Below are 115,343 nucleotides of genomic sequence, written 5' to 3' on the forward strand. Positions count from 1 at the left end.
TCGCCGCTCTTGCGGCGCTCATCGCCAGCGGCCTGCTGCTGCGCCAACGTTTTAGCCATGGGCTTACAAGGCTGCCGAGCTGGTGCCAAGCCCTGGCGCGCGATGTAAGGCGTGGTTTGTTGCGGCACGGCGTGTGGCCCCAGCAGTTGCTTTCGTCTCTGGTGATTGTGTTGAGCTATGGTCTGGTAATGGTCTGTGCGGCTCGGGCGATTGGCGTTGAGCTACCGTCGCTGCAAGTGCTGGCGCTGACACCGGTACTGCTACTGGCCATGCTGATCCCGTTTTCGGTAGCCGGATGGGGATTGCGTGAAGGTGCCGCTGCCGGTGTTTGGGCCTTGGTCGGCCTGCCGCCCGCCCAAGGGGTGGCGGTGTCATTGGCTTACGGGGTGCTGGTGTTGCTGGCGAGCCTACCGGGCATCTGGGTGGCGCTGAGTCGTCGTGAAAAAGCGCAGCCTTCAGGCGGTGGTATCCCTCAGTCGCAGGTCGAACAGCGTGTCGTCACCGCAGCGGAAAGTTCGCGCGGGCGGGCGCAGCGCACTCTCAAGGGTCTCGATGGGCGTCATTTGCAGCCCTGGCCTACCAGAGCCGATCAGCAGCGGGGCGACCAGCAGATGCAGTCGATCAACGGTTCCCGCTTCGATAAACTGAGACACCGTAATGCCGCCGCCTTCTATCAACACCCGCGGCAGGCCCTTCTCGGCCAGCAGGGTGACAACATCATGGGGAGCGAACTGACCGCTGGCGTTCAGGGGCAGTACGCAGCGTTCAACGTGGGCCAGGCTCGTCGTTGTCTGCAGCTCAGGCCTTACGTCAGACCCCACGATATGCAGCGTCGGGGCGCTATCGGTGTTCAGCAGCGCCAAGTCGTTGGGAATGCGACCGCGTGGATCAAGCACCACCCGCGTCGGGTTGGTGCCGCTAACGTGGCGCACGGTCAACTGCGGGTTATCGGCGCTGGCGGTGCCCGCACCGACCACCACCGCGTCGACCAATGCACGCAGGCGATGCAGGTGAACCAAGCTTTCATGGCCGTTGATGTAGTGGGAGTGGCCGCTTTCCGTCGCGATGCGGCCATCCATACTTTGCCCCAACTGCGCCACCACCCACGCCGCTCGACTGGCCAGCGGGGTCAGGCAGTCGAGCAGCTCTCGCGCCTCAGCGGTGACCGCTTTGGCCGTTTGCCACTCACCGGTTGGCGACACGTTAATCGCCACATCGCAAGGACGCCGATGACGCAGTGCCAACAGCCAATTCCAGGCGTCGGCCAGTGCAATCGTGTTGACATGAGATTCGGGCATGACGCCTCCGCACTTAAAGATTCGCTTCATCATGCGGGCGCTTCTTGGTTGAGAGCAAGCCGTTCGGGGCAGCCATTCATTCAGTTCAGAGCAAATAGCTCAGCGCAAGCGTGCGCCACCCCCCTCGTAAGGAAGCCAGGAGGCCTACATGTACCAGATTGAACGCGCTATTTTCGATATCCGTCGTGGATTACCCGTAGTGGTCAATGCCGGTGAGCAACGTTTGCTCGTGCAGGCGCTGGAAGGCAGTGAATCGGTCGAAGCGCTGGCTCTGCTAGCGGGTGATCGGCCTTCGCTGGTGCTTACCCGTCACCGGCTGGCGGCGATGGGCATGAGCCTATCCACCGAGGCGGCCAGCCTGCCGTTGGCTGCCCACATTAGCACCAATGAGCTGCATGGCTTGGCCACGGCGGAAACGCTTTCACAACCCGCGGGTGGATTGCTTAGCGGTTTAAAGCCCGCCGGAATAGCCGAACTAGGCGCGGTGACGCTGATGCGCCGCGCCCTGCTGATTCCCGCAGCGCTTTGCGCTTTTGTTAGCGAAGAGGCCACAGCGGCTATTGAGCAGCAGCTGGCTGAAGGACGCCTGCTGCAGGTCAGCGCTGAAGACGCTACGCAGTGCCTTGCCGGGGCGCCGGGTATGCTCAAACGGGTGAGCGAGGCAAATATTCCCCTCGAGGATGCTGCCGACAGCCGCTTTGTCCTCTTCCGTGAGCCGGACGGCCTGCGTGAGCACGTTGCGGTGGTGATCGGTAAGCCGGAACGCTGGGAAGGCGCGGTGCCGTTACGCCTGCACTCGGCGTGTTTAACCGGCGACCTGTTCGGTAGTCTGCGCTGCGACTGCGGCGAGCAGTTGCGCAACGCCGTGGCGGATATTCAGGCCATGGGCGGCGGCGTGTTGCTCTATCTGGCACAGGAAGGCCGAGGCATTGGTCTGGCCAATAAGCTGCGCGCCTACACTTTACAGGATGGTGGCCTGGATACCGTGGATGCCGATCAAGTGCTTGGTTTTGGTGACGATGAGCGCCAGTATGCGGTGGCGGTCGACATGCTTAACGCGCTTAACATTGATCAGGTGCAGCTGCTGACCAATAATCCCTTGAAGATGGAGGCGTTGCGTCAGGGCGGTATCGAGGTGGTCTCACGCCAGGCGCTGTACGGCAGCGTTACCCACCACAACCAGCGCTACCTCAATGCCAAGGCCACCCGAGGCGGGCACTTGTTGGAAGATGTGCTCAGTGGCCAGCGTTAAACGCACAACGGTCGCGAGCTAAAGCTGCCTCCCACTGGTGCAGCGAGCTTGGGTTAGCGGCGGTAGGTGGGCGGTTTCCGTCACTACGGCCGCCAGATGGCGGGCATAGTGTTGAACCAGCTGCTCGCCTAGTTCAGCGCTGGCTTTGCTGGCATCGCCCGCTACGCCTTGGGTGCTTAAGTCTTCTGCCAGCCAGGCAAAAGCTGCAGCACCTTCTGCGCTCACTAATGCGTCGCTTTGGGGCGCTGCAGGCGGGGTGGCCTGATAGCCGTCCAACTGCACCAGCGCTGGCGCTAAATAGCGCATCAACGCGGTTTCGAGTAGCCCACCGTGTAAGCCGTAGCGCAGTTCTTCCGCATCAATGGCACCCTCTAACGGCGGTAGTCGGGTATAGGTCGCTTTTACCACGCGCATGTTATGCCGCCGTCGCAGGGTTAACCCTGCCAAATCCATCACCGCCTTATTGCCACCATGGCTGTTAAGCAGCACCAGACGACGAATGCCAGCGCGAGCTAAGCTGTCGCCGTAAGCTTCTAGGGTGGCGATGGCCAGCGGTGCAGGCAGGCTAAGCGTGCCGGGGAAGTTGGCGTGCTCATCGCTGGCGCCTACCGCAATTGGCGGTAGGCAGATTACGTTAAGTGAGGGATCTAGTTGCTCCAGCATAGCGGCCTGGAGACCCTCGCCAATGGTGAGATCGGTGGCTAAAGGGAGGTGAGTGCCGTGCTGTTCAATGGCCCCGAGTACCAACACCGCGACTGGGTCGAGCTGAGCGAACTCGGCTAACTTTGGAGCGGTAAGGGTTTGCCAGTGGTGAATCATTGTTTGACGTGCCTGTAGGATATTTAAAAATTAAAGTGAACTCAGCAGTAGCGAATGGTCTGAGCGGCAGGCGTAAAGATCCCCAGATGGCAGTCCTTCGGCCCCTGCGCTTAGCCACTCGCTAACCGCCTGCGGCGTTTGCCACTCGGCCCAGCGGAAATGGCGCTGCTCACCGACCACCACATTATAACGGTACTCGCCAAGGCGGCTTAGGTGGCTTACGCAGGCGTGACTCACCTCTAGCGTACCGCCTAAAAACTCCACCGAAAGTGCGGCCACTGGGCAGCTTAGACCCGCAAGTACCTCCGCCTCAAAGCCCTCAACGTCGATTTTGATAAAGCTGGGTTCGCCATACTCGTCAATTAGCGTATCCAACGTGGTGACCGGAACCTGCAAACGTTGTTCCCAACGTACCTGACTAAAGCCTGCGTTGCGTTCGCCGATTTGCTCCCGCCACTCAGTGGCAAGCGTGGCCAGGGTTGGGTTGCTGGGGCTGATCGCTATCTCAGCAAAGCCATCCGTAGGGCCCGCCGCCATGGGCAGCAGGGTAATGGTGGGCGGCTTTACCAGGCGTTTAAACCATTTGGCGAGGTCGGGCTGGGGTTCCAGTGCCACCACCTTGGCACCGAGCGCATGAAAAGCCGCGCTACGGTCGCCTAGGTGTGCACCGATATCAAAGGCGACGGTGCCGGGTTGTATGAAAGGCTGGTATAGGCGCTGGAGCCCGCGCTGGCGCCCAGGCCGCCAATAAATAAACAGTGAGCGGGCTAGCCCGCCCGCGCTGCGCAGTCGTTGTAGCGCCATGCGCTGCATCAGTTGGTCTCCCTGGAGGTTGAAGTAGACGTCATTGAAGGCGCAACCAATGATTGGCGATCAAACTGCTGGAAAGATTGGCAACGCATCTGACTAAAACGCTCGGCAGGGGGCAGTTGAAGTACAAAAGGTGCCTGGGTGATTGGATCAAGAGGATGAGGGTCGCTTTCGCTCATTAGCTTGGCGTAGTCATCCAGCAGTGGCGGCTTCAAACAGTTACTGGGTGTTTTGAGCAGCCCCAGCCGATGGCTTACTACGCCGCCCCAGGTACCGCTGCTGGAGTATTTGACCAGCGGTGCTGCACCGACAAGGCCAAGCCAAGCTGGTGTTAACCAACCAAACGCCGTCGGCGAGAAGGACACCATGGCGCCCGCCCAGACTAGCCCAGTGATAGTCATCCAGCCTGTATGTTGCCAGGTTTCACGCCAGGACAAAGAGCGTTCGCCGCGGTGTTGTGTTTGCCAGTCCACAGAACGCCCCAGCAATATATTGATAATGAACAAGCTGTGCCACGCCATCATCAATGGGGCTAGCAAGGCAGCAAACAGCATTTCTAGAAAGGTGCTTGCCAGTAGGCGAAGACGGCCACCAAAGGCGTGGGGTGTTTGCCAGAAGGCCAACACCAAGCCGAGCAGTTTGGGCGCCAACAGCATTCCAAGGGTAATGGAGAGTAGCCCTAGTGACAGCGGCTCAGGCAGGTCTTTTTCGCCCGCATCGCTAAGAACTTGATAAGAGGCCAAAATACTGGTGCAGACCAGAAGTCCTAGCCACACCACCGATGATAAATAGGCAAAGGCGCCGTAGAAGAAGTGGAGGCGGCTCATGGGGTGGAGACCTGCCCCGCCCAATAAGCGTAGGTGTTGAAGGTTCCCCTGGAGCCATCGTCGGTCGCGCTTGGCAAAGTCGAGCAGGTTGCTTGGCATGGCTTCAAAGCTGTTATGAGAGGCGCTGGCATAAGGGTCATGGCGCGAGACCGCGGTGGTAATGGAGGTATCCAGTATTACCTGCCAGCCGCCGCGTTTGAGCAGGGCGGCCTCAACAAAGTCATGGCTGAGTATCTCGCCGCCTAGCGGAGGTTTGCCGGAGAGTGTCGGTAAGCCCGCGTAATCCATAAAGGCGCGGGTGCGAATAATGGCGTTGTGTCCCCAGTAGTTGGCCGCATCGCCCTGCCAGAAGCTCTGACCTGCCGCCAACATGGGGCTATACAGCGCTGAAGCAAACTGGGTAAAGCGGCCAAACAGGGTTTTTTGCCCTACCGGAATTGGTACCGTCTGGAGCAAGCCAATGCTGGGCTGTCGCTGCATGCGCTGCACCATGCGCAGTAGCGTGGCGCCGCTCATTAGGCTATCGGCGTCCAGCACGATCATAAAGTCGTAGTTGCGCCCCCAGCGGCGGCAAAACTCAGCGATATTGCCCGCTTTGCGACCCTCATTATTGGGCCGCCGCCGGTAGTGGATCGCGAGTTTGTTGGCGAAACGGCGCTGTAGCGCCCCCACGTGAGCTTCTTCCAGTTTCGCCACGCTGGCGTCCTGCGTGTCGCTAAGGACAAACACTTCAAAGTGTTCACACATGGGGCGTGCGGCTTCGCCTTCCTCGCTATCGTCAATGGCATAGCCCAGCAGCGAATGGCAGGTGGCTTCAAGCCCGGCAAAGGTGGGGATGGGCGGCTCGGCAAAAATTGGCATCACAATGGCGGTGCGGCTCACCAGCAGGCGTGCGCTGGGTGCTTCCATATCCAATTTACGTAGGCTTAGCGGATCGCGGCGCAACGCGCACACCACGAAACCGCAGACCGCGCCCCAGAACGCCAGGGCAATCCAGGTAAAGGTCAGCGCGAACAACATCAGCATGGTGATCTGCCAGCCCATGGAGAGACTTCCGGCGACCCGGCTCATGGCGATACAGCCCGCGACGCTGGAAATCAGCACCATGATAGCGAGAAAGGCACGGCGGATTTTCAGCCAGGGAATCGATGGCGTTATATCGATTGTATTAGGCATCGGGGTACCACACATAATTCCAGGTTTCGCTAACTGGTTCGCCGTTTAAGGTGAGCCTTAGGCGAACATCGCTGGGTTGATCGCTAGCGGGTAGTCGGAAGCTGGCTCGCCAGCCATTGTTGGGCAGCGATGTGACCTGGGGGAGCAGAACCTCACCGTGCAGGGCGCTGATATCTAACTCGACGGGCTGATCAGCGGTGAGCTCTTCTAAGGCACCTCCTTGAAAATCGACAATAAACTGGCGCTGACCTTGTGAGGCAGTGTCCGTTTGCCCCGGCACCGCCGCACTGCCATGACGAGTGCGAATGGCGCGGCCAAGGTCGTGCGCGTCAGGCTGAGTGTTCAGTGTGTGAGTGAGATAGTGCAGGCGGCGGGATTCGCCGGCATCCAGGGTGTCGTCTGCCACCCAGTAGGCGACGATATTGTCGTGAGTTTCATCGGGGGTCGGGATTTCGACAAGTTCCACGTGGCCCGGGCCCCATTCGTCCAGCGGCACAACCCATTGGCTGGGGCGACGGTGATACTGGGCTTCGGTATCCAAATAACGGTTAAAATCCCGCTCTCGCTGCATTAATCCAAAGCCTTGAGGGGAGTCGTCTACAAAGGCGGATGTATGCAGGTGAGATGGGTTACTCAGCGGGCGCCAGATCCACTCGCCGCTACCGGTATGTATTAGTAGGCCATCGGAGTCGTGCACCTGTGGACGGAAATCGTCCGGCCGCTCTCGGCTTGCCTCACCATAAGTGAACATACTGGTGAGCGGGGCGACGCCAAGCTTGGTAATATCTTGTCGGGCAAACAGCTCCGCTTCGACCTCGACCTGAGTATTCTCACCGGGTTGGATAACAAAACGATAAGCGCCGCTGACCGAGGGGCTATCCATTAACGCCAGCAGTTCAATTTGTTCGGCGTCAGCCTCGGGTTTATAGAGCCAAAACTCGCGGAACGCCGGGAACTCTTCGCCATCTGGTGAGGCGGTATCGATCGCCAGCCCGCGGGTGGAGAGCCCGTAAGCCTGGTCACGCCCGACAATGCGGAAGTAGCTGGCACCGAGAAATACGCCAAATTCGTCAGCGTAGTCACTGCTGTTAAGAGGATAGTGGAGGCGAAACCCAGCATGGCCGCTGCCGGTTAGGTCTTGCTCTTTCAGCGCGGCGGCATTGCCGTCGTAGGAGTAGTCCGCTGCTGAAAAGGGTAGGGGGGTTACCGTGTCGTTGTCGATGACGTTCAAGGCAATCGGGGTTTGAAACAGAAAGCCGCTATGAAATAACTGTAGGCTAAAAGGGCTCTCGTCCTTCCAATAGGCATGGGCGGGATCAAAGCGAATTTGCCGGTAGGTATCGTAATCAAGCTCACGCAACACCTCGGGCAATGTCTCTTCGGGCGCTTGATAGGCCTCTTCTGCAAGCTGTTGGGCGCGTTCAATGACAGCGCTGAAGTGTTTATCGTCTTCGGCAAATGCCGGTAAGGCCAGTGTGCAGCCTATGAATACCATCCATTTACCAGCCCGCCACCTATTAAAATGGTTACAACGCATGGGCGAAATCCTTTCCGGTGAAGGCCTGCAAAATGCATGGCCTTATGCCAAGCTAAGCGTGAAATTTTTACACAATAACTATACGATAAAATATTACAGTACATGATTATTGTGTATTTCAGCAGTCTTATTCCTTGCTCTCTTGTCTTACGCTTGGGTGCACCTCCCTTCGAGGCTGGGCGCTGACAGACTGTAACTTTGAAACTGTAAGCTAAAGCAGGCATCTATGGGGATGCGATGAGTCGATTATTACTAATGCTGCTAACGCTGAATCTATTACTCATCGCGCCGCTCTGGTGGCGTTATGGTGAGATCAGCTCATATTTGCTTGCCTGGGAAGCGCTCATCATGGCGCCACTTATGCTGCTGCTTCCTGTCGGCCAGGCGCGCCGCATAGTGTCAGTCGTGTTCGTCAGTTGGGTCGTGTTGGCAACCGCTGCAAATCTAGGCACTGCCGCCACCCAAATGGCCTTTGCACGGCCACTCAATCTCTATCTTGATGTGCCTTTGCTGCGCTCAATTTATCATTTGCTAGTAGGTAATGTAGGCCAACTATTGGCAGTTTGCGCAATGCTACTGGGGGGAGCCTTGCTGATCGCCATCACCCTGGTTTTGGCACGCCTGCTGATGCCTCCCGTTGCCTACTCAGTTAAGCGCCTGCCTGGCGCGGTCGCGTTAACGTTGCTGGTCACTGCCACTACCGGTGCGGTGCTTGAGCTCAATGGTGTGCGGGTAATGGATAGCGCCCGCTTGCCGATGGTGAACACCACGCGTTTTCAGTGGCAGCAAATTACCGATACCCACGCCGCCCGCCTCGCTTTTACTGCACAGCTGGAGGCCGCACCAATGGAAGCCCGGCCATTACCGGGACTGGTGGGGCGCAATGTACTGCTCACCTTTATTGAGTCCTACGGTATCTCTGCGCTGAAAAAACCACGTTATTCCGACGTTCTTCTGCCTACGCTAGCCGAAATGCAGCAGCGGCTGGGTGAGCATGACCTCCACGTGGTCTCTGGCATGTTGGCCTCACCCATTCGCGGTGGGCAGTCATGGTTAGCCCACGCGACAGCCCTCAGTGGCCGCTGGATCGACAATCAGCTGTGGTATCAGCTGATGCTAGATAGCGGCCACTCCACTTTGATCGATGATTTTGGTGCTACTGGTCAGCGCACCCTTAGTGTCATGCCCGCCATTACCCTGGCGTGGCCGGAAGGGGAGGCCTACGGTTTTGGTGAAATTGCCGCAGCGAAAGATATCGCCTACGCCGGGCCTGCTCTCAACTGGGTAACCATGCCGGATCAATTCACTCTCGATTACACCCAGCGCTACTTGCTAGGTGAGACACCGGTGTTTGCCCAATTGGCACTGATCTCCAGTCATGCCCCATGGACGCCGATTCTGCCGGTATTGGATGATTGGTCATCCATTGGCGATGGGCGTATTTTTGCCCCTTGGGAGGATGCAGGTGACCCACCAGAAGTGTTGTGGCAGGACATTGAGCGCATTCGTGATCACTATGCCTGGTCGGTGGACTACGCTGTGAAAGTCACCGGCCGCTGGGCCGAACGCGTCGTGGATGACAATACCCTGATGATAGTGCTGGGTGACCATCAAGCCGCGCCGTTGATTACCGGCGACGATGCTAGCGCGGTAGTGCCGGTGCATATTATTAGTGGCGACCCTGAGCTATTGACGCCCTTTATAAAGCGTGGCTTTGTTTCCGGGACGTTGCCTAGGCTCGAAAATGTGAGCCACGCACCAAGAATGAGCCAGTTACGCCACTGGCTGCAGGCCGATTTTGGAGTATTCGCGGTGGATGCAGCCGCTGATGTGCAACAGGAATGATCGCTGGGGTAGGAGGTTCCTCTGATGTACGGCCAGTCACCGTTTCAAAGACAATGACAAGGACGCAGCAATGATTCAGCCAGTGATTTTAAGCGGGGGCAGCGGCACGCGGCTGTGGCCGCTTTCCCGCGAGCAGATGCCTAAACAGTTTTTGCGCTTAACCTCCTCCCAGAGTCTGCTTCAGCAAACCCTAAGTCGTCTAACCGGGTTAACCGACACCGTGCCAATGCTGATGGGCCATCACAGCCACCGCTTTTTAATGGCTGAACAGCTACGCGAAATGGATCACGCAGCCACCCTGGTACTTGAGCCTGAAGGCCGCAATACTGCTCCGGCGATTGCTTGTGCTGCGCTGTTGGCGCGCCGTACTGGCGATGACCCGCTACTGCTAGTGCTCCCGGCGGATCATGTAATTGGCGATATTCAGGCGTTTCAGCGTAGCGTTTCACTCGCCGTGCCGTTAGCCGAAATGGGTTACCTGGTAACCTTTGGCGTTGTGCCCACACAGCCTGAAACGGGTTACGGCTACATTGCTTGCGGCGAGCCGTTGGAAGGTGGCCATCATCTCGCGGCCTTTATTGAAAAGCCTGATGCCAAACGTGCGGCTGAGTTAGTCGATAGCGGCGATTACTTATGGAACAGCGGCATGTTTCTCCTTCGTGCTTCAAACTACTTAGAGCAGCTAAAACGGCTCCAGCCGAATATGCTGAAAGCCTGTGAAGAGGCGGTCAGCAGTGCGCATCGTGACCTGGATTTTCTACGCTTGGGTGAAGCGGCTTTTCGCCGCTGCCCTGCCGACTCCATCGACTACGCGGTGATGGAGCGCTGTGAGCACGCCGCGGTAGTGTCATTAGATGCCGCGTGGAGTGATATCGGCAGTTTTGACTCACTGTGGTCTGCCCTGGATACGGATGCAGCGGGAAATAGTGCCAAAGGCGATACCTGGCTAACCGATACGCAGGATTCGCTGATAATCGCCGAACACCGTTTGGTAGCCACCTTGGGTGTTAAAGACATCATCGTGGTGGAGACATCGGACAGCGTGCTGGTGGCTCATCGGGATAACGCGCAGCAGGTTAAGCAACTAGTTGCTGAGCTTATTAAAATGGAGCGCAGCGAGCCGCACTCAGCGCCACTTGTACACCGCCCCTGGGGCAGCTTCCAAGCCATGGATCACGGCGAGCGCTATCAGGTTAAGCACATTACCGTTAAGCCCGGCGGGCGGTTATCGCTACAGCGCCATCACCATCGCGCTGAACACTGGGTAGTGGTGAGTGGCACGGCCCAAGTCACTATCGGTGACCACAGCTTTTTAGTGACTGAAAACCAGTCCACTTACATTCCTATTGGGGCACTACACCGACTGGAAAACACCGGTAAAATACCTCTTGAATTGATCGAAGTGCAGTCTGGCAGTTATTTGGGCGAAGACGATATCGAGCGTTTAGATGATGTTTACGACCGTGATAACGATGAGTGAAGAACGGAATCAGTCGCAGTTTACCAAAGCCAGCTATTCGGGCGTGCCGGTGTTAACCCTTTGCGAACATCGACCCAGCCGAGCACGCAGCGCACGCCTAGCCATACCGCTAGCAGCGGCCAGAGCAGGGTGCCAACTATCACAATACTGAGTAAAAAAGCGATGCACGCATACAGCGTGCCGATCCAAAAGGTGCGTATCAGGTAACGATAGTGCTGCTGCAACCAGGGTGCCGCTTCTTTTCGATAAACATAGGCGATGATTACGCCAATCAGCAGGGTGATATTGGCTGTGACGATACCTGCTAGGTAGAGCGCGTAAATAATCTGTGGCGCGAGTATGTCATCGTGGGGTACAGGGGGTTGTGTCATCAGTGCTCTCTTTTTCAGCCTAATAAAGACGATAGTCGCGGAAATTGGCTAGATTTTGCTGCTCCTGCACTACTTTACGGTAGCGTTTGTACTCCCACTGATACTGTGCCGGTTCCAAGGCAATCGCGCTCTCGACGCTGGCATTGACACCAGTGGCAGACTGCACATCATCGTCGCTACAGACCCGTTCGTCGGCATCAAGAAAATGGATCTCAAACCCTTTACCAGGAATACGTAGCGCGACGCCGGTAACTACCCGCGCCTGAGTCCGGGCGACCAGTTTCGGCAGCAGGGTGGCGGTGTAGGCCTCGCGACCAAAGAAGGGCGCAAAAACGCCGCTGCCCCAGTCGGGCTCCTGATCAGGAAGTATGCCAATCGCTTCACAGCGTTTAAGCGCTTTAAGCAGCGCCGCCACACCGCGGGGGTTGGTGGGAACCAAACTTGCCCCCATACGCTCGCGGCCATGACGAATCACTGGATCGAGAGCGGTGATTTTGGGGGGCTCGTACATGGCGGTGAAAGGGAAATGGCTTGATAGCCAAAAATTAAGCACCTCCCAGTTGCCGAAGTGCGGGGCAAGTACAATCACGCCGCGGCCTTCTGCGCGGGCATTATCGAGCTTGTCGCGACCATGCACCGCTAAAATGCTGGCTTCTACTCTATTAGGTTCCGCCATCCAGGCGTGGCCCAGTTCCAGCATCGTAGCCGTTGAGTGGCGTAAACTTAATTGACCAAGGGATTTACGTTCCGCAATGGAGAGGTTTGGGAAAACAACCGCTAAGTTACGATCGGTTACCCAGCGCTCACGCTTATTAAAGCGGTAAACCAGGGGGCCGAGCGCCGAAGCAAAATGCCAGAGACGCGCAAGCGGCCAGCGTGATAGCTGACGCCACAGCCAACTGATTGCCCTGGCTTTGGAAAAACGCCTAGCGTTATTAGCCCCCTGTGGTGTCATCGTTAAATCAACCAAGTGTCTACATTGGAAGGTGCGCGCTTCTCTTGCAGCCCTTTGAAACCTTTAACACAGCGAATAATGAACCACACGGCTAGCGCCAGCAAAAGTGGGAAACCGATCACTGCAAAGAGCAATATCGAGAAAATAATGCCGTACGCCAATCCTATCCAGAAGGTGCGGATCTGGTAGCGGTAGTGCTCGTCCAGCCACGTAGGGCCTTTGCCCTTATAGACATAGGCAATGACCACACCAATAATCGAGGTGAAACCAAGTATAAAACTTGCTAGATAGAGGGCATAAATAACCATTGCCATGGTTGTGTCGGGCTGGGAGCTCTGCTCTCCGTTGATGACTTGGCCGTCGAGTGGGGATTCATCGTTATCAAGCATAACGTTTCCTTTCGATCAATCTGTATATGTGCTGAAGTGGGTGATGATGCTTGGCATATCAGTGAGTGCAATTTAAGCGCGATATATAATACCTGGATTCACTAGACTTAGCATTAACGCGAAGAGGGGCGGCAAATCTCTAGCAGGTTGCCGTCCGGGTCACGCAGGTAGATGGATTCAATCGGGCCATTGGCGCCTTGGCGAGCCACGGGGCCTAGCTCTACGTCAATCGCTAGTGCGTCTAAATGCTGCTTGAACTCATCCAGCGGCAGCTGGCAGCGCAGGCATAAATCCAGACTGCCAGGGGTGGGTGTGGCTGAAATGGGGGCAATGTCGGTATCGGTTTGATGTAGGCGAAGCGCCGTATCACCGAGCATTAGATCGACCCGCTGGGCATCGCGATAGCGCACGTCTAAGCCTAAAACCCGCGAGTAAAAATCAACTGCGCGACCCATGTCGGTCACTGTTACAACAAGATGATCTAGACCTGATAGCATGTCACTTTCCTTAATACGTAACGATAAGCCAGAGAATACGATGATGCGCCGCTGTCCGCTCTGCGCGGAATCCACTACTGCGCTCTACCACCGGGATCGGCGTCGTGACTACTACCAGTGTGCCACGTGCAAGCTGGTATTTGTCCCCCCCGAGCAGCATTTAAGCCCTGCTGCAGAAAAGGCCGAATATGATAAACATCAAAACTCGCCGCATGATACGGGATACCGGCGCTTTTTAGGGCGTTTATTTACCCCGCTGTTAGCTAAGCTCGAACTCAGCGCCCGCGGTCTTGATTTTGGTTCAGGGCCAGGGCCAACGCTGTCGGTGATGTTCGCAGAGCAGGGGCACCCGATGGCTATTTACGACCTTTTTTACGCCCCCGATGCCTCAGTTTTGACACAAATATATGATTTTATCACCGCCACAGAAGTTGTTGAGCACTTGGCGCAGCCTGGTAAGGTGCTTACGCAGTTGGCGGCTCAGCTCGCGCCAGGTGGTTATCTGGGCTTAATGACCAAACGCGTCACTTCGCCTCAGGCTTTTGCCCGCTGGCACTATATTAGCGACCCCACGCATATCAGCTTTTTTAGTGAGGAGACCTTCCGTTGGTGGGCGCAAAAGAATAGTTTAGTAGTGGAATTTCCTGGGCCAGACACGGTTATTCTACACAAAACGCTAACGTGAATAATTGTAACGTTAGAAAAGCATTGACTTTGCCCCCTTTGGGGCAATAATTGCGCGCCGCTATCCCGGCCTGACTCGATGTGCCAGGTGAGATGACGGTTCCTGTGGAAGCGCTTAGTAGCGTTTTCACGCCTGTTTTCAGTCTTTTGTTTCACCACTTTTAGGCAAGACGAGGTTTTCATGTCGCGGCAACTGCTAGCCATGGCGCTGGCGCCCCTGTTAGGGCTCTTCATTCTCGGGATTGGCAACGGTTTTCTTGCCACCTTAATTACCGTGCGCTTGGATGCTGCCGGTGAGTCGGCCACGGTCATCGGTATTGTCTCGTCGGCTTACTTTATCGGTTTAGCGTTGGGCGCAATGGTGAATGACCGCCTGTTGCTGCGCATTGGCCATATTCGCGCTTACGGCAGTTTTGCCTCATTAGTGGCCGTCACGGTGCTGCTGCAAGGCTTGTTCTTCGACCCCTGGGCCTGGTTTGTACTGCGCCTTATCGGCGGCTGGGCCACGGTAGGGGTTTATCTGGTTATCGAAAGCTGGCTGCTCACGTCAGGCGACCAGAAGGTTCGCGGCCGCCTGCTGGCGCTTTACATGATTTCGCTTTACGCCGCCGGCGTCTTGGGCCAACTGCTGCTGGGTGTGACCAACGCCATGGGCGTCACTGCGCCTTTTATGGTGATTGGGCTACTGGCCTCGCTCTCTGTTCTGCCTATGGCGATGATTCCCCGGGTATCACCGATTATGGAGCACGCCGAACCGCTTCCCCCCCATCGTCTGATCACCCTGACGCCCACCGGCGTGATGGGTAGTTTAGGCTCTGGGATGGTGGTAGCCGCAGCGTATACGCTGCTGCCGCTCTATTTACAGCGCATTGGTATGAGTGTCAGCCAGGTGGGGCAGATGATGGCGGTGGTGATTATGGGCGCGATGCTGCTGCAGTATCCGATTGGCCGTTGGTCTGATCGCCACGACCGTCAAATGGTGCTGATCGGTATTAGCGGTTTCTGTGTACTGATCTCTGCGGCGATGCTCTGGCTGCCGCTCTCGACGCCGCTATTGGCGCTGCTGTTGTTCTTTCTTGGCGGTGGGGTATTTGCGCTCTACCCAGTGGCGGTGAGTCACGCCGCTGACCGCGCCCCCGCAGGGGCGCTTGTGCGTATGAGTCAGGGCCTGTTGCTGATCAACTCGATTGGCGCCACCATCAGCCCGCTAATGATTTCTCCGGTGATGACCGCCATGGGTGATGCGGGTCTGTTCTGGGCTTTCGGCTCACTCAGTCTATTCTTCTTAATGTTCTTCTCCTGGCGCCGTAGCGTGCGCCCAGCGCCGGTGCCCGTGGCGCCCTTTACACCGACTACGCCCATGACCGCTGCAGGTGCTGAGCTGGTGGTCACCGAAGAGTTGATTCAGGGGGCGTTGGAACACGAGCATTTGGAGGATCTTTCCGATGCCGTATGGGATGTTGACGCCGCCGAACCGGTGGTAGGGCCGCCCGCGGAAGATGAGAGCCATATCACTTATTATGATGATGTGGAGCAAGCAAGTAAGCGAAAATAAATACGGGTGAAGACGCTAAACATAGCGGGTGATACCTTGGGCTAATGGTGTACGTGAGAGAGTATTACTACTATCAAGGGCGTACTTTCAAACAATTGTTTAATTTTTCAGCCCGAGGTTCGCCATGAATGTTTACGCCGCACCGGTACGCGATTTGCGCTTTGTGCTCGAAGAGCTGCTAGCGCACCGTTCGCTCAGCCTGCCGGGCTTTGAAGAAGCCACGCCCGATTTGGTCGAGGCGGTACTCGAAGAGGCCGCAAAGCTGGCCGGTGACGTCTGGGGCCCGCTTAACAAGATTGGCGATCAGCAAGGGGCCAAGCGCCACACCGATGGCAGCGTGACGACGCCGGAAGGCTTCGCGGCGGCATACCAGGCTTATGTCGAGGGTGGCTGGAACGGTATTGGCGTCTCTGAGTCGCTAGGCGGCCAGAACCTGCCCGAGGTGGTGGCCAGTGCGGTGCAGGAGATGCTTCACGGCGCCAATATGGCGCTAGGGCTCTGCCCCATGCTGACCGCTGGCGCTATCGAAGCGCTGGCCCATCACGGCAGCGATGCACTCAAAGCGACCTACTTGCCCAAGCTGGTGGAAGGCACCTGGACGGGCACCATGAACCTGACCGAGTCCCAAGCAGGGTCAGACCTCTCCCAAGTGCGTACCCGCGCGGTACCTGAAAACGACCACTACCGCATTAGCGGCCAGAAGATCTATATCACCTGGGGCGAACACGACGCCGCCGAAAACATTATCCACCTGGTACTGGCCCGTAAGCCTGATGCTCCGACAGGCAACAAAGGCATCTCCCTGTTTCTGGTACCCAAGTTCCTGGTCAATGAAGACGGCTCGCTGGGTGAGCGCAACGATGTCACCTGCGCCTCTATTGAGCATAAGCTGGGCATTCACGGCTCGCCGACGTGCACCCTGAGTTTTGGCGAAAACGGTGGTGCCATTGGCTACTTGGTCGGTGAAGAGGGGCGTGGCCTTAATCATATGTTCACCATGATGAACGAGGCGCGTCACAAAGTCGGTATTCAGGGTATTGGCGTGGCCGAACGTGCCTGCCAGCACGCCTTTGCCTATGCGTTGGAGCGTCGCCAAGGGCGCTCTCCCAAAACCCGTGGCGGCGCCGAGTGCACCATCAGCGATCATTTAGACGTGCGCCGTATGCTGCTCTCCATGCGCTCGCGTACCGATGCGCTGCGTGCGTTGGCGCTCTACTGCGCTGCCGAGTTGGACACTGCCCGCCACGCTGAAAATGATAATGCCCGCCAAACCGCCCAGGCCCGCGCGGATATTTTGATTCCAGTGATCAAAAGCTTCTCTACCGATCAGGCAGTGGATATCGCCTCCATGGGCATTCAGGTACATGGCGGGATGGGCTACGTGGAAGAGACCGGCGCGGCGCAGCTGCTACGTGATGCCCGCATTGCCCCTATTTACGAAGGCACTAACGGTATTCAGGCGCTTGATTTGGCGGGGCGGAAGCTCCAGCGTGACAACGGCGATGCGCTCACCGCGCTGCTTGATGACGTTACCGCCACCGTGGAGCAGCTAAACACCGACCCCGCACTAAAAGCGTTGGGCCATAGCTTGGCCGCAGGCTTGGAAGATTTAAAAGCCGCCCAAGCAATTGTGCTAGAACAAGGCAGTGACCCTGAAAAAGGCGCAGATGCAGTACAGGCTTATGCCACGCCGTTCCTTAACTTGGCGGGCCACGTGCTGTGTGCTTGGCAGATGGGGCAGGCGGCGCTTAGCGCCCAAGCTGCCCTTAACAACGGCAGCGATGATCCCTTCTATACTGCCAAGATGCGCAGCGCCGAATTTGCTATTACCCAATGGCTGCCGGTAGGTCGCGCCCAGCGCGCGGTGATTGAGGCGGGTATGCAGTGTTTAAGCGAATTTGAGGTTCACTAACGTTAATTTCAGCCCGTATCGCCGCCCCTTTGGGCGGCGTTGTTGTTTCTAGGCGATCAAAACAACTATTTTAAACGAACCCTTAAAACGAACGCTTTCAATAATATCAACAAAGTTTAGGAGCTGATGATGACCGCTATCTTTGAGCAAGGCTTGCCCAAAACCGCTGCCAACCACGTGCCGCTATCACCGCTGACCTTTATCGAACGCTCGGCGTCGATCTATCCCGACTACCCGGCTGTGGTACATGGCAGCACGCGGCGCACCTGGAGCGAAACCTGGTCACGCTGTCGCCAGCTTGCCTCTGCGCTCGAAAAGCGAGGCATTCAGCCGGGCCAAACGGTGGCGGCGATGCTGCCCAATATTCCGGCGATGTTTGAAGCGCACTTCGGTGTGCCGCTAGCGGGCTGTGTGCTTAATACACTGAATATTCGCCTGGATGCCGAAGCGATCAGCTATATGCTGGAACACGGCGAGGCCAAAGCCATTCTTGTCGATCCAGAATTTGCCGAGGTCATCCAGCAAGCGGTTGCCAAGCTTGCGCATAAGCCTTTGATCATTGATGTCGCCGATGTGGAGTTTCTCGGTGAGACCCAGAGCATCGGAGAGATTGAGTACGAGGCGCTGCTTAACGAGGGCGACGCTGACTTCGCCTATCAGCTGCCTGCCGATGAGTGGGATGCGATCTCGCTAAACTACACCTCTGGCACCACCGGCAAGCCCAAGGGGGTGGTTTATCACCACCGCGGCGCTTATCTCAATGCGGTGAGCAATATCATGGAGTGGGCAATGCCCCACCATCCGATCTACCTGTGGACGCTGCCGATGTTCCACTGCAACGGCTGGTGCTTTCCCTGGACGATTGCCGCCAACGCCGGGGTGAATGTCTGCCTGCGCCGCGTTGATCCCAAAAAGATCATGCAGTTGATCGCCGATGAAAAGGTCACCCATTTCAGCGGGGCACCGATTATTCTTAATGGCTTGGTGAATCTACCGGCTGAAGACAAATGTGAGTTTGATCACCCGGTGAAAGTGACCACCGCTGGTGCCGCGCCGCCAGCCTCAGTGATTTCCGGAGTCGAAAAGCTAGGCATTGAGGTCACCCACGTATACGGCCTTACCGAAGTATACGGCCCGGTAACGGTGTGCGCCTGGCGAGAGGCGTGGGATGAATTACCCATTGAATCGCGGGCCAAAATCAAAGCCCGCCAGGGGGTGCGCTACCACATGCTCGAAGCGCTCTGCGTGGCTGATCCGCTCACCATGGAACCAGTGCCCAAAGATGGCCAAACCATGGGTGAGATACTGATGCGCGGCAACAACGTGATGAAGGGCTATTTAAAGAACCCGGAAGCCACCGAGCAGGCGCTGGAGGGCGGCTGGTACCACACCGGCGACTTGGCGGTATGGCATCCGGATGGCTATATCGAGATCAAAGACCGCTCCAAGGACATCATTATTTCCGGCGGTGAAAATATCTCCACCATTGAGGTGGAGGACGCTATTTATGGCCATCCCGCCGTTGAAGAGGCTGCGGTGGTAGCCAAGCCCGACGAGAAGTGGGGCGAGACGCCCTGTGCCTTTGTGAAGCTCAAAGTCGGTTATGGTGAAGTCACCGAAGCTGACATTATCGCTCACTGTCGCGAACATTTGGCGGGCTACAAAGTGCCCAAAACGGTCATTTTTAGCGAACTCCCGAAAACCTCAACGGGCAAGATTCAGAAATTCGTACTGCGCGAAGAAGCTAAGCAGCATTGATAACCCCCCCAGTGGTAATAATAGATGGTGGTGATAATAGATAGAGGAGAGCGTGCATGAGTGATCAACAAATTGGCGTTGTAGGAGCCGGTACCATGGGGCAGGGCATTGCCCAAGTAGTGGCTGCCAGTGGCTATCAGGTGCACCTTTACGATGTGGCTGAGGAACAGTTAAGCCGCGCCAAGGCGAATATCGACAAAGGCTTAACCAAACTGGTGGCGAAAGAAAAGATCAGCGAGGCAGATAAAAGCGCTGCCTTAGCGCGCGTGTCGACTACCACCTCGCTGGATAGCTTGAGTGACTGCGCGGTGATTATTGAGGCCGCCCCCGAGCAGCCAGAGCTGAAAGAGAAGCTGTTTCGAGACCTAAGCCGCTTGAGCAGTAGCACGATTCTGGCCTCCAACACCTCGTCGCTGTCGCTCACCCGCTTGGCAGCGGTATGCGAACACCCCGAGCGAGTAGTGGGCATGCACTTCTTTAACCCGGTGCCGGTGCTCAAATTGGTGGAAGTGATTCGTGCCGAGCAAACCTCGGACGCTACCGTGGACGAGATTGAAACCCTCGCTAAAGCGTTGGGTAAAACCGCCGTGCCGGTAGGCGACGCGCCGGGCTTTGCGGTGAATCGCCTGCTAGTGCCAATGATCAACGAAGCGGCTTTTATTGTTCAAGAAGGCACTGCAACACCGGAAGCGGTGGATGAAGCCATGAAGCTCGGCGCGGCTCACCCCATGGGGCCGCTAGCGCTGGCAGATTTAATCGGCCTGGATGTCTGCCTGGCGATTATGGAAGTGCTTCAAGAGGGCTTTGGCGACCCTAAATACCGTCCTTGCCCACTGCTTAAGCGCATGGTCGCAGCGGGCTACCTTGGCCGTAAGAGCGGTCGCGGTTTTTATCACTACGACTAGCTTGCGCTGAACAAAAGAGCGCGGCATAAAGAAGTCATTGCCACTCAACCAAGCGTTCGCTAGGGTTGAGTGGTGTTCACTTTAATATTCCATAACAAATCGAATAAGGAGTCCGCCATGAGCGAAGCAGTGATCGAGAAGGTTGATAACGATGGGATGGTGCGACTGACCATCAATCGTCCTAAAGCGCTGAATGCCCTGAACAGCGATGTGTTAGCCGCGCTGGAAGCGCATCTGGTAGAGCTTGAGTCCCACCCGAACCTACGTGCTGTGCTGATTACAGGCGCGGGCGAGAAGTCCTTCGTAGCGGGTGCTGATATCACTGAAATGCGTGAGAAAACGCCTGAAGAAGCGCGGGCTTTTGCCATGCAAGCGCTGCGAACCATTAAACGCCTAGAGACTCTGCCCGTGCCGGTGGTCGCGCTGGTGAACGGGTTTTGCCTTGGCGGCGGCTGCGAATTGGCACTGGCCTGCGACTGGGCGGTAGCCAGCGACAACGCGGTGTTTGGTCAACCGGAAGTGCTGCTGGGCGTCATTCCTGGCTTTGGGGGTACGCAACGCCTGCCACGCCGCGTTGGCCCCGCGATGGCGATTGATCTGGTCACCACCGGGCGCAAAATCGACGCCCAAGAGGCACTGCGTATTGGCTTGGTGAACCGGGTAATGCCGCAAGCAGAGCTGGAGAGCTACGCTGAAGAGCTCACTAAACAGCTTAAAGGTAACGGCCCGCAGTCAGTGCGCGGTGCCAAGCAGGCGGTTCACGACGGGATGGATCAAGACCTGGACAGCGCGCTGGCGCTGGAAACCAGCCTGTTTGCCTTCTGCTTTGCCGGTGATGAGCAGAAAGAAGGTATGGCGGCCTTTGTCGAGAAGCGTAAAGCTAATTTCTAAGCCTTTATTCATTCCAGTTTTACTTATTTAGGGGGTGGCGCTTGCGTCATCCCCGTTTTATTCTCAAAGGCTTCCTACTACTGATCTCTTCGGAGTTGCCACGATGCAATGGGCCGCGTTTATCCTCGCCGCGCTGGGTTTTGCCTACCTCCCTGGGCCTGCGATGTTGTATACCGCAGCGCAAACCCTGGGGCGTGGCCGACGAGCAGGGTGGTTAGCGGTCATGGGTGTGCACATGGGCTGCTACGTTCATGTGGTAGCCGCCGCGCTAGGCTTGGCACTGCTGTTTGCAGCGATTCCGCCTGCCTATATCGCCATGAAAATCATTGGCGGACTCTACCTGCTCTGGATGGGGTTGCGGCTATGGCAACAGGGCATTCGTGCCCATGGCGATGAGGTACCGCTGGCAACCACTAAACGCGTGCTACGTGACAGCTTTTTGGTGGAGGTGCTCAACCCTAAAACCGCGCTTTTCTTTGTCGCGTTTCTGCCCCAGTTTGTGCAGCCCGAGAGCGCTATGCCGGTAGCGTGGCAACTGCTCTGGTTAGGTATCGCCACCAATGCGCTGTTCTCATCGGCGGATGTTGTGGTGGTGCTGCTGGCCAGCCCATTGCGTGAGTGGTTACAAAAATCCCATGGTTCCTCCCGACTCATTCAGCGCATTGGCGGTGGTGTATTAATGGGGTTAGGCGGTAATACGCTGGCTCAGGCGGCACGTTAAGAGAGGCTGCCTTCATCGATCGGTTAATTCAATTCTCCACAAAAGGAGCGCTGCATGTTTGATCTCTATATTGCCAACAAGAATTACTCTTCTTGGTCGCTGCGCCCTTGGGTGCTGATGAAAGCACTGGAGATTCCGTTTAACGAACACCTAATGCCCTTTGAAGGGGGCACTGGCGCGAGTCATGCCACCTTTACCCGCTTTTCCCCTTCAGGCTTAGTGCCTTGCCTAGTGGAGGTGACGGACGAGGGCGAGCTGGCGGTGTGGGACTCCCTGGCGATTGTCGAGTATCTGGCCGAGCAGCACGCTAATGTCTGGCCGAGTGATAAAGCTGCCCGCGCCTGGGCACGCTCAGCCACAGCAGAGATGCACAGCAGCTTTAGCGCCCTGCGCGGCGACTGTCCAATGAACTGCGGTATGCGGGTGAAATTGAATAGCTTATCGGCCAACCTCAAGGCCGATCTGGCACGCGTGGATGCACTATGGCAGCAAGGGCTTGAGCGCTTTGGTGGGCCTTTTTTAGCGGGTGAAACCTTCTCCGCGGTAGATGCGTTTTACGCCCCTGTGGCCTTTCGCATGCAGACATTCAGCTTGCCGGTTAGCGAGAAGTCCCGGGCGTATGTCGAGCGCTTGCTAGCGCTGCCTGCCATGCAGGCATGGTATCAAGCCGCGCTAGAAGAGCCATGGCGGGAGTCCTTGCACGAGGCCGATACGTTGAAAAATGGCACAGTGACAGCTGACCACCGCAAAGCTTAACCTTTCAGGCTATTCACCAAGGACACCCTGCATCGGGTACACTGACGCAAATTTCGTTTGGAAACTTCCATGGCTCTTAGCGCAACGCCCTACAAAGTTGATATTAACCTGACCGATTTGGATCGCGGGGTGTATGAAACGCTGCGCTTTACCGTGGCTCGCCATCCATCAGAGACCGAAGAGCGAATGACCGCGCGCCTGCTCGCCTATGTGCTGTGGTATAGCGAAACGCTTGCCTTCGGGCGTGGGCTTTCCGATGTAGATGAACCGGCACTGTGGGAGAAAAGCCTAGACGGTCGCCTACTGCACTGGATCGAAGTGGGTTTGCCTGATGCCGAGCGGGTTACCTGGTGCTCACGTAGGGCAGAACGCGTGTCCCTCCTTGCTTACGGCCGGGTAGATCAATGGGAAAGTAAAGTGTTGCCCAGTGTGGCATCGCTGAAAAATGTCCATGTGGCGGGCCTGCCACAAGAGGCTCTAGCGACTATCGCTAAAGACCTGCCAAGGGCGATTAATTGGGCGGTAATGATCAGCGAAGGATCGCTGTTTATTACCGATGAAAATGGCCAGCATGAAATCACCCCGCAGTGGCTGCTGCGCGACAGATAGTGATTGGCCTTGGTCATTAGCCTACAAACTTCGGTTTAGTCTACTACGCTATAAATCTGAGCAATCATCAGCATAAGGGGTGTCCTACGGGCCATCCCTTACCCTAATTTTAGTGACTTAGCTTTTTCTGTCGAAGACAGTAAAAGTATGCTTGCTATCTTTTTGCATAATTACATACAATCAACAATGTTTGTTGCTATTCTTAATCAAGCAGTTTCAAAAAACAGGCCCAAGATCTTTCTCAAGGAATGAGTAATGAAAGCAAAGACCCCTTTACGATGGCAGCTGCTACCGCTCGTGGCTGTAGTAAGCCTGCTGCCAGTACTGGCGCAAGCCGACGATAGCATCCTCTCGATTAAGCACGAAAATGATGGCATGGCCAGCAGCGATGATGGCCACTTTACCAGCGGTTTTGAGCTAAATTGGGCATTTGAACCTGAAGCGCAAAGCTGGACGCAGCGCTTGGCCACCGCGTTACCTGATAGCCTCATTGGCAGCGCTGACATGGCAGCTTTTCGTCTGGTGCATCAGATTTATACGCCAAACAATATTGAGCAGCGTGGACTGATCGAAGATGATCGACCCTACGCAGGGATTGTTTACGGCGGTATGTCACTTTACGAAGATGTGCCCACGGGCAACTGGCGCCAAGCGACTGACCTGCACCTGGATATTGGCTTGGTAGGGCCTTCGTCGCTTGCCGATAGCATTCAACGTGAAGTGCATCGCATTACTGAAAGCGACCGCCCCAGCGGTTGGGATAACCAGCTTGGTGATGAAGCCATCGTCAACGTCTCCATGCGTCGCCAGTGGTGGCATAGCTCCCCATTGATCGGCAAGCAGTTTGCCCATGGCCCCAGCATCAGCGCTGCTTTGGGTAACCTCTATACCTACGCAAGCGCTGGGTATAGCGTGCGTTGGGGAGATGAGGCCCCTGGCATTCCTACACTAACGCCAAACTCCGGCAGCCGACACTATATGACGGGTAAAGAGGGGTGGCAGTGGTACCTGTTTGCCAGCGTCGACGGTTACTACATGGCGCAGAATCTGACACTGGACGGTAATACGTTTAGAAATAGTCACTCGGTTGATCGCCAAGAGTGGGTGGGCGATGTCTCAGCAGGGCTGGCGCTGGCCTGGGAAGATTGGCAGGTCACCTACGCTGTTGTACAGCGCTCACGTGAATTTGATGGCCAGGAAGAGCAGGATAAGTTTGGCTCCATCACGCTATCTAAGCGCTTCTAAAGGGCTACATTCCATACCCCGATGAAGGCGGCCTTGCGCCCCATAACAGTTCCTATGCCGAGTGGTGGGAGAGTCAGCACTAATTCCCCGATATCCTATACAACTGATCCAGTCCTGCTAGCCTTAATGTTGGATATGTGATGTTTACATAACGTTGGCATTTAAGGGAGTAAGGGTACATGGAAATGTATTTTTTTAATGGTTGGGGAAGTTTACTGCGAGTTATTATTGTTGGGATACTGGCTTACGCTGCTCTCGTTTTTTTCTTGCGAATATCGGGTAATCGCACGCTTTCGAAGATGAACGCCTTCGATTTAATTGTCACGGTGGCGCTTGGTTCCACATTGGCCACGGTTCTCTTATCTAAAGATGTAGCATTAGCTGAGGGCGCTGTGGCGATGGCGCTACTGATTTCTCTTCAGTTCATCATTACTTGGTTCAGTGTCAGAACCGCCTGGGTACGTCGGTTAGTGACGGGCGAGCCATTGATGTTGCTTTATCGTGGAGAATTTATTACTACCTCCATGCAAAAAGCACGGGTTACTCAGGATGAAGTTCAGTCGGCTATTCGCGGTAGTGGTATTGCTGATGTGACGGCTGTGGAAGCAGTGGTCTTGGAAACGGATGGTTCCATGAGTGTCATCAAGCCTCATGCAGAGAGCAGTCATTCGAGTTTAGAGGGTGTTCGCGGCCCCCGTTGAAGCCAATATGGGCCTAAGTAATATTAATTTCATCGTTCACGTTTGTGCCTAGCGGTGGTATTCTTCGCCACTGTTAATTTTAAGGACGCAACGTGAATATCAAAGCTGATCTTTCCATTCTCGATATTATTGGCCATCTGATTATTTGGGTGGTACTCAGTATCGTTACCATTGGCATAGCGCTATTTTTCTTCCCCTATTCGTTTTCACGATTTGTGATTAACCGTACCTCGGTAGTGGATGCTGCTGGGGTGGAGCGAAAAATGGTTTGTGATATCAACCTGTTCAGCAACATTGGCCATATTATCCTCTGGATGCTGATTTCGCTGGTCACCTTTGGACTGGGGTATATTTTCTACTTCTACCGGGTATGGAATTACGCCTTGAATAACTCACGGGTTGCATAGTCTTAGCTTGTAATCTGAAAGCTACCAAGAGCCTACGCTGAGAGATCAAGCGTAGGCTCTTTTGTTGGGCTACTTACTCCCCGTCAGCCAGTTTATCTTGGGTGCGAAGTTCAAAATCGCTGGCATCATGACGTTCGTGCAACTGCTCGTGCGGCTCGCCAAAGGAGCGGTTGACCATACGGCCGCGTTTAACGGCGGGGCGCTCATCGATCTCTTCCGTCCAGCGTAGAACGTTCTTGTAAGTGTGAGCTTCCAAGAACTCGGCCGCTTCATAAACGCGATTTTTCACCAGCGCACCATACCAAGGGTGAATCGCCATATCGGCAATGGTGTACTCATCGCCGGCCATAAAGCGATTTTCCGCCAAGTGGCGGTCAAGCACATCAAGCTGGCGCTTGACTTCCATGGTGTAGCGGTCAATCGGGTACTGATACTTTTCCGGTGCGTAGGCGTAAAAATGGCCAAAGCCGCCGCCTAACATTGGCGCGCTGCCCATTTGCCAGAATAGCCAAGAGAGGCACTCGGTACGCTTCGCCGGGTCGCTGGGTAAGAACTCGCCAAATTTTTCAGCCAAATAGAGCAGGATTGCGCCAGACTCAAACACTCGCTGGGGGGGATTGGCTGAGTGATCCATCAGTGCCGGAATTTTGGAGTTGGGGTTCACCTCAACAAAGCCGCTGCTGAATTGATCGCCTTCGCCAATTTGAATCAGGTAAGCGTCGTACTCAGCGCCTGTTACGCCTTTCTCCAGCAGCTCTTCCAGCATCACGGTGACTTTGACACCATTGGGCGTGGCCAGGGAGTAGAGCTGAAGTGGGTGTTTGCCTACCGGCAGCGCCTTGTCATGGGTAGGGCCTGCGATTGGGCGATTGATATTGGCAAATTTACCACCGTTGCCAGGTTCCCATTTCCAAACGCTCGGCGGAGTATAGGTGTTGTCGCTCATTAGTTTCCTCGCTATAAATATTCTATCAGTGTCAAAGCAGCTACAAGGCGTAGCTAGTGATTAGCCTGATAATAAAGTAGTTCATTTTCCCAAATGAGGTGGCGGATGCGTGTTATTGGTGTACTCGGCGGTATGAGCTGGGAATCTACCCAAGGCTACTACCGGGCCTTAAACGAAGGCGTAAAAGCGGCGCTAGGTGGCTTTCATTCGGCTAAGATCGTGATGGTTAGCGTCGATTTTGCCGACATTGAAGCACTGCAGCAGCAAGGCGATTGGCACGCGGCTGGCGATCTGCTGGCCAGCGCTGCCCAAAGCGTCGAGCGGGCGGGCGCCGATTGCCTGCTGATTGCCACTAACACCATGCATAAAGTGGCACCTGCCATTGAACAGGCTATTGCTATTCCGCTGCTGCATATTGCCGATGCCACGGCTGAACAACTCACCGCAGACGGCATTACCCGGGTTGGCCTATTGGGTACGCGCTTTACCATGGAACAGGACTTTTATATTGGTCGATTAGAACAGCGGTTCGGCATTGAGGTCGTGGTGCCGGATCAGTCTGAGCGCGACATCGTTCATCGGATTATCTTTGATGAACTTTGCCAGGGCCGCATTGAAGATGAATCACGTCAGCGCTATTTGGCAATCATTGATGCCTTGCATGCCCAAGGCGCCCAGGGGGTGATTTTAGGCTGTACCGAAATCGCCATGCTGGTAGGCCAGGGCGATACCGCGGTGCCCCTTTACGACACCACCGCTCTGCATGCCCAGAGAGCGGTGGCGTGGGCGCTAGCTAAGTAGGTGGCTAGCGGCTTATACCAACGTCAGGGTGACATTAATATTGCCACGGGTCGCGTTGGAATAGGGGCAGACAACATGGGCTTTATCGACCAGCTGCTGGGCAACGTCTTGCTCAAGGCCAGGCAGACTGATTTTTAGCTCGACTTCGATGCCAAAGCCGGTAGGAATGGCGCCGATACCAACGTGGCCATCAATTTTCGTATCCTGGGGTAGCTTTACTTTTTCCTGGCCAGCGACATGCTTTAGTGCGCCTAAAAAGCAGGCCGAGTAGCCAGCGGCAAAGAGCTGCTCAGGATTGGTGCCATCACCGCCTGCGCCTCCCAGCTCTTTGGGCGTGCTGAGTTTAACATCCAGCGCGCCATCGGACGATTTGGCTTGGCCTTCACGGCCGCCGGTAGCGGTGGCGTGAGCACGGTAAACAACATTTTCAATAGTGGTCGTCATTTGCTATCTCCTGTCGGTATTTTCATTATGAACTTACGCTATTAACTTAGCGCAGCTTTATTTTGCGCGCAATATAAACGCCAAATAAATCGCTACGCCCTGCGCCAAAAAGCAAAGGCTACTGGTTCTTTTGCAGGCTATCACGCAGCCGCACTAAGTCCTCTTTAAGCATGGTCAGTGCCTCAATTGACTGCTCGCTGGCATGCACCACACAGCTGGGAATATCGCACGCCTGTTCGCGCAACGCTTTGCCTTTGTCTGTGAGGTAAAGCTCTACTACGCGTTCGTCTTCATGGCTGCGTTTGCGATTCAACAGTTGATCGGCTTCAAGTCGCTTAAGCAGCGGCGTAAGTGAGCCAGGGTCTGTTAGTAGGCGCTTACTCATAGTGCCTACCGTGATGCCATCGTTTTGCCAAAGCACCAGCATCGCCAGGTATTGCGGGTAAGTTAGCCCCAACTTTTTGAGCAAGGGTTTATAAACTTTGGTCATCATCAACGAGGTTGAATAGAGCGCAAAGCAAAGTTGGTGATCGAGCTCTAATTCGCTACAAGATGGTTGCACAAGTATGGGTTCCGATCCGAAATACGTAGGGTAATGTAGCGCGGGAAGCAGTTAGTGGCTATCCCTAGACGTTGGTCGTAAGTTGGCAGTTTTGTTTTGACACGCACAGGGCAGGTAGCTAGCCTTCGCTTACTGGATGTTACCGGTAACAAGTTGCCGTTCATTGAATCAGCCATTAACAACCTCGCTATTAACGACTCAGCTATTAACAACCCAGTCATTAACAACAACGAGTATTTGGAGATAACGCTATGACACCTATTTGGCGCAACACACTGACCTTCGTCGGCGCGACCACCCTGACATTTGGTATGGCTCATGCCCAGAGCCCTGAGCTTTCTGATCCTCCTGAGATTGAAGGCGAGGTAGTTGGCGACCACGGCTCGCATACTTTGCGCATGGGCATCGGCCTTGCGGAAAGTTCGCCACAGTACCTATCCAGCCAATACTTTGGTGAGATTCTGGAGCAGCGTACCGACGGCCGTATTACCGTTAATGTCTTCCCTAACAGTCAGTTAGGTGATGACGTTCAAATGATGGAAATGCTGCAAACCGGTACGCTGGATATGACCTATCCTTCCAGCTCTGCCACCACTGGTTACGTTGAAGAACTAGCCGCTTTCGATCTGCCGTTCCTGCTCCCTAGCCGTGAAGCAGCCGTGGCTGTGATGCAGAGCGATGTGGCCCAGGACATGCTGGATGCCTTTGAAGGTACCGGTCTGAAAGCGCTCGCCTTCTCTGAGAATGGCTATCGTCAGCTCTCGAACAGCGCACGCCCGGTGGCGAGTCCTGAAGACGTTGCAGGTCTAGATGTGCGCGGTTTAAGCGTACGTACCATGGAAAACCCGGTGCACCTGGCAATTTGGGAAGCGTTAGGCGCCAACCCAACGCCGATGGCCTTTGGTGAGCTGTTCTCTGCCATGGAGCAGGGCGTTGTTGATGGCCAGGAAAACCCATGGAGCACCATCCTCACCTCTAACTTCCATGAGGTGCAGGATTATGGCACTGAGACGCGTCACGTCTATACTCCCTTTATCATGATGCTTTCTGAGCGTACCTGGGATCGTATGGCGCCCGAGTACCAAGAGCTGGTGCTGGAAGCGGCGCGTCAGTCCGCTGAATATGAAATTCAGCTTTCTGCTGAATACGATGATTGGTCACGGGATCAGCTTGCAGAGCGCGGAATGGAAATTACCCGCCTGGACGATGAGCAGTTAGCCGCGTTCCAGGATGCCGTTCAACCGGTTTATGAAGAGTGGGCGCCGCGTATTGGTGAAGACCTGATCGCCGACATTCAAAAGATTGTTGAAGAGAGCAGCAACTAAACCTTACGTTTAGCGCACTACTCGGGCAGGCCATTGGGCCTGCCCGACGTGTCAGTGCCCTGGAGCTCCTATGTCACTCTCCTCTACACCCCCAAATACCCCCACGCCGATTGAAGATCCATCGGTGTATCTGGATGACCCTAATCGCAAGTTGCTGGAAATCGATACCGATACTCGCCAAGGCCCGGCATTGTTCCGCTGGATGACTTTAGGCATGGAGTATTTGATCGGCGCTATTTTAGTGGCGTTGATTGTGTCCGTTTCCTGCAACGTGGTGGGACGTGCGTTGTTTAATAACTCGCTGCCGTGGGCGGATGAGCTCGCGCGTATGCTGTTTATATGGCTGGTATTTATCGGTGCCGCTGCGGCGTTTTCCCGTTACGAGCACATTGCCGTTGACGCTCTTGTACGGCGCCTGCCGCTGCGCTTGGCGCATATGCTATATCTGCTGCAGCACCTGATTATTACCGGCCTCATGGTAGTGATGATTTGGGGCGGCTACCAAGTATTGGCACACTCTAGTGGGCGTTCGGCGATTATGGACGTGCCGCTGAGCTTTATCAGCCTTTCGCTGGTGCTATGCGTCATTTTTATTGCGGCGGTATCGATGTGGCGAATGTGGGTCAGCCTGAACGTTATTCGACACCCTGAGCGGGAGCGCTAATCATGCTATGGATTTTTCTGGCTATTTTATTGGCCTCCATCGTTATCGGGCTGCCCATTGCCTTTGGCCTGGGCGTTGCCGCGTTGGTGATGGCGGTACTCTCTGATATTCCACTGTCGATCATGATCGAGCAGTCCATCCGCGGGGTAAATAGCTTTCCGCTGCTGGCAATTCCGTTCTTTATTTTAGTCGGTGAGGTGATGAGCAATGGCGGTATCGCTCGCCGCTTGATGGAGCTGGCTGGCGCTATGGTGGGCTTTATGCGCGGCGGGCTAGGGCAGGTTGCTATCACCGGCTCGATGTTCTTTGGCGGCATCAGTGGGTCAGCGGTGGCCGATACGGCCGCTACCGGTGCGATGATGATTCCCTCTATGAAAGAACAGGGGTATACGGCTGCCAATGCCACCGCAATTAATACCGTATCGTCAGTAATCGGGATCATTATTCCACCCTCGATTCCTCTGATTCTCTACGGCATCGTCACTGAGACTTCCATTAGCCGCCTGTTTATCGCCGGTATTATCCCCGGCCTGCTGATTGGCTTTGCGCTGATGGTGACCACCTATATTCTTGCCAAAAAGGATGGTGGCGGCGTGCAGCAGTTCCGCTGGGATCGTCTTTGGAAAGCCTTCAAAGATGCCTGGATGGCGCTAGTGCTTCCGGTGATTGTGATTGGCGGTATTATTGGCGGCGTGTTTACGGCCACCGAAGCCGCCGTAGCGGCACTGCTCTATTCGCTGGCTATTTCGCTGGTGGTCTACCGCGAATTCAAGCTTAAAGAGCTTGTCGGTATGCTGATTCGTACGGCCCGCTTGACCGGTATGGTCATGATGTTACTGGCGTTTGCGACGGTAATCGCTTGGTTCCTGACCATTAATATGGTGCCGCAAACCCTGGTTAGCCAAGTTCAGTCGATCACTCAAGACCCGTTTATGCTGCTGTTGATTGTGGCCTTCTTGCTGCTGTTGGTGGGATTTGTGATGGACTTGACTCCGGCAATGGTAATTATGGCGCCTATGCTGGCTCCCATTGTCACCTCGGTGGGCGTTGATGCGGCTTACTTCGGCGTGCTGATGGCCTTTGTATTGGGCATCGGGTTATTAACCCCACCGGTGGGCACCTGCCTCTATGTAGGTTGCGGTGTAGGTAAAGTTTCTATGGAGTCGTTGGTCAAAGCCATGCTGCCTTACTATGCGGCTCTATTGGTGGTGTTGGTGATCCTGGTCGCTTTCCCAGGTATCGTTACCTGGCTGCCCGACCTCACCGCCGTGCGCGGCAATTAATAGGAGAGCCTCTGTGAAGACCCTCTCGCATCGTATTTTGGTGATGGGCGTGTCCGGCTCAGGGAAGTCGCACATTGGCCAACAGTTGGCGCTAACCCTAGGAGCGACCTTTATCGATGGTGATGACTACCACTCGCCCGCTAACGTTGCCAAAATGGCTAGCGGCAAGCCGCTTAACGACGATGACCGGAGCGAGTGGCTGGATACCTTGGCGGCGCTGTTTGCCGAGTATCGGGCAAAGAGTGAATCGCTGGTGATTGCTTGCTCTGGGTTGAAAAAACGCTACCGCGATCGACTGCGACAGGGCGACTCAGCGTTGCAGATCCTGTATTTAGAGGGCAGCCGGGAGCTACTGCTTGAACGGCTTGAAACCCGGGCCGGGCACTTCTTTAAAGGTGATACCATGTTGGCCAGCCAGCTGGCCGACTTGGAACCACCGAGTAGAGAGGAGGCCTTCAATGCCTCGATTGCTTTATCGCCCCAAGTGATCGTTACGCAATTTGCTGCCACATTGTCGACGCCCAGCCACTCGCTAAGTTAAAAGGCAGGAATAAGCATTAGGGTCGCTGCTGGTTAGGCTAGGCCCTATCGCTTACACGTTGCATAAGGCAGTCACTTTTTGAAGAAAAAACGCCCAACCCTGCAGGATATCGCCAATCACGTAGGGGCTACCAAAATGACGGTAAGCCGCTGCCTGCGCGACCCTGAAACGGTCTCGGAAGGCCTCCGAGAGCGTATCTTCTCGGTTGCTGAGCAGATTGGCTATATTCCCAATCGCGCACCGGATTTGCTCTCACGGGCGACCAGCCACTCCATCGGGGTGCTGGTGCCGTCGCTTACCAATCAGGTATTCGCCGATGTCATCCTCGGTATCGAAACGCTGACGGAGCCGGCAGGTTATCACCTAATGCTTTCCCACTATGGCTATAGCCCAGAGCTTGAGGAGCGGAGTCTGGCATCTTTGCTCTCCTATAACGTCGATGGGGTGATTCTGTCTGACCGTGACCATACACCGCGCAGCCTGCGCATGCTGGAAACCGCCGGCATTCCAATTGTTGAGATCATGGACACCCACCGCCCTCCGCTGCAGCAGGTAGTGGGCTACGATAACGTTCAAGCGGCGTATGACATGGTGAGTGAGATGATCCGACGTGGTCGACGTCAGGTGATTTATCTGGCGGTGCGCTTGGATGAGCGCACCCGACAGCGTGAGCAGGGCTACCGTCGCGCCATGGAGGAGCATGGATTAACACCCGTCACCTTACAAAGCACTCAGCGCTCCTCTTACAGCGTGGGGGCGGCGCTGCTGCAACAGATAATCGTCGATTATCCAGCGGCGGATGGCCTGTTCTGCACCAACGATGACGTGGCAGTAGGGGCCTATTTCGAGTGCCAGCGGCGGGGGATTGATGTACCTGGGCGGATGGCCTTGGCTGGCTTCCATGGCCACGACGTGGGGCACGTTATGACGCCACGGCTTGCCAGCGTAGTCACTCCGCGTCAGGCCATAGGCGAAGCGGCAGCGGCGGAATTATTGGCGCGGATTCGTGGAGAATTGCTAACCCAGAAAGTGGTTGATTTGGGTTACCGTATTGAAGTGGGAATGACCTTATAGAGCGCGTTATCGAGTAGCCGTTAGCGGCGTAAATGACTAAAGTAGCCTTTTACTTTTGTCGCGAGGCCGTCGTGCAGATTACTCAACTCAATATTTACCCCGTCAAATCGCTAAAAGGCATCAGCGTGACTCAAAGCGAGCTGCAAGAGCACGGACTAGCCTGGGATCGCCGCTGGATGCTGGTGGATGCGCAGCAGCGTTTTGTGACCCAGCGCCAACTCCCGGCGCTTGCCACCGTTGAGGTCGCGCTGACCGATGAGCACTTGGTGCTGTCGCATCCTAACGTCGAGCCGTTGAGCGTACCGCTGGCCGAGCCAGAGGGAAATTTGCGCCTGGTCAGTGTGTGGAATGACCACTGTAAAGCTCTGCCAGAGAGCGATGAAGTATCGCACTGGTTGGTTGCCGCCTTGGGCGAGCAGGTTCAGGGGCTTAGCATGGTGCGCTTTGCTACCGAGTTTACCCGTGCCGTTGAAGAGGATTTCCTTGATGGCGGGGCGGCGCATACCTACTTCTCTGACGGCTACCCCTTCTTGATTGCGACTACAGGGTCGTTAGACGCCCTGAACCAGGCCTTAGTAGCAGGTGGGCACGCCCCCGTGCCCATGAACCGCTTTCGGCCCAATATCGTCGTAGAGAGTGACGAGGCTTGGGCGGAAGATCACTGGGCAACGTTGACTGAGCAAGACGGCGCCTTTCAGCTAGCGTTACGCAAGCCCTGCAAGCGCTGCAAGATTACCACCATCGATCAGCATACCGCGGCAGTGCCTGCCCCAGCTGAACCGCTGAAAACCTTGATTGAACTCAACACCCAGCCCACCTTAAAAGGCGCCCACTTTGGCCAAAACGCTACGCTGGTAGCCGGCGACGGCAGTGTTATTCGCGTGGGTGATAGACTGACAGTAACAGCCCGCAGCGTCTAGAAAGCTCAGCATACTAATAGTTAAAAATGCGTTTTTTAACTTGTCAAGATAGACGGATTGATTAATTTGTCGTTGACGCTTTTATAGGGAGTCTCTAGTGTCCGAGACTCTAGCACACTAGTATTTTTACACTGTGGGGAAGCGCCGTGGATCTCGCAACATTGATTGGCTTGGTAGGGGCTGCTGTCTTAGTAGGCACTGCTGTGATTATGGGCACTTCGCCAGAGGTGTTCATGAACCCCACTGGGCTGCTGCTAGTGGTAGGGGGAAGCCTGTTTGTTGTATTGGCTAAGTTTAGTATTACGCAATTTAAATTCGCCTTTAGAGCCGCTGCCCGGGCGTTTAAGTTTCAACTGCCAAGTATTCAAGAAAGTATTGATGAGTTAGTAGAGCTATCAAAGGTGGCGCGCCGAGAAGGCATGATTGCTCTAGAAAGTCGCGAAGTCAGTTCGCCGTTTTTGCAGAAGGGCCTGCAAATGCTGGCCGATGGCTACAGTGCCGAGATGATAAGAGACATGATGGAAAAGGAGCGCCTGCTTACTCTTGAGCGTAATCAGGCGGGGGGGCAGGTATTTTCAGCCCTAGGCGAGGTGGCTCCCGCCATGGGCATGATTGGTACACTGGTAGGCTTAGTGCAAATGCTTTCCAATATGGGCGACCCATCGCTCATTGGCCCGGCCATGGCCGTTGCTCTTCTAACCACTTTGTATGGTGCGATGATCGCAACGATGATCGCCAGTCCTATCGCGGATAAGCTTTGGGTGCGCATGAATCAAGAAGCCAAAATGCAGGAGCTGTGGATTGATGCGGTGCTGGCCATTAAAAGCGATAAGAACCCGCGCGTACTGGAACAAATGTTGACGATATATCTCCCACCAGAACATCGCAGCGCAGCTGACGCAGAAGCAAATACTACCGCAGGCGAGCAGACGTAAAAAATGGCGCAAAAACAGACCAACATCCCCGCCTGGATGATTACCTACGCAGACTTAATGTCACTGCTGCTGTGCTTTTTTGTGCTATTGCTGTCGTTTGCGGAAATCGATGCGGAAAAGTTTCGTCGAGTGGCGGACGAATTGTCCAAAGCCTTTGGCGTTCAGCGCGAAGTTGAAGCGACACAAGTACCTATGGGAACCAGCGCGGTAAAGCAGCATTTCTCTCCAGCAGTGCCTGATCGCACCTTGGTAGATGAAGTGCGTCAGCAAACAATGCAACAGCGACCGCAGCTTGAGTCAATGCGCGATAGTCAGGAAGCCCAGCGCCACCTGCAAAGCCACCAATTGGCTCAGAATGTTGAAAAGCTGCTCGAAACATCGTTGCCAGAGGGCGCGACTGAAATTGATATTGATCAGTTTCGTGTGGTGGTGCGAATTTCCGAAAATGGCACCTTTGGGTCGGGTAATGCCACCGTCACTTCGGCCTTTGAGGACTTATTACAGTCGCTAGCAACCCTTCTGGCCGATGTGCCTGGAACGATTTCCATTGATGGGCATACTGATGATGTGCCTATCCGTACATCCCAATTCCGCAGCAATTGGGATCTTTCGGCAATGCGAGCCGCTTCAGTGGCAAACGTTCTCACCGCGACCGGTGCGCTGGCACCTGAGCGGCTAATCGTTCAAGGCTTCGCGGATACTAGGCCATTGGCCTCTAATCTGACCAACGAAGGCCGAGCCGAAAATCGCCGGGTTGAGCTAATGATTGATCTGGATGCGGCTGTTGAAGAGCGGGGCGAGCGCTCAGTGGAGTCATTGCAACCCGTTTCTTCCGATCCTCTTGAGTCTGCCGAGACCGATTCAACACCCTGATTCGGCATAAGCCGCGGAATCAGCTACGCTAGTAACTCGGTAATCGCAGTTACCGAGCCTTATCGGAGCCTAATCGATAAGCTAACTATCACAGGAAAGGAGAACAGTATGGATAGTAAAGCAAGTGCACGCTGGGAAGGTGGTTTAAAAGACGGTAAAGGCAATGTGTCTACTGAAAGTGGTGTGCTAGATGCGGGCTACTCGTTTAAACAGCGCTTTGAGGGAGAGCCTGGTACCAATCCCGAAGAGCTGATCGGCGCGGCACACGCCAGCTGTTTCTCAATGGCGCTCTCCATGATTTTGGGTGAGAAAGGCTATACCGCTGACGCTATCGAAACCAGCGCCAAAGTGACTCTTTCCCAAAGCGATGCAGGTTTTGATATCTCGAACATTCACCTGGACGTTGTTGCTGAGATCAGTGGCGCTGATGACGCAGCATTCCAAGAAGCAGCGGAAACGGCTAAAGCCAATTGCCCTGTTTCCAAAGTACTTAATGCTGATATTAGCATGACGGCCAAACTGAAAGCCTAATTTTGTCTAGGCTGTACTTTGCTTATAAATAGGTTGTGTTTTGACATAGATGGCTCGCGTATAAACAGTGTGCGCGAGCCATTTTGCTAACTAAACGCATTTTAGGTTTTTGATTATTTCTTTGTTATCTTAAATGACATGCATTAAAAAGCCTTGGCAATTGCCAAGGCTTTTATCTTATGACTAGTGCTTACTTGTCTTCGTCTCCGTCACGGTTATACTCTTCAGCTGCTTCAAGCGCATCTTCTGATGCATTAACGGTAATGACATAATCATCGCCATCTTCGTCTTTAGTCAGCTCAAGTGAATCCCATTCAATCGCAACGTTTTTCTCACCCATACCTAAGAAGCCACCAACGCCAACAACAACAGCATTGATTTGGCCGTCTTCACCAATCACGAGGTCAGTAATGGTGCCGATGTCTTCGTCATCTTCGACGCTGCTTTTGACTTGATTGCCGGTTAAGGCGTCAGCGTGGAATGTGTTTTCTGGCGTTTCCGTTAGGTAAGTCGCTTCCATGGTCGTGGTGTTTTCTTCAGCATTTACACTGCCAGCGGCAAACATAAAGGCTGGAACCATGAGAGTACCTAGAATAGCGGGTTTGATCATTTTCATTTTGCTTGCTCCTTGCGATTTTATTGGGCTTAACGACTCCGCGTAGCAACCCGAATAAATCAATAGTGACGGTATTGGCTTCGTTTAAAATAAGCGATGGCAATGCCGATACTATTATTCCTAAGTGTGTTAATTACCCTAGCTACTTAATGCATTGGGAATTAGTGCATTGGATAATTAACGCTATCTTGCGCTTCACTGCGTCAAGACAACTATCAGGTTAGTCGCTGCGTTCAAAAATACAACCATTAAAGTGAAACTTTTAGGTAACACCACCACTGCTGTTCGGCCCTCATGGGCCTACACCCGCGCCGTCATGCCACAGGCTGTTGAGTTGACCCGCCCTCGCTCAGTGTTCATATTCGTCTCCAAATGGCTCGCTTTCTATCCTCTGTTTGATAAAAGGTTTGATAAAAGTGAGGTCACATAAAAAGGAGAACCCTGACCATGATTTCCCACCCTTTGCAGTGTTTAAAACAGTTCTGCGTTAGCAGCGTTGCGCTAGGCGCTTGGCTATTAGCCTCAAGTGCTGTGGCCGATAGCAGCGAGCTTCCCAAAGGGCATTTTCTACTGCCTGAAGAGGGCAACATGGTGGGCCAAGTGTATACCGTCACGGCGACCGAAGAGGATACGCTGCTGGATATTGCTCGGGCACACAACGTGGGCTACGAAGAAATTCGTATGGCCAACCCGGATACCAGCCTCTGGGTACCGGGAGAAGGCACCGAAGTGACGATCCCCGGGCAGTATATTCTTCCCGATGAAGCGCGTAGCGGCATTGTGATTAACGTGGCAGAGCTACGCCTTTACTACTACCCCGAGGTAGCAGAGGGCGAGACGCCGCGGGTCGAAACCTACCCTATTGGTATCGGGCGGGATGCTTATAACACCCCACTTGGAGTTACCGAAACCACTATGCGGCTTGAAAACCCGGCCTGGTATCCACCTGAGTCGATTCGTCGTGAAGCCGCCGAGCGGGGCGACCCAGCCCCTGCGGTAGTTCCCCCCGGTGCCGACAATCCCTTGGGTGAATACGCTATTTTGCTGGATATCCCCGGTTACCTGATCCATGGCACCAACCAACCAGATGGCATTGGTATGCGGGCTAGCCGGGGCTGCATCCGCATGCACCCGGAAGATATCGAGTCGGTGTTCTGGCGTGTGCCGGTAGGCACCCAGGTCAATATTATCGATTCGCCGATCAAAGTAGGCTGGGGTAAAGAGGGGAATCGCTACATTCAAGCCTTCACCGCCACGGATGAGCAAGTATTTGGTATGGAAACGCTGTTAAACGTAGTTGGCTTAATTGAAAAGCATGACGGGGGTAATGCCTCCAGCGTCAACTACGAGCAGGTAAGTGAAATATTAGAGCGAGCGAATGGCCAGATCGTGCCGATTAGCTAAACGATGGTGCAGCGCTAGCGTGCTGGGTCCAAAACCCCTCCCAGCGATGCGTTGCGCCTAAACCAACCCGCAATGCTGGTACGCGGGCAGCGAGTTGGTAGCACTTCATGGGGAATGGTCTCAGATAAGAAGCAGGCGAAGGTGCCCGCTTCGGGTACCACCCGGGCGACCTCTTGTCTGGGGTCGTCGGGGTGGTAGATCACCATCTCACCGCCACCGTCGCTGGGCCAGTCCGGTGTCAAATAGCCGACCGTAGATATCACGCGGTTGGCACGGCCTCGAAAGCTATCCAGGTGACGTTGATAAAAAGCGCCCGGTGGATAGTGGGCAAAGTGGGCCTCGTACTCAAATAAGCCCAAAAACAGCGCCTGGTTAAGCGCCTGCTGTAGCTCGCTCATGGCGTCTAAGTATCGCCGTTGGGCAGCGCTTTCTCGATCAAGCCAATGAATAGCGTCACCGCGGATATCTTTACGCAGTAGGTGCTGTTGTCCGCGACCAATGCCCGCTTCATCCAGTCCGTTATAGGCCGCCCGCTGGAGAAGCTCATTATTCAGCGCGCCGCATAGCTCCAAGTCAATAGCCCCGCGGCCTACATACCAACCCTGTTCAACCAGCGCATCCACAAGAGCGACCTGCGTCTCGGGCTGAAGCGCAGGTGACGACGTAGCAACACTAGGGATCATTGGTTGGATCTCGATGGCGCCGAATCAGGAACGCTTGTAGAGAGTTTAGATAGACGGTTTTTGCGCTCAGGGTGGTGGCGCAGCGGCCCCTGGGGGCGTTGATATAAATCAATCGGCATACCGAAGCCCTCGGCCAGTAACTCGACCAGCATCATGGCAGATAATCCCCAAATCACATGGCCGTCCACATGATAGCTAGGCACGTAGTGGGCAACGCCATCCACGGTAATCACGTCGGTATGGGTGCGGTGATCGTCTAGAAAGTGACTTAGTGGCACTTCAAAAATAGCGTCTAGCTCTCCTGGGTCGGCGATCAGCGGTAAATCCGGCGGAATAATGCCCACCCAGGGGGTAACGCGAATACCGTGCAGCGAAATAACGTCCGACAGCCTACCTAGGGGTTGCACCAGCGCGGGGTCGAGGGCAATCTCCTCTTCTGCCTCGCGCAGTGCCGTGGCGTAAAGGTCGCTATCAAAGGGCTCGCGCTTGCCGCCAGGGAACGCCACTTGGCCGCTGTGGGTGCTCAAGTGGCTGGCCCGGCGGGTAAACAGTAAGGTAGGCGCTGGGCGTTCGACAATCGGCAACAGCACGGCGGCCTCGGGCATCACTATGTGATCCAAGCGTTGAGGAGTCAGCTGTTGCAGCTGTTTGCGCAGTTTCTCTAACATGGGGTATCCCGTTACTTTGTTCTCTTTTACCCAGCAGCGGTCGTTGACGTCAAGCGCGTCGAGGCTTCTATTCACTAGCCGTTGAGAATATGCGATGAACTTTTGCAGCCAGTGTGGTGATAAAGTACGTTTTGCCATCCCGGAAGGCGATGACCGCCAGCGCTACCTGTGCGATGCCTGCGGCACGATTCACTATCAGAACCCACGCATTGTCGCCGGTACGCTGCCCGTCAGCGGTAGTAAAGTGCTGCTCTGTAAACGGGCGATTTCACCGCGCAAAGGCTACTGGACACTGCCCGCCGGCTATATGGAAAATGCCGAATCAACCCAGCAGGCCGCTTCCCGTGAGACCCGTGAAGAGGCCTGTGCCGAGGTCGAACTGGCCAACCTCTACACGCTAATTGACCTGCCGCATATCAATCAGGTGTATATGATTTTTCGCGCCGAATTAGTCGGTGGCTTCAGCGCCGGGCCGGAAAGCCTGGAAGTCGCGCTGTTCGAAGAGCATGAGATCCCTTGGGATGAGCTCGCCTTCATGACTATTGAGCGCACCCTCAAGCATTTTTACGCCGACCGCCCCCGCAATGAATTTCCGCTGCATATCAGCATGGTAACGCCAGAAGATCGCGAGCGTTATTTTGGCAGTGCGTAAGACGTTAAAGGTCTGATTATAGATCGGCGAGCTGCCACACATCATAAGCGACTTCTTCATAGGGGTGGGCAAGCCTCAAGGCCGCGATGGCGCCGTGAATATGCGCTTCATCGCAGAGCAGTTCGACTTTGAACTCTTCGACCTTTTCCAAGCTGCCCACCGAGCCGATGTGCGGGTGGGCGCCTTCCGTTGGGCGAAACTGCCCCGTGCCTCGGGTTTGAAAACAGACGTTTTCGTACGCCCCTACACGCCCGGCTCCGGCTTCGAATACCGCCTGTTTGACACTTTCGGCATCTTCTACGGGGACAAAAAATGCGAGCTTATACATACTGTACCTCCAAACGATCAATCCAGTGTGAAACGTTGAACTCTGGCTATGTTAGCGGATAGGCGACTACTGGTCGCGGGCTTGGCTTTGTATGATGATGCTTTTATGACGTTTACCCACGATTGTTAGATGAGCCATCCCATGGATAAATTTGAGGTAAAGCTGGATCAGGCGGCCAGAGCCGCATGGATGTCTTACGTAGGTGGAATGACCCAGGATGAGATCGCCAGCCAGTTGGGTGTCTCACGACCCGGTGTGCAGCGTTTATTGGCGTTGGCTCGCCAGGAAGGGCTGGTAAAAGTGCATATTGATCACCCGATCTCTAACTGCATGGCGCTGGGCAGCACGCTGCGCGACCACTTTGGCTTGACCTACTGTGAAGTGGTACCTGCCGATAGCCACGCCGCCGACAGCGCCGCTTCCTACTTGGCAGTCGCTGCTGCCGAGCGCATTGCGCAACTGGTCGAACGCAGCGAGCCATTAACCCTGTCGCTAGGCACCGGGCGTTCTGTGCGGGCCGCGGTGGAAGCGCTTAGCCGCGTTGAGCGGCCCCAACATCGCTTTGTGTCGCTGGTGGGCAATGTCGCCCGAGATGGTTCGGCCAACCGCTACGATGCGGTGATGGTGATGGCGGATAAAACCGGCGGCGAACGCTTCTTACTGCCTGCACCGGTGGTCGCCGAGTCGCTGGCTGAAAAAGAGGCGATGCTGGCTCAACGCCTCTTTAAAGCGATTGCTGATGTGGCGCGACAGTCAGAAGCAGCGTTTATCGGTGTCGGGCGCATCGACCGTCAGGCCACGCTGTTTCAAGACCATTTCATTAGTGAAAGCGAGCTGGATGAATTGTTGGGACTGAAAGCGGTAGGGGAGTTGCTTGGTTGGCCGCTGAATCGCGACGGCGAGGTGATAGACTGCTCAATTACGCGGCGGGTCACCAGTCTTCCCCTGGAGCGCTTTGGTAAGCACCATATGGTGGCGATTGCGGGAGGGCACGAAAAAGCCCCGGCGATCCATGCCGCATTGCGCGGCGGCTGGCTGAAGGGCTTGGTGACTGACGAAGTGGCCGCGCGGCAGATCGTTGAAGCACTCTAGGGCTTTCAAACCCAGCTGCGTGCACTGCAATATGCGTTAGAGATAATGAATTAGCGTAAAGTCTAAGCTAATCAGCTTTGCTTTTTTTTGGCTTACGTACGATCATTTGTTCGATAGTTGATCAATAAGATCAAGGCGACAACAATGCCAATACCAGCCCATAGGAGTGCTTTATGCGACTCGCACGTCACTTGCCCGTTACCACGCTAGCGGCCGCCATTGCCATGTCGGGCCATGCCCAGGCGCAAACCGAAATTACCGTGGCCACGGTTAACAACAACGATATGGTGATTATGCAGAGCCTCACCGAGGCTTTCGAAGAGGCTCACCCCGATATCACCCTGGACTGGGTGGTGCTTGAGGAGAACGTGTTACGTCAGCGCATGACCACCGATATTGCTACTGGTGGCGGCCAATTCGACGTGATGACCATCGGCACTTACGAAGTACCTATTTGGGCAGAACGCGGCTGGCTCTCCCCGCTGGATAATCTGCCCGACGATTACAACGAAGACGATCTGCTGACCTCGGTGCGCGATGGTTTGAGCTTGGACGGCACGCTGCATGCGCTGCCTTTCTACGCCGAAAGCTCGATGATGTACTACCGCCAGGATCTGTTTGAGGAAGCGGGTATTGAAATGAGCGATCAGCCCACCTGGGAAGAGGTGCGTGAGTGGGCGGGCGAGCTGCACGGCAGCGAAGAAGGTCTGGCCGGTATCTGTCTGCGCGGTAAACCAGGCTGGGGTGAAAACATGGCCTTTGTTTCCACCCTGGTGAATACCTACGGTGGCCGCTGGTTTGACGAAGAGTGGAACCCAGAGCTCAACTCTGAAGCCTGGGTTAACGCTATCCAGTTCTATGTCGATTTGCTCAACGACTACGGCCCGCCAGGCGCAAGTTCCAACGGCTTTAACGAAAATCTGGCGCTGTTCTCCCGTGGCAACTGCGCAATGTGGGTGGATGCTACGTCGGCAGCGGGCAAGCTGTATGACGGCAATGAGTCCGATGTGGCGGACAGCTTAGGTTTTGCCCCAGCGCCTATCGCAAAAACACCCAAAGGCTCACACTGGTTGTGGTCCTGGGCGCTAGCTATCCCGGCCTCTTCAGAGAACCAGGAAGCGGCGCGCGAGTTTATTACCTGGGCGACCTCACAAGAGTACATTGAACTGGTCGGTGAAACTCAAGGCTGGACCAGCGTGCCGCCAGGCACTCGTGAGTCGACCTACGCCAATGAACAGTACACCGAAGCAGCCCCCTTTGCTGACTTCGTGCTGAAGGCTATTCAAGACGCCGACCCTACCGACTCCACCCTGGAACCCAATCCCTATGTGGGCGTGCAGTTTGTGGGCATTCCAGAGTTTCAGTCGATCGGCACCCAGGTTGGCCAAACCATTGCCGCGGCGCTGACCGGTGACACCACCGTTGAACAGGCGCTAGACAGTGCTCAGCGTGCCACCGAACGCACCATGCAGCGTGCCGGTTATCTAGACTGATGGCCCGCAATGCCTGCCTTAGCTAACTAGGCAGGCATTGCCCCCACACTGTTTCTGCAGGTATTTCCATGAATAAAACACGTGCTTCTGGCCGGACGGTCGGCGGGCTAAGGACGCTTTCGCTTCAAGCGCCTGCTGTAACGCTGTTATTGCTTTGGATGATTGTGCCACTGGGCATGACGCTATGGTTCTCCTTCCAGCGTTATAACCTGCTAATGCCCGGCATGACGGGCTTTGCCGGGTTGGAAAACTATGAATACCTTCTCACCGACCCTGCCCTATGGGCCGCTATGGGCAACACGCTGCTGCTGGTGGGGTGGGTGCTGGCGATTACTGTAGTGGGCGGCACACTGCTGGCGGTGCTGTTCCAGCAGGAGTTTGCGGGGCGCGGGATTGCCCGTGTGCTGGCGATCTCACCGTTTTTTGTAATGCCCACCGTGAGTGCCCTGGTGTGGAAAAACATGATGATGCATCCCTCGAATGGGGTGCTGGCATGGCTGGCTGAGTCCATTGGGCTGCCCGCTGTCGATTGGTTCTCTTCGCTGCCGCTAACCTCGATTGTGATCATCGTTGCATGGCAGTGGCTGCCGTTTGCACTGCTGATCCTGCTCACCGCGATGCAATCCCTGGATGAGGATCAGGTGGAAGCGGCGCGGATGGACGGCGCAGGGCCGGTGGCGATTTTTTTCTTTATCACTCTGCCGCATCTAAAGCGTGCCATCAGCGTGGTGATCATGATTGAGATGATCTTCCTGCTGACCATCTTTGCCGAAATTTTCGTCACTACCTCCGGCGGGCCTGGCTTGGCGACGACCAATCTGGCTTACCTGATTTACATTCGTGCGTTACTGGATTTTGACGTAGGCACTGCCTCCGCCGGTGGGGTGATTGCGATCATCCTCGCCAATATCGTGGCGATCTTCCTGGTTCGAATGGTAGCCAAAAACCTGGAAGATTAGACCGGCACTTGTGTCTTGGGAGTACTTCGATGACAACATTAAGTTCCAAAACCGCAGCGCCACGCTCGGTGTCAGGGTGGCGGTCGGCGCAAAGCAAGCGCATCTTGCTGACGCTTTTGGGGTGGTCGGTGGCGCTGGTGATCTTCTTTCCGATTTTCTGGATGATCCTGACCGGCTTTAAAACGGAAACAGCGGCGATTGCCGACCCCTCGCTGATTTTTTCGCCCACCTTAGAGAGCTATCAGGACGTGCATGCGCGTTCCGGCTATGCACGCTTTGCGCTCAACAGTGTCGCGGTGGCATTTGGCTCAACGTTCTTCGCGCTGCTGATTGCGATTCCTTCAGCCTATGCCATGGCCTTTTTGCCCACTAAGCGTACCAAAGGCACGCTGCTATGGATGCTCTCCACCAAAATGCTGCCCTCGGTAGGCGTGCTGGTGCCGATTTATCTCATATTCCGCGACGTTGGGCTGCTCGACACACGCACCGGTCTCATCATCATCTATACCCTGATGAACCTGCCGATTGTGGTGTGGATGCTCTACACCTTCTTCAAGGATATGCCCAAAGACATTCTTGAAGCAGGGCGTATGGACGGCGCCTCCACTCTCCAGGAAGTGTTCTTTCTGCTGTTGCCACTCACGCTGCCCGGTATCGCCTCAACGGGCCTGCTATCGGTCATTTTGAGTTGGAACGAGGCGTTCTGGAGTCTCAACCTAACGACCTCAAGTGCTGCACCGTTAACCGCCTATATCGCCTCATTCTCAAGCCCTGAGGGGCTGTTCTGGGCCAAATTGTCCGCCGCTTCCACCATGGCGATTGCGCCGATTTTAATACTTGGTTGGATGACCCAAAAACAAATGGTACGTGGCCTGACCTTTGGTGCCGTCAAGTAAAGGATCTTCCTCATGGCAACACTACAACTGAACAATATTACCAAGCGTTTCGGCGACACCGAGGTGATCAAGGGCATCGACCTTGAGGTCAATGACCGAGAATTTGTGGTCTTCGTTGGTCCCTCCGGCTGCGGTAAATCGACTCTGATGCGTATGATCGCCGGGCTGGAAAGTGCGACCGACGGCGATATTTTGATCGACGGACAGCGCATCAATGACGTCGGCCCCGCCGACCGTGGCCTCGCCATGGTGTTTCAGAGCTACGCGCTTTACCCGCATATGACGGTAGAGGGCAACATGGGCTTCAGCATGCGCTTGGCCGGAGTGCCCAAGGAGGAGCGACGCGCCAAGGTGCTGGAAGCGGCCAAAATTCTCCAGTTAGAGCCGCTGTTGGATCGTAAGCCCAAAGCGCTCTCGGGTGGTCAGCGCCAACGGGTGGCGATTGGTCGGGCGATTGTGCGTAATCCCAGCATCTTCCTGTTCGATGAGCCGCTCTCCAACTTGGATGCTGCGCTGCGGGTTCAGATGCGTATCGAGCTGGCGCGTCTGCATGATGAGCTGGACGCCACCATGATTTACGTCACCCACGACCAGATTGAAGCCATGACCATGGCGGATAAAATCGTCGTGCTCCACGACGGCGTGGTCGAGCAGGTGGGCTCGCCAATGGCACTCTACCACCACCCCCGCAATCGCTTTGTGGCGGGCTTTATTGGCTCACCGAAAATGAATTTTCTACCGGTGACGTTGATCGGAGTAACGCCTGAAGGCGTAGCGATTCGTCTGCCCGGTGGCGGCGAGCGCAGCGTGCCGGTGGACGGTGCGCACTTGGATGCAAACGCCACCCTCGAGCTGGGTGTTCGCCCAGAACACCTGATACTCGAGGAGCAGGGGCCGCTGAGTGGGCAGATCAAAGTGCTTGAGCGCCTCGGCGGTCAAACCTCGCTCTACGTTCAAATGGACGATGAACTGATCACTATTATGGCTGATGGCGATGTGGCCTATCGGGTCAACGAGACCGTGCGTTTCGGCTTTGCCCCCGAGCGCGCTCACCTGTTTGACGCAGGCGGGCTAGCCCTACCTAGCTTGCAGCAGCATCCGCTAGCGGGGCTGACTCGCCATGACAACCGCGCCCCCGGCTCGCCTTCTGAGGAGCCTTCATGAGGACGTTAATCTTTGATTGTGATGGTGTGCTGGTCGACAGCGAGGCTCTTGCGGAAGGCACACTGGTGGAGTACCTCTCCCACTGGCTGCCCGATCTGAACATCGACCAGGAATTAGGTCAAGCGCTGGGGATGACCACGGCGGCTATTCTCGCTCATCTCGAAGCGCTAAGCGCCCACATGTTGCCATTGGACGCCACAGAACAGGTAGATACCGCTATCGAGGCCCGATTGGCGCAGGAGCTTAAAGCTATAGACGGCGCCGACAAGGCGATTCGTGGCATTACCTTGGAAAAGGCGGTGGTTTCCAACAGTCGGCGCAGCCGCGTATTGGCATCACTGGCAAGCACTGGGTTGGCCGATGCGTTGGGCGAGGTGCCCATTTTTACCGCTGATCAGGTAGCGCACCCCAAGCCCGACCCCGCACTCTACCGATTGGCGGCATCTCACTTAGGCCAAGTGCCGCGTGACTGCCTGGTGGTAGAAGATAGCGTGGCCGGGGTGACGGCCGCCCGTGCTGCGGGTATGTGCGTGATTGGGTTTGTCGGCGCCAGCCATGTGGATGTTGATCAAGCGGCGCGCCTTACTCAAGTCGGTGCCTGGCGTATTTTAGAACATATGCACGGCCTGGAAGCCTTGGTGGACGAATGGCAAGCCAAGGGTTCCAGCTGTTCGCCTTAACGAGAGCATGACGATGAAACTAACCAACAAAATCGCGGTGATTACTGGCGGCGCGCGGGGCATCGGCTTGGCCATTGCCCAGCGTTATTTAAGCGAAGGCGCCAGCGTGGTTGTGGCGGATATTGATCGGGCCGCTATCGATGATGCTTTAGCGACGCTGCAGCAGCAGGCGCCTGCCGAAAAAGTGATGGGGGTCGAGCTGAATGTCTGCGATCAGGCCTCGATCGATGCCATGGTTAAAACGGTAATAGAGCGCTTTGGTGGCATCGATATTTTGGTCAATAACGCTGCCATCTTTGATATGGCGCCGGTGCTAGAGGTGACCGAGGAGAGCTTCGATAAGCAGTTTGCGGTCAATACCAAAGGCATGTTTTTTACCCTGCAGGCGGTTGCCCGTTCGATGGTGGCCCGTGGCCAGGGTGGCAAAATCATTAATATGGCCTCCCAGGCAGGCCGCCGTGGTGAAGCCCTGGTAAGCGTTTACTGCGCCAGCAAAGCGGCTGTCATCAGTCTTACCCAATCCAGTGGGCTGGATCTGATCAAACACGGTATCAACGTTAACGGCATTGCCCCAGGGGTTGTGGACACGCCGATGTGGGAAGAGGTCGACGCAATGTTTGCCCGTTACGAGAACCGTCCGCTCGGCGAGAAAAAACGCTTGGTGGGCGAGGCGGTGCCGTTTGGGCGTATGGGGCTCCCCGAAGATCACACCGGCGCGGCGCTGTTCTTGGCCAGCCAAGACAGTGATTACGTGGTCGCCCAGACACTCAATGTCGATGGCGGCAACTGGATGAGCTGAGGTGGCCATGACCCCTGATCTTGATACGTTAGCCCATCAGATTATTCGCGCCGCCGAAGGCGCCTCACGCTATCTGGTCGCACTAGCAGGGCCGCCGGGGGCGGGGAAATCCTATCGCAGCGTCCAGCTCTGTGATGCCATTAATCAGCACCTGCCGGGCCAGGCAGGGCTAGTGCCCATGGATGGCTACCACTTCGATAACGCTGTGCTGGGCGAGGAGCAGGTGCCGATAAAAGGCGCGCCCCATACCTTCGATGTGGAGGGGTTGCGCTGCGACCTCGAGCGCATCCGCCAGGCTAGCCACCCGGTAGCGGTACCGGTTTTTGACCGCCCGTTGGATCTAGCCCGTGCCGGTGGACGATTGATCACCCTTGAGCAGCGAATCGTTATTGTCGAGGGCAACTACCTGCTGCTTGACCGCTCCCCCTGGCGCGAACTGCGACCGCTGTTCGATTGGACGCTATTTTTAGACGTCGATGACGTTGTGCTGGTTGAGCGGCTGATCAATCGCTGGCTTGAGATGGGCCAGGGGCGAGCCGGGGCGCTGGAGCGCACCCATCACAAAGATATGCTCAACGCTCAGTTGGTGAAGAGTTGCTGTTTGCCGCCCGATCAGCGCTGGCGCTAGCGCTCTATATCGCCACTTGTTACCTGCCATATTCACCCCAACGCGCCAAGCAGGCCTTGGCTGGAGAGTCCCATGACCCGACTTAACAATCACAACCTGGGCAAGCTAACCGACGATGTTGCCAAATCTAATTACGTTGCCAAACCTCAGTATGACCGCAAGACTCTCACCCCTGGCATCGTACATATTGGGGTAGGCGGCTTTCACCGCGCCCACCAAGCGATGTATCTGGATGCATTGATGAACCAGGGCGAGGCGCTGGATTGGGGCATTGTCGGCGTAGGCGTGATGCCTGGCGACAAACGCATGCAGCTGGCGCTGGCAGCGCAGGATTACCTCTACACCCTGGTGGTGAAACACCCCGATGGCCAGTATGAGCCGCGGGTCATTGGCAGTATGGTGAATTACCTGTTTGCACCGGAAGACACCGAGGCAGTCATTGAGCAGATGGCTGATCCGGCGATTCGCATTGTATCCTTGACGGTAACCGAAGGCGGCTACAATTTTCATCCGGTGAGTGGCGAGTTCGATCTCAATAATTCCCAGGTGCGCGCCGATCTTGCCAACCCCACCCACCCCACCACCAGCTTCGGGCTGGTGGTGGAAGCGCTCGCCCGCCGCCGTGCGCGGGGTATTGCGCCGTTTACCGTGATGTCCTGCGATAATATTCAAGGTAACGGCGATGTAGCCAAGCGTATGTTTGGCGCCTATGCCCAGGCGCGTGACGCCGAGTTAGGCGCTTGGCTTGCCAGCGAGGTGGCGTTTCCCAACGCCATGGTGGATCGCATTACTCCGGTGACGTCGTCCACGGATATTGATGAACTGAGGCAGCGCTTTGGCGTAGAGGACGCCTGGCCGGTAGTCTGTGAACCCTTCACCCAGTGGGTGTTGGAAGATCACTTCCCCCTTGGGCGTCCGGCGTTTGATAAAGTGGGTGTTCAAGTCGTGGCGGATGTCGAGCCCTACGAACTGATGAAACTGCGCCTGCTCAACGCCAGCCACCAAGCGCTGACCTATTTTGGCTATTTGGCCGGATACCGCTACGCCCATGAGGTGTGCCAAGATCCGCTATTCGTTGATTTTTTACTGGGCTATATGCGCGAAGAGGGCACGCCGACCCTGGCGCCGGTGCCGGGGGTTGATTTGGAAACCTACCGCCTAACGCTGATTGAGCGCTTCGCCAACCCGCAAATCAAAGATACCCTGGCGCGGCTCTGTGCCGAGAGCTCTGACCGCATTCCTAAATGGCTAGTGCCGGTGATTCGCCAGCAGTTGGCACAAGATGGTGAAATAGAGCGCAGCGCCGCCGTGGTGGCTAGCTGGGCACGCTACGCTGAAGGGGTGGACGAGCATGGCGAGCCCATCGAGATTGTCGATCGCTTGAAAGCGCCGCTCATGGCGATTGCTGCGGAGAACCGTCAGCGACCAACGGCCTTTATCGAAAATCGCGAGCTGTTTGGCGACTTAATCGACAGCACCCGTTTTGTGGAAGCCTATCTAGCTGCTCTAAGTTCCCTGCACGAACGTGGCGCACGCGCTACGCTAGAGGGTCTGGCGTCGTCCAAAGGAACATTGTGATGTATATCGGGGTAGATTGCGGTACCCAGAGTACCAAGGTAGTGGTGGTAGACGTTGAGCGGGGCAAGATTCTGGCTGAAGCAAGCCGCCCTCATCACCTGGACGAGGGCGAAAATGGTCGCCGAGAGCAGGCGCCCGCGGAGTGGCTAGCCGCCTTGAAAGCGGCGTTTTTTGCCGCGTTGGATAAAGCCGCTGTATCGGCTAGCCAAGTGCGCGGCATTGGTGTCTCTGGCCAGCAGCACGGCATGGTCGCGCTCGATGGCGAAGGCGTGCCGGTCTATCCAGCCAAGCTGTGGTGCGATACCGAGACCAGCGCCCAGAACGCTGATTTGGTTACCCGCCTTGGCGGCGAAGCAGGTTGCTTAGAGAAGCTGGGACTGGTGCTGCAAACCGGCTATACCGCGTCTAAAGTCGCTTGGCTACGGGAGCATCAGCCGGATGCGTATCGACGCATTGAGAGCCTGCTGCTGCCTCACGACTATCTCAATTTTTGGCTAACCGGTGAACGGGTCACCGAGGCGGGCGATGCTTCCGGCACTGGCTACTTCGATACCCGTAAGCGCTGCTGGCAGCTGGATGTTTTTGCAGAGATAGCCCCAGAACTAGACCCGGCGCGGGTATTGCCCCAGCTGCTGGAAGCCCATGAACCGGTAGGCTTTGTGTGCTCGGCGGTGGCCCGCGAACTTGGGCTTGGCGATCAGGTTGTCGTCTCCTCCGGCGGTGGTGACAATATGCTGGGTGCCATTGGCACTGGCAATATTACCCCAGGGCTCATTACGCTGAGTTTAGGCACCTCCGGCACCGTTTGCGCTTACTCGGCTGACCCTGTTGAATGCGATAGCGCCATGGTCGCCAACTTCTGCTCCAGCACCGGTGGCTGGCTGCCGTTGATCTGCACGATGAACGTTACTTCGGCCACTACGCGGGTGCGCGAGCTGTTTGGCTTGGATCTGGCCGCCTTTGGCGAAAAAGTAGCCAGCGCGCCGATAGGGGCCGAGGGCGTTACCGTGCTGCCGTTTTTCAACGGCGAGCGGGTGCCGATGCTGCCCGACGCCTCCGCGGACTTTCTTTGCCTGACCAGCCTGAATACCACTCAGGCTAATTTGTGCCGGGCCGTGGTGGAGGGGGCCACTTTCGGGCTACGCTATGGGCTGGAATTGTTGGGTGATTTAACCGCCGGGGCGAGTCAGATTCGATTGATCGGTGGCGGCGCTAACAGCCCCGTATGGCGGCAGATGGTAGCGGACATCACCGGTACCCAGGTGATTTGCCCTGAGATTACCGATGCGGCCGCGCTTGGCGCCGCGATACAGGCGGCCTGGTGTGACCAGCGTGCAGAGGGCGTAACACTGGAAGCACTGTGTGAGCGGCTTGTCCATTTGGATGCCAAGTCGGTGGCTGACCCACAACCAGAGAGTGTGGCCGCTTACCAACCCATTTATACGCGTTATTGCGCAGCACTTGAACAACGCCATGGCGGCGCTTAAACGCATACCAAGGAGATTTTATGACCAGCCAGCTGCAACAGTTAAAGCAACATTCGCTTGTCGTCGCCGACACAGGAGATCTTGAGGCTATTCGCCGTTATCAGCCCCAGGATGCCACCACTAACCCGTCGCTGCTGCTCAAGGCATTTAGTCTGTCCGGTTATCAAGCGCTGATCGACGAAGAGCTGAGCAGCGTAAAAGCCTCTGGTGGCAGCCGTGAAGAGCAGGTCAAGCATGCCGTTGACCGTCTGGCGGTGGCGATGGGCAGTGAGATTTCCGCCGTGGTACCGGGCCGTGTCTCCACCGAAGTGGCTGCTCGATTGTCGTTTGATACTCAGGCCAGCATCGCCAAGGCCCATGAGTTAATCGAACTGTACGACGCCCGCGGCGTGTCGCGGGATCGCGTGCTGATCAAGCTCGCCTCCACCTGGGAAGGGATTCGTGCCGCCGAGGTGCTTGAGCGTGAGGGCATTCAGTGCAACCTGACGCTACTGTTCAGTGATGCCCAAGCCCAGGCCTGCTTTGATGCCGGGGTGTTTTTGATTTCTCCCTTTGTCGGCCGCGTGACCGATTGGTATAAAAAAGAGACCGGCAACGACTACACGCCGGAAAACGACCCGGGCGTTCAGTTTGTTCAGGGTGTTTGTGAGCGCGCCAACCAGGGTGGCTACGACACCGTTGTAATGGGCGCAAGTTTCCGCACCACTGGCCAGGTGCTTGCCTTAGCAGGCTGCCCAAGGCTAACGATCTCGCCTGCCTTGCTAGAAGAGCTGGATGCCACCGAAGGCAGTGTCACCGCGCAAATTCAATCGGGTAAAGGCAGTGGCAAACCGACTGAGCCGCTGAGCGAAACCGCCTTCCGCTGGGGCCACAATCAAGACGCCATGGCCAACGACAAGCTCGCTGAAGGTATCCGCCGCTTCCACGATGATCAGCTGGAACTGGAATCATTGATCGATAAACGCTTGAGTTAAGCTACCAATCTTAGGACGTACTCATCCCTATGGAGAGTCGCACTATGGATGCCACCCTGAGCCAACTGCTCGAGTCTATCGAGTTAACCCCCACCGGCGGTTTGCAGCCGCTAAGTGGGGGTGATATTGCTGCCGTTTATCGCTTGGAGACACAGCACGGGCAGGTGGTGATTAAGCACGATGACGCGGCGCGAGTACGCGGTGAAGCCGAGGGGCTAGGTGCCTTGCGCAGCGCCTGCGAGAAGCTTGCGGTGCCGGAAGTGCTAGGTTTATCGGCGGGCTGGCTGGTCATTGAGTCATTAGACACAGTGCCCGTGGAGCCGAAGAGCGAGGCCGCGCTTGGTGAAGGGCTGCGCGGCCTGCACAGCGTAATTGGCGATGCCCACGGCTGGCATCAAGATAATGCCTGTGGGCAAACGCCTCAGCCGAATACCCCGCTTAGCGACGGACGAGCTTTTCAGCGCGAGCGTCGCCTACTTCCCCTGTGTGAGGCGTGCCACCAACGTGGTCTATTGAGTAATGAGCTGCGAGGGCGTATCGAGCGCTTAGCCCATGATTTAGAGCGCTGGTTGCCGAATGCACCGCCCAGCTTGCTACACGGCGATTGTTGGTCGGGGAATGTGCTTTTCACTACCAGGGGACCAGCGCTTATCGATCCGGCCGTTTATCGCCACTACCCGGAAGTTGATGTGGCGATGCTGACACTATTTGGTTCGCCAGGGGAGGCCTTTTTTGACGCCTACTGGAACGGCAACGCCCCGACCGAATGGCCGAGGCGTGAAGCCCTGTTTCAGCTCTATCCGCTGCTGAATCACCTGCTGCTGTTCGGTGCCGGTTACCGTTCGGCGGTTGAACGCAGCGTGGTGAGGCTCGAGTCTTTCAGCTGAGTCTTACCAAGACTTATAGGGCAAAAACTTGCCGTTCATGGTGAGTAATACCCGGTCGCCTTTGGGATCTTCGATTTTGTCGACCTCCATAGTGAAGTCGATGGCGCTCATGATGCCGTCGCCAAACTTCTCCTGTACCACGTCTTTAAGAGTCTCCCCGTAAACGCCGACAACTTCATACAGGCGGTAGATGAACGGGTCTTGGGGAATCGCTTCATCCCAGGCTTTGGTAGGGAAGGCCACCAGGGCGTCGGTGACATCACTCTCCACACCCAGTGTGTCGCAAAGCTTAGCGGCAACCTCTTGGCTGGCGCTGTTCATACCGTAACAGGCGGAGGCGACCCAGACTGGCGACATGTTGACCGCTTTACCAATATCATCCCAGCTCATCTTTTTACGCGCTTTGGCGGCGAGCAGGGTGTGACGCATTTCGAGCTTATCCATGATGGTTCTCCTTTATAGGGGAGGGCGTTTGAAGCCCTTTTTTTGCCTAATAGGCTGTGATCAAGACAACACTTTTTTGGCTTGGGTACGGACGTGGGTGGTGTAAAGAACGAGACCAACCAGGGTCAGGCCGCCGACCAAGTTACCCAGTACCGTGGGAATCTCGTTCCACATGATGTATTGATACAGAGTGAAGTCAGCGCCCATCATCAGACCAATTGGGAACAGGAACATGTTGACCACGGAGTGCTCAAAACCGAGATAGAAAAACACAATAATTGGCATCCACATGGCCATGATTTTGCCGGACACCGTTGTGGAGATGGCGGCGCCCACCACGCCCATGGAGACCATCCAGTTACAGAACATGCCCCTCAGGAAGAGCACGATCCAGCCGGCAATCCCCGCCTCCTGATAACCCACCGTGCGACTTTCTCCAACGGCCATCATCGTTTGGCCGACAGCGTTGATCTCCTCGGTGCCGCCCATGGTGAAATTCAGGTAGCCGAAGGTGGCGATAAATAGGGCACCTCCAAGGTTGCCAAGACCCACCAGCGCCCAGCACTTCAGCATGCGCGGCAGTGTCACACCGGGTCTTTTGTCGAGCCATGCAAGAGGTACCAGCGTAAAAACACCAGTGAGCAGGTCATAGCCCATCAGGTAGAGCATCACAAAGCCCACGGGGAAGAGCAGTGCTCCAATTAAAAAGTGGCCTGTTTGGGTCGCGATGGTAATGGCAAAAATAACTGCCAACGCTAGGGTCGCCCCCGCCATAAAGGAACGGATAAGCGTATCCCGAGTACCCATATAGACTTTGGACTCACCCTGATCCACCAACTTGGTGACAAATTCACTTGGCATTAGATAAGACATAAGTATGTCTCCTGTGTCATTTCGGTTAATTAACGCCTAACCCTAGAGTTTTAGTGTTTCCTGGCAGGAGTAATAAATAGGAGCAATAAAACCGATGGCTGCGCCGTCCTGGTGCAAAAGAGATTAAGCGTATGGCGCTATCGCACTATCCACATAGCTATTGCTATTTGTGTGCCAACTCGCGCGTATTGTTTTTAATCGTCTGTTTTTAATAAATTAATTGGTTTTTTGAAGGAGTTTTTGAATTGCATATCGAGTTACGAAAAATCGTAATTAACGATATTTCGTTGCTTTATTTACGAAATGTCGTAATTGGCGCGGGAATTGAATGGTTAAGGAGAGACCACCTAGAGCCATGAGGTATGCAATGGATGAGCAACAACGCAATCACACCGCGGCGCTGATGGTCGCTTTTTCACCTTTGGCGATGATAGTGGTCGACCCTTATGCCGATAAGTTACTGGACGCTAACTCTGCCGCCTGTGAGTTGCTCAATATTAATGAAGCACTGCCTCTAAAGGCGCCTTTTAGCCATCGTTTAAGTGCTTCACTGCCGCTATGGGTGAGCTTCACCGATGAGACGCTGGTGCAAAAAACGGCCTGGTCGGATGACCTGGTGATACTAGACATGCTGCGCCAGCCTTATCGGGTAGAAGTTTATGCCCAGCATATTGAAGACTCTTCACAGCTGTTACTGACGCTGATAGACCGCAATAAAGCTGAGCAGCGGCGAGCAAAAGCGGAATTAGGCCGCCAACACCGCCAGGGGGAAGTGGGTTGGCAGCGGGTCGAACAGGTGTTCGAACGGATTGAAAAGCAGAACCAGCTGATTCTGGGCGCAGCGGGTGAGGGGATTTACGGCCTGGATGCTGAAGGAAAAACCACCTTCGTGAATCCTGCCGCCGAGCGAATTCTGGGCTGGAGTACCGAAGATATGGTAGGCCACGATGCGCACCTAATGTTTCATCATACCCACGCCGATGGCAGCCACTTCCCGGTGCAGCAGTGTCCTATCCACGCCTCATTCAGCGACGGCCAGGTGCACCACGTCGATAACGAGGTGTTCTGGCACAAAAATGGTGAGGCGATTCCCGTTGAGTACACCAGCACCCCTATTTTTGAAATGGGCCGTTTGGTCGGGGCGGTGGTGCTATTTCGCGATATTCGTGAGCGCAAGCGCGCCGAGCAGCAGTTGCGTGATGCCCTTGCAGAAGTGGAGTCACTCAAACAGCGTCTGGAACTGGAGAATGAGTACCTTCAAGAAGAGATAAAAGCGGAGCTTAACCACCGCGATATTGTTGGCAATAGCCCGGCGGTGGCAAAACTGATCCAGCAGATTGAGCTGGTCGCTCCCACTAGCGCCAACGTGTTGATTAGCGGCGAGTCGGGTACCGGCAAAGAGCTGATTGCCCGGGCCATTCATGCCGGTAGCTCGCGCAGCGATCGACCGCTGATCCGCGTGAACTGTGCTGCTATTCCCCGTGATCTGTTTGAAAGCGAGTTTTTTGGCCATGTCAAAGGCGCCTTTACCGGCGCGGTACAGGATCGCCCTGGGCGCTTTGAGCTTGCCCACGGCGGCACGCTATTTTTGGATGAAGTCGGTGAAATCCCTCTGGAACTGCAGAGCAAGCTACTGCGGGTGCTGCAGGATCAGCAGTTTGAGCGGGTGGGCGATAACCGTACCCGCGAGGTAGATGTGCGGGTGATTGCTGCTACTAACCGTGATCTACGTGACATGATCGAAGAGGGCCACTTTCGTGAGGATCTCTATTTCCGCCTTAATGTCTTCCCGATTGATTCGGTACCGTTGCGCAAACGAATAGAAGATGTACCGCTGCTGGCACGGCATTTTTTACAGCGTGCCTGCCTGAAGTTTAATAAACCCGGCGTGCGCATTCCCCCCGCCCAGTTGGAAATTCTTCAGCGCTACCCATGGCCGGGCAATATTCGTGAGTTGGAAAACATTATTGAGCGCCAAGTGATTGTGACCCAGGATCGCCGCTTGATGTTTGATGACTTGCTATTGGGGGAGCCCCCGCGTGCGATAGGTCTTACTAATCCGGTTGCACCAGCCCACGCCAGCGTGGAGAAAAGTGAAACACTACTGCTGACCGAACATGCGCTGGGGCAGCGCCAGCGGGAGAGCACGATTGCCGCTCTGGAAAGGGCGGGAGGTAAAGTTTCTGGGGCAGGAGGTGCGGCGGAGTTGCTTGGCATAAAGCCCACGACGCTTGCCTCACGGCTAAATAAATGGGGCATCGACACGCGGGAGTTTCGTAGAAGAGAGCCACATTTATCGCCAAGGCATCATGCTTTGGACTAAGGTAAGCTGGAAGCGGCTTGACAATAGGTTGTTCACACATTTTCCGATTGTTCAAGGCTAGCATACATACATGAATGTAACTATAATGCTCATCTTTCTGAGTGGCACCGTACTTTGAGTGATTTTGTGCGCTGATTGATTGAGTGCGTTCGCCAACCTGATGCTGATACCTAGAGGCAATCCCATGCGACTGGCACACTGGGCAGTCAATGCCCCTTTACGACCCCTGCTGTTAGCGGTATTTACGGCTTCTTTTGTATTGCCTGCTCAAGCCGCCGACCTAATCACGATTACCCGTGATGCGTTGGATAATAACGCTGAGCTTGCTTCGGCGCGCTCGGAATATTTGGGTGTTGAAGCAGGCAGAGATGTTGTGCGTAGCGGGTTATTACCCCAAATTAACGCCTCGGGTACCGTGGCGCACAATGAACAGTATGAAAGCCAGGGTTCATCCCGAGCGGGAGTAGGGGCTGGAACGGGTAGTGTGAGCGCTGGTGATGACCGCTACAACACCGTATCGCTCTCCCTTGAAGCCACCCAGGCGCTCTATGATGAAGTAACCCGCCGACAAGTCACCCAGGCCGAGCGCCAGATTGACCAGCAGGTATATCTGCTAGCGGCGACTGAGCAGCAGTTGCTAATCGATGTAGCCAGCGCCTATTTCGACATTCTGCGTGCTCACGAAGTCCTCGAAGCGCGGTTTGCTCAAGAGCGAGCTATTGGCCGTCAGCTTGAGCAGGCCGGTGAGCAGTTTGAGGTCGGGTTGATTGCAATTACCGAAGTCGAAGAGGCCCGGGCTACCTTTGACCAGTCCCGTGCTGATCGCATTGCCGCAGAGAGCAATCTGCAGGTGGCATTTGAGGCTCTGGAGCAGTTGACCGGCCAGCGTTATGCCAGCATTGAGGCGCTGGGCGACAGTATGCCGATAGCACTTCCCGAGCCAAGCAGCCGCGATTACTGGGTAGAGCAGGCTATTGAGCGTAACCCTCAGGTATTGGCCCAACAAGCGGGGATCGAGGTGTCACGTAGCGGTGTAGATATTGCCCGCGCGGGTCGTTTACCCACGCTTTCAGCCTTTGGCAACTATCAGTATGGCGACAGTGATATTGATAATACCACCGGCAATGACTCCTCTAGCCAAGTAGGCATTCGCGCTAATTTACCCATCTACACCGGCGGCAGCACCAGCGCTAGTATCCGGCAAGGGACTTATCAGCTGGAAAGCAGCCAGTATGATTTCGAATCCCAGCGTCGTTCGTCGATTCAGCAAGTCCGCTCGCTTTATACCCAGGTTAGCAATGATGTGGAAACTGTCGAGGCTCGTGAGCAGGCCATCGTCTCCAACCAAAGTGCGCTGGAAGCAACACGCGCCGGTTACGAGGTCGGTACCCGTAACATAGTGGACGTTTTAAATGCTGAGCAGAATTTATACAACGCGATCGCCAACTATGCCGAGGCGCGATACAACTATGTCGTCAACCTGCTCTCGCTGCGTCAGCAAGCCGGACGCCTGGATGTAGACGCCATTGAGGAAGTCAATGCGTGGTTAACCGGCGATGAGGTGAATTTTACCTTGCCAGAAAGCGGTGGCGACGACCCCTATGAGCCCGCGCTCAACATCGGTGCACCGCCCCAGCCTGGTATGTAATTACCCGACGGTGGGAAGTGATTCAGGTGTGCATGTGCTATCGGTCACCTTAAAAAGATATATGGGAATGTAACGTATGAAAAAGATGATTCACTCACGCCGAGCGAGTCTGGTGACGCTAGTAGCTGCGCTGGCACTTTCAGCCTGCGGTCAAGAACAAACCGAGGTACCTCAGCAGGGTGCCCAGCAAGAAGCACCGCCCCATAAGGTCGAAGTTGCCGAAATGGAGCGTCAGGATATACCGCTGGATAAGTCGTACCCCTCACTGCTGCGCAGTGATGGTGAAGTCACTTTGGTTGCCCGTGTAAATGGGTTTCTGGAAGAACGCCACTTTGAACCCGGCCAGTTGGTCGAAGAAGGCGATCGTCTTTACACCATCGAGCCAGATCTTTATCAGGCAACGGTTAATCAGCGTGAAGCGGATCTACAGAGCGCTCGTGCCCAGCTTGCCCGCGCCCAGCGTGATGCTCAGCGCTTTGAGCAACTGCTAAGCCAAAACTCGGTGAGTCGTCAGCAGTATGACCAGGCGTTAGCCGACCAACGGGTCGCCCAGGCGAGCGTTGCGCAAGCCGAGGCGGCCTTAACCAGCGCCAATTTAGACTTAGGCTATTCCCAAGTTACAGCCCCTGTTTCGGGTATGATCGGTTTGAGCCAAGTGAATGTGGGCAATTTAGTGACTTCCGGTACTGAGTTGGCGACGATCACGCCACTGGATCCGCTGGAAGTTCGTTTTCAACTGCCTCAGCGTGACGCATTCGAGCTGCGTCGCCAATTGAGCGACGGCGATGATACGTCGGATATTCGCGCAAAACTGAGCATCCCTGGGGTGAGTGGCGGCAGCGATTCTGAACTGGAAGGCCATTTGGATTTCCTGGGTTCGCGTGTTGATAGCGGTACCAGCACCGTGCAAGCGTCTGCAACCTTCGAAAACCCCGATGCGACTGTGCTGCCTGGCCAATTTGTGCGCGTGCGTATAGAGGGTCTGAAGCGTTTTGATGTGATGGCCGTGCCGGAAATTGCCGTTACCCAAGGGTTGATGGGCCCGCAGGTGTTTGTCCTGGATGATGATAATAAAGCCCGCGAAAGGACTGTTTCATTGGGTGAAGTGGCTGGCCCGTGGCAGTTGATTCGTGAGGGATTAGAGCCGGGGGATCGTGTGGTAGTAGGAGACCCTGCTGGTTTAGAGCCGGGCATGACGATTGAGCCTCAACCATTTGATGGCAACGCTGAAAACATTGTTGAAAATGTGGAGCAAGAAGAGGCACAACAGCAGGCTGAAGCTGCAGAGACAATGGAAGATGGGGCGGCAGATGGTCAGCCCACTGAAGGGGAAGAGGGTGCGCAATAATGAACTTCTCTAACTTCTTCATCAGTCGGCCGATTTTTGCCACGGTACTGGCGATTATCGTGACGCTGGTGGGCGTGATGTCCATGCGCATACTGCCTATTGAACAGTATCCCAACGTGGTACCGCCAACGGTATCGGTACAGGCTCAGTTCCCCGGAGCGGATGCGGAAACTGTTGCACAGACCGTGGCGGCACCTATCGCAGAAGCGATTAACGGCGTTGAGGACATGCTTTACATGACCTCCAACAGCTCCGATAACGGCAGTATGAGTTTGAGCGTGGCATTTAATATCGGCACTGATGGCGATATTAATACGATTAACGTGAATAACCGCGTTCAAGGTGCGCTCTCTCAGTTGCCTGAAGCAGTGCAGTCGCAAGGCGTCACCGTTGAGCTCCGCTCCGACTCTATCTTGATGTTTATTGCGTTGACCTCGCCGGACGGCGACTATGACAAAATTTTCATGCAGAACTACGCTACCCTCAATGTACTTGACGAACTTCGTCAGGTACCAGGGGTAGGTAATGCAGAAGTACTGGGTGGCGGCGAGTTTGCCATGCGAATCTGGATGGATCCGGATAAGTTAGCCCAGTACGATCTCACTCCTAGCGAAGTAGCTAGTGCGATTAGAGCGCAAAATACGGAAGTGCCAGCGGGTAGTTTGGCATCGACACCGCAAAGCGATCCACGCGCATACACCTACACGATTACCGCTGGAGGTCGCCTCAATGATGTTGATGACTTCCGTAATATTTACCTGCGAACCAATAACGACGGCTCTTCACTACGTTTGGAGGACGTTGCACGTATTGAGCTTGGGGCGTCTTCTTACGGCGTTGATGCGCGTTTGAATGGCTCCAGCATGGCGCCGATTATTATTAATCAACAGCCCGGTGCAAATGCGCTAGAAACTGCTCAAGGTGTGCGTACGGCGATGGAAGATTTGTCCACTCGCTTCCCGCCCGGGCTTGAGTATGTGGCACCTTACGATACTACGCTGTTTATCGATGCCTCTGTAGAGACGGTCATTCATACCTTCATTGAAGCGTTCCTAATCGTTATCGTCATTCTGTTTATTTTCCTGCAGAACTGGCGTTTTACTGTCATTGCGATGTCAGTGGTGCCGGTGGCGGTAGTGGGCACTTTTGCAGGTTTCTATCTATTAGGCTTTTCGATCAATCTGTTGACGCTATTTGCGCTGGTGCTCTCGATAGGGATAGTCGTCGATGATGCGATCTTGGTTGTGGAGAACGTCGAGCGCGTGCTGAGTGAAGAGGATGATATCAGTGTGCGGGATGCCACTATCCGGGCGATGAAAGAAGTCGGCGGGCCGGTTATTGCGACTTCGCTGATTATGGCCGCTGTGTTTATACCCGTGGCTTTCCTGGGCGGCTTTACCGGACAGATTTATCAGCAGTTTGCGATTACCGTGGCGATCTCGGTAGCGCTCTCAGCGCTGATGGCATTGACCTTTACGCCCGCCCTCTCTGCGATCTTTATCAAGCATAAAGTCGCGGGCGCCGGTCAATCCAAATTCAAGCGCGCGCTGAATACACCGTTTCGCCTGTTTGATCGGCTGTTTGCCGGTATTACCGCCGCCTATATGTGGATCGTAAAAGGCCTAGTAAGGTTTTGGCTGCTGGCGCTTGCGCTGACGGTGCTTACCGGTGTGGGGTCTTACTGGCTATATGCTAATACACCCTCAACGTTGGTGCCTGAAACCGATCAGGGGGTCGTCCTGGTGAGCGTGTCGTTGCCAGATGCGGCTTCACTTGACCGTACTCAACGCTATATGGCGAAACTCAGTACGGCAATTGAAGATATCCCTGGGGTGGAATACTCCTCGGCAGTGGCGGGTTATGACATTCTTTCAAGCGCCGTGAATACTGCTCGTGGTGTGATGTTTATCAATCTTAGCCCTTGGTCTGAGCGTGAACTAACCGCCAGCGAGCTGGTTGGGCGTATTATGGGGTTAGGCGCAAGTATTGATGGTGGCTCTGCTATGGCCTTTAACTTGCCGCCCATTATGGGACTTTCGACAACCGGCGGGTTCACTGGTTACCTTCAGTCATTTGATGGGGCGTCGACACGCGAGCTCTATGAGGCCTCGTTGCAAATAATGCAAAAGGCTAACCAGCATCCCGCCTTGAACCGGGTTTTTACCACCTTCAATGTTAATGTGCCGTCATATCGTGCCAATATCGACCAGCAGAAGGCGTTGAGTTATGGCGTGGCGCTGGAGAATATTAACTCGGCCTTAGGTAATACATTTGGTAATGGTTTTGTGAACTTCTTTAGCTATCAAAACCGTAATTTCCAAGTCTATCTGCAAAACGAAGACGAATTCCGTAAAACGCCGGAAGACGTTAGCAGCGTCTACGTGCGCGGCGGTAACGGCGAACGTATTCCGCTTTCCGAGTTTGTCGAGCTTGAGCGCCAAACCGGGCCGGCGGTAGTGTCGCGGTTTGGGGTTTATGCTGGTGCCCAGTTCCAGGGACAGCCTGCGCCTGGGTACAGCTCTGCCCAAGCCATTGAAGCGATGGAAGGGATCGTGCAAGAGACGCTAGGCTCTGACTGGGGAATGGGGTGGACCGGCACGGCGTATCAAGAGTCCAACATGGGCAGCGCAGCGACGCTGGCGATTGTCTTCGGCCTATTGATGGTCTTCCTGATCCTAGCGGCTCAGTATGAGAGCTGGTCGTTGCCCCTCGCGGTGCTGACCGCTACCCCCTTTGCTTTCCTAGGGGGGGTTGGTGGCATCGCATTGCGCGGGTTGGACACCAGTGTGTATGTGCAGATCGGCATGCTGGTGGTGGTTGGGTTGGCGGCCAAGAACGCGATCCTTATCGTCGAATTTGCCGAACTGCAGCGTAAGGAGCAGGGTAAAACAATCCGTGAGGCGGCGATTACCGCAGCAGAACTGCGTTTCCGCCCGATCGTGATGACATCGTTGGCGTTTATCTTCGGTACGTTGCCGTTGGCCTTAGCCACCGGTGCTAGTGATGTAAGTAGCCATCACATCGGCACTACGGTGGCGGTGGGTATGGCGTCTGTTGCTATCTTGGGGAGTCTATTTATCCCCAGCTTCTACGCTATGATTGCAACTGTTTCTGACTGGCTAGGTCGCAAGATGAAAGGGAATAGACATGATGGCTCACAGCCGGCGCTTGAGCATGAAAAGCACTAGTCCTTAGCGATTAACCACGCGTAAACATAGACGGGTGCCATCTTCGGATGGCACCCTTTTTTATTGATAATCAAGTTAGCTGACTAAGGTCAAGGTAGAGGTGGCACCCCAAAGCTAACCTGGACTAAGCTGGAAGTAACAATACATCACCGGCTAAGTACCGGGAGGCATCATGAACGATCTACTGCACGCTGCTACGCAATTTCCGACCATCGTCTTTACGTTGCTACTCGGGCTGTTAGCCCTTTACTGGCTATTAGTGATTATCCGCTTAGCCCCTCTAGAGCTATTTGAGCGTGATAGTCTCAAAGAAGACCATCTTGCCAGCACGTTGGTTTCTCTAGGCTTTGCTGGGGTTCCCGCGACGTTGGCTTTGACAGTGATTCTCAGCATTGCTGCGGCACTCACATTGGCCATCGAACTACTGATATTGCGTTGGCTACCGCTTGGCTTGATACGTATTCCGGTAGGAGTGCTGGTGCTATGGGGTACGTTGGTGGTTGCTTCGCCCGTGGCGGCGATGCTCTGCCAGGCGTTGCACCGTGGGTTGCACCGTTATCGCCCCTTTACGCGGCGCTGTTTACTGGGTCAAACGGTGGTAGTGACTGAGCGCGAAGGTGCTGGTGAGCAGGCATTTGCAGTGATCGATAATGAGCCCAATAGCACGGTCAAACTGCTCAGCAAGCGTGATGCACTGCCTGTAGAGGGGGAGCGACGGGTGCTGGTGAAGTACTTACCAGAAGAGAGCGCCTACCGCAGCGTCTCTGAGAAGGCGTATCTTGAAACGCGAGTTCGTTTGAACAGGCTGCGTTTTAACCAGAAAAACCGTCATACAGCCCATTACTCTACTTCTCACTGATACGTCATTTTGATGAGAGGAGGCACCGGGAAGCACAAACCCTAAACATCCGGTTATTTCCATCGCCGCCACTGCTGCGCCAGCCACTGCACTACACGCTGCCAGACAGTGGCGTTTTGCGTTTTATCAACGGAGGTAGGGCGAGGGGCGGGGCGGTTTAAAAAGTCGCGAATGGGGTTAACCTGTGCTGGCTTATCCAGCATGGGCGCGTGGCCGCAGTGTGGCACGGTAAGTGTCACAAGTTTAGGTTGCACTGCGGCCATCCGCGGCAGCGTTTCCGGGTCTAAAAGCGTGGACTCCTCGCCGCGTATCACCATCGTCGGGCAGCGAATATTCGCCCAGTCTGCCCACATGTCGCGTGGTGTATCGTGTACAAACTGCTCCCCAATGCGTGGATCAAAGTGATACGTCCAACTGCCATCCGGTAATCGACGGGCACTGTTGAGTGCTAGCTCGCGCCGTGCGGATTCATCGGTAATACCGAAGCTAGCGTAGTGCCGGTTGAGCTCTTGCTGGAGTTCGCTAAAGGTAGAGAAGCGGTGGGTCACGCCGAAATAGCTGGAGAGGCCAATAAGACCCTGTGTGTTCAGCTCAGGCCCAACGTCGTTAAGAATCAGCCGGGAAATACGCGCACTGTGCTGTGGATCAGCGGCGATCAACATACCTAGCAGGCCACCCATCGAGGTGCCCAGCCAATCAACATACTCGAGTTCAAAGTGATCGAGTAACGCGATCGCTACCGTCACATAATGGCTATAAAGGTAGTCGTGAGCAGGGAACAGTGACCAACTTGATAGTCCACGTCCAGGGGTGTCCGGGGCGAGAACCCGCCATTCACTGCCGAGTTCCTGCGCCAGTGCTCTAAAGTCGCCACCGTGGCGGGCAAGGCCGTGCCAGGCGACCAGGGTGCGGGGGGCGGTAGGATTCCAGATGCGTACAGCCACTTCTAATTCGCGTACGCGTACAAACTCCAAGGCATCCATAGTGTGCTCACACGGCTATAACAGTAGTGCCAGTATTAACACATTTGCTGCACTGCAGCGAGGATGGGATTAACTGTTTAACGCTGCATTAAACGAATAGCGGTATCAATCAGCTCACCACCGCGCTCACTGATGGAAAAAGCTTCGGGGTTACGTAGCCAGTCATGGAAAAGGCCGCCGAGCATGGATTGCATTAGCCGCGTCGCCATTTCGGGGCTGAGATCTTCGCGCAATATCTTTTGCTGCTTAGCTAGCACAAAGACATCGAGCATTTCCTCAAAGCACTCATTGCCGATCTTGTCCTGCATTTCTAACGGATTAATATCGCTAAAAAATTCGCAGCGATGCAGTAAAATCGACAGTATCCGCTGGTAAGAGGGTTGCTCAAGGCGCACCAAGCCCGCATGGCAAGCCAGTCGTATAGACTCCAGCGGTGATAATTCGGCGTCAGCTTTGTCGACTTCATCCATCAGCGACTGGAAGGGCATACGCACCTGTTCAACCAGTGCCATGAACAGGTCGCCTTTGTTTTTAAAGTGCCAATAAACGGCACCACGGGTGAGGCCTGCATGGCGAGCAATTTGCTCAAGGGAAGTGCGCGCCACGCCTTTGGCAAAGAATACCTCTTCAGCAGCGTCAAGCAGTGCTTCTCGGGTAGCAGCCGCTTCTGCTTTGGTCTTTCTTGCCATGGAAATACAACCTCATAATCGGACACAGTATGGTCACATTTTAACCTAAGCAGCAGAATATTTACATTCAAAACTGTATGGATAAATATTCCATCTCATAACGTGTATTAACAAATTCGTCATTTTGCGACTGGAAGCGTATAAACGGGCAATGAGACTGGCCCACATAGCACTAACGTCGTGAGCAAAACGAATTAAAAAAACAGGACAGAAAGCATGGCGCGAGCTCCTTTTCAGCTGGGTGAACATACCATTATGCCCGGCCAACGCTTACAAGTTGATGTGCCGGTGGCGCGCTTATATACCCATACCCCCCTGCATATACCTGTCGAAGTCGTTCATGGCCGCAAGGATGGCCCGGTGCTGTTGGTATGTGGCGGCATTCACGGCGATGAAATCAATGGGGTGGAGATTGTTCGTCGGGTACTGCGCGCGAAAGCGATTAGTAGTATCCGCGGGACCTTGATCGCTGTGCCGGTTGTGAACGTACTTGGTTTCTTGCAGCAAACCCGCTATTTGCCTGATCGGCGTGATCTAAATCGCTGTTTTCCAGGCAGCGAGTCAGGGTCACTCGGCGGCCGTATTGCAAATTTGTTTCGCGAACAAATCGTCGATCACGCTACCCATATTATTGACCTGCATACCGGCGCAATCCATCGCACTAATCTGCCGCAGATTCGTGCACAACTCCGTCCTGGAAGCGAAACCGAGCGCATGGCCGATGCTTTCGGTGCGCCCGTGGTGCTGAATGCGGAACTGCGTGAAGGTAGTCTGCGCCACTATGCCCAGAACCGCGGGATTCCAGTGCTGACCTATGAAGCCGGTGAGGCGTTGCGTTTTGACGAGTGGGCGATTGCCCCCGGCGTTCGCGGGGTTCTGCGGGTAATGCGACGGTTAGGCATGCTGACCGGCGAACAGCGCCGCCGCACGCCAGCACCCGCGGAGCTTGCTAAAGGGTCAAGCTGGGCCCGGGCACCTATCGACGGCATTTTGCGGCCCAAGGTGCGCCTAGGCGCCCGCGTTGCCAAAGGCGAGGTGCTGGGCAAAGTCGCTGACCCCTTTGGCAATGACGAGGGCGAAGTGCGCGCCGTCGCCGACGGTATTGTGATTGGCATGAGTCGCTTGCCCTTGGCCAATGAAGGCGAGGCGCTGTTCCATATTGCCCGTTTTGATGAAATTGATGAGGCTGAAACGGCTATTGAGAGCTTTAACTCAAGCTTGGTGCCGCCACCTGATTCGTTTTATTAATCGTCATTAATAACTAAAAGCTATCGCTTTGATAGTTAAGGATTAGCTACTATAAATGGCAAGTTAGCAACCGTTTGACTATACCTAGGGGTGGGCTTTGTTAGCGGCTGTTAAAATGATAACAACTAAAATAGATAGCTAAGCTTTCATCGTACTCGAACGAGTGGCGATCAAACGCCACGTCTACCGTGACATGGAGGAAAAGCGATGACGAGCGATAAACCTAAGCACACCACAACGGATGCGGGCATAGGAGTCAACAGTGATGAACACTCACTCTCAGTAGGCCCCGATGGGCCGATTGTTCTGCATGATCACTATTTGATGGAGCAGATGGCTGCCTTTAACCGTGAAATGATTCCGAATCGTCAGCCCCACGCAAAAGGGAGTGGCGCCTTTGGTCACTTCCAAGTCACTCACGACGTTAGCCAATACACCAAAGCTGACTTTCTCCAACCGGGCAAGAAAACCGAGATGTTGGCTCGTTTCTCGACGGTGGCCGGTGAGGCGGGTAGTCCGGACACTTGGCGCGATCCTCGTGGCTTCTCGCTGAAGTTCTACACCGAAGAGGGCAACTTCGACATGGTGGGTAACAATACCCCTGTGTTCTTCGTTCGCGATCCGCTCAAATTCCAGCACTTTATCCACTCACAAAAGCGTCGAGCGGATAACGGCTTGCGTGATCACGATATGCAGTGGGACTTCTGGACGCTTTCGCCGCAATCTGCACACCAAGTAACCTGGCTAATGGGCGATCGTGGTATCCCCGCCACTTGGCGCCACATGAACGGCTATTCCAGCCATACCTATATGTGGGTGAACGCTGAAGGCGAGCGCTTTTGGGTGAAGTACCACTTCAAAACTGATCAGGGCATTAAGTGCATGACCCAGGAACAGGCCGATAAGATGGCGGGCGCGGATGCCGACTACCATCGACGTGATCTGTTCGACGCCATCAAACGCGGCGATTATCCTACCTGGACGCTGCAAGTTCAGATTATGCCGTTCGAAGATGCCAAGACCTACCACATCAACCCCTTCGATTTGACCAAGGTATGGCCGCACGCCGATTACCCGCTGCAAGAAGTCGGTAAAATGACCTTGGATCGCAACCCTGTAGATTTCCACAGCCAAATCGAACAGGCAGCGTTTCAGCCCAGCAACGCCGTACCGGGTACCGGTTTCTCGCCGGATAAAATGCTGTTGGCGCGGGTAATATCCTACGCTGATGCGCACCGTGCGCGTTTAGGTGTGAACTACCAACATATCCCCGTTAACGCGCCCAAGACCCCGGTTAACAGTTACAGCCAGGGTGGCAAGATGCGTATTAACCACTCCACCGACCCGGTGTACGCACCTAATAGCAAAGGGGGCGCGCACGCCAACCCTGAAAGGTACCCGGAAGATGCGGTATGGGAGACGGACGGCGAGCTGGTTCGCGCCGCCTATACGCTGCGCCCGGGCGATGGCGACTTCAACCAAGCCAATGATCTGGTCAATAAGGTGATGGATGATGCCGCCCGTGACCGATTGGTAAACAACATTGTTGGCCACGTTTCCGATGGTGTGGAAGAGCCGGTGCTATCACGGGTATTTGAGTACTGGAAAAACGTCGACCAAACGATCGGCGAGCGTGTCGAGCAGGGCGTAATGGCGAACCGCCGCGAAAACGGCTAGTAAGCCTACGCTACTAGGAAGAAGAACCCGCTACGCTTGCGTAGCGGGTTTTTTATACAACGCACTTATACAACGAACTCTGGTTCGTTCACCAAGCTAAGCGCGTCATCAAATAGGCGCAATCCTGCGCCTTCTTTATGGGCGTGTTCTGACAAATGACGCCGAAAGCGCCTGCCGCCAGGGCAACCCTGAAACAAGCCCAGCAGGTGACGGGTAATATGATTCAGCTTCGCGCCTTCATCCAGGCGCTGCTGAATATACGGCCGGAATGCAATTGCGGCATCCAAGCGGCTCGCCGCCGGGCCTTGCTCTCCAAACAGCTGCTCATCGACGCCCGCGAGCAGCCACGGGTTTTGATACGCCTCACGCCCCACCATCACGCTATCCACATGGGTAAGCTGCGCTTGGCACTCCGCCAGCGTTTTAATTCCACCGTTAATGCCAATATGCAATTCAGGTCGGCTCTGCTTTAAACGATGAACGCGGGGGTAGTTAAGCGGCGGGACATCGCGGTTCTGCTTGGGCGACAAACCCTGCAGCCACGCCTTACGGGCGTGAACGGTAAACACCTCGCAGCCTGCGTCAGCAACGATTGCGATAAACCGCTCAAGGTCGGCATCTTCATCCTGGTCATCAATGCCAATACGGCACTTCACCGTGACCGGAATAGATACCGCTGCCTGCATCGCCCGCACTGCCTCGGCTACCTTCTCGGGGTAACCCATCAAGCAGGCGCCAATCAGGTTGTTCTGCACGCGGTCGCTCGGGCAACCCACGTTCAGGTTCACCTCATCGTAGCCCCACGCCTCGGCAATTGCCGTGCACTCCGCCAGCTCACCGGCATCGCTACCGCCTAACTGCAGCGCAAGCGGATGCTCCACCTCGCTATAGCCCAAAAAGCGCTCACGGGGCGTTCCGTGCAAAATCGCACCGGTAGTGACCATCTCGGTATACAGCAGCGCTCGCTTGGTTAACGTGCGTGCTAGCGCTCTGTAATCGCGGGTTGTCCAGTCCATCATGGGCGCCACGGAGAAAGTTCTATCCAGCTCCGGGCGGGCAATGCCAGACTTCATGCGGGTTTGCGCGGTTGTGTTATCATTCATAACTGTTCATGTTTACAGTGGTTTGGCGGCGTTTTTCATGGTTCGTTGGTATATATTTGGTACTTGAGCCGCTTTCGATTTGTACATCTGAGAGGCAAGTATGGCAACGGTTCGCAAGCGCCGTAAAAAGGACGGCAGTTTCTCATATACTGCCCATTTTAGCATTCTCAGAAAGGGCCATACGCTGAAGCCTGTGTTTAAGCCGTAAACACCGCATACACCATCTGCAGTGCCAGCCCCATCAGCATAAAAGCGAATACTCGTTTGAGGAGATTGACGGGTAGTCTATGCGCTAACCTTGCTCCGATAGGGGCGGTAAGAATACTGAAGGGAGCCATTAGCAGTAGCGCGGGCAGGTAAACATAGCCGAGCGCCGCACTCGGCAGCCCAGCTGTACTCCAACCATTAATGATGTAACCCAGTGCCCCGGCAATCGCGATAGGGAGCCCTACGGCTGCGGAGGTGCCAATTGCGCGGGGTAGCTTGACGTTGCACCAGGTGAGGAAAGGCACTGTGAGTGAGCCACCGCCAATGGCGACGAGTGCTGAAATGCCGCCGATGCCCAGGCCCACACCGCTTACGCCGAGAGGGCCAGGTAGGCTGCGGCTCGGTTTGGGCTTAATGTTTGCCAGCATCTGGAGCGACATTAACACCATAAAGCAGGCGAAAAAGATGGCTAGGCCGCGGGTAGGGAGCAATGCAGCGATAAAGGTCGCCAAAAAAGTGCCGATTAATATGCCGGGGGTGATAAAGCGCACGATGTCCCAGCGAACGGCACCGTGCCGGTGGTGGGAGAACAAACTAGCAGTAGAGGCAGGAATGATGGCCGCCATGGCGGTGCCTAAGGCCAAGTGGGCAAGGTGTTCGTGGGGCACGCCTTGGAGTACAAAAAGGGAGGTGAGAATCGGCACCATAATGCCGCCACCGCCAATCCCCAATAAACCTGCCATCAAACCTACAAAACCGCCCAGTGCTACATAGGCCAACCACCAAATGATGTCCAAAGCCGCTGCTCCTAAAAGTGTCTTGTTAGCATGATAAGCATATTGTACCTGAAGCGGTGCCTGTAGCGGGGCCAATACAAGTATTCCACTGTGGTAGCAGCTATGCAGTGGTAAGCTGCTAGGAGCCTGACAGGCGGAACGCTGATCTACTGAAAATTCGTGTGCTTTTCGCGACGATCGGTCAAGCCTGAAAGGCTCCGGGGCAATATTTTGGAGTGCATATGCGCAATGTATTAAGCAGTGTTGGTGTGTTGATGATATCCGTTGCGCTATTTGCAGGCTGTAGCGAAACAGACAAGCCGAGTGAGCCGGTATCAACAACTGAGCAAACATCAACTCCTGAGTCCACAGCTGCTGAGATAGACGTGGCTGCGGCAGAAGAAGTGGCGCCTCTTGTCGTCGAGATAACGGCGCATGTATCGCTGCGCAGCGATCGACGGTTAATGGTGGAAGGTGAAAGCAACTTGCCTGATGAGACGCTGGTGCAAATTATTGTCGAGCGCGAGATCAGCAGCGTCCGTTGGCGTGAGCGGACACGTATAGGGGATGGGGAATTCGCAGCAGGGCCATTTGGGCCTGGCAGTGGCTTACCCGATGGTGGCTATATAGTGCAGGTTGAGGTTTCCGAAGGCAGTGTGCAGCCGGAAGCCGTTCAGGCGCGTATTGGCCAAGAGGGCCAGCACCTGGCGGGAGAGCTGGTAAATCAATCCCGCCATGGGCTGGGCCAAGTGGCCACCTACTCACGGCGCTTCTTGGTGGGGAGTGAGCCAAGGCAAACGCGTGACCAGGTGGAAGTGCTAGAGAGTCCGGGGAGATAGACGCTTTAGGCAGGATGCCAATGGGCTAACAGTACTGCATGGATCGATGTGTCGCTTAGGGCTTTGGCGAAGTGCTCAATGACGAAACGATCGTCGCGTTGCACTACATAGTGGCCCGCTTTGTGAAACACATGGGTTGGCCCAAGCAGCAGAAGATCACCAGCATTAACGGGTGAAAAATCTGTACCTTGGCCGGGTGTTGCCATCACGCACGGTGCTTTCCAGTCGATGTTCAGCGGGAGATGACTGGGCACTTTAATGGTCGTTGCCTGCACCTGTTCCCAGGGGAGGGGGCCAGTATGGGTCAACGTTAATAGCTCGGGGGCGCTATCACCTTCCAATAGAGTTGCCAGGGAGCAGTCGAGTGCATCAGCGAGCGCAACGAGGCGTTCGTGACCGATCTGTTTGATCGCCCCAGATTCCCAATAAGAAATGGTGACATCTGACACGCCAACTTTGCGTGCGAGGGCAGCTTTGTTGAGCTTGGCCCTAAGCCGCAGTTGCTTGATACGTGAGCCTAGCGATTCCATTTCGTCTTCCTGATGATGAGCTAACAAGCTCGTTGAATGACTGCCACTACAATAATTTCATCTAATATAGATAGTGGCGCTAAGAACATACGTTATTGGTCTGTCTCAAGCTTGGGGTATGCACCCAAGGTGTTGCTGCAGAGCCATACTAAGCGATTGTGCTTTAGCGCGCATTAGTGGACAAATAACGTTGAGTTAATTTCTCTGACGCTTTCTTGCGCTAGTCGTTCCCTGGGCAACGCTGTTGGTTGCGCCTAAGGTGCGTATAATATCGCCATGCATTTTTGCCAATAGGACGTTTTCATGACCGTACGTACTCGCATCGCACCTTCTCCCACTGGAGACCCCCACGTTGGTACGGCCTACATCGCGCTTTTTAACCTCTGTTTTGCGCGTCAGCATGGTGGCCAATTTATACTGCGTATTGAAGACACGGATCGGGTGCGTTCTACACCTGAATCGGAACAGATGATTCTTGATTCACTGCGCTGGCTGGGTCTTGAGTGGGATGAAGGCCCGGACGTTGGCGGCCCCCACGGCCCTTATCGGCAAAGCGAGCGTGGCGATATATATGCTCAATACGCCCAGCAGTTGTTGGATGCCGGGCATGCATTTAAGTGTTACCGCACCAGTGAAGAGCTTGATGAGTTGCGTGAAACCCGCAAAGCCGCGGGCTTGCAACTGGCATTGAAGCCTGCCGACTTGGCATTGGAGAGCCAGGAGCAAGCACGACGTGAACAGGAAGGGTGGCCTTTCGTGGTGCGTATGAACGTGCCCGCCGAAGGCGTTTGTGTGGTCAATGATATGCTGCGCAGTACGATTGAAGTGGAGTGGGCGCAGGTGGACGCGCAAATTCTGCTTAAGTCAGACGGCATGCCCACTTACCACCTCGCCAATGTGGTCGACGATCATCTAATGGCGATCACCCATGTATTGCGTGGGGAGGAGTGGATTAACTCCGCACCAAAGCATCAATTGCTGTATGAGTATTTTGGTTGGGAAATGCCGCAACTTTGTCACATGCCGCTGCTGCGCAACCCGGATAAATCCAAGCTCTCGAAGCGCAAGAACCCGACCTCCATCAATTACTACCGCCGGATGGGCTTTTTACCCCAGGCCGTTACCAACTATTTGGGGCGGATGGGATGGTCGATGCCTGATGAACGCGAAAAATTCAGCCTGCAAGAGATGATGGCAGAGTTCGACGTTCAACGTGTCTCGTTAGGTGGCCCGGTGTTTGACCTGGAAAAACTGACCTGGCTGAACGGTGTTTATATCCGTGAAGATCTGGACGACGATGCCCTGTTGAGCGCCCTTCGCGACTGGGCCTTCAATGAAGCCTATGTTAAGCAGATCCTGCCGCAGGTTCGGCCACGGGTAGAGACGCTCTCCCAGGTAATGCCCTTGGCAGGGCACTTCTTCTCAGGCCTTCCGGCGCTAACAAAAGAGTCGTTTGATAGCGTGAAGCTCGAGGAAGAGGAGCTGGTTAAACTGCTCCAGTTCCTTGTTTGGCGGTTCGAGGGCGTTTCGGCTTGGCACAAAGAGGCGCTGCTGAGCGAAGTGAAGATACTGGCTGAGTATTTTGATTTGAAAATGAAGGCTTTCCTTGCCCCGGTGTTTATTGCTATTACCGGCAGCACCTCCAGTACCTCTGTGATGGACGCTATGGCAATTCTTGGCTCTGACGTTACCCGGGCGCGGCTGCGTAGTGCGATAGAGGTTTTAGGCGGCGTCTCGAAAAAACAGGCGAAGCGCTTTGAAAAGGAGTACCGGGAAATAGTTTCGTGAGATCGCTTAACCGCGCTTGATCTAGCGTTAGCGCCAATTTCTTAACCGTAAGGAATTGGCGTTTTACTAGTTGACGAAGGCCTGGGGAATCAGTATTATACGCTCCGTCTTCGCGACATGTGGGGCCTTAGCTCAGCTGGGAGAGCGCAACACTGGCAGTGTTGAGGTCAGCGGTTCGATCCCGCTAGGCTCCACCAATTCATATAGCTATTTAAACGTAGCGTGTGGATAGCCGCTCAAGAAGTCATGCTTTAAGCGTCATATTGCTTCAAAGCGATTTATAGTTAGTGTTATACGTCCCATTCGTCTAGTGGTCTAGGACACCGCCCTTTCACGGCGGTAACAGGGGTTCGAACCCCCTATGGGACGCCACTGCTTCAGTACCCTTCCTAATCGTTTATTTCTCTGGCAATGAGTCCTCTCATCTGCTGGCTTTTTGTATTCCTGTCGTTCACGAAAAAGCTACAAATCGTCAATTTTTGGACGATTTTGTGCTTGACTTGTCCACTTTTGCGATTCTGGTTTAAAGGTTGTGCACAACCCCTTGTTGTTGACGCAAAAAATCTTCAACAGAACTTAAACTGTTCAAAAACAATGACTTATGGCAGGTTAAAAAATAACCAATTTAAGGCTGGCCCACTGCCCATGGCGATTTCGGGACGTTTTGAAGTGGTTGTGAACAGGGTTATCCACAGATAGTGTGGAAAACCCTTGGCAAGATCCAGAAGCAAAAAAGTCAAGCGATAATAGGGTCGAATTAGGCGTTTTTGAAGTCCTTCACTGGTGCATCTGACTATCGCCGTGGCCTAAGCTAAGAAAGGGCAAGGGGTAGCCTCTAAGGGGAGAGCTTGCTCATGGCATCGGTAGTTAGTGATTGGTCGTGAGCGCGTGTGGTGGCACGTTGCTGGTCTATGAGCCAGGTTAATCAGCCCATACGCAAAAGGCCACCCGAAGGTGGCCTTTGATCTTACTATCAAACGGGGATGATTTATTTTTTTGGGTAGTCCCGCTGGTCGTGGCCAATATAGAGCTGACGCGGGCGACCAATTTTGTAACTTTCGCTGAGCATTTCGTGCCAATGAGAGATCCAGCCAATAGTGCGCGATACTGCGAAGATCACGGTGAACATATTGGTTGGGATACCCATGGCTTTCAAAATGATGCCTGAGTAGAAATCCACGTTGGGGTACAGCTTACGCTCAATGAAGTACTCGTCTTCAAGGGCGATTTGCTCAAGACGCTTAGCGATTTTGAGCTGCGGGTCGTCGGCCATGCCAAGCTCTGCAAGAACTTCGTCGCAGGTCTCTTTCATTACCTTGGCGCGCGGGTCAAAGTTGCGATAAACGCGGTGACCAAAGCCCATCAGCTTGAACGGGTCGTCCTTATCCTTGGCTTTATCAACAAAGCGCTGGATGTTCTCTTCGGAGTCTTCACCGATTTCGTCAAGCATGGCCAGCACGGCTTCGTTTGCGCCGCCGTGAGCGGGGCCCCAAAGTGCCGCGATACCTGCGCTAATACAAGCGAATGGGTTGGCGCCCGTGGAGCCTGCTAGGCGTACAGTTGAGGTAGAGGCGTTCTGCTCATGATCCGCATGCAACATAAAGATGCGATCCATGGCTTTCGCGTATACCGGGTTGATTTTGTACTCTTCGCAAGGGTTACTGAACATCATGTAGAGGAAGTTCTCTGCATAGCTCAGATCGTTACGCGGATAGTTAAACGGCTGGCCCACATTATATTTGTGGGACATGGCCGCCAGCGTAGGCATTTTGGCAATCAGGCGAATCGCGCTAATGACACGATCTTCTTCTTGAGTAATGTCCATGTGGTCATGGTAGAAAGCCGCTAAGCCGCCTACTACGCCGCACAAGATAGACATCGGGTGCGCATCGCGGCGGAACCCTTTAAAGAAGTTATTGATTTGATCGTGAACCATGGTGTGGTTACGAATGCGCGATTCAAAATCTGCGTACTGCTCGTCGTTGGGCAGCTCACCAAATAGCAAGGTGTAGCACACCTCGACGAAATTAGACTCTTTGGCCAGTTGGTCGATGGGGTAGCCGCGATGAAGCAGTACGCCCTTGCCACCATCAATATAAGTGATGGCAGACTGGCAGGAAGAGGTGGCCATAAAGCCGGGGTCGTAGGTGAACAGGCCTTCCGCGCCTAAACCGCGTACGTCGATGACGTCGGGGCCAAGTGTGCCGGAATACATGGGTAGATCGATCGGTTTATCCAGACCGCCTACCGTCAATGTCGCTTTCCTGTCAGCCATGCTGGCCTCCTTTCGAATTCGGGTTGGGACGTAAAGTCATTGCTGCGCATACCGCGCCGGCGAAAAGGCTTGCCCACTATAGAAGCGTGCGACATTTTGTCAATTAGCCTAAGCGCTAGCTACAGGTTGTACAAATATTGTTGTTGTGGATAATTTTTGTATATGATGAAAAAGCCTAGATTATGGCGAAGCGTCAGAAGATTGACGATAGGCTAATATGATATGTTAACAGGCTTATCAAATTGCTAATCTACTGTCACTATAACCATGCTGCAGCGCAAAATCGACACAGGATGAAGACAATTTTCTTGCACCATAGTCGAGTTAGCCCTGAGTTCGGTTTGTAAGCGAGGGCGAAGGTTCTTATAATCCACGGCGCGCGACCGGCAGGTAGGTGGTCGTGCCCGACTTGGCAACGGCCGAGCCCCTTCCAGCAACCACCGCCCGCTCGGGCCATGCCCGACCTGTCGCAGAGCGGGCCAAGAGAGTGTGTACAAAGCCGTGAATAGCAAACGACCCGTAAACCTAGACCTTACTACGATACATTTCCCACTGCCGGCGCTGACGTCGATCACACACCGTATCACTGGTGTCATCCTGTTCGTTGGCTTGATTTTCGCTTTTTGGGCGCTGGGTAAATCCTTGTCATCTCCGGCGGGTTTCGACGCCGTTAGCGATGCTCTGGCCAATAATTTTTTGGCTAAATTGATTGCTTGGGGGCTGTTATCCGCACTGGCATTTCACTTTGTCGCAGGTATCAAACACCTGCTGATGGATGCCGACATTGGTGTAACCCTTGAGGGTGGCGTTAAAAAAGCGCAGATCACCGTCGTGGTCAGCGCCGTTCTGATTATTCTGGCAGGAGTTTGGGTATGGTAACCAACATTACAAGTTTTGGCCGTAGTGGGCTTTCTGACTGGCTGATGCAGCGCGTTTCTGCTGTTATTTTGGCCCTCTACACGGTCTTTATCGTTGCCTTCCTGCTGTTTAATCCGAACCTCGACTACTACGCGTGGAGCGGCCTATTCAGCCAGACGTGGATGCGGATTTTCTCGCTACTGGCTTTCGTCGCCATAGCGGCACACGCCTGGATCGGTCTGTGGACCGTTACCACCGACTATCTCAAGTCCACTCGCCTGCGCGTGGGTGCCCAAGCTGTCATCATTCTGGGCATTTTCGTGTACTTGGTGTGGGGCATTCAAATTTTGTGGGGAGCTTGATTACATGTCTAATCTGCGTAGCCTGACGTTTGACGCCATTATCATTGGTGGCGGTGGCTCTGGCCTGCGAGCCGCTCTGGAACTGGCGAAGTCCGGTAAAAAGACGGCCGTGTTATCGAAAGTTTTCCCGACCCGCTCTCACACCGTTTCTGCCCAGGGTGGTATCACCTGCGCTATCGCGTCTGATGATCCCAACGACGATTGGCGCTGGCACATGTACGACACCGTTAAAGGTGGCGATTATATCGCTGACCAGGACGCGGCTGAATATATGTGTTCCGAAGGTCCGAAAGCGGTATTTGAGCTTGAGCACATGGGGCTGCCGTTCTCGCGTTTAGATAACGGCCGCATTTATCAGCGCCCGTTCGGTGGCCAGTCGAAGAACTTTGGTGAAGGCGGCCAGGCGGCGCGTACCTGTGCAGCGGCTGACCGTACCGGGCATGCGCTGCTGCATACGCTCTACCAGAACAACCTGAAGAACAACACCGTGTTCCTCAACGAGTGGTACGCGGTGGATTTGGTCAAAAACGCCAGCGGTGATGTGGTCGGCTGTATTGCCATGTGCATCGAGACGGGCGAAGTGGTTCACGTTAAGTCCAAGGCCACGGTATTAGCCACTGGTGGTGCTGGTCGTATTTACGCTTCGACCACCAATGCGTTGATCAACACCGGTGACGGTATTGGTATGGCACTGCGTGCGGGCTTCCCGATGCAGGACATGGAAATGTGGCAGTTCCACCCGACCGGTATTTACGGCGCGGGCACGCTGGTCACAGAAGGCTGCCGCGGTGAGGGTGGCTACCTGATCAATAAAGACGGCGAGCGCTTCATGGAACGCTACGCGCCGAACGCCAAAGACTTGGCGGGCCGCGACGTTGTCGCCCGCTCGATGGTCATGGAAATTCTGGAAGGTCGCGGCTGCGGCGAGAAGGGCGACCACGTCTTCCTGAAGCTTGATCACCTGGGCGAAGAAGTTCTTGGCAAGCGCCTACCGGGTATTGTTGAGCTTTCTAAGACCTTCGCTCATATCGACCCGGCGAAAGATCCGATCCCGGTTGTACCGACTTGCCACTACATGATGGGCGGTATTCCGACCAATATTCATGGTCAGGCTATTACCATGGACGAAAACGGTAAGGATCATATCGTTAACGGCCTGTTTGCCTGTGGTGAAGCAGCGTGTGTATCGGTTCACGGTGCCAACCGCTTGGGCGGTAACTCACTGCTGGATCTGGTGGTCTTTGGTCGTGCCGCGGGTATGTTTATCGAAGGCGCGCTGAACGAAGGTATTGAGTATCTGGACGCTTCCGAGTCTGACATTGAGTCGGCCATGAAGCGGATCACGCGCTGGAACGAGTCTGAAGGTGGCGAAAGCATTCCTGAGCTGAAAGCAGAGCTTCAGGAAATCATGCAGACCTCTTTCGGCGTATTCCGCGAAGAGAAAAACATGCTGGAAGGCGTCGACAAGCTAGCGCTACTGCGCGAGCGCATCGCCAATGCCCACCTACCTGACAAGTCCAACGCCTTCAACACTGCCCGTGTAGAAGCACTGGAACTGGATAACTTGATGGAAGTGGCAGAAGCGACGGCGATCGCTGCCCTTGAGCGTAAAGAGAGCCGCGGCGCCCACTCGCGCTACGACTATCCAGACCGTGATGACGTCAACTGGCTGAAGCACTCGCTCTTCTTCCCGGCGACGAAAGAGCTGAAAAAACGCGACGTTAACTTCAAGCCGAAAACTGTTGATACGTTCGAGCCTAAGGTTCGTACCTACTAAACGCCGCATAGACGAGAGGGAGTCACTATGTCCAATCTTCAGGTATCCGTATACCGCTACAATCCGGAAACCGACTCCGCACCTTACATGCAGGAGTTTCAGGTCGATACCAAAGGCCGCGATGTGATGGTGCTGGATGTTCTTCATATGATGAAGGAGCAAGACAGCGGTTTGGCGTTTCGACGCAGTTGCCGTGAAGGTGTCTGCGGTTCTGACGGCATGAACATGAACGGCAAAAACGGCTTGGCGTGTATCACGCCGCTGTCAGACGTTGTGAAAAACAACAAGCTGACACTGCGTCCGCTGCCAGGCCTGCCGGTTATTCGCGATATGGTCGTGGATATGGGGCTGTTCTATAAACAGTACGAGCGTATTCAGCCGTACCTGCAGAACGACACGCCTGCGCCGGCCATTGAACGCCTGCAGTCGCCAGAAGAACGCGACAAGCTAGATGGCTTGTATGAGTGTATTCTATGCGCATGCTGTTCAACATCTTGCCCGTCGTTCTGGTGGAACCCAGAGAAGTTCGTTGGACCAGCCGGTTTGCTACAATCTTACCGCTTCCTGGCCGATTCACGTGACACGGCTACCAGCGAGCGGTTGAGCAACCTGGAAGACCCGTTCTCGGTATTCCGTTGCCGTGGCATCATGAACTGTGTAGCGGTTTGCCCAAAAGGCCTTAACCCTACTCGGGCGATTGGTAAAATTCGCGAAATGTTACTCGCTGATGCTACCTAAGCCTATGACATCTGAGTAAAAAAGCGTCTGCCACTTAAGTTGGGTGATAATGCCACTTAAATCATGACGCTTCGCTTGTTATCATAGGGTTTGTCACGCGGTGCGGCGTCACGTCGCACTGCTGATCAGACAAGTTTGAAAGCCGGTGCCTGAGGTACCGGCTTTCGAGCATGAACTGAAGACGAAACACTGAATGACCGCTAGAAACACAGTATGACCGCTAGATGTAACATCAAGCGTTAGATGAAGAATAGCTAGACGAACAGGGTTTCCGGCCGTTGGCCGGCGCCGCCGGCAAATGTCCCGCCCCGCCGGCAGGGCAATAGCGATGTCGCCGCATGTTTGCGACGATACCGATACCACCCCATCAGTGCAGGGTGACCGAGAGATGCAACAAGGCATAATGGAGTTGATGTGGCGTTCCTCTCACGTTAGTGGCGGCAATGTTCACTACGTGGAAGCGCTTTACGAGCAGTACCTCGCCGATCCTGAGTCTGTCCCTGACGAATGGCGCAGCTATTTTGACCAGTTGCCGCGTCCCGAGGGCAGTGCCTCCCACGATGTTCCACTTAGCCCCGTGCGTGATCAGTTCTACCAGTTGGGGCGCGAAAGTCGCCCGGGCCGGGTAGTCGCCGCTGCCGATAGCGGTGAAAACAAAAAGCAGGTAAAAGTCCTGCAGCTGATTAACGCTTACCGCTTCCGTGGCCATCAAAAGGCCAATATCGACCCGCTAGGACTGCGTAATCCCACCCCCGTCCCCGATCTCGATCTGTCCTTTCATCAGCTTTCCAAAGCTGACCTGGACACCGAGTTCCAAACCGGTTCTTTCTTTTTAGGTATCGACAAAGCGCCACTGCGTGACATCGTGGATGCGTTGGAGCGTACTTACTGCCGCTCCATCGGCTGCGAAATCATGCATATCGTCGATACGGAAGAGAAACGCTGGTTACAGCGGCGTTTTGAGTCGGTACGCAGTGCGCCTGATTTCAGTGCCGACGTGCGCAAGCACGTGCTGGAGCGCTTGACGGCCGCCGAAGGTTTGGAGAATTACCTGGCATCCAAGTATCCAGGTACCAAACGTTTTGGTCTTGAAGGCGGCGAATCGTTTGTGCCGATGATGGACGAACTTATCCAGCGTGCCGGTGGTTATGGCACCAAGGAAGTCGTCATTGGCATGGCGCACCGTGGCCGACTCAACCTGTTGGTCAATATTTTGGGAAAAAACCCAGCTGACTTGATTGATGAGTTCGACGGCAAGAAAGTCATCGAGCGCGGCTCAGGTGATGTGAAATACCACCAGGGTTTCAGTTCGAACGTCATGTCCCCAGGCGGCGAAGTCCATTTGGCGATGTCGTTTAACCCGTCGCACCTGGAAATTGTCGCACCTGTCGTAGAGGGCTCGGTGCGTGCCCGCCAAGATCGTCGTAACGACGAAGAGGGCAGCAAAGTGCTGCCGATCAACGTCCACGGCGATGCAGCGTTTGCCGGTCAAGGCGTGGTGATGGAGACATTCCAGATGTCCCAAACCCGTGCTTATAAAACCGGTGGCACCGTCCACATTGTGATTAACAACCAAGTGGGCTTCACCACCTCGCATCCATTGGATGCTCGCTCTACCGAATACTGCACTGATATTGCCAAGATGGTTCAAGCGCCTATTTTTCATGTCAATGGCGATGACCCGGACGCAGTGCTGCACGCCACCCAAGTAGCTCTTGATTACCGTCAGCAGTTTAAGAAAGACGTGGTGATCGATCTGGTCTGCTACCGTCGCCGTGGCCACAACGAAGCTGACGAGCCGTCAGGCACGCAGCCGATGATGTATGCCAAGATCAAAGATCACCCCTCTGCGCGCTCGCTGTATGCCAAGCGCTTGGTTGAACAGGGCGTGCTCTCTGAAGAGTCCGCCAAAGCGATGGTTGAAACCTATCGTGATGATCTAGTGGCAGGCAACCACGTTGCCAATGCATTGGTGCAAGAGCCTAACGCTTCGCTGTTCGTTGACTGGGCGCCTTACCTGGGCCACGAATGGTCTGGTGATGCCGACACGACGTTTGATATGAAGCGTCTGCAGCAGTTAGCGGCCCGCATGTGCGAGGTGCCGGATGGCGTCGACGTTCAGCGCCAAGTAGCCAAGATTTATGAAGATCGCCGTAAAATGCAGGCTGGCGGTCTGGCGCTTAACTGGGGCTTTGCGGAAACGCTTGCCTACGCCACCCTGCTCGATCAAGGCCATCCGATTCGGATTACCGGGCAAGACGTGGGCCGCGGTACTTTCTCCCACCGCCATGCGGTGGTGCATAACCAGAAAGATGGCACCACTTATGTTCCGCTGCAGAACATGGCCGATGGTCAGCCGCGTTTCACCATTCATGACTCCTTCCTTTCCGAAGAAGCGGTGCTGGCGTTTGAGTACGGCTACTCAACCACTGCGCCGAATGACTTGGTGATCTGGGAAGCTCAGTTTGGTGACTTCTTCAACGGCGCCCAGGTGGTCGTGGATCAGTTCATCTCGTCGGGCGAAACGAAGTGGGGTCGGGTGTGTGGTTTAACCATGCTGTTGCCACACGGCTACGAAGGCCAGGGCCCTGAGCACTCTTCGGCACGCCTGGAGCGCTTCCTGCAAATGTGTGCCGAGCACAACATGCAGGTCTGCGTCCCCACTACGCCTGCGCAGATTTATCATCTACTGCGTCGTCAGGTGATTCGTCCGCTGCGTAAGCCGCTAGTGGTGATGACACCTAAATCGCTGCTGCGTCATAAAGAAGCGATTTCGAGCCTTGAAGATCTGGCCCACGGCAAGTTCCACATGGTGCTCGCCGACCAGGCAGATCTGGCGCCGGAGAAGGTCACACGCGTTGTGCTATGTGCTGGCAAGGTCTACTACGACTTAGCCGCTTGGCGCGCTGAGAATGAGCGTCATGACACGGCAGTTGTGCGTATTGAGCAGCTATACCCCTTCCCGAAAGAAGAGCTACTGGAAGCGCTGCAAGACTATACCAACATAGAGGACATTGTGTGGTGCCAGGAAGAGCCGCTTAATCAGGGCGCTTGGTACTCCAGTCAGCACAATATGCGTGCAGTGGCCGATATGCTGAAAGATGGCCTTGGCCGCGAGTTGAAATTTGCAGGACGTCCTGCCTCTGCTGCTCCGGCAGCTGGCTATATGTCCGTCCACACTGAACAGCAGCGCCAGCTGGTGGAAGACGCTTTTAATTTATAAGCGACCACCGGATTTAGAGAACATATAAGGGAAACGACATGGCTACTGAGATCAAAGCGCCAACCTTTCCGGAATCCGTTGCCGAAGGCACAGTGGCGGCGTGGCATAAAAAGCCGGGTGACAGCGTTGAGCGTGACGAGCTGATTGTTGAGATCGAAACCGACAAAGTGGTGCTGGAAGTCGTCGCACCGGAAGCGGGTACCCTGACCGACGTAATGGCCGAAGAGGGCGATACCGTTGAGTCAGAACAGGTGCTGGGCAAAATCGGCGAAGGCAGCGCGTCTGGCAGCCAAAAAGAAGAGAAATCTTCTGGCGATGACAGCGCTGAAAAATCTGAAGAGAAATCTGAAGGTAAGAAAGAAGAGAAAAAAGCCAGCGGTGGCGGCAAGCAACACGACGTAAAAGCCCCCAGCTTCCCTGAGTCGATCCAGGAAGGCACGGTAGCGACCTGGCACAAAAAAGTCGGCGAAGCGGTGAAGCGCGATGACGTGCTGGCCGACATCGAAACCGATAAGGTTGTGCTGGAAGTGGTCGCTCCGGCCGATGGTGCCCTGGCTGAAATTAAAGCCGAAGAGGGAAGCCAGGTTGAATCCGAAGCGATTCTCGCGACTTTCACCGAAGGTGCCGGTGGTGACAGCGGTAGCGAGAGCGGTGGCGATTCAGCGTCCGCGAAATCAGACAGCAGCGATGACGATGGCCCCGATGAAAAAGTCGGTGACAAAATCCTCGCCCCAGCCGCACGTAAAATGGTTGCCGAGCACGACCTGGACGTTGCCAAGATTAATGGCACCGGCAAAGGTGGCCGCATATTGAAAGAAGACGTGCAAAAAGCGGTAAAAGACGGTTCCGCCAAGAAAGCTGCGAAATCGGCCGCACCGGCGAAAGCCGCCGCTGCACCGGCTGCCGAGGGTGAGCGCATCGAGAAGCGCGTACCTATGAGTCGTCTGCGTCAGACCATCGCCAAGCGCTTGGTTCAGGCGCAGCAAACCGCGGCGATGCTGACCACTTACAACGAAGTGGACATGACTGAGATCATGGCCCTACGTGCGCAGTACAAAGAGACTTTCTTAAAAGCTCACGATATCAAGCTGGGCTTTATGGGCTTCTTTGTAAAAGCGGCGTCAGAAGCGCTCAAGCGATTCCCGGACGTTAACGCCTCTATCGACGGCACCGACATCGTTTATCACGGTTACCAGGATATCGGCGTAGCGGTCTCCACCGACCGTGGTTTGGTCGTGCCGGTACTGCGTGACACCGACAGCATGAAAATTGCTGACGTCGAGCGTAAGATTGTCGATTTCGGTAAGCGTGGTCGTGACGGTAAGTTGGGCATGGACGACATGATCGGCGGCACCTTTACCATCACCAATGGCGGCACCTTCGGTTCGTTGATGTCGACCCCGATCATCAATCCGCCGCAAACCGCTATTCTGGGCATGCACAAAATCCAGGATCGTCCGATGGCAGTCAACGGCAAGGTCGAGATTCGTCCGATGATGTATCTGGCACTCTCATATGACCACCGCATGATCGACGGCAAAGACGCCGTTCAATTCTTGGTTACTCTCAAAGAGTTGCTGGAAGACCCGGCTCGTCTGCTGCTGGATGTCTAAAGCATAAGCGTCGTATTTATTGAAATAGTGATTCAGTACGCTACTGCTTAACCAGGATTTATCTGCAATCGCACTTAGCCTCCCGCCCGGTTTTAGTCAATAACGGGGGGAGGTCAGCAAGCTAAAGGAGCCAACATGGCTGATAAGTTTGATGTGATCGTTATCGGTGCCGGCCCTGGTGGTTACGTTGCCGCCATTCGTGCTGCACAGATGGGCCTAAAAGCGGCCTGTATTGAAAAATGGATTGGTAAAGAGGGCAATGTTGTCCACGGTGGCACCTGCTTGAACGTGGGCTGCATCCCGTCTAAAGCACTGCTTGAAGCCTCCCACAAGTTCGTTGAAGCCAAGCACGATTTCGACGATATGGGCATTCAGGCTGGCGACGTATCCATGGACGTCACCAAGATGATGGCGCGCAAGGACAAGATCGTTAAGAACTTGACCGGCGGCATTTCAGGTCTGTTCAAGGCCAACGGCGTTACCGCCATCGAAGGTACCGGTAAAGTGGTTTCCGGCAAGCAGGTTGAAGTCACCGACAACGACGGCAATACCACTACCTATGATGCCGACAACATCGTTATCGCTGCGGGCTCAGTACCGGTGGAAATTCCTCCGACCCCGCTGACCGAAGGCCTGATTGTCGACTCTACCGGCGCGCTGGAATTCACCGAAACACCGAAGCGTTTAGGCGTGATCGGTGCCGGTATCATCGGTCTTGAGCTGGGTAGCGTCTGGAATCGCCTGGGCTCTGAAGTTACCGTACTTGAAGCTATGGACTCCTTCCTGCCGATGGTGGATACCACCGTCGCAAAAGAGACGCAGAAACTGCTCAAGAAGCAAGGCCTGGATATCAAACTGGGTGCTCGCGTCACCGGATCGGAAACTAACGGTGAAGAGGTTATCGTTAAGTACACCGACTCAAATGGTGAGCAAGAGATGACCTTCGACAAACTTATCGTTTGTGTCGGCCGTCGCCCCTACACCAAAGGTGTCATCGCTGATGGTGTCAGCATCGAGTTAGATGAGCGTGGCTTCATCTTTGTTGACGACCAGTGCCGTACCAACGTCCCGGGCGTTTACGCCATCGGTGACTGTGTACGCGGTCCGATGCTGGCGCACAAAGCGTCTGAAGAAGGCATCATGGTGGCGGATATCATCGCTGGCCATAAAGCAGAGATGAACTACGACACCATTCCTAGCGTTATTTATACCTACCCGGAAGTTGCATGGGTCGGTATGACTGAGCAGGACGCCAAAGCGAAAGGCATCGAAGTCAAAACCGGTACTTTCCCGTTCGCGGCCAGTGGCCGTGCAATGGCGAACAACGCCACCGAAGGCAGCGCCAAAATCATCGCCGATGCGGAAACTGACCGCATTCTCGGTATGCACATCGTGGGTCAACACGCTGGCGAGATGATTGCCCAAGGCGTGATTGCCATGGAATTCGGCTCTAGCGCCGAAGATCTGGCGTTGACCTGCTACGCGCACCCGACCATGTCGGAAGCTGTTCACGAAGCAGCGCTTGCGGTGGAAGGCCACGCGATTCATATGGCCAATCGTAAGAAGCGTAAGTAATTCAGTAAGTAACAACGAAGCGCCACCTTTTAATGGTGGCGCAAACTTTCGGCTTTGTCTTAATCCACAAAGATCGAAAGAACGGGGATGGCCAGTTCTTTTAAGACTGTTCTTAAAAAAAGCTGATCATCGTTCGAGTCACATGCAACCAATGGCATGAATCGATGAATCTTCACGAGTATCAAGGTAAACAGCTGTTTGCCGACTATGGTCTACCAGTGTCTAAAGGCTTTGCAGTCGACACGCCCGAAGAAGCGGAAGAGGCTTGCAAAAAAATCGGTGGTGACATGTGGGTGGTTAAAGCCCAGGTGCACGCCGGTGGCCGTGGTAAAGCGGGTGGCGTTAAGCTGATTAAAGACCCGGCAGAAGCCAAAGCATTTGCTGAGCAGTGGCTAGGTAAAAACCTGGTAACCTTCCAGACTGACGAAAAAGGTCAGCCGGTTGCCAAGATTTTAGTTGAAACCTGCACTGACATCGCCGACGAGCTGTATCTCGGTGCCGTTGTCGACCGTACCACCCGTCGTGTTGTCTTCATGGCCTCTACTGAAGGCGGTGTTGAGATCGAGACGGTTGCGGAAGAGACTCCGGAAAAGATTCTGAAAGCTGAAATCGATCCGCTGGTCGGCGCTCAGCCGTACCAAGCGCGTGAGCTAGCCTTTGCTCTGGGCCTGAAAGGTGACCAGATCAAACAGTTCACCAAGATTTTCTTAGGTCTGTCTCAGTTGTTCCACGACAAAGACCTGGCGCTGTTGGAAATTAACCCGCTGGTTGTTACCGACGAAGGCAATCTGCACTGCCTCGACGCCAAACTTGGCCTGGATAGCAACGCACTGTACCGTCACCCCGACCTGCAGGCCATGCGTGATCCTTCGCAAGAAGATCAGCGCGAAGCCGATGCGGCGAAGTGGGAACTTAACTATGTCGCACTGGATGGCAACATCGGCTGCATGGTTAACGGCGCAGGCTTGGCCATGGGCACCATGGACATCGTCAACCTGAGCGGCGGCAAGCCCGCTAACTTCTTGGACGTTGGCGGCGGTGCCACCAAGGAGCGCGTTGCAGAAGCGTTCAAAATCATCCTCTCTGACGACAACGTTAAAGCCGTACTGGTTAACATTTTCGGCGGTATTGTACGTTGCGACATGATTGCTGAAGGCATTATCGGTGCCGTTGAGCAAGTAGGCGTCAATGTACCGGTTGTCGTACGTCTGGAAGGTAACAACGCCGAACTGGGTGCTGAAAAACTAGCATCTAGCGGTTTGAACATCATCGCGGCTACTAGTCTGACCGACGCGGCTCAGCAGGTCGTTAAAGCGGCGGAGGGCAAGTAATGAGCATCCTGATCGATAAGAACACCAAGGTCATCTGCCAGGGCTTTACCGGTGGCCAAGGCACGTTCCACTCCGAGCAGGCGATTGCCTACGGCACGCAAATGGTCGGTGGTGTTACGCCGGGTAAAGGCGGCCAGGAGCACCTCGGTCTGCCCGTTTTCAACACTGTGAAAGAAGCGGTAGAGAAAACCGGCGCGGAAGCCAGCGTTATCTACGTACCGGCGCCGTTCTGTAAAGACTCAATCCTTGAAGCGGCCAACGCCGGTATCAAGCTGATTGTGTGCATCACTGAAGGCATCGCCACGCTAGACATGCTCGAAGCCAAAGTGAAGTGCGACGAGCTGGGCGTACGCCTGATCGGCCCGAACTGTCCAGGTGTTATCACTCCGGGCGAATGCAAAATCGGCATCATGCCGGGTCACATTCACCAGCCGGGCCGCGTAGGCATCGTATCTCGCTCTGGTACCCTGACCTATGAAGCCGTTAAGCAGACCACTGATCACGGTTTTGGTCAGTCTACCTGTGTAGGTATCGGCGGTGACCCGATTCCGGGTTCTAACTTCATCGACATCCTTGAGATGTTCGAGAAGGATCCGAAAACCGAAGCCATCGTTATGATCGGTGAAATCGGCGGTACGGCTGAAGAAGAAGCGGCAGCTTACATCAAAGCTAATGTTTCCAAGCCCGTGGTTTCCTACATTGCCGGTGTGACTGCACCTCCTGGCAAGCGTATGGGCCACGCGGGCGCAATCATCTCTGGCGGTAAAGGCACCGCTGACGAGAAGTTTGCTGCTCTTGAAGACGCCGGTGTTAAAACCGTGCGCTCTTTGGCTGAAATCGGTGATGCGCTGAAAGAAGTCACCGGCTGGTAAGCCATTGACGTTTAGCTGCACGCTATAAGGGCGCCCCGAGGGGCGCCCTTATTCATTCCTGCACATTTAATGTTGTTCTGGATAATGTTTCTATGGCTAATGTTGCTATGGCGTCGGTGAGCGGCGCAGCATTCGGTAGCTATACAGCACAAACAGCGGTGCGCCTGCCGCCAAATATAAATGGTAGCTGACCAACCGCCACACCAGAACCGCTGCAGCGGCCTGTTCGCGCTCCATTAGCGGCAGCAACAGGCTACCCACGCCTACCTCAGCGGCACCCGCGCCGCCGGGCAGAAAACTAAATTGGCTGGCTGCCATCGCCAGCATTTGCGTTAAAAACGTCCACATCCAATCTGCATGACCGCCTACCCCCAGCACTGCTAAATAGAGCAAGCTATAACGCATCAGCCAGTGTGCCGTCGTCAGCGCTAGCATGGCGATCAGTATACTGAGCGGGAGCTTAAGGGTGACCTTTAACGCATGCCGACAGCGCAAGAGGCGCCGTACGAGCCAGCGTCGCTGATATCGGCTTGGCCATGGCGTGTTCACACCGGGTGAGCGCAAGAGGCTGGGTAGATAACGCATTACGATAATCACCAGCGCTGCCATGAACGCTAATCCTACCAGTGCCCACTGCACAAGCGACTGATGTGGCCATTGGGTGTCGCTTAGCATTGAAAAGAGCACCAGACCGCTTAGCATGGCCAGGAAGAACAGTAAGTCGCAGCCTTGATCAATCAGGAACACTGCCGCGCCCTTGGCAGGCGGGAAACCGCGCCGTGCAAGCAACAACAACAGGGTCGCTGGGCCACCGCTGCCGCCTGGGGTGGCGCACAGGGCAAACTTGGACGCCAGTTCGATACCCAGCGCGCCGCGCTGGCCGAGCCTGCCCGCACGGCCACCCAGCATCAAACGTAGCCTTGCTGCATTCAGGTTCCAGCACAGAAAGGCCATCACCAGCATCAATAACAGCAGCCCAAGTGGGAAGTGTTTGACGCGCTGCAGTGCTTCAACGCCACCCAGCCAAGCGGTGAGCACTAGTGGTGCAATCAGCGCTAAGGCAATCATCACACCATGGATGGGTCGCCACTTCAGTAGCTGACGGCGACTAGTGGTGTTGGTGGAGTGCATACGGTTGGCTGCCGTGGCAAAGCTGCTGATAGTGCTCCAGCAGGGAATACATGACACCATCCCAGTTGAAGTGGCGCTCTACATGGCGGCGCGCATAGCGCCCACTGGCGGCGACATCATTACTGAACAGTGCCACGCACGCCTCTGCCATGGCAATGGGGTCAAGCGGTTTGCATAAAATACCCGCTCCCAGCGGCACGTTTTCTGCCAGCGCCCCAGCGCGCGCAGCGACTACCGGAATGCCACTGGCCATGGCTTCTTGAGCAATCAAGCCGAAGGTTTCGCGGGTGCCTGCGTGCAGTAGGGCATCGCTACTGGCCAGTGCTTTGGCTACCTCATGGGCGCCGCAACAGCGATCCACAATGGTAACGTTGCTGGGTACGTGATGTGGCATGCCGGGGCCCATTAGCAACAGATGGTAATCGCTGCCTAGCTTGCGCATCGTCGCCAGCAGTACATCAATATTTTTCTCGCGGGAGTAGCGCCCCACAAAGATCAGCAGCCTTTTCTCGCTGGGTATGCCCATGGTTTTGCAGAAAGTATCGTCACGCTGCTGGGGGTTAAATTGGGTTAAATCGACGCCCAACGGCTGAACGCGGACGTTATCGACGCCCCAATCCCTAAGCCGGTTAGCCATGGCGTTACAGGGCGCCAGCACGCTATCAAACTGGCTATAAAGCGTCGTGACATATCGGGTTAAGCGTTTCTCAACGAAGCGCCCAAAGCGGTCTCCCATCAGACGTGGGAGGTCGGAGTGATAGAAACCGACCACTGGCACACCGAGCCGTTGACCTGCCTCAAGTGCCGCCCAAGCGGTTACATAGGGGTCGCCTGCCTCAATAAGGTCTGGTTTTAGATCGACCAGGGCATCACGCCATGGCGAGCCTCGTAACGGAAAGCGATAGCCTTGACCTAAGGGCAGGTGTAACGCCGGTAAAGTGTGGTGGTCGCCCAAACTATCGCGCTCTGCTCCCGGAACCAGCAGGCTGGTTCGTAGCTGTGGGAGGTGTGAAAAAACGCGGTGTTTAGCCTGTAAGTAGGTACGCACACCGCCGCTGGCGGGGGCATGAAACATCGTCACATCGGCAATGTGCAATCTAACCTCCAACCCCAAAGAGTGTCATCGTTTCACCATAAAGGAGAAATAAGTCAGTTCAGCGACAACGGAGCCCGCTTTTTATTTTCTGTTATTCAAGTGTATTTGAGGTTTCGAGCTGGACTATTTCTCGGCATTGTCTATTCTAACCATCCATATGGATGCCATATGGATGTTATATGGATTCCATTTAGAGTTAATTGATGCGCGACCGGTATGTGATTGCCAGTTAGTAGGTATCAATAAGCGTTTTATGATGAGCAAAAGAGACATCACCTATGAGCGTGCACGAACTGCGCCGCAAAAGCGGCGACTCCAGCGAGAAGATCACCATCAATCTGGGGGTCGTTGACCTGGGGCAGATAGACCTGCTGGTTCAGGAGGGGTTTTACTCCAACCGAACCGATCTGATTCGCACCGCCATTCGCAACCAGTTGGTGACCCATGCCGAGGTCGTTAAAGAGACCGTCACCCGCAAGTCGTTTGTACTCGGGCTTGAGCACTATAGTCGTGCGGATCTAGAAGCCCTGCAGTCGGCAGGGGAGAAATTGCAGATTCAGGTTCTGGGTATGGCCAGTATTGCCGACGACGTTACGCCGGAGTTAGCTCTTGCCACCATCGAGTCGGTGGTCGTACTGGGCGCACTGCACGCTAGCAAAGCGGTCAAGGCCGCCCTGGCGGATCGAATCCACTGAATCACTCAATAGGGACATTGATCATGATCGACGCCACTATGTCGAAGCGAATGGAAGAAGCAACGCGACTCACCCGTGCGGGGAAACTGCATGAGGCCATGGCTCTCCTTCAGGGCGGCGAGCCCGAAGCCAGGCGAGAGGAAACGTCAGAAAACGCTTACCGAGGTGGCGATACCATCGATGGAACCTGGCAAGTTGTTGATAAAGACGACACGGTAACCAAACCAACGTCAGAGGCCCCAACTTCTGCCTCAGGCCACGCTCGTCAAACGAACGCAGGCGCCTTCACGGCCGGTAGTTTCAGCAACCGCGTCGGCACACGCGATTACAAGCTGTATATCCCCAGCGGCTATCACGGGCAAGCGCTGCCGCTAGTGGTTATGCTGCATGGTTGCACGCAGAATCCCGATGATTTCGCTGCTGGAACCGATATGAACCGGCTGGCCGAAGAGCAGCTGTGTTGCGTGCTCTATCCGGCCCAGCCGATGACTGCCAACAACTCCAAGTGCTGGAACTGGTTCAAGGCCGAAGACCAGCAGCGTGAGGGCGGTGAGCCGGCAATTTTGGCGGGCATGACGCGTCAGATTATCGCCACCTACGGGCTCGATGCCTCTCGTGTCTATGTGGCAGGGCTCTCGGCAGGCGCCGCCATGGCGACCACTCTGGCGATGACCTATCCCGATCTTTTTGCTGCGGTAGGCGTGCACTCTGGGCTGCCCCATGGCGTGGCCCAGAGTCTTCCCGATGCCTTGGGGGCAATGCAGGGCGGCACAGGGCCGCTCGGTGGCGGTAATCAAGCAAAAGGAGCCGGATGGGCGTCGAATGTGCCAGCGATTATTTTTCATGGCGACCGCGACACCACCGTACACCCCAGTAATGGGGATCGCGTGGCCGCTCAGTACAGCACATCACATCAAGCAGGGGCAACGGTAGAGAAGGGGAAGGTAGCGAATGGTCACGGCTACACCTGTACCACTTACCACAATGCGAAGGGCGTACCGCATCTGGAGCAGTGGCGAGTACACGGGGCGGGCCATGCTTGGTCGGGCGGCAGCACGAAAGGAAGCTATACCGACCCGAAAGGCCCCAATGCCACCAAGGAAATGCTGCGTTTCTTTTTTCAGCATCGCCAGGCTTAATAAAAGGAAACGGGGGTGCCTGCATTGAAACAACAACGGCGCCCTTAGGCGCCGTTGTCGGTTTTGCGATTAAACACGTTCGCTTTACTCAGCAGGTTTAGCCACCAGCGAGCGAGTCTCTTCGCGGGCTTCGGTCAGTGCTACCCGAATAGGATCGCCAAGCTTATAACGCTCTTCGCCTTCGATCTGGATACGCCCCTCTTTATCATCAATGACCACTTTACTGCGGTCACTGTGCATTAAAGGCGCGGGCACAAACGCCGTCGCGCCATTTTCCAGCAGGCGAACGCGCATACCACCACGGTTGATGGCCATGATCTCGGCCTCAAAGGTGTCCTGGTTCTGCGCTGAGGGGGTCAGGTAACGCACGTAGAGCCAATCTTTCACGTCGCGCTCGGCCATACGGTTCAGGCGGCGACGCTCCGTCAACTGCTCGGTGAGCTGCTGGGTCGCCTCGGCGGGTGCCTGTTCGCCTTTCAGCACGCGCTTGATGAGGCGGTGGTTGACCATATCGCCATACTTACGAATCGGCGATGTCCAGGTAGCGTAGGCAGCCAAGCCTAAACCAAAGTGCGGGCCGGGCTGAGCCGACATGCTGGTGAAGCCCTGGAAGCGGCGCAGGCGCGCATCCAGCCAAGCGTCATCGCGGCTTTCCAGCGCACGCTTCAGCTCGGTGTAGCGGGCAAGCTCGGTGAGCGCTTCGCGCTCAACCACAATTTCCTGACCTGCCAGAAACTCCTGGGCGGCTTCGGCTTTTTCCGGCTCGAACGCACGGTGCACGTTAAAGATACCGTGGCCGATATGCTGGGCCAGGAAGTCCGCGCAGCAGGCGTTGGCCACAATCATCGACTCTTCGATCATGCGGTTAGCAATGCGGCGCTCTTCGGTGCGCACCGCTAATACGTTACCGGCGGGATCGAGATCAAATACGTAGTCGGGGCGGTCTTTAAACACCAGCGCGTGTTCATTGCGCCAAGCGGTACGCGCTTCGGTCAAATCGCGCAGTGCGGTGAGCTGCTCGGCAATCTCATCCGCAGGTGCCCAGTCGCCTTGACCTTCGATCCAGTCGGAGACGTTGTCGTAAACGAGCTTGGCGTGAGACTTAACGTTCGCCGCAAAAAAGCGATACTCGCCCATGCTGCCGTCGGCATTGATATCCAGCGTACAGGCCAGCGCGGGGCGATCTTTACCTTCCCACAACGAGCAGAGATCATCCGCTAGCTGCTCGGGCAGCATGGTGACGTTCTGGCCGGGCAGATAAACGGTAAAAGCGCGGGTGCGTGCTTCTAAATCGGCCGCATGGCCCTCTTCCACGTAAGCGGTGGGGTCGGCAATCGCGACACTTAACTGCCAGCCGCCTTCCGCGCGAGTAGCGACGTGCAGCGCATCGTCCATATCGCGGGTCTTCTCACCATCAATGGTGAAGAAGGGCGTGGATGTTAAGTCTTCGCGAGTCAGGCCTTCATCGATCAGCGGCCAGTCGGTGCCCGCATCGGGGCACTCTTGCTCCAGCGCATGGCGTGCAAGTGTGACGCGCCATGGCACTGCCGGGTCATCGCTTTTAGCGACCAGCTCATCAATCTGGGCAAAGAAAGCGCGGTCATCGGCTTTTAGCGGATGGCGTACCAGCCGAGCGACGATCCAATCGCCATCAGCAATGCTCTCTTCATCAAGGCTGTTCTTTATCCGCGCCTTGATAATATTTTTAATCGACGGGTGGTCGGGGATGACAGATAGGCGACCTTCGCGCTTCTGCACCCGGGCGACAAACCGATCAAGACCCGCTTCAATCAGCTTTTCCGGCTCAATGGACTTTTTGTCACCGTTCTCGTGAATCACGCCTTCCACGCGATCACCGTGAATCACCTGCTTCATGGCGGGCGGCGGCACGAAATAGGATTCACCGTCGTCGGTTTCGAGAAACCCGAAACCTTTGTCGGTGGCCTTGATCACCCCTTCAGCACGGGGGGTGGTTTGACGAATCTGTTGCTTGAGCTGGGCAAGCATGGAGTTATTCTGAAGCATGAGCTCAATCAGTTGGCGAGAGTTAGGCTGCCACTATACGGATTCCCGCAGGCCGCGCCAATTGCCGCTACGCGATGTTGGCCCTGATGTTGGCGTTGGTAACGGCGAGTCAAAGGCTTACATGCGCTCAAGGGAATCGGTTAAGCTAAATATTCATACTCACGGAGCGCGCTATGACACCTCGCCTGATTGTTTCTGACCTGGATGGAACCCTATTAGGAAGCGACCACACCCTGCACGCAAGCACCGTCGAGGTACTCAGAGCATTGGTGAAGCAAGGCCATCATGTCGCGCTAGCCTCGGGTCGCCACTACCACGATATGAAGGTGTTGCGTGATCAGTTAGACATTCCTGCGCACTTGATCAGCACCAACGGCGCCTATATTCACGACCCCGTAGATACTCTGCTGGCGGCTAATCACCTTGCGCCTGAACATGCAAAGACGCTGATCGGTCTTCCGCGTCCGCCTCAAGTACGGCTTAACCTTTATCGTGAAAGCGGCTGGCATATTGATTCAGAGGCTCCACATTTATTATCACTTCACGCTTCTACCGGGTTTGGCTATGAAGTCGTGCCCCCCGCGCAAATGGACGCTAATGGTGTAGGCAAAGTGCTCTATCTAGGCGATCCAAAGGCGCTAAAACAGCTAGAAGCCCAGGCGCAAGAGGCCCACGGCGACGGGCTGCATATTACCTATTCCACGATTGATTCTCTGGAAATCATGGCCAGCGGGGTCAACAAAGGCGTGGCGCTGTCATCACTGCTGGAACGGTTGGGCTTAACGCCTGCAGATTGCTTAGCGTTTGGCGATAATCTCAACGATACCGAAATGCTCGATTTAGCAGGGGAAGCCCAGGTAATGGCCAATGCTCACCCGGCGCTATTTGATCGTGTCACCGGCGCTGAGCGTATCGGTCACCATGGTGAGGCCGCCGTTGCCAAGTGGTTGAGAAAGCGGTTTGGAATTTAAGCGCAAGGAGCGCATGGCTTTCGTCAATGATTAACGCTAATGCAACCTTGGTCGTAGCACTATTGCTACTGTCCAGCCCCTCGACCATCATCAAGGCCCAATAACGACAATAGCGTAGGGCTGAACCCGCTGAGATGACGACAACCCCTGCTACTTTGATTGTGGTCGACGATGACCCGGAAATTTGTGAACTGCTCGCTGACTACCTGGGGCGCCACGGTTACCGGGTATTTACGGCGGACGGTGCCCAAGCGCTGCATTCGCTGCGCGCTGAACACGCACCTGACTTGCTGATTGTCGATTTAATGCTTCCCGGAGATGACGGCTTTACCATCTGCCGCGATGTTCGAAAGCACAGCGATGTGCCGATCATAATGCTTACCGCCAGCGCCGATGAGACCGACCGCATTCTGGGTCTGGAGCTGGGTGCTGATGATTACTTGGGCAAGCCGTTTAATCCCCGCGAATTGCTGGCGCGCGTCAAAGCGGTACTGCGACGCACCCGCAGTGCTCCACCAGAGTTGCCTGCGGGGCAGGCGCGCTGGGTCAGTTTTGGTAATTGGCAACTCGACCGCATGACCCGCGAGTTGATTGACCTGCAGGGCGAGCGCGCCGCGCTTTCAGGGGCTGATTTTCAGCTATTGCAGGTGTTTTTGGAGCACCCGGCGAAGGTACTCACTCGGGATGATCTCTACGCGCTTACCCGGGGGCGGGACGCGCCGCCGCTTGACCGCTCCATTGATGTCCACGTTTGCCGCTTGCGCCAACGGTTGGGTGAAGATGCCCAGCACTCGCAGCTGATTCGAACGGTGCGCGGGGCAGGGTATGTGTTAACCGCCCAGGTCGATGCATTAACGTGAGCCGGGCGGGGTGGGCGCATATCCGGCGACGCTTATCCCGCTGGCTGCCAGCGTCTCTTCGCGGGCGCTTTGTGATCATCATGATCGCCGGAGTGCTGGTCGCCCAAGGGGCCAGCTACGCCATCTGGACTTCCCAGGTGCGTTCCAGCCACTTGGCACAGCTTGATGAGCTCTCCACCAATATGGCGTTTAGCATCGCCTCCACTATGAAGTTTTTCCGCTCACTGCCCGTCGACTACCGCCACATCGTGCTCGATCAGCTGCGAAATATGGGCGGCACACGCTTTTTTGTTAGCGTCAACGAACGCAGGCTGGCCATCGACGATATCGGCTCGGGACCGGAAAAACAGGTGGTAGTGAACAATGTGCGCTCGGTGCTCACCCAGCAGCTCAATATTGACGACGTGATTGTCGAGTTCTCCCGCCCGGAAAACCTGCGAGTGCTCAATAACGAGGTACTGCTTTACGACCTGCCGCCCCGCTGGGGGCAGCACAGCCTGCTGATGGAGCCACTCTCGCCGCCGATTTTAGTGGTTCAACTGGAGCTTGCCCCAGGCACCTGGCTCTATGTTGCCACGCTGCTGGGCGTACCCGATATTTTCAGCGGCTATCGCTGGCTTTCTGAAGAGCGTTTGCTGGTCGGGTTACTGGTGCTGCTGAGTGTGCTGGCGCTTTCGCTATTGGGCATTACCAGCGTGACCCGACCACTGGCGCGGCTTTCACGGGCAGCGAATCAGTTGGGCGATGATTTGGATATGCCGCCACTACGGGAGAGTGGCCCCAAAGAGGTGGCCGCCACCGCCGCGGCGTTCAATCGTATGCAGCGGCGTATTCGCGAGCAGATTGAGGAGCGCGAACGGCTGTTTTCAGCGATTTCTCATGATTTAAAGACCCCCTTAACCCGCATGCGCCTGCGCGCTGAGATGCTCGATGACGACTATCAGCGCGAGCGCTTTTGCGCCTCACTGGATGAGCTGGATAGCTTGGTTAAAGGCGCCTTGGCCTCGGTGAAAGGCCTGGATCTGCACGAAGAGCCGACGTCCGTTGATCTAACGCACCTGATCGAAGAGTTGGCCGAAGAGCTTAGCCTTCAAGGCGGTAAGGTCACTATCGAGACTAAAAGCGGTAACCCTATTCCACCGCTGATTGCCAAACCGCTGGCGCTTAAGCGCTGCCTGGCAAACCTGCTTGAGAACGCGGTGTTCTATGGCAAACAGGCGGATGTGGAACTCGTTGATTACGGTAATGCGGTCACCATGCGTATTCGTGACCACGGCCCAGGTATACCCGAAGAGCAGTTGGGGCGGGTGTTTTCGCCCTTTGTTCGCCTGGAGCCCTCGCGCAGCCGACATACCGGCGGCAGCGGCCTGGGACTGGGGATTGCTCGGCATATTGCCCGCGCCCATGGCGGCGATATTACGCTCGTCAACCATGTTAATGGAGGGCTGGTGGTGACTCTCTCGCTACCCCGCCAGGAAACTATTACAGGTTTGTAATAAAACCCCAACACTATGCAGTACTCGGTAACTCCCGTTGACGCTCCCCTTGGCGTAACCTCTTGGATGTCGCACGTCCGAGAGGACAATAACAATATAAGGAGTTGCTCCATGTCGACGTTTAAGAAGACGACCCTCGCGCTTGCTCTGGCAGGTGCCACGCTCGCCACCACCGCTCAAGCTAATGAAGTCGAAGTGCTGCACTGGTGGACGTCCGGTGGTGAAGCTCGCGCTGCCAACGTGCTCAAAGAGTTAATGGAAGCTGAAGGCTACGGCTGGCAGGACTTTGCCGTGGCCGGGGGCGGCGGTGAAACCGCCATGACGGTGCTTAAATCCCGTGCCATGTCGGGCAACCCACCCTCCGCAGCCCAAATCAAAGGCCCTGAGATTCAGGAGTGGGGTGAGCTTGGCTTGCTCGGTAACCTGAACGGCGTTGCCGAGGCGGAAGGTTGGGATGAACTGCTGCCGGAAGTCGTGGCCGATATCATGCGTCATGATGGTCAATACGTGGCGGTACCCGTCAACGTGCACCGGGTAAACTGGTTGTGGGCCAACCCGGAAGTGCTGGAAGCGGCAGGGGTAGAGATGCCCACCACGCTGGATGAGCTATTCGAGGCAGGTGAGGCTATCCGCGAAGCGGGTTTCGTACCGCTGGCTCACGGCGGGCAGGCCTGGCAGGACGCTACGGTATTTGAAAGCGTGCTGTTAGGTGGTCAGGGTAGCGAGTTTTATCAGCAGGCCTTGGTAGAGCTAGACCCAGAGGCCCTGGGCGGCGAACAAATGATCGATGCCCTTGAAGACTTTAAACGCACCCGCGAGCTGATGGATGAAGGTATGCCCGGGCGTGACTGGAATGTCGCTACCGCCATGGTGATTCAGGGGGTTGCTGGGTTTCAGCTGATGGGCGATTGGGCCAAAGGCGAATTCACCGCGGCCGGACTGACCGCCGGAGAAGATTACCTGTGTGCGGCAGCGCCGGGCACCCAAGATGCGTTCACCTTCAATATCGATAGTCTGGCCATGTTCCGGGTCAGCGACGACGAGGAGCGTGAAGCGCAGCAAGCGTTAGCCCGCCTGGTACTTGAGCCTACTTTTCAGGAAGCGTTTAACCTTGCCAAAGGTTCAATCCCGGCGCGGCCTGATCTGGACATGAGCGAATTCGATAGCTGTGCCCAGCAGTCGTTGGCTGATTTCCAGAGCACCGCTGAAGAGGGTGGCCTAGTGCCCAGTATGGCCCACGGTATGGCCGTACGTGCGGATATTCAGGGCGCCATTTTTGATGTGGTTACCAACTACTTCAACGACGCCGATATGCCTGCTGAAGAAGCGGCAGAACGTATGGTGAGCGCTGCCGAAGCGGCCTCTTTCTAGGCTTTTCTAGAGCTAGCGTTCTCCAGGCGCCGCCGCAACGGCGGCGCCTTCGTTGCTTGGCAAGGATACTTCTCCAATGAGAGATTCCCTCCCCATGAAAAATACCTCTGCGACGCCCTTAGGGCCTGCCGCTAAGCGGTCGACGCCATCCGGCGGTTTGCAGGCGTGGCTGCCTCGCCTGGTGCTGGCACCGTCGGTGGCCATTTCGCTGTTCTTTGTTTACGGCTTCATGCTGTGGACGTTCGTGCTCTCGCTAACCAGCTCGCGCATGCTGCCCAGCTACGACTTTGTCGGCTTTGGTCAATATGCACGCCTGATGGCTAATGAGCGCTGGTGGGTCGCCTCAACCAACCTGATGATTTTTGGCGTGCTGTTCGTGGTGATTTGCCTGGCGATTGGCGCGTTGCTGGCGATACTGCTTGATCAGAAAATTCGCCAAGAGGGCGCGCTGCGCACGATTTACCTCTACCCCATGGCGCTGTCGTTTATCGTGACCGGTGTGGTGTGGAAGTGGCTACTCAACCCGCAGCTGGGCATTCAAGCGATGGTTCAAGGCTGGGGCTTTGAGTCGTTTCGCTTTGACTGGATTGTCGATCCTGATATGGCGATTTATACCCTGGTGATTGCCGCCGTATGGCAGGCGTCAGGCTTTGTGATGGCGCTGTTTTTAGCCGGCTTGCGGGGTATTGATGACAGCATTATCAAAGCAGCTCAGTTGGACGGCGCTAGTCTGCCGCGGATTTATCTGCGCGTGGTAATGCCCTGCCTACGCCCGGTCGTGTTTAGCGCAGTGATGATTTTGGCCCATATCGCGATTAAGAGCTTTGACCTGGTCGTCGCGCTCACCGGCGGCGGGCCTGGCTACGCCACCGATCTACCCGCCACCTTTATGTACGCCCACGCCTTTACCCGGGCGCAGATAGGTTTGGGCTCGGCCAGCGCCATGCTGATGTTGGGCGGCGTGCTGGCGATTTTGATTCCTTATCTCTACTCCGAATTAAGGAGCCGCAAGCATGGCTAATGTGATTCGTCGTCAGACGCCCGCTGCGCGGCTGGGCCGTGGCCTGCTATATGGCGTGCTGATACTCGCTGCGCTGTTCTATATTCTACCGCTGGTAGTCATGCTAATGACCTCGGTGAAGCCGCTGAGCGAAATCAGCGCCGGGTCGCTGCTCTCGTTTCCGCAAAATCCCACTTTCGCGCCGTGGACAAAAGCCTGGGGTGAAGCCTGTACCGGCATGCGCTGTGATGGCGTTGGCGGCTACTTCTGGAACTCCTTTGCGATTGTGATTCCAGCGGTGCTGATTTCCACCACTATTGGTGCCCTTAACGGCTATGCGCTGACCAAATGGCGCTTCAAAGGCTCCGAGTTAGTCTTCGCGCTAATGCTGTTTGGGTGTTTTATTCCCTTCCAGGTGGTGCTGCTACCCATGGCGCAAACCCTCGGTTGGCTGGGTATCTCCAGCTCCCGTGCCGGTTTGATCCTGGTTCACGTGGTATTTGGCATTGCCTTCACCACGCTGTTTTTCCGCAACTTCTACGTGGGTATCCCTAATGAGTTGGTATCGGCGGCGAAGTTGGATGGCGCGGGTTTCTTCCGCATCTTCTGGCGCATTCTACTGCCGGTTTCCGCTCCCATTATCGTTGTTTCGGTAATTTGGCAGTTCACCCAAATCTGGAATGACTTCCTGTTTGGCGTGGCGTTTTCAGCCCACAACACCCAGCCCGTTACCGTGGCGCTAAACAACCTGGTGAATACCTCCACCGGCGTGCGCGAGTACAACGTGGATATGGCGGCAGCGATGATTGCCGCGCTGCCCACCCTGGTGGTGTACGTGCTGGCGGGAAAATACTTCGTGCGCGGGCTGACAGCAGGCTCCGTGAAAGGCTAATAACAACTAGGTGAGGGGCAACCATTTCTAGAAGGTCAGAAGCAGCCCTCCGCGGGGGCGCTGTGAACCCATCCATGGGCGCTACTTTCGCCATCCATGGCGAAAGACCCCCGCTACGGGCTACTTCTGACCATCCAAATGAGTGGGTTTTGTCAGTCGCTTTACAATAGGATTTTCATTATGGCAGCGTTAGAAATCCACAACGTGCGCAAAGAGTTCGGCAGCGAGCGGGTGCTCAAAGACGTTAGTATTTCGATCGATTCCGGCGAGTTCCTGATTCTGGTTGGCCCCTCGGGCTGCGGTAAGTCCACGCTGATGAATGCCATTGCCGGGCTTGAACCGGTGACTTCTGGCAATATTTATATCGATGGTGAAGACGTGACCTGGCGGACCCCCGCGGATCGGGATATCGCCATGGTATTCCAGTCCTACGCGCTTTACCCCAGCATGACCGTACGCCAGAACATCAGCTTCGGGCTGGAGATGCGCAAGGTGCCCAAAGCCGAGCGGGAAGCCGCCGTAGAGCGGGTAGCCGATCTACTGCAGATCACTCACCTGCTGGAGCGCAAACCTGCACAGCTCTCCGGCGGGCAGCGCCAGCGGGTGGCGATGGGGCGTGCCTTGGCTCGGGAGCCCAAGGTGTACCTGTTTGACGAGCCGCTCTCAAATCTGGATGCCAAACTGCGCGTGGATATGCGCACCGAGATCAAAAAGCTCCACCAGCGCCTGGGCACCACCATTGTTTACGTCACCCACGACCAGGTCGAAGCCATGACCCTGGCGGACTGCATTGCGGTGATGCGCGACGGCCATATTCTGCAGCTCGGCTCGCCGGATGAGGTCTATAACAACCCGGTGGATATGTTTGTGGCGGGCTTTATGGGCTCGCCGTCGATGAACTTTATTCGCGCCACTCTGGAAGATAGCAACGGCGGTTATCAACTGCGCATTGCCACGCCGGGTGAGGATGAGCTGGTGCTGCCCTGGCCGGAAGAGCGCATCGCCCCAGATATGGTCGAACGGCTTAACCAGCCGGTCATTCTTGGCCTGCGCCCGGAGCATTTTAGCGAAGAGGATGAGCGGTTAACGTCCCAAGCCGAGGGAACGCTGCTGAGCGCCAGTGTGGCGGTGGTAGAGCCTACCGGGGCGGATATTTTGCTGCGCTTACCGCTTGGCGAACAGGAAGTGACCGCCCGTGTTGGGCCTAAATGCGCGGTGGTCGCAGGGGAGCGCTTATCGCTGCGTGTTGATATGGGGCGGGCGATTCTATTTGATGCCGAGACCGAGCAGCGTATTGCGTAGGCGACTTGGTTCGAGTCTGTCGTGAAATAGTAAGGCCCCCTGCTGGTTTCAGCAGGGGGCCTTTTTTACAGTTGTCTAAAGGTTTTTAGCTGCAGGTATCACTTTCGAATAAGCCGCAGCTCGCCATTGAGCGCTTTGATGATCGAGTAGCACATCAGCAGCATCACAATCGAGAACGGAATAGCTGTGGCGGTAACCCCTGCCTGAAGGGCGGTCAGACCACCGCCGATCAGCAGCACTATCGCGATTAGGCCCTCGACGATCGCCCAGAACATCCGCTGCGGGCGCGGAGCGTCGATTTTGCCACCGGCGGTGATGGTGTCGATGACCAGAGAGCCGGAGTCCGAAGAGGTGACAAAGAAGATCAGCGCCAAAACGATACCCAGGGTCGACATCAGGCCCGTCAATGGTAGCTCGTTCAGCATGCCGAACAGCGACAGCTCGGGTCTGTAGTTGTCGATGACATACTCTTTAACCAGGCTGCCTGCCGGGTCAGCATAGAGCTGTTCAAGGGCGGTCGAGCCAAAGACGCCCATCCAGATAAAGATAAACAGACTGGGCACCAGCAAAACGCAGAGGATAAACTCACGCACCGTACGGCCCCGGGAGACGCGAGCGATAAACATCCCCACGAAAGGTGCCCAGCTAATCCACCAGGCCCAGTAGAAAATCGTCCAGGACTGGCGGTAGGCATCGTCCTCACGACCGAAGGGCGCGGATAGAGGAATAAAGTCCGTGACATAGGTGGTAAGCCCCGACCAGAAACCCGTCATGGCCAGCAGAGTAGGGCCAGCGAAAAGCACAAAAAAGAAGAACAGAACGGCCAGGATCATGTTGATCTCTGAAAGCTTCTTCAAGCCACCCTCAAGACCGCGCCAAACCGACACCAGCGCCACCGCTGTCACCAGAATGATGACGATGACCTGGGTTAAGGTGCTTACTTCCAGGCCGAAGACAAAGTTCATCCCCGCATTAGCCTGCTGTGCCCCAAGCCCAAGGGAGGTGGCCAGCCCGAAGAGGGTGGAAAACACCGCCAGGATATCGATCACGTGGCCCCACCAGCCCCAGACACGCTCACCGAGAATGGGAAAGAACGCCGAACGAATCGAAAACGGCAGGCCTTTGTTGTAGGTAAACAGGCCCAGCGCTAGCGCCATCACCACATACACCGCCCAGCCATGGATACCCCAGTGCAGATAGGTACCCGCCAGCCCCATGGCGCTGGCGTCATCAATAGCGGCTGGATTCAGCGCCCCGTCAGCGCCGAAGGGTGATGCGATACCCAGAGGCAGCGAGACATTGGCGTGGTAAACCGGTTCGAGCACGCCGAAAAACAGCAGGCCGATGCCGATCCCCGCGGTGAACAGCATGGCGAACCAGGAGAGGTAGCTGTGATCCGGTCGGGCATCGGCCCCGCCCAGCCTGACTGACCCATAGGGCAGAACCACCAGCGCCAAGCAGAACAGAATAAAGAAATCGACCAGGATCATGAAATACCAGTCCAACGTTCCCGTCGAGAAGGTAACAATGGACTGAAAAGCATTCCCCGCTCGCTCTGGAAACAGCAGGGTAAGGACGATAAAAATAGCCGAGGCCAGCGCGGATACAACAAAAACGCGGTTGTGGATGTCGAAACCGATGGGGCCAAGCTGCCCCTTGATATTGTCCTGGCCGACGACATAGTCGGTCTGCATGTCGCTCGTTACCGAAGGCGACTCAGGATCATTGGAACTGTTCATACACTACGTCTCCTCATTGGAGGATGCCATGTCAAACACCCATCATGAGGATAAACAGCGTTGAATCCCATCTTGTGGCCGAAAACAGGCTTGTTGTCGGCTACTTAATTAGCGTCTCTGCGGCGCCGTTTCTTTGTCGAGCCGCTTGATTTGCCGCCACAGATCCTGGCGTAGATCGGCGATCTTGGGCTGCTCATCGGCAGTGAAAGGCACTGGACGACAGAGCCGCTGGGCGCGTAGCCCCAGGCGCGCGCTAAGCAGCCCGGTGGCGAGGCCTTGGCCTGCGCGTGCGGAGAGGCGGCTGGCTAAATCCAGCGAGAGCATATCCATACTGGCCTCGGTGGCCAGTTCGCTGGCACCGGCAAACGCCATATTGTGCAGCACGTTACGAAACAGCCGCAGGCGGCTGGCGTAACCCAGCTCAAGGCCATAAAGGCGGCAGAGTCGATCCACCATTGCCAGGCTGCGCCAGGCCACCAGCGCCATATCCACCAGCGTTAGCGGGCTGATCGCGACCATGATGGCCGTTTCGCCGGACATTCGGGTAATCAGACGCTGGGCCTCACGGTCACGCGGCGCTAGCAGGTGATAACGCAGCAGTGTCTGGATCTCCTCACCACTATGGTGGGGCTGGCAAGCGCGCTGAAAGGCCAGCCAGTGCGGGTCATCGTCGGCGAGTTTGAGCTGACGTCTTAGCTGCTCGGCCATCGCCCGTGCCTGCTTGGGTGAGCGTAGCGGCAGCTCGGCAAGGTCGCCGCGCAGTTTGTCGTGGCGCTTGAGACGGCGCAAACGCCCCAATTCCTTCAGCAGTGAAACGCCCCCTAGGCCAATCAGGCTGATCCCGAACAACTGCCAGGCCATGGCGAGCCACTGCGACTGAGCCATCGCATCAGGAATGCCGGTGACCAGCTCTGCCGTGCCTAGCCCGGCACCACCCACCAGGGCAAACAGTAGCCCCCAGCGGCGTTTACGCGGCGCGCCTAAGCTGGCAGCAGGTAGCGCTTTATCTTCAGGTAGAGGCGCTAGTGGATGATGCTCACTAGTGCCAGCAAAGGCTTCGCGCTGGCGTAGGGCTATCTCTGCATCAGCGGCCTCTTCGGGCGTGTCATCCAACGTAAAGTGACGACGTGGCTGTGGGGTGGTCATGTCAGTTTATCTCCAATCAGCCAGTCGATGGCGGCGTCCATGCGGATATGATCCAGCGCTTCTGACGTGGTTTGCATCGGGCGAAAGCCGGGGAAATCGAAGCCCTGCTGCTGCCAGAAATCGGCAGCGGGCAGCCGGGCGGGCACATCACCGGAGTAAACCAGCACCTCTTCTCCTTCCAATGTGGTGCCTCGCAGAGCAGGTGAGCGCTTACCCTCATGGGTTACCTCACGGGCTTCAGTGGCCCGAATCGCTGCCAGCGAGAGCGCTTTAACCGGCACATTGGCAAAGCGCAGGTCTTTGAGCGGTTCAGCCAGCAGAGCTTCTAACAGCTGCACCAAGTGGCCGTGTTGATCGGGGGTGACGTGATCGGCTTTGGTGGCGGCAATCGCCAGGCGGTCAATTTTAGGTGCAAACAAGCGCGTGAGCAGGCTGCGTTGGCCATAGTCGAAGCTATGCATTAACTGGCGCAGCGCACGGGAAAGATCTTCAAAGCGCTCGGGCCCGGCATTGAGCGCGCCCAGCACATCCACCAGTACAATTTGGCGGTCAAAACGACGAAAGTGATCGCGATAAAAGGGCTTGACCACCTGCTGCTGGTAGTAGCGAAAGCGCGCCGCCAGGGTAGCGTAAAGGCTATTGGCAGGCAGCGCCTCCAGCATTTCTCTCGATGTGTTGTGTTGAGAGGCGTCGAGCTGGGGCAGCGGAAAAAACTGCAGCACCGGCGCGCCCTCCAGTTCGCCGGGAAGCAAAAAACGCCCGGGCTGTAGGTCGGAAAAACCGGCCTTTTTGGCGCGGCGAAGGCCCTGAGCGTATTCCTCGGCCAGGGCAGCAAGCTGAGCTTCATCAGCTTCACCAGCAGGGTCGAGCTGCTCCACTGCCGTCAACCATTCGCTAAACAGACCGCGGCGCTGCTCGCCCTCGTGTAACGCCTGTGCTTGGCTCCAGCTATAAAAGTCGTGCTGCAGCAGCGGCAAATCGAGCAGCCACTCGCCAGGGTAGTCGAATAGATCCAGCGTAAGGTGGGCAATTTCAGGGGTTAGCCAGCCGCTGCGGGCAGGGCGGTAGCGCAGCTGTAAGCGTAATTCGCTGATGCCGCGGGTGGGCTCCGGCCAACGCGGCGGCGTATCGCGCAGGGCGGCCATGCCGGGGTCGTAGGGAAACCTAGGCACGCCCAGGTCGGGCTGGTTAAGCCTTTGGGCACCCAGTAGGCGGCCTTCCCGGGCAGCGGGCAGTAAATCGAGCCGTGCCTCAACGCCCGCATGACGCAGTTGGTTGACCAATGAGGTTAAAAACGCGGTTTTTCCCGCTTGGGAGAGGCCGGTGACCGCTAAGCGCAGTTGGCGATCCCTTCCGCGTTCCAACAAATTGCTCAGTTCGCGACTTAACGGCTGGCGCATCCTTTCGATCCCTTTGTGGCTCTTGCCTAGCCTTTATTGGCTAAACATTAATACCAGTTGCGAAAGCATCGGCAGGGTGGCAATTAAAAAGCCAACCCCCGCCAGGGTGTAGCCTGGCCAGCGTCGTGTCATCTTCTGCGCCAGGGTCAGGCCGACCAAGCACACCACCATACCGATTAAATTAAAGGCCAGGGTGGCGGCTTCTAGCCATTGCTGCGGATCCATTGGGTCTCCCTAACACAAATGATAGTAAATGCATGATAACAAAGCATTGATGAACCGAAGATTAACCGCGGCTGAGGGTGGTGCCCAGTAGATGTTGAGCGCCAGGCACTAACCACACCGGGTCGAGGCGCGTATTGGCGGCTTCAACGCAGATAAAGTGGCGCGCTACGTCGGCGGGAGTGTCGCTGGGCAGGTCGTTGTTGGGGTGCCACACCACCGTGGAGTCGCTGGACTGCTTGCCGATGCGCAGGCTGCGCTCGCCATCGTTGAGCAGCACGGCTTCATTGGTGTGATAAATGCGGTCAACGGAGCCCTGAACGGCCAGCGTGCCTTGTTGTTCGCTTTCTGCAAAGTCGCGTAGTTTGTCGAGATAGCGGGCGCCGGAAAGGCCTTCCAGGCGGCATTGATGGGTGTCGGCAACGGCTAAGTAGGTGTGCAGCGCACCGCTGGTTTTGATCGGCGTTTCGCCGATGTTTTCGCTAATCAGCTCAACGTTCAAGCGCTGGGCGTTGGCTTGTACCACTAAGCGTGCGGTAAGCAGTGTATGCAGGGGCTGTGATGGAGAGAGGTGGAGCTCAATACCCTCGGCGTGCTCATCAACAGCGTCTAGTCGCCACTCAGCATGGCGGGCAAGGCCATGGAAAGGGCCGTCGTGGTTGGGGCTCTCATCGGCATAGCGCTCGTCGGCGAACCAAGGCCAGCAGAGCGGAATGCCACCCCGGATAGCGCTTGGCAAGGCCTGGGGCGTAGGCGTCAGCCATAACCAGCCGGTATCACCAGCAGGGCAGAAGTGCAGCACTTGAGCGCCCTGTAGACTAATCACCAACTCGCCCCAAGGCATATTGAAAAGCACCACGTCGCGGCCTTCCCACTGCGTCGTCTGCTGTCCTTGAGTGCTTTTAACCAGTTGATTGAGCGAGTCGGGGATCATGAATTTTCCTTTAAGAGTTGCCAAGCATCGATACCTGTAGGCGCCGAACACTAACGCTGTGTGCTATGGTAGAACAAGCGTGACTCTAAGGTAAAACGCGTAACTGCAACCCGTAATCGAAATAGTAAGGAGACTATATGGGCTTTATTGCATGGTTAATCATTGGTGGCTTGGCTGGTTGGATTGCTGGCAACATCATGCGTGGCGGCGGTTTTGGCATCCTGGGTAATATCGGTGTAGGTATCGTTGGCGCGGTCGTGGGTGGTTTTTTGTTCAGCCTTCTTGGCCTCTCGTCCGGTGGCTTTATCGGTTCGCTAGTCACCGCGATCGTGGGTGCAGTGGTGCTCCTTTGGGTAATAAGCAAAGTGAAACAATCTTAGCGATTGAGTAGCTAACCGCATGACACCGCCCGGCCTTGTGCCGGGCGGCGTCGTTTATACTGATGCTATCGGTGTTCGCGCCACTTTCCGTTACACTAGGCAGCTTTACTTCCGGCTATTGGCTGGTGTCATTGTGCTTTTTCGAGGTGCCTCTTGATCGACGCGTTAAATGCCTGGTGGGCCCAACAGCTGGTGCTGTGTGATTGGGCGTTTACTCCTCATCCGTTGGCGGTCGATGCAGGGGCGGCGGAGCAGCGCCTGTTACAGCTGGGGATTACCAGCCGGGGTGAACTGGCCGAACAGCTGTTCCACGGGCTGGGGGCGCCCGCAGGTAGTGCTGACCGCCTGCTAGGCGCGCTTGAATGGGCCGCGCTGGCGGGGGCGGCGGGCTGGCTAGAAGCCGATCAGGCCCGCCATTGGGCGCACCATCTAACCCGTCGCATTACCAGTGACTACAGCGATCTACGTGCCTGGCTGGCAGATCTACGTCGTGCGTTAGGCGCACGGGGCTGGGAAGTAGGGGCCGACGACCGTTTTATCGACGCTTGCCAAGCGCTGGCCAAGCTTGAAACCGATGGCGAAGGGATTACCTGGGATGCGCTCGAAAACGCCCTGGCTAAATTGCCGGCTCCCGCACCGCTATGGCCCCAGCAGCCCGAGGCGCAGAGCTGGCGGCTATGTGCGCTGTTCCGGCCGATTATTACCTATCCCGCCAGTCACACCGATTGGCCTGAAGCCATCGAGTGGCTTGCTCACGTGTGGGATGTCCATGACCGTGACGCTCTTATTGGCGTGATACTCTGGCTAGGTGCTCAAGGCGAGCGCCAGCGCTGGGATATCGAAGCTCGCGAATTGCTCAGCATGGACAACGCCCAACGCATGGAGTGGCAGCGTAGCGTGGTGGAAGAGTCGCCCTATGCGCCGGTGCTGAATAAGTTCGTCGCTCAAGGCGAGCCTCTGGAGTGGGCTGCTTGGGATTGGCTGCGGATTGTTGAACTCGCTTGGGCCGGCGCCTGCTGTGGCTTGCTTAGCCAGGAGGAGGCCGATGACCTAGCGGGGCATGCCGCCGATTTGATGAGTCGCCGCTACCATGATTGGTATGCTGTGCTTAACGCCTACGGGCGCGGGCAGAGTCTGTTTGACGGCATCGACCGGCGAGATAAAACACCCAGCGAGCGGCATCAGTTGTTGCTGCATAGTGCCCATAGCCCCTGGAAACGTCCCCCGAGGGAGCTATTGGACGAGCCTACGCTCAAGGCATCCCAAGCGCGCATTCGGCAGTGGCGCAATACGCCCCATCATTGGCTGTTGGCGCTGGCCAGCGTTCGCGAACCGGATGCCATGCTGCGCCAGATAGCCCCCTCCGCGGCGCTGCCAGAAGAGCAGCGTGCCGACGCGGCCCTCTATTTGCAGGAGTCACTTGGCTTACATGCCGATGAAGGCGCTCATGCGCTGGCGCGTTACTGGCTGCCCGCCCAGGCGCACCATCTTAATCAGTTGGCGGCCGACGCCGTGCACGGCGTTTTACCCCCCTCGCAGAGCTGGTTTGGCCAGCCGACTCCAGAAGAGCTTAAACAGCGCAACGCGGTTAAAGGGGTAAGTCGCCATGCGGCGACGATCCATATGGCCGAAAAATTCGCCTTCTATCTGCATATGTCTCTCGACAGTGGCTTATTTGATCGCGCGCCGTTAATGGAGTACGCCAGTGCACTAAGAAGCTGCCTGTGCCGTTTTTACCCCAATGCCAAGCGCCTGTTAGAAGCCTGGTTCGCTTGGGAGAGCTGCCTGCCCGAGCCTGAGCACTCCTCGCTGGTGAATGAAATTATTTGGCACATTGAAGATCCCGGCAGTCTGTTTCACTGGCTGGATTGGCGTCACGACGCCTGGCGCGAACCGGGTAGTCGGCCAACCTTGAGTCACTTTACCGCCATGTCACTGGTAGGCCCGCTGAATAGCGCGGTATGGAGTGAGCCCCAGCCCGAGAGCGCCCGTGAGTGCGCCGAGATTCGCGAGTGGGTGGAGAGCCACTACCACTTGAGCAACGCAGGCGATATGCAGGAGTTTTTGACCTACATGCTCGAATCGGGGGATCGCCAGGAGTATCAGATTAACTACGCGCCCTATACCCTCAACACTGAGCGCTTAAGCGCTGAGATCGCCATTCTTGAATCCGGCGACTGTGCTGAAGATGAGCGCCACCATCTGCTTCGCTTACGCCGTGTGCGTGACAACGAAGATGGCTGTAATGAGGTGGATATGGCGGCCTGGGACATTGCCCAACTGGTCGATCTGGCAATTGCTGCGCGGCAGCTAGGCTGGCTGGACAGCGATGCTTTTGCCAAGGTGTTGGATCGTGCTTACCAATTGGCGGCGGATCACTATGCCGGGTGGCAAGAGTACGCCATGGGGATGTACGCAGGCTTCTCATTTTTTATGGGCGAAACCCCTGAACGAGAAAGCTTTTTAGCCGGTTTTCGTCAGGCGCTGGTAGCTTGGGTATGCGGCGCGCCGGTCTTGGCTGGCCCATGGGTGAGCTTGGATTTTCCTGGCAATAAACCACGCCATTTTGCGCCACTGCATATTGATACGTTGCCGGGCGATCAGCGCACGTTACATTGATGCTCGCCAAACATATGATAACTAGCTTATAGTCGTGCAAAGGAAAATGAGTTTTGTCATACCGCCCTCTTATTAATGTCACGAGGTTAATCGCATGGTTGCGTTGCCACGCCCCGCTGTGACCGCTGTCCGTGTTGTAAGCGTTTGTTTTTTAGTTACATTGGTCGCTGGCTGCGCAGGTTCTGCGCGACAGAGCAATATGCAGGCCCCCGAGAATTACTTCTCGATGACGTTACCGGGAATGGGAGCTAACACGCAAATGTCCCCGGTTGACCCCATCGATGCGCATTTGCGCAGTTTGCAAGTACCGCCGCCAACAGTCGTTCGCGAGGCGCTGCTGGCACAACACCAGCGCTGGGCCGGAACGCCTTACCGGATTGGCGGTACCTCAGAGAGAGGCATCGACTGTTCGGCTCTGGTTCGCAATGTTTACCGTGACACTTTCAATTTAGAGCTTCCGCGCTCCACCCGTGGCCAAGTACACGAGGGACGCCCGATCGACCGCCAAGAGCTGCAGGCGGGCGATCTGGTGTTCTTCCGACCGCCGGGGCGCTATAACCATGTGGGTATCTACGTGGGCGATGGGTATTTTCTCCACGCCTCCACCTCAAAAGGGGTCATTATCTCCAGACTGGATAATAGTTACTGGCAGCGCTACTACTGGCAGTCACGTCGAGCGCTGGAGCCAACGCATTTGGCTCAACTGGGTGGCAGCGTTTTCCAGTAGCCAGACCGACCGCGCTTTAGGAACGGCATGATTGAAGCCAAAACGCGCGCCTGGTGGCGCGCCACCTTGGCGCTTTGCCTCGGCTCATTTCTTGTTTTTATTAATTTATACGCACCGCAACCGCTGCTGCCGGGGTTAAAGGAGGCCTATCAGGTCTCTACCTTAGGCGTCAGCTTGCTCATGTCGGTGTCGACCCTCTCCTTAGCCATTGCGCTGTTGGTGTTCGGGCCTCTCTCGGATGCCATTGGGCGTGAAGGCATAATGCGTATCACTCTGCTGCTTGCAGGCGGCTGTTCTATTGCCTTGGCATTCGCACCCACCTTTGAAAGTTTGCTGTTTTTGCGCCTGATGCAGGGCTTTGTGCTGGGTGGGCTGCCAGCGGTGGCGATTGCCTGGATGGGCGATGAGTTTGAGAAGCCTGCGCTGTTAAGCGCTGTGGGACTCTATATTGGCGCTAATTCACTTGGCGGCATCAGTGGGCGCATCGTCGGCGGCGGCGCCGCTGAAATTGGCGGCCCCACGGCGGCATTTCTAGCGGTCGGCATTATGACGTTAATTGGCTGTGGAGTTTTTTGGCGCCTGCTGCCCAATAGTCGCGCCTTTACTCCCCAGCGCTTCGAACTGCGCAAAGCGGCAAGCGATTTAGCCAGTCATTTGCGCAACCCGGTGCTGCTCGCCGCTTACTGCCTGGGTGGTATTAACTTCCTGATCTTTATCAATCAATACAGCTATATAACCTTTCGGTTGGCGGCAGCGCCGTATCAATTAGCCGCCAGCGGTCTGGGGCTGATTTTTTTGACCTATCTCGGCGGTACCTTCGGTTCGATGATTTCCGGGCGTCTGGCTGGGCGGTTTTCTCCCGCGGCATGCATGATGGTGGGGGTGGTGATTTTAATGCTGGGCACAGCGATTACCTTAGCGGATTCGCTGCTGCTGATTATCGTCGGTTTAACCGTTAACGCCTTTGGCTTTTTCCTGGCCCATTCGTTGGCCTCCAGCTGGGTAGGGCGCTATGCCCAGGGGGCACGGGGCAGTGCTTCGGCGCTCTACCTGGTGTTTTATTACCTGGGAGCCAGTTTGGGCGGCTTCTGGCTGGAGCCGTTCTGGCGCTGGGCCGGATGGGCAGGGGTGAGCGTCGGTTCGTGGCTGCTGCTGAGTATCACGCTGCTAATTGCTTGCGGCCTATGTCGCTTTGAGCGTCGCCAAGCTAAGCCGGTCGTGAGCTAAAGCTGCCTCCCACAATGGCCACAGGTACCCCTTCACCTTATCAGGCTGGCAGCCCGAATAGTCGCGAGCTAAAGCTCCCTCCCACAAGATCCTATAGCCAGCACAAAGCCAGGAGCGACTTGTAGGAGGGCGCTTCAGCGCGCGAAGGGTGCCGAAGCCACTCCTTAGTCAAATCAGGCTGGCAGCCCGAATAGTCGCGAGCTAAAGCTCCCTCCCACAAGATCCTATAGCCAGCACAAAGCCAGGAGCGACTTGTAGGAGGGCGCTTCAGCGCGCGAAGGGTGCCGAAGGCACCCCTTAGTCAAATCAGGCTGGCAGCCCGAATAGTCGCGAGCTAAAGCTCCCTCCCACAAGATCCTATAGCCAGCACAAAGCCAGGAGCGACTTGTAGGAGGGCGCTTCAGCGTTGGCCCGACACTTCGGCGAAGGGTGCCGAAGGCACCCCTGAGTCGAATCAGGCTGGCAGCCTGAACGGTCGCGAGCTAAAGCTACCTCCCACAGGTGTTGCTATCAGGCTGGTAGAGGTAACTTCATACTGAGTGGCGAGGAGCCATTTTATTCAGTTGACCATGGCTTCAGTTGTCCTTCGCTTAAGTGCAAGCGCTGTGGGCAAAGTCGTTCCAGTAGGGCGGTGTCGTGGCTAATCACCAGCACGCCAAGCTGGCGTTGTTTTGCCTCCCGTTTTAGCGCCTGCCAAAGCTCAAGTTGGGTAATCGGGTCGAGCATGGTGGAGATCTCATCGGCGATGAGAAAGCGTACTCTCGGCGCGAGCGCTCGCAACACGCATACCCGCTGCAATTCTCCCCCTGATAACGATTGAGGGAAGCGCGACAGCCATTTTGCTTGCACCCCAAACGCTTGGCACTGTTCGTCAGAAGGCGTCCACGCTTCGCACAGTATCTTACCTACCCGCCAGCGTGGATTCACCGCTAGCTCCGGCGATTGCGGTAGCCATTGCACGGGCTGCACGCCGCTTTTCGGTAGCGCCTCGCCATCCAGGGTGACATCACCCGCCTGGGTCGCTAAGTAGCCCGCCAGCAGTTGGCCCAGCGTTGATTTACCCGCGCCAGAGTCGCCGCTTAACCCCAGCCACTGACCCGCGCCCAGCGTGAGCGAAACGTCCTTAAGGAGCGGTACGCTGGGTGAAAAGTGAAAACTAAGCTGGTGTGCTTTAAGCAACGGTGACCTCCTGTTCACGCCTGCTAATGGCAGTCGTTGCAAAAGCATTGTCCGGCAGCGCCAGCCACAATGCCTGTGAATAAGCGTTGGTAAGCGAAGCACCGCTGCCTTGAAAAGCGCAGGCTGACGCAGTTTCCACCCGCTTGCCGTCACGCATAATGGTGACGCGGTCAGCAATCGGCAGCGCATGGCGCAAGTCGTGGGTAATCAGAATCACGCTTTTACCCTGATCAGCCAGTTCGCGCAGCGCGTCCAATACACGCTGGCGCTGGTAAGGGTCAAGGCCCACGCTGGGTTCATCGGCAATCACCAGTTTGGCTTGGCTGACGTGGGCCATGGCCGTCAACACGCGGCGGGCCATGCCGCCGGAAAGCTCGTGGGCATAGGCCTGCTGTGCTCGGGCGTCTAGCTGATAGTGATCGAGGGCTTGTTGGGAGGCGTGCCAAGCGTGTGCGGATGCTTGGCCTGCGCGTTGGGCCGCCCAGGTCACCTGGCGTTGAGTACGCACCAGCGGATCTAAGGCGCTTAGTGATTGGGGGATCAGCGCCAGTTCCCGGCCGCGAAGCTGGCGTTGGAGCGACGCATTAAGCGGTTTGCCTTGATAGTAAAGCTGACCGCTTAAGCGTGCAGGTGTTGGCAGTAAACCCATAATCGCATAGGCCAACAGGCTTTTTCCGGCGCCGGAGGCGCCCACCACCGCATGTACCTCGCCTGGGTAAACCCGGAGCGAAAATTTATCCAGGCAGGTGGCCCAGTCACGCTTCCACCAGGAGGCATACAGAGGTAGCTGTAGCGATAATTGCTCAATCGTTAACACGGCAGGCCTCCCAACAATCGTTTTACAGTCATGGTTTTTACAGCTAATGGTTTTCGGACAAGCGTTAAAGCGCACGGCGCAGGTGGCTGGAAAGGCGTTCAAAACCCAGCACCATCAGTAACATCCCCAAACCTGGAAATACTCCCAGCCACCAGTAACCGCCGCTTAAGTAGCGCATGGCGTCGGCCAGCAGCACGCCAATAGCGGGCTGGCTGGGGCTTAAGCCAAAGCCCAAAAAGGTCAATGCGGCTTCGTGGAGAATGGCGTGTGGGAACAGCAGTAGGGCGCCAACCAGGCAGTGGGGAATAAGATGGGGAAGCAGATGGCCGTGGAGCACAAACCAGCGCGATTTACCTAGCGCGCGGGAGATGCGCACATAGGGCGCCTGCCGCAACTGCCATAGCTCGGCGCGTAGCACCCGGGCCAGGCTTGGCCAGTGGGTCACGGCCACGGCAATAATCACCGCCTGGGTGCCGCCGCCCAAGGCAAAGGCGATCAGCATTAATAAAATCAGGTGAGGCACGCTGAGCAGCGTATCAAT

Annotated in this window: 105 protein-coding genes, 2 tRNA genes and 1 pseudogene (2 of these 108 only partly in view); 73 read left to right on the forward strand and 35 right to left on the reverse strand. The window is 55.6% G+C overall.

The features are described 5' to 3' along the window. Positions 1 to 395, forward strand: a pseudogene (locus tag SR894_RS04980) (lysylphosphatidylglycerol synthase transmembrane domain-containing protein) (its annotated part extends 529 nt beyond the left edge of the window); the annotation flags it as partial. A 60-nt stretch (positions 396 to 455) separates the two neighbouring features. On the opposite strand, the gene SR894_RS04985 reads toward SR894_RS04980, so the two are convergent. After that, the gene (locus SR894_RS04985) at positions 456 to 1,331 is read right to left on the reverse strand and encodes a RibD family protein (protein ID WP_322535544.1); all 876 of its coding nucleotides are present in this window, start codon (positions 1,329 to 1,331) and stop codon (positions 456 to 458) included. Between the two features lie 115 nt (positions 1,332 to 1,446). Here SR894_RS04985 and ribA point away from each other — a divergent pair, with 115 nt between their 5' ends. Continuing rightward, positions 1,447 to 2,550, forward strand: coding sequence for a GTP cyclohydrolase II RibA (gene ribA / locus SR894_RS04990; protein ID WP_223287811.1), 1,104 nt, complete (start codon positions 1,447 to 1,449; stop codon positions 2,548 to 2,550). An 18-nt stretch (positions 2,551 to 2,568) separates the two neighbouring features. Here ribA and SR894_RS04995 read toward each other — a convergent pair whose 3' ends face one another. The 4 genes from SR894_RS04995 to SR894_RS05010 are packed head-to-tail and all read right to left on the reverse strand — an operon-like array spanning position 2,569 to position 7,719. Further along, positions 2,569 to 3,369 (reverse strand): creatininase family protein, encoded by an 801-nt coding sequence (locus tag SR894_RS04995; protein WP_133731242.1) that lies wholly within the window; start codon positions 3,367 to 3,369, stop codon positions 2,569 to 2,571. A gap of 30 nt (positions 3,370 to 3,399) precedes the next feature. Beyond that, complete coding sequence (locus tag SR894_RS05000; RefSeq protein WP_133731241.1) at positions 3,400 to 4,182, reverse strand: FkbM family methyltransferase; 783 nt, start codon at positions 4,180 to 4,182, stop codon at positions 3,400 to 3,402. Next, positions 4,182 to 6,182 carry a glucans biosynthesis glucosyltransferase MdoH gene (gene mdoH / locus SR894_RS05005; RefSeq protein ID WP_133731240.1) on the reverse strand — a complete coding sequence of 667 codons (2,001 nt, stop codon included), beginning with the start codon at positions 6,180 to 6,182 and terminating at the stop codon, positions 4,182 to 4,184. The genes SR894_RS05000 and mdoH overlap by 1 nt, the downstream gene beginning before the upstream one ends. Next, positions 6,175 to 7,719 carry an OpgD/OpgG family glucan biosynthesis protein gene (locus SR894_RS05010; RefSeq protein ID WP_244286514.1) on the reverse strand — a complete coding sequence of 515 codons (1,545 nt, stop codon included), beginning with the start codon at positions 7,717 to 7,719 and terminating at the stop codon, positions 6,175 to 6,177. Before SR894_RS05010 ends, mdoH begins: the two co-directional genes overlap by 8 nt. Before the next feature lie 237 nt (positions 7,720 to 7,956). On the opposite strand from SR894_RS05010, the gene SR894_RS05015 reads away from it, so the two are divergent. After that, positions 7,957 to 9,564, forward strand: coding sequence for an alkaline phosphatase family protein (locus SR894_RS05015; RefSeq protein ID WP_133731239.1), 1,608 nt, complete (start codon positions 7,957 to 7,959; stop codon positions 9,562 to 9,564). A gap of 70 nt (positions 9,565 to 9,634) precedes the next feature. Further along, the gene (locus tag SR894_RS05020) at positions 9,635 to 11,044 is read left to right on the forward strand and encodes a mannose-1-phosphate guanylyltransferase/mannose-6-phosphate isomerase (RefSeq protein ID WP_133731238.1); all 1,410 of its coding nucleotides are present in this window, start codon (positions 9,635 to 9,637) and stop codon (positions 11,042 to 11,044) included. A gap of 20 nt (positions 11,045 to 11,064) precedes the next feature. Here SR894_RS05020 and SR894_RS05025 read toward each other — a convergent pair whose 3' ends face one another. The 4 genes from SR894_RS05025 to SR894_RS05040 all read right to left on the reverse strand — a co-directional run bounded on the left by SR894_RS05025 (position 11,065) and on the right by SR894_RS05040 (position 13,256). After that, positions 11,065 to 11,415, reverse strand: a complete 351-nt coding sequence (locus SR894_RS05025) for a DUF4870 family protein (RefSeq protein WP_133731237.1) — start codon at positions 11,413 to 11,415, stop codon at positions 11,065 to 11,067. 19 nt (positions 11,416 to 11,434) lie between these two features. Further along, positions 11,435 to 12,370, reverse strand: coding sequence for a lysophospholipid acyltransferase family protein (locus tag SR894_RS05030; RefSeq protein WP_133731236.1), 936 nt, complete (start codon positions 12,368 to 12,370; stop codon positions 11,435 to 11,437). Positions 12,371 to 12,372: 2 nt separating this feature from the next. Next, entirely contained in the window at positions 12,373 to 12,759 is a 387-nt protein-coding gene (locus tag SR894_RS05035) for a DUF4870 family protein (RefSeq protein ID WP_133731235.1), read from the reverse strand. Between the two features lie 113 nt (positions 12,760 to 12,872). After that, positions 12,873 to 13,256 (reverse strand): VOC family protein, encoded by a 384-nt coding sequence (locus SR894_RS05040; protein ID WP_133731234.1) that lies wholly within the window; start codon positions 13,254 to 13,256, stop codon positions 12,873 to 12,875. Between SR894_RS05040 and SR894_RS05045 the strand changes: the two genes are divergently transcribed. From SR894_RS05045 to SR894_RS05100, 12 genes are all read left to right on the forward strand, one after another. Then, entirely contained in the window at positions 13,255 to 13,941 is a 687-nt protein-coding gene (locus SR894_RS05045) for a class I SAM-dependent methyltransferase (protein ID WP_133731233.1), read from the forward strand. The two genes, SR894_RS05040 and SR894_RS05045, sit on opposite strands and share 2 nt — an antisense overlap. Before the next feature lie 180 nt (positions 13,942 to 14,121). Continuing rightward, positions 14,122 to 15,495, forward strand: coding sequence for an MFS transporter (locus SR894_RS05050; RefSeq protein ID WP_133731232.1), 1,374 nt, complete (start codon positions 14,122 to 14,124; stop codon positions 15,493 to 15,495). 124 nt (positions 15,496 to 15,619) lie between these two features. Next, positions 15,620 to 17,407, forward strand: coding sequence for an acyl-CoA dehydrogenase (locus tag SR894_RS05055; protein ID WP_133731231.1), 1,788 nt, complete (start codon positions 15,620 to 15,622; stop codon positions 17,405 to 17,407). Positions 17,408 to 17,533: 126 nt separating this feature from the next. Beyond that, positions 17,534 to 19,165: an acyl-CoA synthetase gene (locus SR894_RS05060; RefSeq protein WP_133731230.1), complete on the forward strand. Its 1,632-nt coding sequence runs from the start codon at positions 17,534 to 17,536 to the stop codon at positions 19,163 to 19,165. 56 nt (positions 19,166 to 19,221) lie between these two features. Next, positions 19,222 to 20,070, forward strand: a complete 849-nt coding sequence (locus tag SR894_RS05065) for a 3-hydroxybutyryl-CoA dehydrogenase (RefSeq protein WP_133731229.1) — start codon at positions 19,222 to 19,224, stop codon at positions 20,068 to 20,070. Between the two features lie 117 nt (positions 20,071 to 20,187). Further along, on the forward strand, positions 20,188 to 20,961 hold the full coding sequence (locus tag SR894_RS05070; protein ID WP_133731228.1) for an enoyl-CoA hydratase-related protein: 774 nt from the start codon (positions 20,188 to 20,190) through the stop codon (positions 20,959 to 20,961). Positions 20,962 to 21,064: 103 nt separating this feature from the next. After that, complete coding sequence (locus tag SR894_RS05075) at positions 21,065 to 21,682, forward strand: LysE family translocator (protein ID WP_133731227.1); 618 nt, start codon at positions 21,065 to 21,067, stop codon at positions 21,680 to 21,682. Between the two features lie 54 nt (positions 21,683 to 21,736). Further along, a complete protein-coding gene (locus tag SR894_RS05080; RefSeq protein WP_133731226.1) occupies positions 21,737 to 22,438 on the forward strand; it encodes a glutathione S-transferase family protein in 702 nt (233 codons plus the stop codon). Positions 22,439 to 22,507: 69 nt separating this feature from the next. Further along, complete coding sequence (locus tag SR894_RS05085; protein WP_133731225.1) at positions 22,508 to 23,047, forward strand: YaeQ family protein; 540 nt, start codon at positions 22,508 to 22,510, stop codon at positions 23,045 to 23,047. Between the two features lie 255 nt (positions 23,048 to 23,302). Next, positions 23,303 to 24,292 (forward strand): lipid A deacylase LpxR family protein, encoded by a 990-nt coding sequence (locus SR894_RS05090; protein ID WP_133731224.1) that lies wholly within the window; start codon positions 23,303 to 23,305, stop codon positions 24,290 to 24,292. A gap of 179 nt (positions 24,293 to 24,471) precedes the next feature. After that, positions 24,472 to 24,993 (forward strand): DUF421 domain-containing protein, encoded by a 522-nt coding sequence (locus SR894_RS05095; RefSeq protein ID WP_133731223.1) that lies wholly within the window; start codon positions 24,472 to 24,474, stop codon positions 24,991 to 24,993. A gap of 92 nt (positions 24,994 to 25,085) precedes the next feature. Beyond that, positions 25,086 to 25,400, forward strand: coding sequence for a DUF6693 family protein (locus SR894_RS05100; RefSeq protein ID WP_133731222.1), 315 nt, complete (start codon positions 25,086 to 25,088; stop codon positions 25,398 to 25,400). Positions 25,401 to 25,473: 73 nt separating this feature from the next. On the opposite strand, the gene yghU is transcribed toward SR894_RS05100, so the two are convergent. After that, positions 25,474 to 26,346 carry a glutathione-dependent disulfide-bond oxidoreductase gene (gene yghU / locus SR894_RS05105; protein WP_133731221.1) on the reverse strand — a complete coding sequence of 291 codons (873 nt, stop codon included), beginning with the start codon at positions 26,344 to 26,346 and terminating at the stop codon, positions 25,474 to 25,476. Positions 26,347 to 26,451: 105 nt separating this feature from the next. Between yghU and SR894_RS05110 the strand changes: the two genes are divergently transcribed. Then, complete coding sequence (locus tag SR894_RS05110) at positions 26,452 to 27,147, forward strand: aspartate/glutamate racemase family protein (protein ID WP_133731220.1); 696 nt, start codon at positions 26,452 to 26,454, stop codon at positions 27,145 to 27,147. 12 nt (positions 27,148 to 27,159) lie between these two features. On the opposite strand, the gene SR894_RS05115 is transcribed toward SR894_RS05110, so the two are convergent. Then, a complete protein-coding gene (locus SR894_RS05115; RefSeq protein ID WP_133731219.1) occupies positions 27,160 to 27,591 on the reverse strand; it encodes an organic hydroperoxide resistance protein in 432 nt (143 codons plus the stop codon). Positions 27,592 to 27,709: 118 nt separating this feature from the next. Continuing rightward, positions 27,710 to 28,153, reverse strand: a complete 444-nt coding sequence (locus tag SR894_RS05120; protein ID WP_133731218.1) for a MarR family winged helix-turn-helix transcriptional regulator — start codon at positions 28,151 to 28,153, stop codon at positions 27,710 to 27,712. Positions 28,154 to 28,404: 251 nt separating this feature from the next. Here SR894_RS05120 and SR894_RS05125 point away from each other — a divergent pair, with 251 nt between their 5' ends. The 9 genes from SR894_RS05125 to SR894_RS05165 all read left to right on the forward strand — a co-directional run bounded on the left by SR894_RS05125 (position 28,405) and on the right by SR894_RS05165 (position 36,299). After that, complete coding sequence (locus SR894_RS05125) at positions 28,405 to 29,478, forward strand: TRAP transporter substrate-binding protein (RefSeq protein WP_133731217.1); 1,074 nt, start codon at positions 28,405 to 28,407, stop codon at positions 29,476 to 29,478. A gap of 70 nt (positions 29,479 to 29,548) precedes the next feature. Continuing rightward, positions 29,549 to 30,142: a TRAP transporter small permease gene (locus tag SR894_RS05130; RefSeq protein ID WP_133731216.1), complete on the forward strand. Its 594-nt coding sequence runs from the start codon at positions 29,549 to 29,551 to the stop codon at positions 30,140 to 30,142. 2 nt (positions 30,143 to 30,144) lie between these two features. After that, complete coding sequence (locus SR894_RS05135; protein WP_133731215.1) at positions 30,145 to 31,425, forward strand: TRAP transporter large permease; 1,281 nt, start codon at positions 30,145 to 30,147, stop codon at positions 31,423 to 31,425. Positions 31,426 to 31,438: 13 nt separating this feature from the next. Next, the gene (locus tag SR894_RS05140) at positions 31,439 to 31,966 is read left to right on the forward strand and encodes a gluconokinase (RefSeq protein WP_133731214.1); all 528 of its coding nucleotides are present in this window, start codon (positions 31,439 to 31,441) and stop codon (positions 31,964 to 31,966) included. 78 nt (positions 31,967 to 32,044) lie between these two features. Next, positions 32,045 to 33,040, forward strand: a complete 996-nt coding sequence (gene gntR / locus SR894_RS05145; RefSeq protein WP_133731213.1) for a gluconate operon transcriptional repressor GntR — start codon at positions 32,045 to 32,047, stop codon at positions 33,038 to 33,040. Positions 33,041 to 33,111: 71 nt separating this feature from the next. Further along, a complete protein-coding gene (locus tag SR894_RS05150; RefSeq protein ID WP_133731212.1) occupies positions 33,112 to 33,960 on the forward strand; it encodes an MOSC domain-containing protein in 849 nt (282 codons plus the stop codon). A gap of 146 nt (positions 33,961 to 34,106) precedes the next feature. Further along, positions 34,107 to 34,895 carry a MotA/TolQ/ExbB proton channel family protein gene (locus SR894_RS05155; RefSeq protein WP_133731211.1) on the forward strand — a complete coding sequence of 263 codons (789 nt, stop codon included), beginning with the start codon at positions 34,107 to 34,109 and terminating at the stop codon, positions 34,893 to 34,895. Between the two features lie 3 nt (positions 34,896 to 34,898). Next, complete coding sequence (locus SR894_RS05160) at positions 34,899 to 35,768, forward strand: MotB family protein (RefSeq protein WP_133731210.1); 870 nt, start codon at positions 34,899 to 34,901, stop codon at positions 35,766 to 35,768. A gap of 108 nt (positions 35,769 to 35,876) precedes the next feature. Further along, the gene (locus tag SR894_RS05165; RefSeq protein WP_133731209.1) at positions 35,877 to 36,299 is read left to right on the forward strand and encodes an OsmC family protein; all 423 of its coding nucleotides are present in this window, start codon (positions 35,877 to 35,879) and stop codon (positions 36,297 to 36,299) included. Positions 36,300 to 36,489: 190 nt separating this feature from the next. Here SR894_RS05165 and SR894_RS05170 read toward each other — a convergent pair whose 3' ends face one another. Then, the gene (locus tag SR894_RS05170) at positions 36,490 to 36,915 is read right to left on the reverse strand and encodes a PRC-barrel domain-containing protein (protein WP_133731208.1); all 426 of its coding nucleotides are present in this window, start codon (positions 36,913 to 36,915) and stop codon (positions 36,490 to 36,492) included. A 447-nt stretch (positions 36,916 to 37,362) separates the two neighbouring features. On the opposite strand from SR894_RS05170, the gene SR894_RS05175 reads away from it, so the two are divergent. After that, positions 37,363 to 38,319, forward strand: a complete 957-nt coding sequence (locus tag SR894_RS05175; RefSeq protein ID WP_133731207.1) for a L,D-transpeptidase family protein — start codon at positions 37,363 to 37,365, stop codon at positions 38,317 to 38,319. Between the two features lie 14 nt (positions 38,320 to 38,333). Here SR894_RS05175 and SR894_RS05180 read toward each other — a convergent pair whose 3' ends face one another. Both SR894_RS05180 and SR894_RS05185 read right to left on the reverse strand, forming a co-directional pair. Further along, positions 38,334 to 39,002 carry a 2OG-Fe(II) oxygenase gene (locus SR894_RS05180; protein ID WP_133731206.1) on the reverse strand — a complete coding sequence of 223 codons (669 nt, stop codon included), beginning with the start codon at positions 39,000 to 39,002 and terminating at the stop codon, positions 38,334 to 38,336. Next, positions 38,999 to 39,670 (reverse strand): CoA pyrophosphatase, encoded by a 672-nt coding sequence (locus tag SR894_RS05185; RefSeq protein ID WP_208862665.1) that lies wholly within the window; start codon positions 39,668 to 39,670, stop codon positions 38,999 to 39,001. The genes SR894_RS05180 and SR894_RS05185 overlap by 4 nt, the downstream gene beginning before the upstream one ends. A gap of 94 nt (positions 39,671 to 39,764) precedes the next feature. On the opposite strand from SR894_RS05185, the gene SR894_RS05190 reads away from it, so the two are divergent. Next, positions 39,765 to 40,322, forward strand: a complete 558-nt coding sequence (locus SR894_RS05190; RefSeq protein WP_133731204.1) for an NUDIX hydrolase — start codon at positions 39,765 to 39,767, stop codon at positions 40,320 to 40,322. A 16-nt stretch (positions 40,323 to 40,338) separates the two neighbouring features. On the opposite strand, the gene SR894_RS05195 is transcribed toward SR894_RS05190, so the two are convergent. Then, positions 40,339 to 40,650, reverse strand: a complete 312-nt coding sequence (locus SR894_RS05195; RefSeq protein ID WP_133731203.1) for a YqfO family protein — start codon at positions 40,648 to 40,650, stop codon at positions 40,339 to 40,341. 141 nt (positions 40,651 to 40,791) lie between these two features. Here SR894_RS05195 and SR894_RS05200 point away from each other — a divergent pair, with 141 nt between their 5' ends. The 12 genes from SR894_RS05200 (at position 40,792) to SR894_RS05255 (ending at position 53,287) form a co-directional block, all read left to right on the forward strand. Continuing rightward, positions 40,792 to 41,742: a sugar-binding transcriptional regulator gene (locus SR894_RS05200; protein ID WP_133731202.1), complete on the forward strand. Its 951-nt coding sequence runs from the start codon at positions 40,792 to 40,794 to the stop codon at positions 41,740 to 41,742. A 173-nt stretch (positions 41,743 to 41,915) separates the two neighbouring features. Beyond that, positions 41,916 to 43,235: an ABC transporter substrate-binding protein gene (locus SR894_RS05205; RefSeq protein ID WP_133731201.1), complete on the forward strand. Its 1,320-nt coding sequence runs from the start codon at positions 41,916 to 41,918 to the stop codon at positions 43,233 to 43,235. Between the two features lie 68 nt (positions 43,236 to 43,303). Further along, positions 43,304 to 44,194 carry a carbohydrate ABC transporter permease gene (locus SR894_RS05210; RefSeq protein WP_133731200.1) on the forward strand — a complete coding sequence of 297 codons (891 nt, stop codon included), beginning with the start codon at positions 43,304 to 43,306 and terminating at the stop codon, positions 44,192 to 44,194. Positions 44,195 to 44,223: 29 nt separating this feature from the next. Next, entirely contained in the window at positions 44,224 to 45,090 is an 867-nt protein-coding gene (locus tag SR894_RS05215; protein ID WP_022520498.1) for a carbohydrate ABC transporter permease, read from the forward strand. Positions 45,091 to 45,102: 12 nt separating this feature from the next. Continuing rightward, positions 45,103 to 46,254, forward strand: a complete 1,152-nt coding sequence (locus SR894_RS05220; RefSeq protein ID WP_133731199.1) for an ABC transporter ATP-binding protein — start codon at positions 45,103 to 45,105, stop codon at positions 46,252 to 46,254. Next, on the forward strand, positions 46,251 to 46,934 hold the full coding sequence (locus SR894_RS05225) for an HAD family hydrolase (protein WP_133731198.1): 684 nt from the start codon (positions 46,251 to 46,253) through the stop codon (positions 46,932 to 46,934). The genes SR894_RS05220 and SR894_RS05225 overlap by 4 nt, the downstream gene beginning before the upstream one ends. Before the next feature lie 13 nt (positions 46,935 to 46,947). Beyond that, positions 46,948 to 47,733 (forward strand): L-iditol 2-dehydrogenase, encoded by a 786-nt coding sequence (locus SR894_RS05230; RefSeq protein WP_133731197.1) that lies wholly within the window; start codon positions 46,948 to 46,950, stop codon positions 47,731 to 47,733. 7 nt (positions 47,734 to 47,740) lie between these two features. After that, on the forward strand, positions 47,741 to 48,361 hold the full coding sequence (locus tag SR894_RS05235) for a nucleoside/nucleotide kinase family protein (RefSeq protein ID WP_133731196.1): 621 nt from the start codon (positions 47,741 to 47,743) through the stop codon (positions 48,359 to 48,361). Between the two features lie 72 nt (positions 48,362 to 48,433). Beyond that, entirely contained in the window at positions 48,434 to 49,939 is a 1,506-nt protein-coding gene (locus SR894_RS05240) for a mannitol dehydrogenase family protein (RefSeq protein WP_223287810.1), read from the forward strand. Then, positions 49,939 to 51,426 (forward strand): xylulokinase, encoded by a 1,488-nt coding sequence (gene xylB, locus SR894_RS05245; protein ID WP_133731194.1) that lies wholly within the window; start codon positions 49,939 to 49,941, stop codon positions 51,424 to 51,426. Before SR894_RS05240 ends, xylB begins: the two co-directional genes overlap by 1 nt. 20 nt (positions 51,427 to 51,446) lie before the next feature. Beyond that, entirely contained in the window at positions 51,447 to 52,400 is a 954-nt protein-coding gene (tal, locus tag SR894_RS05250; protein ID WP_133731193.1) for a transaldolase, read from the forward strand. A gap of 44 nt (positions 52,401 to 52,444) precedes the next feature. Continuing rightward, positions 52,445 to 53,287 carry a fructosamine kinase family protein gene (locus SR894_RS05255; RefSeq protein ID WP_133731192.1) on the forward strand — a complete coding sequence of 281 codons (843 nt, stop codon included), beginning with the start codon at positions 52,445 to 52,447 and terminating at the stop codon, positions 53,285 to 53,287. Positions 53,288 to 53,290: 3 nt separating this feature from the next. On the opposite strand, the gene cynS is transcribed toward SR894_RS05255, so the two are convergent. Next, positions 53,291 to 53,731: a cyanase gene (gene cynS, locus SR894_RS05260; protein ID WP_133731191.1), complete on the reverse strand. Its 441-nt coding sequence runs from the start codon at positions 53,729 to 53,731 to the stop codon at positions 53,291 to 53,293. A gap of 60 nt (positions 53,732 to 53,791) precedes the next feature. Further along, positions 53,792 to 54,604, reverse strand: coding sequence for a formate/nitrite transporter family protein (locus SR894_RS05265; RefSeq protein ID WP_133731190.1), 813 nt, complete (start codon positions 54,602 to 54,604; stop codon positions 53,792 to 53,794). A 367-nt stretch (positions 54,605 to 54,971) separates the two neighbouring features. Here SR894_RS05265 and SR894_RS05270 point away from each other — a divergent pair, with 367 nt between their 5' ends. The 5 genes from SR894_RS05270 to SR894_RS05290 all read left to right on the forward strand — a co-directional run bounded on the left by SR894_RS05270 (position 54,972) and on the right by SR894_RS05290 (position 63,970). After that, complete coding sequence (locus SR894_RS05270; protein WP_133731189.1) at positions 54,972 to 56,927, forward strand: sigma 54-interacting transcriptional regulator; 1,956 nt, start codon at positions 54,972 to 54,974, stop codon at positions 56,925 to 56,927. Between the two features lie 184 nt (positions 56,928 to 57,111). Next, a complete protein-coding gene (locus SR894_RS05275) occupies positions 57,112 to 58,575 on the forward strand; it encodes a TolC family outer membrane protein (RefSeq protein WP_133731188.1) in 1,464 nt (487 codons plus the stop codon). 76 nt (positions 58,576 to 58,651) lie between these two features. Then, entirely contained in the window at positions 58,652 to 59,923 is a 1,272-nt protein-coding gene (locus SR894_RS05280; protein ID WP_133731187.1) for an efflux RND transporter periplasmic adaptor subunit, read from the forward strand. Continuing rightward, the gene (locus SR894_RS05285) at positions 59,923 to 63,111 is read left to right on the forward strand and encodes an efflux RND transporter permease subunit (RefSeq protein WP_133731186.1); all 3,189 of its coding nucleotides are present in this window, start codon (positions 59,923 to 59,925) and stop codon (positions 63,109 to 63,111) included. Before SR894_RS05280 ends, SR894_RS05285 begins: the two co-directional genes overlap by 1 nt. Before the next feature lie 172 nt (positions 63,112 to 63,283). Continuing rightward, positions 63,284 to 63,970 carry a hypothetical protein gene (locus SR894_RS05290; protein WP_133731185.1) on the forward strand — a complete coding sequence of 229 codons (687 nt, stop codon included), beginning with the start codon at positions 63,284 to 63,286 and terminating at the stop codon, positions 63,968 to 63,970. Positions 63,971 to 64,023: 53 nt separating this feature from the next. On the opposite strand, the gene SR894_RS05295 is transcribed toward SR894_RS05290, so the two are convergent. Then, positions 64,024 to 64,953: an alpha/beta fold hydrolase gene (locus SR894_RS05295; protein WP_133731184.1), complete on the reverse strand. Its 930-nt coding sequence runs from the start codon at positions 64,951 to 64,953 to the stop codon at positions 64,024 to 64,026. A gap of 77 nt (positions 64,954 to 65,030) precedes the next feature. Then, positions 65,031 to 65,642, reverse strand: coding sequence for a TetR family transcriptional regulator (locus SR894_RS05300; protein WP_133731183.1), 612 nt, complete (start codon positions 65,640 to 65,642; stop codon positions 65,031 to 65,033). Positions 65,643 to 65,858: 216 nt separating this feature from the next. Between SR894_RS05300 and SR894_RS05305 the strand changes: the two genes are divergently transcribed. After that, the gene (locus SR894_RS05305) at positions 65,859 to 66,890 is read left to right on the forward strand and encodes a succinylglutamate desuccinylase/aspartoacylase family protein (protein WP_133731182.1); all 1,032 of its coding nucleotides are present in this window, start codon (positions 65,859 to 65,861) and stop codon (positions 66,888 to 66,890) included. 207 nt (positions 66,891 to 67,097) lie between these two features. Further along, positions 67,098 to 68,567 carry a catalase gene (locus tag SR894_RS05310; protein ID WP_133731181.1) on the forward strand — a complete coding sequence of 490 codons (1,470 nt, stop codon included), beginning with the start codon at positions 67,098 to 67,100 and terminating at the stop codon, positions 68,565 to 68,567. Between the two features lie 65 nt (positions 68,568 to 68,632). Here SR894_RS05310 and dusA read toward each other — a convergent pair whose 3' ends face one another. Both dusA and SR894_RS05320 read right to left on the reverse strand, forming a co-directional pair. Then, positions 68,633 to 69,670: a tRNA dihydrouridine(20/20a) synthase DusA gene (dusA, locus tag SR894_RS05315; RefSeq protein WP_244286513.1), complete on the reverse strand. Its 1,038-nt coding sequence runs from the start codon at positions 69,668 to 69,670 to the stop codon at positions 68,633 to 68,635. Positions 69,671 to 69,867: 197 nt separating this feature from the next. After that, positions 69,868 to 70,674: a sulfite exporter TauE/SafE family protein gene (locus tag SR894_RS05320; protein ID WP_133731122.1), complete on the reverse strand. Its 807-nt coding sequence runs from the start codon at positions 70,672 to 70,674 to the stop codon at positions 69,868 to 69,870. Between the two features lie 221 nt (positions 70,675 to 70,895). On the opposite strand from SR894_RS05320, the gene SR894_RS05325 reads away from it, so the two are divergent. After that, positions 70,896 to 71,492, forward strand: coding sequence for a hypothetical protein (locus SR894_RS05325; RefSeq protein WP_133731121.1), 597 nt, complete (start codon positions 70,896 to 70,898; stop codon positions 71,490 to 71,492). A 5-nt stretch (positions 71,493 to 71,497) separates the two neighbouring features. On the opposite strand, the gene SR894_RS05330 is transcribed toward SR894_RS05325, so the two are convergent. Further along, a complete protein-coding gene (locus SR894_RS05330) occupies positions 71,498 to 72,022 on the reverse strand; it encodes a helix-turn-helix domain-containing protein (RefSeq protein WP_208862662.1) in 525 nt (174 codons plus the stop codon). A 303-nt stretch (positions 72,023 to 72,325) separates the two neighbouring features. Here SR894_RS05330 and gltX point away from each other — a divergent pair, with 303 nt between their 5' ends. The 3 genes from gltX to SR894_RS05345 all read left to right on the forward strand — a co-directional run bounded on the left by gltX (position 72,326) and on the right by SR894_RS05345 (position 74,182). Then, entirely contained in the window at positions 72,326 to 73,810 is a 1,485-nt protein-coding gene (gltX, locus tag SR894_RS05335; RefSeq protein WP_133731119.1) for a glutamate--tRNA ligase, read from the forward strand. Positions 73,811 to 73,931: 121 nt separating this feature from the next. Then, positions 73,932 to 74,007, forward strand: a tRNA-Ala gene (locus tag SR894_RS05340). 99 nt (positions 74,008 to 74,106) lie between these two features. Beyond that, positions 74,107 to 74,182 (forward strand) — tRNA-Glu (locus tag SR894_RS05345). A 616-nt stretch (positions 74,183 to 74,798) separates the two neighbouring features. On the opposite strand, the gene gltA is transcribed toward SR894_RS05345, so the two are convergent. Further along, the gene (gene gltA, locus SR894_RS05350) at positions 74,799 to 76,085 is read right to left on the reverse strand and encodes a citrate synthase (protein WP_133731118.1); all 1,287 of its coding nucleotides are present in this window, start codon (positions 76,083 to 76,085) and stop codon (positions 74,799 to 74,801) included. Positions 76,086 to 76,586: 501 nt separating this feature from the next. Here gltA and sdhC point away from each other — a divergent pair. The 9 genes from sdhC (at position 76,587) to sucD (ending at position 88,434) form a co-directional block, all read left to right on the forward strand. Beyond that, complete coding sequence (sdhC, locus tag SR894_RS05355; protein WP_196518187.1) at positions 76,587 to 76,964, forward strand: succinate dehydrogenase, cytochrome b556 subunit; 378 nt, start codon at positions 76,587 to 76,589, stop codon at positions 76,962 to 76,964. Beyond that, positions 76,958 to 77,305, forward strand: coding sequence for a succinate dehydrogenase, hydrophobic membrane anchor protein (gene sdhD / locus SR894_RS05360; protein WP_035577578.1), 348 nt, complete (start codon positions 76,958 to 76,960; stop codon positions 77,303 to 77,305). Before sdhC ends, sdhD begins: the two co-directional genes overlap by 7 nt. A gap of 4 nt (positions 77,306 to 77,309) precedes the next feature. Next, complete coding sequence (gene sdhA, locus SR894_RS05365) at positions 77,310 to 79,082, forward strand: succinate dehydrogenase flavoprotein subunit (RefSeq protein ID WP_223287809.1); 1,773 nt, start codon at positions 77,310 to 77,312, stop codon at positions 79,080 to 79,082. Between the two features lie 27 nt (positions 79,083 to 79,109). Continuing rightward, on the forward strand, positions 79,110 to 79,820 hold the full coding sequence (locus SR894_RS05370; protein ID WP_009287296.1) for a succinate dehydrogenase iron-sulfur subunit: 711 nt from the start codon (positions 79,110 to 79,112) through the stop codon (positions 79,818 to 79,820). A 388-nt stretch (positions 79,821 to 80,208) separates the two neighbouring features. Then, positions 80,209 to 83,043 carry a 2-oxoglutarate dehydrogenase E1 component gene (locus SR894_RS05375; RefSeq protein ID WP_133731354.1) on the forward strand — a complete coding sequence of 945 codons (2,835 nt, stop codon included), beginning with the start codon at positions 80,209 to 80,211 and terminating at the stop codon, positions 83,041 to 83,043. Between the two features lie 38 nt (positions 83,044 to 83,081). Then, positions 83,082 to 84,656 carry a 2-oxoglutarate dehydrogenase complex dihydrolipoyllysine-residue succinyltransferase gene (odhB, locus tag SR894_RS05380; protein ID WP_223287808.1) on the forward strand — a complete coding sequence of 525 codons (1,575 nt, stop codon included), beginning with the start codon at positions 83,082 to 83,084 and terminating at the stop codon, positions 84,654 to 84,656. A 135-nt stretch (positions 84,657 to 84,791) separates the two neighbouring features. Next, complete coding sequence (gene lpdA, locus SR894_RS05385; RefSeq protein ID WP_223287807.1) at positions 84,792 to 86,231, forward strand: dihydrolipoyl dehydrogenase; 1,440 nt, start codon at positions 84,792 to 84,794, stop codon at positions 86,229 to 86,231. 164 nt (positions 86,232 to 86,395) lie between these two features. Further along, on the forward strand, positions 86,396 to 87,562 hold the full coding sequence (sucC, locus tag SR894_RS05390; RefSeq protein ID WP_088701079.1) for an ADP-forming succinate--CoA ligase subunit beta: 1,167 nt from the start codon (positions 86,396 to 86,398) through the stop codon (positions 87,560 to 87,562). Beyond that, positions 87,562 to 88,434, forward strand: a complete 873-nt coding sequence (gene sucD, locus SR894_RS05395; RefSeq protein WP_007111115.1) for a succinate--CoA ligase subunit alpha — start codon at positions 87,562 to 87,564, stop codon at positions 88,432 to 88,434. The genes sucC and sucD overlap by 1 nt, the downstream gene beginning before the upstream one ends. Before the next feature lie 105 nt (positions 88,435 to 88,539). Here the strand turns inward: sucD and SR894_RS05400 are convergent, their stop codons facing one another. Both SR894_RS05400 and SR894_RS05405 read right to left on the reverse strand, forming a co-directional pair. After that, complete coding sequence (locus SR894_RS05400; RefSeq protein WP_223287806.1) at positions 88,540 to 89,565, reverse strand: glucosaminyl phosphatidylglycerol flippase; 1,026 nt, start codon at positions 89,563 to 89,565, stop codon at positions 88,540 to 88,542. Beyond that, entirely contained in the window at positions 89,543 to 90,661 is a 1,119-nt protein-coding gene (locus tag SR894_RS05405) for an N-acetylglucosaminyl phosphatidylglycerol synthase (RefSeq protein ID WP_223287805.1), read from the reverse strand. Before SR894_RS05405 ends, SR894_RS05400 begins: the two co-directional genes overlap by 23 nt. A 278-nt stretch (positions 90,662 to 90,939) precedes the next feature. Here SR894_RS05405 and SR894_RS05410 point away from each other — a divergent pair, with 278 nt between their 5' ends. Next, a complete protein-coding gene (locus tag SR894_RS05410) occupies positions 90,940 to 91,356 on the forward strand; it encodes a CopG family transcriptional regulator (protein ID WP_133731112.1) in 417 nt (138 codons plus the stop codon). Between the two features lie 23 nt (positions 91,357 to 91,379). Then, positions 91,380 to 92,495 carry an extracellular catalytic domain type 1 short-chain-length polyhydroxyalkanoate depolymerase gene (locus SR894_RS05415; protein WP_223287804.1) on the forward strand — a complete coding sequence of 372 codons (1,116 nt, stop codon included), beginning with the start codon at positions 91,380 to 91,382 and terminating at the stop codon, positions 92,493 to 92,495. 84 nt (positions 92,496 to 92,579) lie between these two features. Here SR894_RS05415 and SR894_RS05420 read toward each other — a convergent pair whose 3' ends face one another. Further along, positions 92,580 to 94,520: an exoribonuclease II gene (locus SR894_RS05420; protein WP_223287803.1), complete on the reverse strand. Its 1,941-nt coding sequence runs from the start codon at positions 94,518 to 94,520 to the stop codon at positions 92,580 to 92,582. 173 nt (positions 94,521 to 94,693) lie between these two features. Between SR894_RS05420 and SR894_RS05425 the strand changes: the two genes are divergently transcribed. The 7 genes from SR894_RS05425 to SR894_RS05455 all read left to right on the forward strand — a co-directional run bounded on the left by SR894_RS05425 (position 94,694) and on the right by SR894_RS05455 (position 102,412). Beyond that, positions 94,694 to 95,491: an HAD family hydrolase gene (locus SR894_RS05425; protein ID WP_223287802.1), complete on the forward strand. Its 798-nt coding sequence runs from the start codon at positions 94,694 to 94,696 to the stop codon at positions 95,489 to 95,491. A gap of 134 nt (positions 95,492 to 95,625) precedes the next feature. Further along, positions 95,626 to 96,351: a response regulator gene (locus SR894_RS05430; protein WP_009287305.1), complete on the forward strand. Its 726-nt coding sequence runs from the start codon at positions 95,626 to 95,628 to the stop codon at positions 96,349 to 96,351. Continuing rightward, complete coding sequence (locus SR894_RS05435) at positions 96,348 to 97,847, forward strand: ATP-binding protein (RefSeq protein WP_223287801.1); 1,500 nt, start codon at positions 96,348 to 96,350, stop codon at positions 97,845 to 97,847. The genes SR894_RS05430 and SR894_RS05435 overlap by 4 nt, the downstream gene beginning before the upstream one ends. A gap of 111 nt (positions 97,848 to 97,958) precedes the next feature. Next, a complete protein-coding gene (locus SR894_RS05440; RefSeq protein ID WP_223287800.1) occupies positions 97,959 to 99,218 on the forward strand; it encodes an ABC transporter substrate-binding protein in 1,260 nt (419 codons plus the stop codon). Positions 99,219 to 99,312: 94 nt separating this feature from the next. Beyond that, a complete protein-coding gene (locus SR894_RS05445; protein WP_223287799.1) occupies positions 99,313 to 100,239 on the forward strand; it encodes a carbohydrate ABC transporter permease in 927 nt (308 codons plus the stop codon). After that, on the forward strand, positions 100,232 to 101,110 hold the full coding sequence (locus SR894_RS05450; protein WP_009287309.1) for a carbohydrate ABC transporter permease: 879 nt from the start codon (positions 100,232 to 100,234) through the stop codon (positions 101,108 to 101,110). Before SR894_RS05445 ends, SR894_RS05450 begins: the two co-directional genes overlap by 8 nt. A gap of 180 nt (positions 101,111 to 101,290) precedes the next feature. Continuing rightward, the gene (locus SR894_RS05455) at positions 101,291 to 102,412 is read left to right on the forward strand and encodes an ABC transporter ATP-binding protein (protein ID WP_133733338.1); all 1,122 of its coding nucleotides are present in this window, start codon (positions 101,291 to 101,293) and stop codon (positions 102,410 to 102,412) included. A gap of 98 nt (positions 102,413 to 102,510) precedes the next feature. On the opposite strand, the gene SR894_RS05460 is transcribed toward SR894_RS05455, so the two are convergent. The 5 genes from SR894_RS05460 to SR894_RS05480 all read right to left on the reverse strand — a co-directional run bounded on the left by SR894_RS05460 (position 102,511) and on the right by SR894_RS05480 (position 107,853). Then, complete coding sequence (locus tag SR894_RS05460) at positions 102,511 to 104,151, reverse strand: BCCT family transporter (protein WP_133733339.1); 1,641 nt, start codon at positions 104,149 to 104,151, stop codon at positions 102,511 to 102,513. A gap of 108 nt (positions 104,152 to 104,259) precedes the next feature. Next, positions 104,260 to 105,297, reverse strand: coding sequence for a YcjF family protein (locus SR894_RS05465; RefSeq protein ID WP_133733340.1), 1,038 nt, complete (start codon positions 105,295 to 105,297; stop codon positions 104,260 to 104,262). Further along, positions 105,294 to 106,697 (reverse strand): YcjX family GTP-binding protein, encoded by a 1,404-nt coding sequence (locus tag SR894_RS05470; protein ID WP_133733341.1) that lies wholly within the window; start codon positions 106,695 to 106,697, stop codon positions 105,294 to 105,296. The genes SR894_RS05465 and SR894_RS05470 overlap by 4 nt, the downstream gene beginning before the upstream one ends. Positions 106,698 to 106,730: 33 nt before the next feature. Beyond that, positions 106,731 to 106,922, reverse strand: a complete 192-nt coding sequence (locus SR894_RS05475; protein WP_022520445.1) for a hypothetical protein — start codon at positions 106,920 to 106,922, stop codon at positions 106,731 to 106,733. 61 nt (positions 106,923 to 106,983) lie between these two features. After that, the gene (locus tag SR894_RS05480; RefSeq protein WP_133733342.1) at positions 106,984 to 107,853 is read right to left on the reverse strand and encodes a D-hexose-6-phosphate mutarotase; all 870 of its coding nucleotides are present in this window, start codon (positions 107,851 to 107,853) and stop codon (positions 106,984 to 106,986) included. 137 nt (positions 107,854 to 107,990) lie between these two features. On the opposite strand from SR894_RS05480, the gene SR894_RS05485 reads away from it, so the two are divergent. The 4 genes from SR894_RS05485 (at position 107,991) to SR894_RS05500 (ending at position 112,806) form a co-directional block, all read left to right on the forward strand. Then, positions 107,991 to 108,233: a GlsB/YeaQ/YmgE family stress response membrane protein gene (locus tag SR894_RS05485; RefSeq protein ID WP_133733343.1), complete on the forward strand. Its 243-nt coding sequence runs from the start codon at positions 107,991 to 107,993 to the stop codon at positions 108,231 to 108,233. 153 nt (positions 108,234 to 108,386) lie between these two features. After that, positions 108,387 to 110,852: a DUF1266 domain-containing protein gene (locus SR894_RS05490; protein WP_133733344.1), complete on the forward strand. Its 2,466-nt coding sequence runs from the start codon at positions 108,387 to 108,389 to the stop codon at positions 110,850 to 110,852. Positions 110,853 to 111,051: 199 nt separating this feature from the next. Continuing rightward, complete coding sequence (locus SR894_RS05495) at positions 111,052 to 111,579, forward strand: C40 family peptidase (protein ID WP_133733345.1); 528 nt, start codon at positions 111,052 to 111,054, stop codon at positions 111,577 to 111,579. Positions 111,580 to 111,606: 27 nt separating this feature from the next. After that, entirely contained in the window at positions 111,607 to 112,806 is a 1,200-nt protein-coding gene (locus SR894_RS05500; RefSeq protein WP_133733346.1) for an MFS transporter, read from the forward strand. A 555-nt stretch (positions 112,807 to 113,361) separates the two neighbouring features. Here the strand turns inward: SR894_RS05500 and SR894_RS05505 are convergent. From SR894_RS05505 to SR894_RS05515, 3 genes are all read right to left on the reverse strand, one after another. Next, on the reverse strand, positions 113,362 to 113,985 hold the full coding sequence (locus SR894_RS05505) for an ABC transporter ATP-binding protein (RefSeq protein ID WP_223287798.1): 624 nt from the start codon (positions 113,983 to 113,985) through the stop codon (positions 113,362 to 113,364). Then, positions 113,978 to 114,802 carry an ATP-binding cassette domain-containing protein gene (locus tag SR894_RS05510; protein WP_223287797.1) on the reverse strand — a complete coding sequence of 275 codons (825 nt, stop codon included), beginning with the start codon at positions 114,800 to 114,802 and terminating at the stop codon, positions 113,978 to 113,980. Before SR894_RS05510 ends, SR894_RS05505 begins: the two co-directional genes overlap by 8 nt. A gap of 64 nt (positions 114,803 to 114,866) precedes the next feature. Beyond that, on the reverse strand, positions 114,867 to 115,343 hold the 3' portion of the coding sequence (locus tag SR894_RS05515) for an ABC transporter permease (RefSeq protein ID WP_223287796.1). The gene runs 324 nt beyond the window's last position; 477 of the gene's 801 nt are visible here — the last part of the coding sequence; its start codon lies beyond the right edge, outside the window; its stop codon occupies positions 114,867 to 114,869.

Origin of the sequence: Vreelandella neptunia (assembly GCF_034479615.1) — a bacterium.
In the GTDB taxonomy this organism is placed as follows: domain Bacteria; phylum Pseudomonadota; class Gammaproteobacteria; order Pseudomonadales; family Halomonadaceae; genus Vreelandella; species Vreelandella neptunia.

Coding starts and splice junctions, on each gene's coding strand:
- SR894_RS04985 (WP_322535544.1), bottom strand. CDS start 1,331: ATGATGAAGCGAATCTTTAAGTGCGGAGGCGTCATGCCCGAATCTCAT.
- ribA (WP_223287811.1), top strand. CDS start 1,447: ATGTACCAGATTGAACGCGCTATTTTCGATATCCGTCGTGGATTACCC.
- SR894_RS04995 (WP_133731242.1), bottom strand. CDS start 3,369: ATGATTCACCACTGGCAAACCCTTACCGCTCCAAAGTTAGCCGAGTTC.
- SR894_RS05000 (WP_133731241.1), bottom strand. CDS start 4,182: ATGCAGCGCATGGCGCTACAACGACTGCGCAGCGCGGGCGGGCTAGCC.
- mdoH (WP_133731240.1), bottom strand. CDS start 6,182: ATGCCTAATACAATCGATATAACGCCATCGATTCCCTGGCTGAAAATC.
- SR894_RS05010 (WP_244286514.1), bottom strand. CDS start 7,719: ATGCGTTGTAACCATTTTAATAGGTGGCGGGCTGGTAAATGGATGGTA.
- SR894_RS05015 (WP_133731239.1), top strand. CDS start 7,957: ATGAGTCGATTATTACTAATGCTGCTAACGCTGAATCTATTACTCATC.
- SR894_RS05020 (WP_133731238.1), top strand. CDS start 9,635: ATGATTCAGCCAGTGATTTTAAGCGGGGGCAGCGGCACGCGGCTGTGG.
- SR894_RS05025 (WP_133731237.1), bottom strand. CDS start 11,415: ATGACACAACCCCCTGTACCCCACGATGACATACTCGCGCCACAGATT.
- SR894_RS05030 (WP_133731236.1), bottom strand. CDS start 12,370: ATGACACCACAGGGGGCTAATAACGCTAGGCGTTTTTCCAAAGCCAGG.
- SR894_RS05035 (WP_133731235.1), bottom strand. CDS start 12,759: ATGCTTGATAACGATGAATCCCCACTCGACGGCCAAGTCATCAACGGA.
- SR894_RS05045 (WP_133731233.1), top strand. CDS start 13,255: ATGTCACTTTCCTTAATACGTAACGATAAGCCAGAGAATACGATGATG.
- SR894_RS05040 (WP_133731234.1), bottom strand. CDS start 13,256: ATGCTATCAGGTCTAGATCATCTTGTTGTAACAGTGACCGACATGGGT.
- SR894_RS05050 (WP_133731232.1), top strand. CDS start 14,122: ATGTCGCGGCAACTGCTAGCCATGGCGCTGGCGCCCCTGTTAGGGCTC.
- SR894_RS05055 (WP_133731231.1), top strand. CDS start 15,620: ATGAATGTTTACGCCGCACCGGTACGCGATTTGCGCTTTGTGCTCGAA.
- SR894_RS05060 (WP_133731230.1), top strand. CDS start 17,534: ATGATGACCGCTATCTTTGAGCAAGGCTTGCCCAAAACCGCTGCCAAC.
- SR894_RS05065 (WP_133731229.1), top strand. CDS start 19,222: ATGAGTGATCAACAAATTGGCGTTGTAGGAGCCGGTACCATGGGGCAG.
- SR894_RS05070 (WP_133731228.1), top strand. CDS start 20,188: ATGAGCGAAGCAGTGATCGAGAAGGTTGATAACGATGGGATGGTGCGA.
- SR894_RS05075 (WP_133731227.1), top strand. CDS start 21,065: ATGCAATGGGCCGCGTTTATCCTCGCCGCGCTGGGTTTTGCCTACCTC.
- SR894_RS05080 (WP_133731226.1), top strand. CDS start 21,737: ATGTTTGATCTCTATATTGCCAACAAGAATTACTCTTCTTGGTCGCTG.
- SR894_RS05085 (WP_133731225.1), top strand. CDS start 22,508: ATGGCTCTTAGCGCAACGCCCTACAAAGTTGATATTAACCTGACCGAT.
- SR894_RS05090 (WP_133731224.1), top strand. CDS start 23,303: ATGAAAGCAAAGACCCCTTTACGATGGCAGCTGCTACCGCTCGTGGCT.
- SR894_RS05095 (WP_133731223.1), top strand. CDS start 24,472: ATGGAAATGTATTTTTTTAATGGTTGGGGAAGTTTACTGCGAGTTATT.
- yghU (WP_133731221.1), bottom strand. CDS start 26,346: ATGAGCGACAACACCTATACTCCGCCGAGCGTTTGGAAATGGGAACCT.
- SR894_RS05110 (WP_133731220.1), top strand. CDS start 26,452: ATGCGTGTTATTGGTGTACTCGGCGGTATGAGCTGGGAATCTACCCAA.
- SR894_RS05115 (WP_133731219.1), bottom strand. CDS start 27,591: ATGACGACCACTATTGAAAATGTTGTTTACCGTGCTCACGCCACCGCT.
- SR894_RS05125 (WP_133731217.1), top strand. CDS start 28,405: ATGACACCTATTTGGCGCAACACACTGACCTTCGTCGGCGCGACCACC.
- SR894_RS05130 (WP_133731216.1), top strand. CDS start 29,549: ATGTCACTCTCCTCTACACCCCCAAATACCCCCACGCCGATTGAAGAT.
- SR894_RS05135 (WP_133731215.1), top strand. CDS start 30,145: ATGCTATGGATTTTTCTGGCTATTTTATTGGCCTCCATCGTTATCGGG.
- SR894_RS05160 (WP_133731210.1), top strand. CDS start 34,899: ATGGCGCAAAAACAGACCAACATCCCCGCCTGGATGATTACCTACGCA.
- SR894_RS05165 (WP_133731209.1), top strand. CDS start 35,877: ATGGATAGTAAAGCAAGTGCACGCTGGGAAGGTGGTTTAAAAGACGGT.
- SR894_RS05170 (WP_133731208.1), bottom strand. CDS start 36,915: ATGAAAATGATCAAACCCGCTATTCTAGGTACTCTCATGGTTCCAGCC.
- SR894_RS05175 (WP_133731207.1), top strand. CDS start 37,363: ATGATTTCCCACCCTTTGCAGTGTTTAAAACAGTTCTGCGTTAGCAGC.
- SR894_RS05180 (WP_133731206.1), bottom strand. CDS start 39,002: ATGATCCCTAGTGTTGCTACGTCGTCACCTGCGCTTCAGCCCGAGACG.
- SR894_RS05185 (WP_208862665.1), bottom strand. CDS start 39,670: ATGTTAGAGAAACTGCGCAAACAGCTGCAACAGCTGACTCCTCAACGC.
- SR894_RS05190 (WP_133731204.1), top strand. CDS start 39,765: ATGAACTTTTGCAGCCAGTGTGGTGATAAAGTACGTTTTGCCATCCCG.
- SR894_RS05195 (WP_133731203.1), bottom strand. CDS start 40,650: ATGTATAAGCTCGCATTTTTTGTCCCCGTAGAAGATGCCGAAAGTGTC.
- SR894_RS05200 (WP_133731202.1), top strand. CDS start 40,792: ATGGATAAATTTGAGGTAAAGCTGGATCAGGCGGCCAGAGCCGCATGG.
- SR894_RS05205 (WP_133731201.1), top strand. CDS start 41,916: ATGCGACTCGCACGTCACTTGCCCGTTACCACGCTAGCGGCCGCCATT.
- SR894_RS05210 (WP_133731200.1), top strand. CDS start 43,304: ATGAATAAAACACGTGCTTCTGGCCGGACGGTCGGCGGGCTAAGGACG.
- SR894_RS05215 (WP_022520498.1), top strand. CDS start 44,224: ATGACAACATTAAGTTCCAAAACCGCAGCGCCACGCTCGGTGTCAGGG.
- SR894_RS05220 (WP_133731199.1), top strand. CDS start 45,103: ATGGCAACACTACAACTGAACAATATTACCAAGCGTTTCGGCGACACC.
- SR894_RS05225 (WP_133731198.1), top strand. CDS start 46,251: ATGAGGACGTTAATCTTTGATTGTGATGGTGTGCTGGTCGACAGCGAG.
- SR894_RS05230 (WP_133731197.1), top strand. CDS start 46,948: ATGAAACTAACCAACAAAATCGCGGTGATTACTGGCGGCGCGCGGGGC.
- SR894_RS05235 (WP_133731196.1), top strand. CDS start 47,741: ATGACCCCTGATCTTGATACGTTAGCCCATCAGATTATTCGCGCCGCC.
- SR894_RS05240 (WP_223287810.1), top strand. CDS start 48,434: ATGACCCGACTTAACAATCACAACCTGGGCAAGCTAACCGACGATGTT.
- xylB (WP_133731194.1), top strand. CDS start 49,939: ATGTATATCGGGGTAGATTGCGGTACCCAGAGTACCAAGGTAGTGGTG.
- tal (WP_133731193.1), top strand. CDS start 51,447: ATGACCAGCCAGCTGCAACAGTTAAAGCAACATTCGCTTGTCGTCGCC.
- SR894_RS05255 (WP_133731192.1), top strand. CDS start 52,445: ATGGATGCCACCCTGAGCCAACTGCTCGAGTCTATCGAGTTAACCCCC.
- cynS (WP_133731191.1), bottom strand. CDS start 53,731: ATGGATAAGCTCGAAATGCGTCACACCCTGCTCGCCGCCAAAGCGCGT.
- SR894_RS05265 (WP_133731190.1), bottom strand. CDS start 54,604: ATGTCTTATCTAATGCCAAGTGAATTTGTCACCAAGTTGGTGGATCAG.
- SR894_RS05270 (WP_133731189.1), top strand. CDS start 54,972: ATGGATGAGCAACAACGCAATCACACCGCGGCGCTGATGGTCGCTTTT.
- SR894_RS05275 (WP_133731188.1), top strand. CDS start 57,112: ATGCGACTGGCACACTGGGCAGTCAATGCCCCTTTACGACCCCTGCTG.
- SR894_RS05280 (WP_133731187.1), top strand. CDS start 58,652: ATGAAAAAGATGATTCACTCACGCCGAGCGAGTCTGGTGACGCTAGTA.
- SR894_RS05285 (WP_133731186.1), top strand. CDS start 59,923: ATGAACTTCTCTAACTTCTTCATCAGTCGGCCGATTTTTGCCACGGTA.
- SR894_RS05290 (WP_133731185.1), top strand. CDS start 63,284: ATGAACGATCTACTGCACGCTGCTACGCAATTTCCGACCATCGTCTTT.
- SR894_RS05295 (WP_133731184.1), bottom strand. CDS start 64,953: ATGGATGCCTTGGAGTTTGTACGCGTACGCGAATTAGAAGTGGCTGTA.
- SR894_RS05300 (WP_133731183.1), bottom strand. CDS start 65,642: ATGGCAAGAAAGACCAAAGCAGAAGCGGCTGCTACCCGAGAAGCACTG.
- SR894_RS05305 (WP_133731182.1), top strand. CDS start 65,859: ATGGCGCGAGCTCCTTTTCAGCTGGGTGAACATACCATTATGCCCGGC.
- SR894_RS05310 (WP_133731181.1), top strand. CDS start 67,098: ATGACGAGCGATAAACCTAAGCACACCACAACGGATGCGGGCATAGGA.
- dusA (WP_244286513.1), bottom strand. CDS start 69,670: ATGAATGATAACACAACCGCGCAAACCCGCATGAAGTCTGGCATTGCC.
- SR894_RS05325 (WP_133731121.1), top strand. CDS start 70,896: ATGCGCAATGTATTAAGCAGTGTTGGTGTGTTGATGATATCCGTTGCG.
- SR894_RS05330 (WP_208862662.1), bottom strand. CDS start 72,022: ATGGAATCGCTAGGCTCACGTATCAAGCAACTGCGGCTTAGGGCCAAG.
- gltX (WP_133731119.1), top strand. CDS start 72,326: ATGACCGTACGTACTCGCATCGCACCTTCTCCCACTGGAGACCCCCAC.
- gltA (WP_133731118.1), bottom strand. CDS start 76,085: ATGGCTGACAGGAAAGCGACATTGACGGTAGGCGGTCTGGATAAACCG.
- sdhD (WP_035577578.1), top strand. CDS start 76,958: ATGGTAACCAACATTACAAGTTTTGGCCGTAGTGGGCTTTCTGACTGG.
- sdhA (WP_223287809.1), top strand. CDS start 77,310: ATGTCTAATCTGCGTAGCCTGACGTTTGACGCCATTATCATTGGTGGC.
- SR894_RS05370 (WP_009287296.1), top strand. CDS start 79,110: ATGTCCAATCTTCAGGTATCCGTATACCGCTACAATCCGGAAACCGAC.
- SR894_RS05375 (WP_133731354.1), top strand. CDS start 80,209: ATGCAACAAGGCATAATGGAGTTGATGTGGCGTTCCTCTCACGTTAGT.
- odhB (WP_223287808.1), top strand. CDS start 83,082: ATGGCTACTGAGATCAAAGCGCCAACCTTTCCGGAATCCGTTGCCGAA.
- lpdA (WP_223287807.1), top strand. CDS start 84,792: ATGGCTGATAAGTTTGATGTGATCGTTATCGGTGCCGGCCCTGGTGGT.
- sucC (WP_088701079.1), top strand. CDS start 86,396: ATGAATCTTCACGAGTATCAAGGTAAACAGCTGTTTGCCGACTATGGT.
- sucD (WP_007111115.1), top strand. CDS start 87,562: ATGAGCATCCTGATCGATAAGAACACCAAGGTCATCTGCCAGGGCTTT.
- SR894_RS05400 (WP_223287806.1), bottom strand. CDS start 89,565: ATGCACTCCACCAACACCACTAGTCGCCGTCAGCTACTGAAGTGGCGA.
- SR894_RS05410 (WP_133731112.1), top strand. CDS start 90,940: ATGAGCGTGCACGAACTGCGCCGCAAAAGCGGCGACTCCAGCGAGAAG.
- SR894_RS05415 (WP_223287804.1), top strand. CDS start 91,380: ATGATCGACGCCACTATGTCGAAGCGAATGGAAGAAGCAACGCGACTC.
- SR894_RS05420 (WP_223287803.1), bottom strand. CDS start 94,520: ATGCTTCAGAATAACTCCATGCTTGCCCAGCTCAAGCAACAGATTCGT.
- SR894_RS05425 (WP_223287802.1), top strand. CDS start 94,694: ATGACACCTCGCCTGATTGTTTCTGACCTGGATGGAACCCTATTAGGA.
- SR894_RS05430 (WP_009287305.1), top strand. CDS start 95,626: ATGACGACAACCCCTGCTACTTTGATTGTGGTCGACGATGACCCGGAA.
- SR894_RS05440 (WP_223287800.1), top strand. CDS start 97,959: ATGTCGACGTTTAAGAAGACGACCCTCGCGCTTGCTCTGGCAGGTGCC.
- SR894_RS05445 (WP_223287799.1), top strand. CDS start 99,313: ATGAAAAATACCTCTGCGACGCCCTTAGGGCCTGCCGCTAAGCGGTCG.
- SR894_RS05450 (WP_009287309.1), top strand. CDS start 100,232: ATGGCTAATGTGATTCGTCGTCAGACGCCCGCTGCGCGGCTGGGCCGT.
- SR894_RS05455 (WP_133733338.1), top strand. CDS start 101,291: ATGGCAGCGTTAGAAATCCACAACGTGCGCAAAGAGTTCGGCAGCGAG.
- SR894_RS05460 (WP_133733339.1), bottom strand. CDS start 104,151: ATGAACAGTTCCAATGATCCTGAGTCGCCTTCGGTAACGAGCGACATG.
- SR894_RS05465 (WP_133733340.1), bottom strand. CDS start 105,297: ATGACCACCCCACAGCCACGTCGTCACTTTACGTTGGATGACACGCCC.
- SR894_RS05470 (WP_133733341.1), bottom strand. CDS start 106,697: ATGCGCCAGCCGTTAAGTCGCGAACTGAGCAATTTGTTGGAACGCGGA.
- SR894_RS05475 (WP_022520445.1), bottom strand. CDS start 106,922: ATGGATCCGCAGCAATGGCTAGAAGCCGCCACCCTGGCCTTTAATTTA.
- SR894_RS05480 (WP_133733342.1), bottom strand. CDS start 107,853: ATGATCCCCGACTCGCTCAATCAACTGGTTAAAAGCACTCAAGGACAG.
- SR894_RS05485 (WP_133733343.1), top strand. CDS start 107,991: ATGGGCTTTATTGCATGGTTAATCATTGGTGGCTTGGCTGGTTGGATT.
- SR894_RS05495 (WP_133733345.1), top strand. CDS start 111,052: ATGCAGGCCCCCGAGAATTACTTCTCGATGACGTTACCGGGAATGGGA.
- SR894_RS05500 (WP_133733346.1), top strand. CDS start 111,607: ATGATTGAAGCCAAAACGCGCGCCTGGTGGCGCGCCACCTTGGCGCTT.